The sequence below is a fragment of the Nonomuraea turcica genome (genome assembly GCF_030718205.1).
Lineage (GTDB): Bacteria > Actinomycetota > Actinomycetes > Streptosporangiales > Streptosporangiaceae > Nonomuraea.
Genome location: NZ_JAUZQF010000004.1, coordinates 1 through 113,449, shown reverse-complemented (window position 1 = coordinate 113,449; position 113,449 = coordinate 1). Strand labels below are relative to the sequence as shown.

103 protein-coding genes, 3 tRNA genes and 1 pseudogene (1 of these 107 cut by a window edge) are annotated in these 113,449 nt (G+C 70.2%); 49 read left to right on the top strand and 58 right to left on the bottom strand.

The window, feature by feature from the left end:
- Positions 1-937 carry the 5' portion of a hypothetical protein gene (locus Q9G87_RS12410; RefSeq protein ID WP_305916449.1) on the bottom strand. It extends 257 nt beyond the left edge of the window, so only the first 937 of its 1,194 coding nucleotides appear in the window; its start codon is at positions 935-937; the stop codon falls past the left edge of the window.
- Positions 938-979: 42 nt separating this feature from the next.
- The gene (locus tag Q9G87_RS12405) at positions 980-1,825 is read right to left on the bottom strand and encodes a spermidine synthase (RefSeq protein ID WP_305916448.1); all 846 of its coding nucleotides are present in this window, start codon (positions 1,823-1,825) and stop codon (positions 980-982) included.
- 25 nt (positions 1,826-1,850) lie between these two features.
- Between Q9G87_RS12405 and Q9G87_RS12400 the strand changes: the two genes are divergently transcribed.
- The 3 genes from Q9G87_RS12400 to lat all read left to right on the top strand — a co-directional run bounded on the left by Q9G87_RS12400 (position 1,851) and on the right by lat (position 5,427).
- Positions 1,851-3,386 (top strand): penicillin-binding transpeptidase domain-containing protein, encoded by a 1,536-nt coding sequence (locus Q9G87_RS12400; protein ID WP_305916447.1) that lies wholly within the window; start codon positions 1,851-1,853, stop codon positions 3,384-3,386.
- 20 nt (positions 3,387-3,406) lie between these two features.
- Positions 3,407-4,054: a PAQR family membrane homeostasis protein TrhA gene (gene trhA, locus Q9G87_RS12395; protein WP_305916446.1), complete on the top strand. Its 648-nt coding sequence runs from the start codon at positions 3,407-3,409 to the stop codon at positions 4,052-4,054.
- Positions 4,055-4,152: 98 nt separating this feature from the next.
- Positions 4,153-5,427: an L-lysine 6-transaminase gene (gene lat / locus Q9G87_RS12390; RefSeq protein ID WP_305916445.1), complete on the top strand. Its 1,275-nt coding sequence runs from the start codon at positions 4,153-4,155 to the stop codon at positions 5,425-5,427.
- On the opposite strand, the gene Q9G87_RS12385 is transcribed toward lat, so the two are convergent.
- The 9 genes from Q9G87_RS12385 to Q9G87_RS12345 form a co-directional block, all read right to left on the bottom strand.
- Positions 5,417-6,643, bottom strand: a complete 1,227-nt coding sequence (locus tag Q9G87_RS12385; protein WP_305916444.1) for an NAD(P)/FAD-dependent oxidoreductase — start codon at positions 6,641-6,643, stop codon at positions 5,417-5,419. The two genes, lat and Q9G87_RS12385, sit on opposite strands and share 11 nt — an antisense overlap.
- Positions 6,644-6,707: 64 nt before the next feature.
- Entirely contained in the window at positions 6,708-6,932 is a 225-nt protein-coding gene (locus Q9G87_RS12380) for a helix-turn-helix domain-containing protein (RefSeq protein WP_305916443.1), read from the bottom strand.
- A 158-nt stretch (positions 6,933-7,090) separates the two neighbouring features.
- Positions 7,091-7,166, bottom strand: a tRNA-His gene (locus tag Q9G87_RS12375).
- A 178-nt stretch (positions 7,167-7,344) separates the two neighbouring features.
- Positions 7,345-7,938, bottom strand: coding sequence for an oligoribonuclease (gene orn / locus Q9G87_RS12370; RefSeq protein ID WP_305916442.1), 594 nt, complete (start codon positions 7,936-7,938; stop codon positions 7,345-7,347).
- Positions 7,939-8,006: 68 nt separating this feature from the next.
- Positions 8,007-9,068: a DUF2510 domain-containing protein gene (locus tag Q9G87_RS12365; RefSeq protein WP_305916441.1), complete on the bottom strand. Its 1,062-nt coding sequence runs from the start codon at positions 9,066-9,068 to the stop codon at positions 8,007-8,009.
- Positions 9,069-9,117: 49 nt separating this feature from the next.
- Positions 9,118-10,527 carry a protein kinase family protein gene (locus Q9G87_RS12360; RefSeq protein WP_305916440.1) on the bottom strand — a complete coding sequence of 470 codons (1,410 nt, stop codon included), beginning with the start codon at positions 10,525-10,527 and terminating at the stop codon, positions 9,118-9,120.
- A gap of 21 nt (positions 10,528-10,548) precedes the next feature.
- Positions 10,549-12,183 (bottom strand): serine/threonine-protein kinase, encoded by a 1,635-nt coding sequence (locus Q9G87_RS12355; protein ID WP_305916439.1) that lies wholly within the window; start codon positions 12,181-12,183, stop codon positions 10,549-10,551.
- Between the two features lie 113 nt (positions 12,184-12,296).
- On the bottom strand, positions 12,297-14,621 hold the full coding sequence (locus tag Q9G87_RS12350; protein WP_305916438.1) for a protein kinase domain-containing protein: 2,325 nt from the start codon (positions 14,619-14,621) through the stop codon (positions 12,297-12,299).
- A gap of 85 nt (positions 14,622-14,706) precedes the next feature.
- Positions 14,707-15,345 carry a pyridoxamine 5'-phosphate oxidase family protein gene (locus Q9G87_RS12345; RefSeq protein WP_305916437.1) on the bottom strand — a complete coding sequence of 213 codons (639 nt, stop codon included), beginning with the start codon at positions 15,343-15,345 and terminating at the stop codon, positions 14,707-14,709.
- A gap of 71 nt (positions 15,346-15,416) precedes the next feature.
- On the opposite strand from Q9G87_RS12345, the gene pdxR reads away from it, so the two are divergent.
- Positions 15,417-16,793 carry a MocR-like pyridoxine biosynthesis transcription factor PdxR gene (pdxR, locus tag Q9G87_RS12340; protein ID WP_305916436.1) on the top strand — a complete coding sequence of 459 codons (1,377 nt, stop codon included), beginning with the start codon at positions 15,417-15,419 and terminating at the stop codon, positions 16,791-16,793.
- On the opposite strand, the gene Q9G87_RS12335 is transcribed toward pdxR, so the two are convergent.
- Positions 16,774-17,919 (bottom strand): DegT/DnrJ/EryC1/StrS family aminotransferase, encoded by a 1,146-nt coding sequence (locus Q9G87_RS12335; RefSeq protein WP_305916435.1) that lies wholly within the window; start codon positions 17,917-17,919, stop codon positions 16,774-16,776. The two genes, pdxR and Q9G87_RS12335, sit on opposite strands and share 20 nt — an antisense overlap.
- Positions 17,916-18,998, bottom strand: a complete 1,083-nt coding sequence (locus Q9G87_RS12330; protein WP_305916434.1) for a GNAT family N-acetyltransferase — start codon at positions 18,996-18,998, stop codon at positions 17,916-17,918. The genes Q9G87_RS12335 and Q9G87_RS12330 overlap by 4 nt, the downstream gene beginning before the upstream one ends.
- Before the next feature lie 155 nt (positions 18,999-19,153).
- On the opposite strand from Q9G87_RS12330, the gene Q9G87_RS12325 reads away from it, so the two are divergent.
- The 3 genes from Q9G87_RS12325 to Q9G87_RS12315 all read left to right on the top strand — a co-directional run bounded on the left by Q9G87_RS12325 (position 19,154) and on the right by Q9G87_RS12315 (position 22,513).
- Positions 19,154-20,203, top strand: coding sequence for a phosphotransferase family protein (locus Q9G87_RS12325; RefSeq protein WP_305916433.1), 1,050 nt, complete (start codon positions 19,154-19,156; stop codon positions 20,201-20,203).
- A 35-nt stretch (positions 20,204-20,238) separates the two neighbouring features.
- Positions 20,239-21,000, top strand: a complete 762-nt coding sequence (locus tag Q9G87_RS12320) for an SDR family oxidoreductase (RefSeq protein ID WP_305916432.1) — start codon at positions 20,239-20,241, stop codon at positions 20,998-21,000.
- Positions 21,001-21,199: 199 nt separating this feature from the next.
- Complete coding sequence (locus tag Q9G87_RS12315; RefSeq protein WP_305916431.1) at positions 21,200-22,513, top strand: GH39 family glycosyl hydrolase; 1,314 nt, start codon at positions 21,200-21,202, stop codon at positions 22,511-22,513.
- A 26-nt stretch (positions 22,514-22,539) separates the two neighbouring features.
- Here Q9G87_RS12315 and Q9G87_RS12310 read toward each other — a convergent pair whose 3' ends face one another.
- The 13 genes from Q9G87_RS12310 to Q9G87_RS12250 all read right to left on the bottom strand — a co-directional run bounded on the left by Q9G87_RS12310 (position 22,540) and on the right by Q9G87_RS12250 (position 38,500).
- Positions 22,540-23,193, bottom strand: coding sequence for a GNAT family N-acetyltransferase (locus tag Q9G87_RS12310; RefSeq protein ID WP_305916430.1), 654 nt, complete (start codon positions 23,191-23,193; stop codon positions 22,540-22,542).
- Positions 23,194-23,235: 42 nt separating this feature from the next.
- Positions 23,236-24,372: a DUF418 domain-containing protein gene (locus Q9G87_RS12305; protein WP_305916429.1), complete on the bottom strand. Its 1,137-nt coding sequence runs from the start codon at positions 24,370-24,372 to the stop codon at positions 23,236-23,238.
- A 114-nt stretch (positions 24,373-24,486) separates the two neighbouring features.
- On the bottom strand, positions 24,487-26,754 hold the full coding sequence (locus Q9G87_RS12300) for a hypothetical protein (protein ID WP_305916428.1): 2,268 nt from the start codon (positions 26,752-26,754) through the stop codon (positions 24,487-24,489).
- Positions 26,755-26,855: 101 nt separating this feature from the next.
- Positions 26,856-27,068 (bottom strand): hypothetical protein, encoded by a 213-nt coding sequence (locus Q9G87_RS12295; protein WP_305916427.1) that lies wholly within the window; start codon positions 27,066-27,068, stop codon positions 26,856-26,858.
- A gap of 1,338 nt (positions 27,069-28,406) precedes the next feature.
- Positions 28,407-29,729: a lipopolysaccharide biosynthesis protein gene (locus tag Q9G87_RS12290; protein ID WP_305916426.1), complete on the bottom strand. Its 1,323-nt coding sequence runs from the start codon at positions 29,727-29,729 to the stop codon at positions 28,407-28,409.
- Complete coding sequence (locus Q9G87_RS12285; RefSeq protein ID WP_305916425.1) at positions 29,722-30,525, bottom strand: polysaccharide deacetylase family protein; 804 nt, start codon at positions 30,523-30,525, stop codon at positions 29,722-29,724. The genes Q9G87_RS12290 and Q9G87_RS12285 overlap by 8 nt, the downstream gene beginning before the upstream one ends.
- Complete coding sequence (locus tag Q9G87_RS12280; protein WP_305916424.1) at positions 30,522-31,463, bottom strand: glycosyltransferase family 2 protein; 942 nt, start codon at positions 31,461-31,463, stop codon at positions 30,522-30,524. The genes Q9G87_RS12285 and Q9G87_RS12280 overlap by 4 nt, the downstream gene beginning before the upstream one ends.
- 11 nt (positions 31,464-31,474) lie before the next feature.
- A complete protein-coding gene (locus Q9G87_RS12275) occupies positions 31,475-32,308 on the bottom strand; it encodes a glycosyltransferase family 2 protein (RefSeq protein WP_305916423.1) in 834 nt (277 codons plus the stop codon).
- A 141-nt stretch (positions 32,309-32,449) separates the two neighbouring features.
- On the bottom strand, positions 32,450-33,580 hold the full coding sequence (locus tag Q9G87_RS12270) for a GNAT family N-acetyltransferase (protein ID WP_305916422.1): 1,131 nt from the start codon (positions 33,578-33,580) through the stop codon (positions 32,450-32,452).
- Positions 33,577-33,948 (bottom strand): hypothetical protein, encoded by a 372-nt coding sequence (locus Q9G87_RS12265; RefSeq protein WP_305916421.1) that lies wholly within the window; start codon positions 33,946-33,948, stop codon positions 33,577-33,579. The genes Q9G87_RS12270 and Q9G87_RS12265 overlap by 4 nt, the downstream gene beginning before the upstream one ends.
- Positions 33,949-34,233: 285 nt before the next feature.
- Positions 34,234-35,778, bottom strand: coding sequence for an RNA polymerase sigma factor (locus Q9G87_RS12260; protein WP_305916420.1), 1,545 nt, complete (start codon positions 35,776-35,778; stop codon positions 34,234-34,236).
- Positions 35,779-35,884: 106 nt separating this feature from the next.
- Entirely contained in the window at positions 35,885-37,666 is a 1,782-nt protein-coding gene (locus Q9G87_RS12255) for a substrate-binding domain-containing protein (RefSeq protein ID WP_305916419.1), read from the bottom strand.
- A gap of 195 nt (positions 37,667-37,861) precedes the next feature.
- Positions 37,862-38,500 carry a cation diffusion facilitator family transporter gene (locus Q9G87_RS12250; RefSeq protein WP_305916418.1) on the bottom strand — a complete coding sequence of 213 codons (639 nt, stop codon included), beginning with the start codon at positions 38,498-38,500 and terminating at the stop codon, positions 37,862-37,864.
- A 173-nt stretch (positions 38,501-38,673) separates the two neighbouring features.
- Here Q9G87_RS12250 and Q9G87_RS12245 point away from each other — a divergent pair, with 173 nt between their 5' ends.
- The 3 genes from Q9G87_RS12245 (at position 38,674) to Q9G87_RS12235 (ending at position 42,025) form a co-directional block, all read left to right on the top strand.
- Positions 38,674-39,444 carry a DUF4184 family protein gene (locus tag Q9G87_RS12245; protein ID WP_305916417.1) on the top strand — a complete coding sequence of 257 codons (771 nt, stop codon included), beginning with the start codon at positions 38,674-38,676 and terminating at the stop codon, positions 39,442-39,444.
- A 29-nt stretch (positions 39,445-39,473) separates the two neighbouring features.
- Complete coding sequence (locus Q9G87_RS12240; RefSeq protein ID WP_305916416.1) at positions 39,474-40,283, top strand: TrmH family RNA methyltransferase; 810 nt, start codon at positions 39,474-39,476, stop codon at positions 40,281-40,283.
- Between the two features lie 140 nt (positions 40,284-40,423).
- Positions 40,424-42,025 (top strand): sulfatase family protein, encoded by a 1,602-nt coding sequence (locus Q9G87_RS12235; protein ID WP_305916415.1) that lies wholly within the window; start codon positions 40,424-40,426, stop codon positions 42,023-42,025.
- Between the two features lie 14 nt (positions 42,026-42,039).
- Here Q9G87_RS12235 and Q9G87_RS12230 read toward each other — a convergent pair whose 3' ends face one another.
- Entirely contained in the window at positions 42,040-42,321 is a 282-nt protein-coding gene (locus Q9G87_RS12230; RefSeq protein WP_305916414.1) for a hypothetical protein, read from the bottom strand.
- A 119-nt stretch (positions 42,322-42,440) separates the two neighbouring features.
- Entirely contained in the window at positions 42,441-43,493 is a 1,053-nt protein-coding gene (locus Q9G87_RS12225) for a LacI family DNA-binding transcriptional regulator (RefSeq protein ID WP_305916413.1), read from the bottom strand.
- A gap of 74 nt (positions 43,494-43,567) precedes the next feature.
- On the opposite strand from Q9G87_RS12225, the gene Q9G87_RS12220 reads away from it, so the two are divergent.
- Both Q9G87_RS12220 and Q9G87_RS12215 read left to right on the top strand, forming a co-directional pair.
- Positions 43,568-43,747 (top strand): hypothetical protein, encoded by a 180-nt coding sequence (locus Q9G87_RS12220; protein WP_305916412.1) that lies wholly within the window; start codon positions 43,568-43,570, stop codon positions 43,745-43,747.
- A 55-nt stretch (positions 43,748-43,802) separates the two neighbouring features.
- Positions 43,803-44,381, top strand: coding sequence for a hypothetical protein (locus tag Q9G87_RS12215; RefSeq protein WP_305916411.1), 579 nt, complete (start codon positions 43,803-43,805; stop codon positions 44,379-44,381).
- A 27-nt stretch (positions 44,382-44,408) separates the two neighbouring features.
- Here Q9G87_RS12215 and Q9G87_RS12210 read toward each other — a convergent pair whose 3' ends face one another.
- Positions 44,409-45,245 carry a D-alanyl-D-alanine carboxypeptidase family protein gene (locus Q9G87_RS12210; protein ID WP_305916410.1) on the bottom strand — a complete coding sequence of 279 codons (837 nt, stop codon included), beginning with the start codon at positions 45,243-45,245 and terminating at the stop codon, positions 44,409-44,411.
- A 105-nt stretch (positions 45,246-45,350) separates the two neighbouring features.
- On the opposite strand from Q9G87_RS12210, the gene Q9G87_RS12205 reads away from it, so the two are divergent.
- A complete protein-coding gene (locus Q9G87_RS12205) occupies positions 45,351-45,542 on the top strand; it encodes a YegP family protein (RefSeq protein WP_305916409.1) in 192 nt (63 codons plus the stop codon).
- Here the strand turns inward: Q9G87_RS12205 and Q9G87_RS12200 are convergent.
- Entirely contained in the window at positions 45,537-46,031 is a 495-nt protein-coding gene (locus Q9G87_RS12200) for a DedA family protein (protein ID WP_305916408.1), read from the bottom strand. The two genes, Q9G87_RS12205 and Q9G87_RS12200, sit on opposite strands and share 6 nt — an antisense overlap.
- A 164-nt stretch (positions 46,032-46,195) precedes the next feature.
- On the opposite strand from Q9G87_RS12200, the gene Q9G87_RS12195 reads away from it, so the two are divergent.
- The gene (locus Q9G87_RS12195) at positions 46,196-46,702 is read left to right on the top strand and encodes a hypothetical protein (RefSeq protein ID WP_305916407.1); all 507 of its coding nucleotides are present in this window, start codon (positions 46,196-46,198) and stop codon (positions 46,700-46,702) included.
- Here Q9G87_RS12195 and Q9G87_RS12190 read toward each other — a convergent pair.
- The 3 genes from Q9G87_RS12190 to Q9G87_RS12180 form a co-directional block, all read right to left on the bottom strand.
- On the bottom strand, positions 46,671-50,066 hold the full coding sequence (locus tag Q9G87_RS12190; RefSeq protein ID WP_305916406.1) for a BTAD domain-containing putative transcriptional regulator: 3,396 nt from the start codon (positions 50,064-50,066) through the stop codon (positions 46,671-46,673). The genes Q9G87_RS12195 and Q9G87_RS12190 overlap by 32 nt on opposite strands.
- A gap of 78 nt (positions 50,067-50,144) precedes the next feature.
- The gene (locus Q9G87_RS12185; protein ID WP_305916405.1) at positions 50,145-51,212 is read right to left on the bottom strand and encodes a lysylphosphatidylglycerol synthase domain-containing protein; all 1,068 of its coding nucleotides are present in this window, start codon (positions 51,210-51,212) and stop codon (positions 50,145-50,147) included.
- Between the two features lie 50 nt (positions 51,213-51,262).
- Positions 51,263-52,081, bottom strand: coding sequence for a PIG-L deacetylase family protein (locus tag Q9G87_RS12180; protein ID WP_305916404.1), 819 nt, complete (start codon positions 52,079-52,081; stop codon positions 51,263-51,265).
- 38 nt (positions 52,082-52,119) lie between these two features.
- Between Q9G87_RS12180 and Q9G87_RS12175 the strand changes: the two genes are divergently transcribed.
- Entirely contained in the window at positions 52,120-53,214 is a 1,095-nt protein-coding gene (locus Q9G87_RS12175) for a glycosyltransferase (RefSeq protein WP_305916403.1), read from the top strand.
- A gap of 24 nt (positions 53,215-53,238) precedes the next feature.
- Here the strand turns inward: Q9G87_RS12175 and Q9G87_RS12170 are convergent, their stop codons facing one another.
- The 3 genes from Q9G87_RS12170 to Q9G87_RS12160 all read right to left on the bottom strand — a co-directional run bounded on the left by Q9G87_RS12170 (position 53,239) and on the right by Q9G87_RS12160 (position 55,918).
- Positions 53,239-54,708, bottom strand: coding sequence for a DUF2079 domain-containing protein (locus Q9G87_RS12170; protein WP_305916402.1), 1,470 nt, complete (start codon positions 54,706-54,708; stop codon positions 53,239-53,241).
- A 105-nt stretch (positions 54,709-54,813) separates the two neighbouring features.
- Positions 54,814-55,191 (bottom strand): hypothetical protein, encoded by a 378-nt coding sequence (locus tag Q9G87_RS12165; RefSeq protein ID WP_305916401.1) that lies wholly within the window; start codon positions 55,189-55,191, stop codon positions 54,814-54,816.
- Between the two features lie 175 nt (positions 55,192-55,366).
- Positions 55,367-55,918: a DUF1707 SHOCT-like domain-containing protein gene (locus Q9G87_RS12160; protein ID WP_305916400.1), complete on the bottom strand. Its 552-nt coding sequence runs from the start codon at positions 55,916-55,918 to the stop codon at positions 55,367-55,369.
- Positions 55,919-56,099: 181 nt separating this feature from the next.
- Between Q9G87_RS12160 and Q9G87_RS12155 the strand changes: the two genes are divergently transcribed.
- Positions 56,100-57,020 carry an anti-sigma factor RsbA family regulatory protein gene (locus tag Q9G87_RS12155; RefSeq protein ID WP_305916399.1) on the top strand — a complete coding sequence of 307 codons (921 nt, stop codon included), beginning with the start codon at positions 56,100-56,102 and terminating at the stop codon, positions 57,018-57,020.
- On the opposite strand, the gene Q9G87_RS12150 is transcribed toward Q9G87_RS12155, so the two are convergent.
- Together Q9G87_RS12150 and Q9G87_RS12145 are read right to left on the bottom strand one after the other, a co-directional pair.
- Positions 57,017-57,991: an aldo/keto reductase gene (locus Q9G87_RS12150; RefSeq protein ID WP_305916398.1), complete on the bottom strand. Its 975-nt coding sequence runs from the start codon at positions 57,989-57,991 to the stop codon at positions 57,017-57,019. The genes Q9G87_RS12155 and Q9G87_RS12150 overlap by 4 nt on opposite strands.
- Entirely contained in the window at positions 57,988-58,338 is a 351-nt protein-coding gene (locus Q9G87_RS12145) for a MerR family transcriptional regulator (RefSeq protein ID WP_305916397.1), read from the bottom strand. Before Q9G87_RS12145 ends, Q9G87_RS12150 begins: the two co-directional genes overlap by 4 nt.
- Before the next feature lie 213 nt (positions 58,339-58,551).
- Here Q9G87_RS12145 and Q9G87_RS12140 point away from each other — a divergent pair, with 213 nt between their 5' ends.
- From Q9G87_RS12140 to Q9G87_RS12110, 7 genes are all read left to right on the top strand, one after another.
- Positions 58,552-59,172 carry a DUF998 domain-containing protein gene (locus Q9G87_RS12140; protein ID WP_305916396.1) on the top strand — a complete coding sequence of 207 codons (621 nt, stop codon included), beginning with the start codon at positions 58,552-58,554 and terminating at the stop codon, positions 59,170-59,172.
- Positions 59,173-59,200: 28 nt separating this feature from the next.
- Positions 59,201-59,659, top strand: coding sequence for a universal stress protein (locus Q9G87_RS12135; RefSeq protein ID WP_305916395.1), 459 nt, complete (start codon positions 59,201-59,203; stop codon positions 59,657-59,659).
- A 91-nt stretch (positions 59,660-59,750) separates the two neighbouring features.
- Positions 59,751-61,073: an APC family permease gene (locus tag Q9G87_RS12130; RefSeq protein WP_305916394.1), complete on the top strand. Its 1,323-nt coding sequence runs from the start codon at positions 59,751-59,753 to the stop codon at positions 61,071-61,073.
- Between the two features lie 274 nt (positions 61,074-61,347).
- On the top strand, positions 61,348-62,754 hold the full coding sequence (locus Q9G87_RS12125) for a methionine--tRNA ligase (RefSeq protein ID WP_305916393.1): 1,407 nt from the start codon (positions 61,348-61,350) through the stop codon (positions 62,752-62,754).
- Positions 62,755-62,812: 58 nt separating this feature from the next.
- Positions 62,813-63,790: a phosphotriesterase family protein gene (locus tag Q9G87_RS12120; protein WP_305916392.1), complete on the top strand. Its 978-nt coding sequence runs from the start codon at positions 62,813-62,815 to the stop codon at positions 63,788-63,790.
- Positions 63,791-63,831: 41 nt separating this feature from the next.
- Positions 63,832-64,218: an STAS domain-containing protein gene (locus Q9G87_RS12115; RefSeq protein WP_305916391.1), complete on the top strand. Its 387-nt coding sequence runs from the start codon at positions 63,832-63,834 to the stop codon at positions 64,216-64,218.
- Positions 64,219-64,227: 9 nt separating this feature from the next.
- The gene (locus tag Q9G87_RS12110; protein WP_305916390.1) at positions 64,228-65,121 is read left to right on the top strand and encodes a sigma-70 family RNA polymerase sigma factor; all 894 of its coding nucleotides are present in this window, start codon (positions 64,228-64,230) and stop codon (positions 65,119-65,121) included.
- A gap of 231 nt (positions 65,122-65,352) precedes the next feature.
- Here the strand turns inward: Q9G87_RS12110 and ilvD are convergent, their stop codons facing one another.
- Together ilvD and Q9G87_RS12100 are read right to left on the bottom strand one after the other, a co-directional pair.
- Positions 65,353-67,014, bottom strand: coding sequence for a dihydroxy-acid dehydratase (gene ilvD / locus Q9G87_RS12105; RefSeq protein WP_305916389.1), 1,662 nt, complete (start codon positions 67,012-67,014; stop codon positions 65,353-65,355).
- A 14-nt stretch (positions 67,015-67,028) separates the two neighbouring features.
- Positions 67,029-68,249 (bottom strand): saccharopine dehydrogenase family protein, encoded by a 1,221-nt coding sequence (locus Q9G87_RS12100; protein ID WP_305916388.1) that lies wholly within the window; start codon positions 68,247-68,249, stop codon positions 67,029-67,031.
- 102 nt (positions 68,250-68,351) lie between these two features.
- On the opposite strand from Q9G87_RS12100, the gene Q9G87_RS12095 reads away from it, so the two are divergent.
- Positions 68,352-69,050 (top strand): TetR/AcrR family transcriptional regulator, encoded by a 699-nt coding sequence (locus Q9G87_RS12095; protein WP_305916387.1) that lies wholly within the window; start codon positions 68,352-68,354, stop codon positions 69,048-69,050.
- A 15-nt stretch (positions 69,051-69,065) separates the two neighbouring features.
- Here Q9G87_RS12095 and Q9G87_RS12090 read toward each other — a convergent pair whose 3' ends face one another.
- From Q9G87_RS12090 to Q9G87_RS12065, 6 genes are all read right to left on the bottom strand, one after another.
- Entirely contained in the window at positions 69,066-70,070 is a 1,005-nt protein-coding gene (locus Q9G87_RS12090; RefSeq protein WP_305916386.1) for a hypothetical protein, read from the bottom strand.
- A gap of 120 nt (positions 70,071-70,190) precedes the next feature.
- Positions 70,191-72,782 carry a Tex family protein gene (locus Q9G87_RS12085; RefSeq protein WP_305916385.1) on the bottom strand — a complete coding sequence of 864 codons (2,592 nt, stop codon included), beginning with the start codon at positions 72,780-72,782 and terminating at the stop codon, positions 70,191-70,193.
- 27 nt (positions 72,783-72,809) lie between these two features.
- On the bottom strand, positions 72,810-73,976 hold the full coding sequence (locus Q9G87_RS12080) for an amidohydrolase (RefSeq protein ID WP_305916384.1): 1,167 nt from the start codon (positions 73,974-73,976) through the stop codon (positions 72,810-72,812).
- A gap of 60 nt (positions 73,977-74,036) precedes the next feature.
- Positions 74,037-74,261, bottom strand: a complete 225-nt coding sequence (locus Q9G87_RS12075) for a hypothetical protein (RefSeq protein ID WP_305916383.1) — start codon at positions 74,259-74,261, stop codon at positions 74,037-74,039.
- Positions 74,262-74,278: 17 nt separating this feature from the next.
- On the bottom strand, positions 74,279-74,713 hold the full coding sequence (locus tag Q9G87_RS12070; protein WP_305916382.1) for an RpiB/LacA/LacB family sugar-phosphate isomerase: 435 nt from the start codon (positions 74,711-74,713) through the stop codon (positions 74,279-74,281).
- A gap of 32 nt (positions 74,714-74,745) precedes the next feature.
- Positions 74,746-74,818: transfer RNA gene (locus Q9G87_RS12065), tRNA-Met, on the bottom strand.
- A gap of 195 nt (positions 74,819-75,013) precedes the next feature.
- Here Q9G87_RS12065 and Q9G87_RS12060 point away from each other — a divergent pair.
- The 7 genes from Q9G87_RS12060 to Q9G87_RS12030 are packed head-to-tail and all read left to right on the top strand — an operon-like array spanning position 75,014 to position 82,750.
- Positions 75,014-76,093: a DUF917 domain-containing protein gene (locus tag Q9G87_RS12060; RefSeq protein ID WP_305916381.1), complete on the top strand. Its 1,080-nt coding sequence runs from the start codon at positions 75,014-75,016 to the stop codon at positions 76,091-76,093.
- Complete coding sequence (locus Q9G87_RS12055) at positions 76,086-77,651, top strand: hydantoinase/oxoprolinase family protein (RefSeq protein WP_305916380.1); 1,566 nt, start codon at positions 76,086-76,088, stop codon at positions 77,649-77,651. Before Q9G87_RS12060 ends, Q9G87_RS12055 begins: the two co-directional genes overlap by 8 nt.
- A gap of 23 nt (positions 77,652-77,674) precedes the next feature.
- Positions 77,675-79,282: an ABC transporter substrate-binding protein gene (locus tag Q9G87_RS12050; RefSeq protein ID WP_305916379.1), complete on the top strand. Its 1,608-nt coding sequence runs from the start codon at positions 77,675-77,677 to the stop codon at positions 79,280-79,282.
- A 3-nt stretch (positions 79,283-79,285) separates the two neighbouring features.
- Positions 79,286-80,302 carry an ABC transporter permease gene (locus tag Q9G87_RS12045; protein ID WP_305916378.1) on the top strand — a complete coding sequence of 339 codons (1,017 nt, stop codon included), beginning with the start codon at positions 79,286-79,288 and terminating at the stop codon, positions 80,300-80,302.
- Complete coding sequence (locus tag Q9G87_RS12040) at positions 80,299-81,147, top strand: ABC transporter permease (RefSeq protein WP_305916377.1); 849 nt, start codon at positions 80,299-80,301, stop codon at positions 81,145-81,147. The genes Q9G87_RS12045 and Q9G87_RS12040 overlap by 4 nt, the downstream gene beginning before the upstream one ends.
- Entirely contained in the window at positions 81,144-81,881 is a 738-nt protein-coding gene (locus Q9G87_RS12035; protein ID WP_305916376.1) for an ATP-binding cassette domain-containing protein, read from the top strand. The genes Q9G87_RS12040 and Q9G87_RS12035 overlap by 4 nt, the downstream gene beginning before the upstream one ends.
- Entirely contained in the window at positions 81,878-82,750 is an 873-nt protein-coding gene (locus Q9G87_RS12030; protein ID WP_305916375.1) for an ABC transporter ATP-binding protein, read from the top strand. Before Q9G87_RS12035 ends, Q9G87_RS12030 begins: the two co-directional genes overlap by 4 nt.
- Here the strand turns inward: Q9G87_RS12030 and Q9G87_RS12025 are convergent.
- Positions 82,743-83,210 carry a MarR family winged helix-turn-helix transcriptional regulator gene (locus Q9G87_RS12025; protein ID WP_305916374.1) on the bottom strand — a complete coding sequence of 156 codons (468 nt, stop codon included), beginning with the start codon at positions 83,208-83,210 and terminating at the stop codon, positions 82,743-82,745. The two genes, Q9G87_RS12030 and Q9G87_RS12025, sit on opposite strands and share 8 nt — an antisense overlap.
- Before the next feature lie 73 nt (positions 83,211-83,283).
- Here Q9G87_RS12025 and Q9G87_RS12020 point away from each other — a divergent pair, with 73 nt between their 5' ends.
- Positions 83,284-84,681, top strand: a complete 1,398-nt coding sequence (locus Q9G87_RS12020) for an MFS transporter (RefSeq protein ID WP_305916373.1) — start codon at positions 83,284-83,286, stop codon at positions 84,679-84,681.
- Here Q9G87_RS12020 and Q9G87_RS12015 read toward each other — a convergent pair.
- A complete protein-coding gene (locus Q9G87_RS12015; RefSeq protein ID WP_305916372.1) occupies positions 84,659-85,015 on the bottom strand; it encodes a DUF742 domain-containing protein in 357 nt (118 codons plus the stop codon). The two genes, Q9G87_RS12020 and Q9G87_RS12015, sit on opposite strands and share 23 nt — an antisense overlap.
- Complete coding sequence (locus tag Q9G87_RS12010; RefSeq protein WP_305916371.1) at positions 85,008-86,867, bottom strand: sensor histidine kinase; 1,860 nt, start codon at positions 86,865-86,867, stop codon at positions 85,008-85,010. The genes Q9G87_RS12015 and Q9G87_RS12010 overlap by 8 nt, the downstream gene beginning before the upstream one ends.
- A 194-nt stretch (positions 86,868-87,061) precedes the next feature.
- Between Q9G87_RS12010 and Q9G87_RS12005 the strand changes: the two genes are divergently transcribed.
- Complete coding sequence (locus Q9G87_RS12005) at positions 87,062-88,621, top strand: ABC transporter substrate-binding protein (protein ID WP_305916370.1); 1,560 nt, start codon at positions 87,062-87,064, stop codon at positions 88,619-88,621.
- Here the strand turns inward: Q9G87_RS12005 and Q9G87_RS12000 are convergent.
- Complete coding sequence (locus Q9G87_RS12000) at positions 88,597-88,761, bottom strand: hypothetical protein (RefSeq protein ID WP_305916369.1); 165 nt, start codon at positions 88,759-88,761, stop codon at positions 88,597-88,599. The two genes, Q9G87_RS12005 and Q9G87_RS12000, sit on opposite strands and share 25 nt — an antisense overlap.
- 402 nt (positions 88,762-89,163) lie before the next feature.
- Here Q9G87_RS12000 and Q9G87_RS11995 point away from each other — a divergent pair, with 402 nt between their 5' ends.
- Positions 89,164-89,790 (top strand): hypothetical protein, encoded by a 627-nt coding sequence (locus Q9G87_RS11995; protein WP_305916368.1) that lies wholly within the window; start codon positions 89,164-89,166, stop codon positions 89,788-89,790.
- On the opposite strand, the gene Q9G87_RS11990 is transcribed toward Q9G87_RS11995, so the two are convergent.
- A complete protein-coding gene (locus Q9G87_RS11990; RefSeq protein WP_305916367.1) occupies positions 89,759-90,868 on the bottom strand; it encodes an MFS transporter in 1,110 nt (369 codons plus the stop codon). The two genes, Q9G87_RS11995 and Q9G87_RS11990, sit on opposite strands and share 32 nt — an antisense overlap.
- A 75-nt stretch (positions 90,869-90,943) precedes the next feature.
- Here Q9G87_RS11990 and Q9G87_RS11985 point away from each other — a divergent pair, with 75 nt between their 5' ends.
- The 3 genes from Q9G87_RS11985 to Q9G87_RS11975 are packed head-to-tail and all read left to right on the top strand — an operon-like array spanning position 90,944 to position 97,515.
- Positions 90,944-93,502, top strand: coding sequence for an ATP-binding protein (locus tag Q9G87_RS11985; RefSeq protein ID WP_305916366.1), 2,559 nt, complete (start codon positions 90,944-90,946; stop codon positions 93,500-93,502).
- A gap of 7 nt (positions 93,503-93,509) precedes the next feature.
- Positions 93,510-94,499, top strand: coding sequence for an inositol-3-phosphate synthase (locus Q9G87_RS11980; RefSeq protein WP_305916365.1), 990 nt, complete (start codon positions 93,510-93,512; stop codon positions 94,497-94,499).
- A 19-nt stretch (positions 94,500-94,518) separates the two neighbouring features.
- On the top strand, positions 94,519-97,515 hold the full coding sequence (locus tag Q9G87_RS11975; protein ID WP_305916364.1) for an AfsR/SARP family transcriptional regulator: 2,997 nt from the start codon (positions 94,519-94,521) through the stop codon (positions 97,513-97,515).
- Here the strand turns inward: Q9G87_RS11975 and Q9G87_RS11970 are convergent.
- Complete coding sequence (locus Q9G87_RS11970) at positions 97,503-98,228, bottom strand: AfsR/SARP family transcriptional regulator (RefSeq protein ID WP_305916363.1); 726 nt, start codon at positions 98,226-98,228, stop codon at positions 97,503-97,505. The genes Q9G87_RS11975 and Q9G87_RS11970 overlap by 13 nt on opposite strands.
- Before the next feature lie 155 nt (positions 98,229-98,383).
- Here Q9G87_RS11970 and Q9G87_RS11965 point away from each other — a divergent pair, with 155 nt between their 5' ends.
- Entirely contained in the window at positions 98,384-99,121 is a 738-nt protein-coding gene (locus Q9G87_RS11965; protein WP_305916362.1) for a hypothetical protein, read from the top strand.
- 213 nt (positions 99,122-99,334) lie between these two features.
- On the opposite strand, the gene Q9G87_RS11960 is transcribed toward Q9G87_RS11965, so the two are convergent.
- Positions 99,335-99,793 carry a hypothetical protein gene (locus Q9G87_RS11960; RefSeq protein ID WP_305916361.1) on the bottom strand — a complete coding sequence of 153 codons (459 nt, stop codon included), beginning with the start codon at positions 99,791-99,793 and terminating at the stop codon, positions 99,335-99,337.
- Between Q9G87_RS11960 and Q9G87_RS11955 the strand changes: the two genes are divergently transcribed.
- From Q9G87_RS11955 to Q9G87_RS11945, 3 genes are all read left to right on the top strand, one after another.
- A complete protein-coding gene (locus Q9G87_RS11955) occupies positions 99,780-100,127 on the top strand; it encodes a serpin family protein (RefSeq protein WP_305916360.1) in 348 nt (115 codons plus the stop codon). The two genes, Q9G87_RS11960 and Q9G87_RS11955, sit on opposite strands and share 14 nt — an antisense overlap.
- Before the next feature lie 22 nt (positions 100,128-100,149).
- Positions 100,150-100,950 (top strand): exodeoxyribonuclease III, encoded by an 801-nt coding sequence (locus Q9G87_RS11950; RefSeq protein WP_305916359.1) that lies wholly within the window; start codon positions 100,150-100,152, stop codon positions 100,948-100,950.
- Positions 100,951-101,033: 83 nt separating this feature from the next.
- Positions 101,034-101,267 (top strand): hypothetical protein, encoded by a 234-nt coding sequence (locus tag Q9G87_RS11945; protein WP_305916358.1) that lies wholly within the window; start codon positions 101,034-101,036, stop codon positions 101,265-101,267.
- 38 nt (positions 101,268-101,305) lie between these two features.
- Here Q9G87_RS11945 and Q9G87_RS11940 read toward each other — a convergent pair whose 3' ends face one another.
- Together Q9G87_RS11940 and Q9G87_RS11935 are read right to left on the bottom strand one after the other, a co-directional pair.
- Entirely contained in the window at positions 101,306-102,259 is a 954-nt protein-coding gene (locus tag Q9G87_RS11940) for a cobalamin biosynthesis protein (RefSeq protein WP_305916357.1), read from the bottom strand.
- Positions 102,243-103,025 (bottom strand): phosphotransferase, encoded by a 783-nt coding sequence (locus Q9G87_RS11935; RefSeq protein ID WP_305916356.1) that lies wholly within the window; start codon positions 103,023-103,025, stop codon positions 102,243-102,245. Before Q9G87_RS11935 ends, Q9G87_RS11940 begins: the two co-directional genes overlap by 17 nt.
- Before the next feature lie 195 nt (positions 103,026-103,220).
- On the opposite strand from Q9G87_RS11935, the gene Q9G87_RS11930 reads away from it, so the two are divergent.
- Positions 103,221-103,297 (top strand) — tRNA-Arg (locus tag Q9G87_RS11930).
- Positions 103,298-103,442: 145 nt separating this feature from the next.
- Here Q9G87_RS11930 and Q9G87_RS11925 read toward each other — a convergent pair.
- Together Q9G87_RS11925 and Q9G87_RS11920 are read right to left on the bottom strand one after the other, a co-directional pair.
- Positions 103,443-105,086, bottom strand: coding sequence for an ISL3 family transposase (locus Q9G87_RS11925; RefSeq protein WP_305916355.1), 1,644 nt, complete (start codon positions 105,084-105,086; stop codon positions 103,443-103,445).
- Between the two features lie 208 nt (positions 105,087-105,294).
- A complete protein-coding gene (locus Q9G87_RS11920; protein ID WP_305916354.1) occupies positions 105,295-105,840 on the bottom strand; it encodes a hypothetical protein in 546 nt (181 codons plus the stop codon).
- Positions 105,841-106,115: 275 nt separating this feature from the next.
- Here Q9G87_RS11920 and Q9G87_RS11915 point away from each other — a divergent pair, with 275 nt between their 5' ends.
- Positions 106,116-106,745, top strand: a complete 630-nt coding sequence (locus tag Q9G87_RS11915) for a rhamnogalacturonan acetylesterase (protein ID WP_305916353.1) — start codon at positions 106,116-106,118, stop codon at positions 106,743-106,745.
- Between the two features lie 543 nt (positions 106,746-107,288).
- On the opposite strand, the gene Q9G87_RS11910 is transcribed toward Q9G87_RS11915, so the two are convergent.
- Positions 107,289-108,287, bottom strand: a complete 999-nt coding sequence (locus Q9G87_RS11910) for a LacI family DNA-binding transcriptional regulator (protein ID WP_305916352.1) — start codon at positions 108,285-108,287, stop codon at positions 107,289-107,291.
- A 293-nt stretch (positions 108,288-108,580) separates the two neighbouring features.
- Here Q9G87_RS11910 and Q9G87_RS11905 point away from each other — a divergent pair, with 293 nt between their 5' ends.
- The 6 genes and pseudogenes from Q9G87_RS11905 to Q9G87_RS11880 form a co-directional block, all read left to right on the top strand.
- Positions 108,581-110,035 carry a glycoside hydrolase family 43 protein gene (locus Q9G87_RS11905; protein ID WP_305916351.1) on the top strand — a complete coding sequence of 485 codons (1,455 nt, stop codon included), beginning with the start codon at positions 108,581-108,583 and terminating at the stop codon, positions 110,033-110,035.
- Positions 110,036-110,108: 73 nt separating this feature from the next.
- On the top strand, positions 110,109-112,019 hold the full coding sequence (locus tag Q9G87_RS11900; protein ID WP_305916350.1) for a pectinesterase family protein: 1,911 nt from the start codon (positions 110,109-110,111) through the stop codon (positions 112,017-112,019).
- 41 nt (positions 112,020-112,060) lie between these two features.
- Entirely contained in the window at positions 112,061-112,267 is a 207-nt protein-coding gene (locus tag Q9G87_RS11895; protein ID WP_305916349.1) for a hypothetical protein, read from the top strand.
- Positions 112,268-112,291: 24 nt separating this feature from the next.
- Entirely contained in the window at positions 112,292-112,510 is a 219-nt protein-coding gene (locus Q9G87_RS11890) for a hypothetical protein (RefSeq protein WP_305916348.1), read from the top strand.
- A gap of 278 nt (positions 112,511-112,788) precedes the next feature.
- Positions 112,789-112,962 carry a hypothetical protein gene (locus Q9G87_RS11885; protein ID WP_305916347.1) on the top strand — a complete coding sequence of 58 codons (174 nt, stop codon included), beginning with the start codon at positions 112,789-112,791 and terminating at the stop codon, positions 112,960-112,962.
- Between the two features lie 155 nt (positions 112,963-113,117).
- Positions 113,118-113,449 (top strand): annotated as a pseudogene (locus Q9G87_RS11880) (carbohydrate ABC transporter permease); the annotation flags it as partial.

The window sequence follows — 113,449 nt, the reverse complement described above, 5'->3', positions numbered from 1 at the left end:
CCACGGCCGACAGCGCGGGCACGTCCACCCCGAGCCGCCAGCCCTGCTCGGCCGCGGCGGGGCCCTCAGGGGCTCCGTCGCCGTAGCCGAGCAGCGCGCCGGTCAGGTCCAGATACACCAGCTCGCCGCCGTCCTCGTGCACGGCGGCGGCCACTTTCCGGGTCAGCGCGGTCACCACACCCTGCCGTACGGCGAGAAAGCCGTCGAGCTCTTCACCCACCGCCGCACGTAGCGCCGGCAGGTCGGCTGGCGTGGCGGGGCCGTCGCCCTCCAGCGCCCGGTCGAGATGGCCGGCCACGGCCGCTCGCAGCCGCTCCGCGTCCACCCCGGCGGCCTGCGCCGCCTTCCGGCAATCCACGCAGAAGCACAACCCCATCAGCAGCCGCTCGCCCGGGCCCAGCGGGACGAAGGAGCGCTCGTGGTGGTGCCCGTGGTCGAAGGTCCCGTACGAGAGCGCCTCCGCCACCACCGGCCCCACCGCCGCTGCCGTGCGGGCCAGCGCCACCGCGTAATCGGCCACGTCCGGATTCGCCGGGCACAGGTCGGCGAGCAGCCGGTCGCCGAAGCACGTCTCGGCGCACACCTCGGGAAACGCGCTGCCCAGCGTGGTGTTGTGCAGGAACACCGTCCAGGCGAGCACGTCGCCGCCCGCCCGGTCGCGCAGCTTGGTCACGGCGTCCTGCTCCGCGAGCGGCTGCCCGGGCGGGCGCAGCCGCACCCCCTGCCAGATCTCCGGAGGTAGCGACAGGAACACGCCGTCACGCCGGTGCACCACCCGCCCGCTCTTTCCCCGCGGCACCACGTCGCGCGCCTGGTGGTAGGCGACGGCGACGGTCACCGCCGCGACGCCCCGCTCGCGCACCCGCGCCAGCACCCTCTCCACTCCCTCGTCCACCAGGTCGGAGGGGAAGACGTAGAGGCTGCTGCGGGGAAGCATGGAGAGATTGCACCACACGGCCTGGGGGTCGAGGAAAGCGGCCTACCCGAACACGGCGGGCGGGGGCACCGGGGCCAGGACGGGGTCGCCGTCCCTGATGGGATAGGCCCCGGCGACGAAGTTCGTCAGCGCCTCCCCGTGCACGCACCTGGCCTGCGTCAGCCCGCCGGCCGCGCGCCGCGTGAGCAGGTCCACCGGCAGATCCGTACGCGAGGCCGCCACGATGAGATTCCCGAAGCGGCGCCCCCGCATGACGCCCGGCTCCGCCAGCAACGCCACATGGCGGAACGTGGCGATCACCGTGGCCAGCAGGCGCCTGGCGAAGGCCAGGCCCTTGCCGTCGGCCAGGTTGATCAGCAGGGTGCCATCCGGGCGCAGCACCCGGGCGATGTCGCCCATGTACTCGATCGTGGCCAGCTCCACCGGCATCGTCGCCCCGGTGAACGCATCCAGCACCACCAGGTCCGCCGTGGCGTCCCACACTTTCGCGGTGCCCTCCCGGCCGCCCTCCACGATGACCTTCAGCCGGGGCACGGAACGCAGCTCCAGCTGCTCGCGTATCAGATTGACCAGCAGGCCGTCGGGCTCGAGCACGATGTGCCGGGAGCCCGGGCGGGTGGCGGCGACGTAGCGGGGGATCGTGCAGGCTCCGCCGCCGACATGGACGCAGCTGAGCGGTCCGTCCTGGAGAAGGTCAATAACGTCCGCCATGAGACGGACGTACTCGAATTCGAGGAATGTGGGATCTTTGAGATCCACATACGACTGAGGTACGCCATCCTTGGACAGCACCCAGCCGTCCTGCCTGTCCAGATCCCGGAGGAGTTCGACCTCGCCGAACGTCACCGGATAAAGGCCGGGCATCGGTTCCCGCTGTCCACGTGTCACGCTGATCCCTCCTGGGAGAAACCGTATGCGACGACGAAGGCTGATTGTGCTCGTTATCGCGGTTGTCGCGATAGTCGGGGCGAGCACGTTCGCGGTCTTGGCGTCCAGCCGGGTCAAGGGGAGCCCCTCGAGAACGGCGGCCGCGTACTTCGAGGCGTGGCGCAAGGGGGACATCACGGGCATGGAGCGGCTGGTGTACCAGCCGCCGGCCGACTTCGTCGTCCGGCATCGGGCGTTGTCGGACGAGCTGCACGTCGAGTCCATCCAGCTGACCCCGGGGCCGTTGAAGAGCATGGGGAACGGGTCCGCCGAGGTGCCGTTCGCGGGCGTGCGGGAGCTGACCGAGTTCGGGGCGTGGCCGTTCGACAGCACGTTGCGGCTGGCCGTGCGGGACGGGGCGTGGAAGGTGTTATGGGCCCCTGAGACGCTCCACCCGCTGCTCAAGGACGGGGGGAGGCTGGAGCTGGGCGAGATCGACATGGTGGGGGCAGAGCTGGTAACGAGCGAGGGCGACCGGATTCCCCACGACAGCTACGCGGAGGCGTACCTCGAGCGGCTCAAACCCGAGTTCGCCGAGGCGAACCAGGGCTGGGAGCTGGTGCTGAAGGTGCCGGGGCAGCCGGACCGGCCGGTGCTCAGCAAGCAGGCCGGGGCGAACGTCGAGCAGACCACGTTGTCACGGCCCGTCCAGGCGGCGGCCGCCCGGGCGCTGGACGGCGTGGAGGACTCCGCGATCGTCGCCATCCGGCCGGGCACCGGCGAGATCGTGGGGCTGGCCGACCGCCTCGAGGAGAACTTCAGCGCCGTGCAGGACGTCTTCCCGCCGGGCTCCGTCTTCAAGACGATCACGGCGGCGGCGCTGCTCAAGAACGGCCTCGAGCCGTTCTCGGAGGTCTCGTGCCCGGGCAGCTACACCATCCCCGGCCATCGGACCGTCGACAACGACGGGGCGATGGATCGCGGCCTCATCAGCTTCACCGACGCGTTCGCCCATTCCTGCAACACGACGTTCGTCGAGCAGGCCACCACGAGGCTGAGCTCGAAGGACCTGGTGGAGACGGCGAACGAGTGGGGGTTCGGCCGGCCGATCATGACGGGCATCGGCGGGAGCTGCGGCTCCGTGCGGGAAACCGGCGACGTGGATGCGTTCGCCGAGGACGTGATCGGCCAGGGCGAGGTCGTCACCACCCCGCTGTGCATGGCGGCGCTCGCCGCCGCCGTGCAGAGCGGCGTGTGGCGCTCGCCCAGACTGCTGTCGACGGAGCAAGTGAGTCGCATCGACGGCACGCCGCCACCCGAGCCCGCGCCCATGGACGAGGGGATCGTGACGGCGCTGAGGGACATGATGCGCGCGGTGGTGGACTACGGCACGGCGGCCGACACCGGGCTGCCGGAGGGCGTGGCGGGCAAGACCGGCACGGCGGAGGTGGTCGACGGTGAGGATCACGCCTGGTTCGTCGGATACCGCGACGACCTGGCCTTCTGCGTGTTCGTCCGGCACGGCGGCAGTGGTGCCGCGACCGCCGCTCCCATCGCCGCCCGCTTCCTCAATGGGCTGTAACCTACGGTACCGTAGGTTTCATGACGACCATCACCGTTAAGCCCAGGCTGCGAGGCTGGTTGCACACTGGAGCACTGCCCGTGACGCTGATCGCCGGGTTCGTGCTCGTGGCGCTCGGCCCGACGTTGCAGGCCCGTGTGGCCTCCGCCGTCTACGCACTCACCTCGGCGTTGTTGTTCGGCATTTCGGCCACCTATCACCGCAGCACGCTCGGCCCGAAGCTGGCCGAGTTCCTGCGCAGGGTCGATCACGCCAACATCTATTTGATCATTGCCGGAACTTATACGCCCTTCGCCTTGCTGGCCCTGGACGGGGTGGCCCGGGTGGCCGTGTTGGGCGTCATCTGGGGCGGCGCGCTGGCGGGCGTGTTGTTCCGGGTGTTCTGGATGGGCGCGCCGCGCTGGCTCTACACCGTGCTCTATCTGGCGCTGGGCTGGACCGCGGTCTTCGTCATGCCGCAGCTGCTCGAGGGCGCGGGCGTGGCCGCCGTCGTGCTGGTGGCCGTGGGCGGTCTGTTCTACTCGGCCGGCGCCGTCGTGTACGGGCTGCGCCGTCCCGACCCGTCGCCCCGCTGGTTCGGCTTCCACGAGGTGTTCCACGCGTTCACCGTCGCCGCCTACCTGGTCCAGTACATCGCGGTGTCGATCGTGGTCTACTCCCACGCATAAAGAACTCCACTTTGTGGGTAGATGTACCGTAAATATTACGCATGTGTCGGCGTTCCGCCGGAGGAACGTACGGCCCATCTGCCCACAGTGGAGTGGACATGGACGTACACACCCGCCTTGCCCGCCACCTGCTCATCGACGGCTACCGTCTGGTGCTCGACCTGGAGCTGAGCCGCGGCTCCTGGCTCGTCGACGCCCGCAACGGCCGCCGCTACCTGGACTTCTACACCTTCTTCGCCTCCGCCCCGCTCGGCGTGAACCCGCCGTTCGACCCCGACTTCGTCCAGCTGCTCGGCCAGGTCGCGCGCAACAAGCCGGCCAACCCGGACATGTACACCGAGCACCTGGCCGACTTCGTCGACACCTTCGTCCGCGTGCTCGGCGACCCCGAGCTGCCCCACCTGTTCTTCGTCGAGGGCGGCGCCCTGGCCGTGGAGAACGCGCTCAAGGCCGCCTTCGACTGGAAGAGCCGCCGCAACGAGGCCGCGGGCCGCCCGCGCGAGCTGGGCACCAAGGTCCTGCACCTGACGCGGGCCTTCCACGGCCGCAGCGGCTACACCATGAGCCTGACCAACACCGAGCCGGGCAAGACCGACCGGTTCCCCAGATTCGACTGGCCGCGCATCGACGTGCCCGCCATCCACTTCGGCGACGTCGAGGCGGCCGAGGAACGCGCGCTGGCGCAGGCACGGGAGGCCTTCGAGCGCCATCCGCACGACATCGCCTGCTTCATCGCCGAGCCGATCCAGGGCGAGGGCGGCGACAACCACATGCGGCCGGAGTTCCTGCAGGCCATGCAGCACATGTGCCACGAGTACGACGCGCTGTTCATCCTCGACGAGGTCCAGACCGGCGGCGGGACGACCGGCACGCCGTGGGCCTACCAGCAGCTGGGGCTGGCACCCGACGTGGTGGCCTTCGCCAAGAAGGTCCAGGTCGGCGGGATCATGGCGGGCCGCAGGGTCGACCAGGTCCCCGATAACGTGTTCCAGCTGAGCGGCCGGATCAACTCGACGTGGGGCGGCGGCCTGGTGGACATGGTCCGCAGCCGCGGCATCCTGGAGATCGTCGAACGCGACGGCCTCATCCAGCGTGCCGCCACGCTGGGCAGCGTGCTGCTCGAACGCCTCACCAAGCTGGAGGCCGAGCGCCCCGAGGGGGTGTCGGGCGTGCGCGGCCGTGGCCTGATGTGCGCGTTCGACCTGCCCGACCAGGCCGCCCGCGACGCCCTGGTGACCCGGCTCAGGGACGACCACGGCGTGCTCGTGCTGCCCTGCGGCCCCCGCTCGGTACGCCTGCGCCCGGCGCTCAACATCCCGGAGCCCGACCTCGACCACGGCCTGAGCGCCCTGTCGGACGCCCTCACTGGGTGACGCTGGTGGCGCTGCGGCGCGGTCCGAAGTAACGCCAGAAGAAGTTGAGCAGCACGCTCACGCGGTTGCGCCCACCCAGCAGGTACGCCACGTGAATGAAGATCCAGACCAACCACGCCGGCACCCCGCGCATGGTCATTCCGTTGCGGAACTGGAGCACGGCCTCCAACTTGCCCACAGTCGCCATGATGCCGGGATCGTCGTACGAGAACGCCTGCGTCGGCCGCCCCTGGGCCGCCGCGAGGATCTGCCTGCCCACGTGCTTGCCCATCTGGATCGCGGGCTGGGCGAGCTGGGGCAGCGGCTCGGGCGGCCCGGCGAGGTCGCCGGCCACGAAGATCTCGGGGTGGCCGGGGACACGCAGCTCTTGCGTGGTCGTGATCCTGCCGCCCTTGCCTTGCGGCAGCCCCCAGTCGGCCACGTCATCGGGCGCGGTCACGCCGAGCGCCCACACCGTCAGGTCGCTCGGCAGCCGCGTCCCGTCGGTCAACACCACCGCGTCCGGCTCCACGGACGCCAGCGTGGAGCCCAGATGCAGCCGCGTCCCTCGTCTGCGCAGCGCGGCGGCCGCCGCGTCCCGCAGCCGCGGCTTGTACGGCGCCAGCACATAGTCGAACCGCTCGACCAGGCTCACGCTCGTCTGGGAGGGCTTGATCTCCGGATGCGTCAGCGGCAACGTGCGCCACCGCAACTCGGCCAGCGTGCCCGCCACCTCGACGCCGGTCGGACCCGCGCCCACCACCACGACGTGAGTGCCCTCCCGCCGGCCCGTGGCCGTGTCCTCCAGGCATTGCTGCAGCCGCCGCCGGAGGTTGGCCGCGTCGTTGAGCGAGTAGATCGGCAACGCGTTCTCCCGCGCGCCCGCCACGCCGAGCCAGTTGGTCGTGACGCCCGTCGCCAGCACCAGGTAGTCGTACTCCAGCGAGCTGCCGTCATCGAGCTCCACCCGCCGCTCCTCGGCCAGCACCTTGCTCAGCCCGGCCCGGCGCGCCCGCACGTTCGGCCATCGGGCGGCGAACGTGCGAATCGGGTAGGACACGTCGGACGTGCCCATGCTCGCCGTGGCCACCTGGTAGAGCAGCGGCTGGAACGTCGAGTACGGCTTCCGGTCGACGAGCGTCACCAGCGCTCCGCCCTTGGCGAGCTCCCGCGTCGCTTCCAGCCCCGCGAACCCAGCCCCGACGACGACGACCCGCGCCCTGCGCGTCATGCTCATGGGACTCCTATGACACCGCCGGTGGCCCTTTAAACCACAGGGAGGTCAGTGACGCCGGGCAGGGCTACTGACGGCGGGACAGCCAGAGGCCGATGGCGGTGACGCGGGAGTCCACGCCTAGCTTGGCGTAGATGCGGTTGACGTGATTCTTCACGGTCTTCTCGCTGAGAAACAGCCGTTGCGCGATCTGTCCGTTGGACTGACCCGTGGCGATGAGGTCCATGACCTCGGCCTCGCGCTTGCTCAGGGACATGAACACGCTCTCGAACGCTGCGTCGTCGACTCTCATCCGGCCTCCGGGGGCGCGAAGACGGTCAGATCGCCGAGGGCCCCCGTGCTTCCGGCGTTAGCGGTAGACAGCGAGCATAACTCGCATTGTCATGATTTGGGGGCGTAGTCGGGAGAAAACGACGACGGCCGGTCCATCTAGGACCGGCCGTCGTGCAGTGGGGTGAGTGAAGGGACTTGAACCCTCGACATCCAGGACCACAACCTGGCGCTCTGCCAACTGAGCTACACCCACCACGGCCACCGGTGTCATCGCAATCTCATGCCGACTTCTGAGATCGCGGTGTCATCGCAATCTCATGCCGACTTCTGAGATCGCGGTGTCATCGCAATCTCATGCCGACTTCTGAGATCGCCATGCATGGCGGCACAGGAAAAGTGTAGCGGGGTTCGGGAGTCTTTACGCCACTCCTTTAGCCGCTGACACGCTCTGCCAGCGATCTCGCGGTCGCCGAGTCGGGTCCCGGCTGCTCCACGAAGATCGCCGCACGGTAGTAACGCAGCTCCCGGATGCTCTCCGTGATGTCCGCCAGGGCCCGGTGTCCGCCCTGCTTCTCCGGCGCGGCGAAGTAGACCCGCGGATACCAGCGGCGGACCAGCTCCTTGATCGACGAAACGTCGATCATCCGATAGTGCAGAAAAGCATCCACGGCCGGCATGTCCCTGGCCAGGAACGTGCGGTCGGTGCCGATCGAGTTGCCGCACAGCGGCGCCTTCTTCGGCTCCGGCACATGGCGGCGGATGTAGTCGAGCACGAGCGACTCCGCCTCCGACAACGTCACCCCGCTGCCGAGCTCGGGCAGCAGCCCGGAGGCGGTGTGCATCTCGCGTACCACTTCCGACATCTGCTCCAGCGACTCGGGCGGCGGCTTGATGACCACGTCCACGCCCTCGTCCAGCTGATTGAGCTCGCTGTCGGTGATGACGCACGCCACCTCCACCAGCGCGTCCCGCCCGAGGTCGAGTCCGGTCATCTCGCAGTCGATCCAGACCAGCAAGTCACTCATGAGATCTCCTCGCCCAGCGGCTCGGAGCAATCCGCCCGCTTGTTACCCCACCAGCCTAGTGCCACTGCTCACGCGGGCTTGAGCGAGCTCAAAACCTTGCCCACCACGTCCGTGCCCAGATTGTCCGGTACGGAGATGTAAAGGAGGGCCGGGCGCTCACCGGAGCCGCGATCCATGAGCACGAGCGCACCGCTCTCCTTCTTCCACTTGTAGCCCTTCTCCTCCGACACCTTGGTGAAGTCGAGCTCGAACTGCAGCACCCACGCGTCCCGATCGCCGATCTTCATGGCCTTGTCCGCCACGATCTTGGTCTCGTGCGGCGGCGCGTAGAACCTGGAGAAGTCCACGAAGACGGCCTTCGCCGTATCTCCCATGCCGGCTGCGCCGCTATAGGGGTAGAGCTCGTTGAGCAGCCCCGAGTAGACGTTGCCGACCCAATCCTCGTCATCGACGAAGTTCTCCTGTGACGTGGCCTGCACCCCGGCCGACCACAGCTGCTGCGTCGGGCTCGGGGTCGCGGGGTTGAGCTGCGCGGGCACCGTCCAGCCCTCGGGCACCGGGTAGGAGATGCCGGCCTGCGCGTCGGTGATCCGGCCATCGGCCGGCTGAGGAGGCGGCTGGCCGGTGCCCTGGCTGGGCGGCTCGTTGGACGGCGGTTCGTTGGTGGGCGGCTCCTGGGGCGCCGACGTCTCCGTCGGCGCCGACATCGGGATGTCGTTGCTCCTGTTGACGAGGAAGATCCCGCCCACCACGATCAGCGCGAGCACCACCAGCGCCGCCAGTCCGCCGAACACCCAGGGCAGCGGATTGCCCTGCTTGGGCGGCGGGCCGTAGCCGGGGCCGGGCAGCTGCGCGCCGCCCCACTGCTGGGTGGGCGGAGTGGGCTGGCCGTAGGCGGACTGCCCGAAGGTGGGTTGCCCGTACTGGAGCGTGGGGTTCGCCGGCGTCGCCGACCAGTCGGGCCGCGACTGCTGCTGCGGCCCTGAGGCGGCCTGCGGCTGCGGTTGCTGGGGCCCGGAGGCAGGCTCCTGCGCATGGGTGGCGTCGGTCCACTGGTTGCCGTCCCACCAGCGGAGCTGGGGCTCGCCGTACGGGTCCGGGTACCAGCCCGCGGGGGTCTGCGAGGTCATATTCGCCAGATTAGTAAGAACCGCTTTGATATGCATCGCTGAGACGGCATCAACACTTGTACGTGAAGCTGGCCTTGTCCGTACGCACCGGGCCCGGCGTCAGGATCCGCAACGTGGCGGTGGCCTTGACGTTGCTCTTGCCCGACAGCGACCACCTCAGCGGCAGCGTGTAGGACGTCTGGTCGGAGTTCGTGCGCAGCGACCCCTTGACGACTTCCTTGTCCAGGTTCTTGCGCCATTCGAAGGTGATCTCGCCGGGCGCCCCGTTGGTGACGACCTTTCCGGTGATCAGGACCTTGCTGTCGCACCCCTGCGTCTTCTTCGGCGCCACCACGTCGATCGACTGGACCACCAGCTCGGGCGTGCTGCCCAGCCTGAACCAGGCCAGGATCGCCCCCGCCATGATCGCGGCGAAGACGGCCGTGGCCCAGATCGTCCGCCACCGCCGCGCCCGCGAGGCCCTGGGCCGCTTGCCACCCGGGCGGTGCACCGTGGACGCCTCGCCCCGTCCTGCTCGCCAGATCCGCTCCGCCGTCGTCTCCGGCCGCTGCTCCTGCGTGCCGACCCCCGGCCCGAACTGCAGGGGCCGCGCCGCTCGGCCGGGCACGTGCAGCAGCGTGACGATGTCGCCCTCGTCTTGGGGCAGGGCAGGCGGTTGCGCGTACGCCCGCGGCTGCGCGAACGCCGACCTGCCGCGTGCCGCCCGCACCAGCCCCTCCCGGCTGATCGCACCGCCGGGCAGCGCCGCCTGCTCGCCGAGCAGCGCGTTGCGTGCGGCGGCCAGGCCGAGCGTGCCCGCCATGGCCGCGACCCGCTCGAACAGCTGAGCGGCCTGCGACGCGCCTGCTTGCCGCGCGTCAGACCCGGAGGAGCCGGCCTGTGGTGAACCCGGCGCGACGGAGCTGGAGGAGGCGGCCAGCCCGCGGGCGAGCACCGCCCAGCCTGCCGCGTCCCGTTCGGGCCGGGACACCTGGCCGCGGATCGCGTCGGTCAGGCCGCGCTCGGACAACAACGCGGCGCCCTCCGCGGTGATCACCACGGTGCCCGGGTGCACGGAGCCGTGCGTGATCCCGGCGGCATGCAGCGCGATCAGCGTTTGGGCGGTCTCCACCAGGGCGGACGCCGCGCCCGCCGGATCGACAGGGCCACTGGCGAGCAGGTCGGCCAGCGTCGGGCTGACCGCCTGGCCCGTGAGCAGCCACACCTGGTCGCCCGCCGCCACGACGTCGGCCACCGGGATGAGGCCGGTCATCCCGCCCAGCACGAGCCGCTGGTCGGTCATGACCGCCTGGACGACGCGGTCGCGCACGCCGGGCAGCCCGATGATCTTCGGATCGAAGAGCAGGGCGCCGGCGCGCCGGCCGTCAGGCGAGATCGCGTCGATCCAGTTGCCCAGCTCGGTCATCCAGGTGTGTTCGGTGAGCCGGAATCCGGCGATATCGGTCGTAGGGTTGTTCATCGCCGTCGCCCCCCGACTCTGCTAGCGCTTCCTTCTGTGGCGGCCCGCCATACGGCGTCTCACCGCAAGTGTGACCGGAACCGCGCCGGACGTCATCAGGCCGAACGCGACGAGCGCGGACTGCGCCATGCCGACAGCGTCGATCCTGGGCTCCTCGGTCGGCACCTGGTCTCCCGGATCCTCCGACGTTGTACTCGTCGGCGGTGTGGTCGACGGCGGCGGCGGCGTGGACCGGGTCGGCGGGGTCGTCGGACGGCTGGTGGTCTGGGTGGGCGTCGGGGTCGGCGTCGGGGAGGCCGGCGGACGGGTGTCGTCCGGCACGCTCATCGTGCCGCTCGCCTCGGGCTCGGCGCTCTCGCTCGGGGTGGAGGCCGGCTTCTTGGTCTTGGCGGGCTTCTTGGTCTTGGTGGGTGTAGGAGTGGCCGTCGTGGTCGGGGCGGCGCTCGTCGTCGGCGCCGGCGGCGGGGTGTCGCTGGTCGTGGCCGTCGGCTCCGGCGTGCTCTCCTCTGGCGTGGTCTCCTCCGGCGTGGGAGACGCCTCGTCCGTCTCGGCCGGCTCGCCCGTGTACGGCGTCGCGGGGCTCGGCGTCGTCGTGGTGGTCTGCGCCTGGAGCACTGGCTCGTCGGCGGAGGACGTCGCGATGATCACGACGGCACCGATCAGCACGCCGGCCGCGAGCGCGCCGATGGCGAGTTTCGCGGGGAGCTTGCGCAGCACACGGGTCGGGTCGCGGAACCGGGTCTCGGCAAGCGACGTCTGCGTCTCCGCAGGGTCCGCGAGCGGGCTCGGGAAGAGCAGGACCAGCAGACCGGCGAGAGCCGCCAGGCGGCGACGCCCGCGCTCCTCCCAGTCGGGGCCGTACCCCTCGGCTGCCACGGCCTCCAGCTCGGTCAGGAACGCCTCCGCCGACGGCGGGCGCTCCGCGGGGTCCTTGGCCAGGCCGCGCTCGATCAGGCCGCGTAGCGCCGGGGGCACCTCCTCGACCGGGGCCGGCGCGCTCTGGTGCTGGCGGGCCAGCGCGGCCATGTTGGTCGCCCGGTAGGGACGGCCGCCGGTCAGGCACTCGAAGAACACCACGGTGGCCGCGTACACGTCGGTCGCGGGCCCGGCGGGCGCGCCCGACCACTGCTCGGGCGCCATGTACGGCGGCGTGCCCGCCGCGCTCGTCCCCTCGCCCGCCTTGACGGCGATGCCGAAGTCCACGAGCTTGCTGGTGCCGTCGCCCTGCACCATGACGTTCTCGGGCTTGAAGTCGCGGTGCACGACGCCGATGGCGTGCGCGGAGGCCAGGCCCTGGAGCGAGCCCTTGAGCACGGTCAGCGCGGCCTCGGCCCCGGTCGGTCCCTCGGACCTGAGGAGCTCGCGGAGCGAGACGCCGTTGATCAGCTCCATGATGATCGCCGCGCCCTGGCCGGACTCGACGTAGTCGATCAAGCGGGCGTGGTGCGTGCTCTGCAGCGTGGCCAGCAGCCTGGCCTCGTGCCGAAAACGGGCGACGAAGCCCATGTCGGATCTCAGCTCGTCACTGAGATATTTGATGGCCACTTCCACGCCGTCGTAGTCGCGTGTGGCCAGCACGACACGACCGGCGGCACCCGAGCCCAGTTCGCGAACCCCGGTGTAGCCGGGGACCCCCCATTGGCCCTCGCCGTACATAACGGCCTCCTCTGGACTTGTCTGGGCCCCCACCCGCATCAAACGGAGCGTAGCTTAACCAGAGTGAACCGCATTCTCGCTACCAACATCCTGATAAGTCTGGATTACGACTTTTAGTCGATCTTGCCGGGAGTGTCGGATGTCTCGGGGCGCGGCTCCTTCGTGGGCTCTTCCTCGGACGGGCACTCGGGCGTGACCCCGCCGGCCGTGTCGCTGCCGTTGCCCGCGGCCGGGTCCGTGGAGGCGGTCACCGACCACTTCGTACCGCACGGAAGCTGTTTGACCGGGAGGGTGAAAGTCCTGGTGTAGGACGTCTCGCCGGACAGCGTGTCCGATTTCGTGTCGCCGAGCTCGCCAGCCGAGAACGACACGGTGAGCCGTACCGGCTGGGTGTTCGACGTGAGCACCTGGACGGTCGCCGAGAGGCCGTCGCCGGGGCCCGCCCGCACGATCGAGACCCGCCGCACCTCCGGCGGGCAGGCGACCGAGGTCCGCGCGGTTTCCGTCCGGCCGCCCGCGGTCACCTTCACCGACAGCGTCCCGCCGCAGGGGCGGGATCTGAAGGTGTGGGTGAGGGTCCGGGTGTAGGAGGTCTGGCCGGACAGGCTCGCCGTGCGGGTGCCGACCGGGTCGCCGTTCACCGCGAACTCGGCCTGGACCGGGATCTCGCCGGTGCCGCTCGCCGTCACCCTGATCCTGGCCTGGGCGGCGCGGGCCGGCGCGGCAGGCAGCACGAGGCTCACCCGCAGCCCGGTCACCCGCGTCGGGCAGGGCGGCACGGACACCGAGGCGGTCCTCTCGCCGCCGGGCGCCGCCGGTGAGGTGGAGACGGTCAGCGTGACCGTCTTGCCGCACGGGCGTTCCCCCATGGACCAGGTGAGCGTCCGGGTGTAGGTGGTGGAGCCGATCAGGCGCACGCGCTCGGTGCGGCCGTCCGTGCCGGAGGCCGCCCAGGTCGCGGTGGCGGTGACGGCGGCGGTGCCGCTGGCGCGCACCGTGACCGTGGTGGTGGCGACGCCGTCGTCGTTGACGGTGAGGTCCCCGAGGCCGATCGCGAGCACCGACGTGACCGGCGACGGCGTGATCACCGTAGGCGTCGGGATGACGGTGGGCGTCACGGTGGGCGTTACCGTCGGCGTCACGGTGGGGGTCGAGGTGGATGTCGCGGTCGGGGTCGGGGTGGGTGTCCGGGTCCGCGTGGGCGTGGTCGCGGGTCTGGTTGACGCCGGTGGGGACGTGGCGGGGCTCTCCTCGGGCAGGACCGCCTCCGACGTGTTCTCCGGGCCGGGCTCGGGCGTGCTCTCCGGCGTTTCCTCGGGCGTCCCCTCAGGTGTCGTCGGCGGGGCCGAAGCGGGCTCCGGGGTGATCTCGGTCGGCGGTACGGCCGCCGCCGCGCCGATCGGCCCCGCGGGCGGGCGCTCCCTGTTGGCCACCACGACCACCACCGCCACCGCCACGGCGGCCGCCAGCGCGCCGCCGATCGCCACCCGCGCGACGGAGCGCGCATTCGAGCGCAGCCCGCGGAAGACCGTCCTGGCCAGCGACGTGGACACCTCCGGCGTGGCCGCCGGCGGCGGTGTCGGCAGCAGCAGGGCGAGCAGGGCCACCAGCGCGGCCAGCCGCCGCTTGCCCCGCTCCTCCCAGTCCTCGCCGTACGCCGCGAGGGCCGCTGCTTCCAGCTCGGCCACGAACGCCAGCGCGCTCTCCGGCCGCTGCCCCGGATCCTTGGCCAGGCCGCGCCTGATCAATCCGCGTACCGGCTCGGGCGCGTCGTGGAACGGCACAGGGGCATGGATGTGCTGGTAGCCGAGCACGCTGGGCTCGGTCGAGCGGTACGGCCGGTGCCCGGTCAGGCACTCGAAGAAGACCGCGGTGGCCGCGTACACATCCGTCGCGGGCCCGGCGGGCGCGCCCGACCACAGCTCGGGCGCCATGTACGGCGGCGTGCCCTCCGGATGCGCGATGGCGCCCTGCCGCACGGCGATGCCGAAGTCGACGAGCTTGCTGATCCCGTCGTCCCTGACGATCACGTTCTCGGGCTTGTAGTCCCGGTGCACGAGGCCGAGCGTGTGCGCCCTGGCCAGGCCCAGCAGCGAGCCCTTCAGCACGACCAGCGCCGCCTCCGGCTCGGTCGCGCCGTGCTCGCGCAACAACGCGCGCAGCGAGACGCCGTTGACCAGCTCCATCACGATGGCCGCGCCGCCGGCGTCCTGGATGTACTCCCACATCGTGGCGATGTTGGGGTCCCTGAGCGTGGTCAGCAGCCGCGCCTCGGACTGGAACCTGGCCAGCGCGGCCGGATCACGCAGCAGGTTCGCTGAGAGGTACTTGATCGCGACCTTGACGCCGGTCTCGTCGTGTACGGACAGCACGACCCGCCCGCTGGCGCCCGCGCCTAATTGTCTGATCTCCGTGTACCCGGGAGCACTCCACTCCATATGCCTCTCCCATCAGGAGCCGGCCCACCTGATGAGACGTGCGATCAAGGAGTCGGGTTTGCTAGGTGGTACCTGATTTATGGAACTACTCCCGATGGAGGATGTGAACAGGAGTATCGATACCTTCTGGGAGCAGCGGATCTGGCTGAGGCGCGCCCCACCCGGTCACCAGGGGCAGCACACCGGCCCATACCGGAAGGGTGTAGTCCTCCTCCTCGTCGATCGGCGCGCCGCGCCGGATCTTGACCGAGGCCTCCTCCAGGGACAACGCCAGCACGGCCGTGGCGGCCAGCTCCTTGCGCGACGGCGGCCGGGCGTAGTCCCACTGGCCGGGAGCGAGCTGCTCGGTCAGCGCCCGCAGCCCCGTCAGCCGCTCGTCCGGGTCGGTCACCAGCCTGGCCCGGCCGTAGATGACCGCCGAGCGGTAGTTGACGGAGTGGTGGAAGATCGAGCGGGCCAGCACGATGCCGTCCAGATGCGTGACCGTGACGCACACCTCGCCGTCGCCGGCCGCGCGCAGGGACCTCGCGCCTGTGGAGCCGTGCAGATAGAGCGTTTCGCCGACCCGGCCGTAGCCGGTGGGCACGACCATCGGGTGACCGTCGACGACGACGCCCAGGTGGCAGATCAGGCCGGTGTCGAGCACCTCATAGAGATCGTTCCTGTCGGCGCTGCCGCGTTCCTTCGAGCGGCCGAGCGTGGTGCGAGGAGTGGTGGAGAGCATGATTCGACCGTAGTCGCGAAGTGGACCTATCCTGTAGGGCCACTATCGACCCCTTCGTAGGGACCACTTGCGTGCGTACGTCTGTTGACCTGCCCGTTTCTCTCTCGCGTGACAGCGCCGAGCCGCTCACCGCGCAGCTGGCCGACTGGCTGCGCCGCGCCATGCTGGACGGCGCGCTCGCGCCGGGCGAGCGGCTGCCGTCCACCCGGGCCCTCGCGGCCCAGCTGGAGGTGAGCAGGACCGTGGTCACGGAGGCGTACCAGCAGCTGTACGCGGAGGGGTGGCTGGACGGGCGGCACGGCTCGGGGACGTTCGTGGCCGACATGGAGGCGCCCACGCCGCCTCACGAGACGACGTACGTGCCCGCGCCCCCCACGCCCCCGGCCACCTGGATCGACCTCACGGCCGGCGAGCCCTGGGTGCGCGACTACGACCGGGCGGCATGGAAGCGGGCCTGGCGCAAGGCCGCCGACCTGCCGCCCCGCGCCGCGCCCGACCCGCACGGCCTGCCGCGTCTCAGAGAGCTGCTCGCCGACCACCTCCGACGGGCCAGAGGCATGGCCGTCGGCCCGGAGAACATCCTGGTCACCAGGGGCACCGGCAACGGCCTCGACCTGTGCGCGCTCGCCCTGCTCGGCGGGGGCGCCCGCGCCGGCGTGGAGGATCCGGGCTACCACGTGGCGCGGACCGTGTTCGCGGCCCGGGGGGCCGAGATCGTGCCGTGCCCGGTGGACGAGGACGGCGTGATCGTGGACGGGCTGCCCGCCGATCTGCGCGTGCTCTACACGACGCCGGCCCACCAATACCCCCTGGGCGGGCGGCTGCCGATCCCGCGCAGGGAACGGCTGCTGGCCTGGGCCAGGAGCACGGGCGCGACGATCATCGAGGACGACTACGACGCCGAGTTCCGCTACGACGTCGCCCCGCTGCCCGCGCTCTACGGCCTCGACCCGTCCCGGGTGGTGCTCCTCGGCACGCTCTCCAAGACCCTGACGCCCGACGTCGGCGTCGGCTGGCTGGTCGGCGACCCCGAGCTCGTCGCCAGGATCGCCCGCCTGCGCCGCGCCGTGGCCGACCGCACCAGCGGGCCCGTCCAGCAGGCGGTGTCGACCCTGCTGGAGCGCGGCGACCTGGACCGGCACCTGCGGCGCATGCGGCTGGAATACGCCCGCCGCCGCGCCGCGGTCGTCGAGCTCCTCGGACCCGTCTGCCGGCTGCGCGGCGACACCGCCGGGCTGCACGTGCTGGCGGAGCTGCCCGCGGCCGTGGTTCCCGCCCTGGTCGAGCGGGCCAGGGAACGCGGCGTCCTGCTCGACTCGACCGGCCGGCACCACCACGGGCGGGAGCGGCTGCACGGCCTGGTGATCGGCTACGGCTCCGCGTCGCTGGCCGACGTCCGCCGCGGTTGCCGCATCCTGGCCGACCTGATCAAGAACGCCCCCCGCTGACCCCGCCGGCAGGAAGCGGTGGCGCGGGCTCCAGGCGGCGCAGGACGGGCAGGGCGCGGCCGGCGTAGACCGGGTCGACGGGGAGCACATGCCGTGCCCACCAGCGGGCCGGGAGCGGGTCCGGCGACGGTTCGGTGAAGGCCGGGGCGTAGTCGTCGTACGGGGGGTCGTACAGGTAGCCCGTGGCGACCCCGTGCCGCTCCAGCTCCGCGATGGCCGCGTCCCTGTCGCGCACCAGCAGCGGGACCCGGAACAGGGGCTGGTCCAGGTTGTCCCGCACGGCCGGCGCCACGGTGGGCAGCTCGGCCAGCCGGGCGACGCCCGCCAGCCGCCGCCCGCGGTCGGCGGGGACCTTGGCCAGGCGCCGGGACTGGTACCAGCGGGCCGGCGCGCCCCGGCGGGCTCGGTAGTCGTGCAGGTCGGCGCGTACCCAGGGGTCGAAGGGCGGCAGCGAAGGGGTCTCCTTGAGCGCCGCATCGAGCCTGTCGGGGTCGAGCGGGATACGGTAGCCCTCGCGTTCCTCCTGCATGCCGAGCGCGCGCATCAGCGCGAGCGCGGGGCGTACGAGGTCGAGCTTGAGCGCCGCCTGGCGGGCCATCGAGGTGGCCACGCCGATCAGGTCCGCTTTCCACGAGCCCGTGACGAGCAGCTGGTCGCGGGCGCGTTCGAGGGCCCGCAGGTCCGGCTCCCGCGCCACCGCCAGCACGCCGCCCGAGCCCGCTCCCGGATGCTTGGAAAGGCTGAAGACGCCCGCCTCGCCGAGCGTCCCCAGCGGCCGCCCGCCGACGCTCGTCTCCATGGCGTGCGCCACGTCCTCGATCAGGATCTTCCCGGCGAAGGCCTCGGCGCGGTCGGGCAGTCCGTACAGATTGGTCGTCAGCACCGCGTCCACCGCGGCGAGATCGACCCGGTCGGCGTCGATGTTGCCGTCACGTGGCGACAGCGGCGCGATCACCGGGCGCAGGCCGGCCGCGAGCACCAGGAAGAGGATCTCGTCGGCGGAGATGGGTGACATGAGCAGCCGCTGGCCGGGCGTGCACCAGTGGCGTAGTGCCAGGTAGAGGCCGAGACGGTTGGACGGCAGCGGCAGGCAGTGACGGCCCGTGCGCTCTGCGATGTGTTTCACCGATGTATGACGGTACGGAAACGCCCGTAGGTTTTCAACGCCTTGTCCGCGGTCTTGAGCAGCAGTGGGCTGGCCATCACGGTGGCCCGAGTCTTGCGCGCCGGCACCCGCATCATCCAGTGGACGCCCGCCGCCGCGCTGGCCCTGGCCACCCGGCCCTCGGCCACCTCCAGCTCGCCGGTCTTGAGCTTGTCCTTGTATTCCTTCTGGCCACGGCCCATGTCGATCACTTCGATCCCGGCCGCGGCAGCCTGCTCGGCCATCGCGAGGTGGTGGATGAGGCCGGGGGAGTATTTGGCGAAGCGGGTGTCGTAGGCGGGGAACCAGCCGGCGAGCGTCGTCCGCGTGCGCACCCCGAAATGCCCGGCCACCGGCTGGTCGTCCACGTAGACCATGTCGAGCACCCCGGCGAAGCTGTCCGACCGGGTCGCCAGCAGCCGCTCGACCAGCTCGACGATCCACCGGTGCGCGAACCTGTCGGTGCGTCCGGTGCGCCGGTATTGGTCGGTCTTCCAGCCGAGCAGTGTGCGCAGCGGCGCAAGGTCGGTGGTCGCGAAGTCGTGGCGCAACGTGCCGACGTCGCGCTGGAGTTTGCGCGACTTGGCCAGGGTGGTCTTGTACGTCTTGCCGGAATGCTCCCTCAGCGCCATGGTGTAACGCTCGTACCCGTCGCGCAGGTCGATGATCGGTGACGGGTGGCGCTCGTGCCGGGCGCCCAGCAGCGGCTGCCCGGACACCAGGTGGTCGAACTCGTAAACCGCGAGCCCGCACTCCTTGATCAGCCGGCGCGCGTCAATCTCGAAGTCCTTGGCGTGGATCAGGCCCTGGGCGTCGGTCAGCCCCGCGGCGACCGGTTTGCCGATGCCCAGCGGATGCCGTTCGAAGGGGAAGAATCCCATGATTTCGGAACCGTCGTACAGGATGGCGACCTGGACGAGATCTCGCAGCTCACCCACCGTGATCGTGAACTCGGGGGACAGGAACGGATTGTCGAAGGCGGGGTTGGACTCCTGCAGAGCCCGCCATCGACTCACTTCGGTCGGTCCCAGCTCACGGGGGAGGGCAAGGGTGACGCGCATGGGCTCCTACTGACGGCATGCTTCCTGCTCCGGCATGCGGGCAGACAAGTACGCCCAGCCTAAGGGTTGTCTTCACTGCTCAGCGACGTGGCCGTGGATTCTTACAGAATTCTCAGCTGGCGTTGCGAACAGAGTGACGTTCTAATGTGGTGTCCATGACCGTACCTGGCATCGACCGGCCCCGCCTGGTCCAGTGGATGGGCCGGAACGTGCCCGACGCGGGCGAGCTCCTGTCCGTCTCTCTCATATCCGGCGGCAGGTCGAACCTGACCTATCTGATCGAGGCCCGCGAGCGGCTGGTGGTGCTGCGTCGCCCGCCGCTCGGTCACGTGTTGCCCACCGCCCATGACATGCGGCGCGAGTGGCGCGTCATCTCCGCGCTCGCACCGACGCCGGTGCCGGTGCCGGAGCCGGTCGCGTTCTGCGCCGACGAGGACGTGATCGGGGCGCCGTTCTATCTCATGGGGCACGTGGACGGCACCGCCGTACGGACCAGGGAGGAACTCGGCGACCCGGAGCCGTCGCCCGAGCGGACGCGGCGGCTGTCGGAGCGGCTGGCCGAGGTGCTGGCCGCCATTCACGCCGTGGACTACCGCGAGGTCGGGCTGGGTGACTTCGGGCGGCCCGACGGCTACCTGGCCAGGCAGCTCGACCGGTGGTGCCAGCAGTGGGAGCGGTCGAAGACGGCCGACCTGCCGGAGTACGACAGGCTCGTGGACCGGCTGCGCAAGCGCCTGCCCGCCGAGCCGGCCGCGGGTGCCGCGGGCTCCGGCACGCTGGTGCACGGCGACTACCGGCTGGACAACACGCTGATCCGGCTCGGCGATCTGGAGATCATGGCCGTGGTCGACTGGGAGATGTCCACGCTCGGGGATCCGCTGGCCGATCTGGGGCTGACGCTGACGTACTGGCATGATCGCGGGGACGAGGAGCGGGCCAGGATCCCTGTGGCGGGGGACGTGACGGTCGCGCCCGGGTTCATGAACGGCGCCGAGTTCGCCGGCCATTACGCGAAGGCGTCCGGGCGGGATATTTCGGATCTCGGGTTTTATGTGGCCTTCGGTAACTTCAAGCTGGCGGTCATCGTGGAGGGTATCCACGCGCGGTTCCGGCAAGGTAAGACCGTGGGGGAGGGATTCGACGGGATCGGCTCCGCCGTGCCGACGCTGATCTCCCGCGCACACCGCATGCTCGACCAGGCCTGACCGCACCTGACCGGACCCCACGAGGAGCGAGCGCCATGAGCACAGTTGCACTGATCACCGGAGCGGCGAGCGGCATCGGCGCCGCCACGGCGCGGCGACTGTCGGCGGGTGGCGTCAAATGCGTCCTCGTCGACCTCGACGGCGAGGGCGTCGAGCGGCTGGCCAAGGAAGTGGACGGAGCGTGGCTGGCCGCCGATGTCAGCCGCGAGGAGGCCTCGCTCGAGGCCGTGGCGCTGGCCGGGCAGCGATACGGGCGGCTGGACCTCGTGCACCTCAACGCCGGGATCTCCGGCAAGGTGGACCTGGCGGCGTTCGACGCCGAGCGCTACCGCCAGGTGATGGGCGTGAATGTGGACGGCGTGGTCTTCGGCGTACGCGCCGCCGTGCCGCTCCTGCTGCGCTCCGGCGGCGGCGCCATCGTGGTCAGCTCGTCGCTGGCCGGGCTCGTGGGCTACTCCGGCGACCCGATCTACACGATGACCAAGCATGCCGTGGTCGGCCTGGTCAGGGCGCTGGCCGAGCCGCTGGCGGCGCAGAAGATCCGCATCAGCGCCGTCTGCCCGGGCTTCACGGACACGCCGCTGGTGGCCGAGTCGCGGGAGATGTTCGTCAACGCCGGGTTCCCGCTGCTCACCGCCGAGGACGTGGCGGCCGCCGTGGAGTCCGCCTTCTACACTGACGTTCCAGGCACGCTCCTGATCGTCCAGCCCGGCAGGCAGCCGGTCCCATACCGCTATGCCGGCGTCCCCGGACCGGCAGGAGGGCAGCGGCCGCCGCTGGGGGACGGCGATAGCTGAGCGTCAGCCGGACGTAGACCAACCGTAAGTCTCTTGCAAGTAGGGCGATTACCGTAATCAGGGCTGGGCCATGCTAGGCGCCCAGCCCTGATGACGTCCGCGACCCGTGAGGAGCGTTTCAGTGATTCCGACCGACGGCCGACACGCGCGCCGACGATCGCCCTGGCCCATCGCATTGGGAGCAGGGATCCTCGCGGTCGTGCTAGTGGCAGGCATCATGGTCTATGCCTCGATGCGGACCAAGTCCCGCACCGGGTTCACCGGCGCCGAGGTGGCCACGAAGGTGCCCACCGAGCCCGCGCCCCAGCTCGACCAGCCGCCGGCGCTGGAAACCTGGCCGCGCTGGGGCATCACGCACACCCAGTACAGCGCGGACAACGAGCCGCAGGACGTCGTCGAGCAGGCCAGGGGCGTGCTCGGCCGGGTCCCGATGCTGCAGAACCAGCACATCATGGGCTGGGGCGTCGGCAACCCGGAGCCGAGCCCCGGGCAGTTCAACTTCCGCGACCTCGACCGGCGGCTGAAGTTCATGGCGTCGTCGCGGGCGGTGCCGGTGATCACGCTGTGCTGCGCGCCCGACTGGATGAAGGGCGGGCAGGCCGGGCGTACGGACTGGAACAAGAACCATACGGTCGCGCCCGAGCCCGAGCACTTCGACGACTTCGCCAAGCTGGCCGCGCGGGTGGCCAAGCAGTACCCGACGGTCAAGCACTACATGGTGTGGAACGAGTTCAAGGGTTTCTGGGACCCGGCCACCAACCGCTGGGACGCCAAGGGCTACACCGAGCTGTACAACAAGGTCTATACGGCACTGAAGAAGGTCAACAAGGACATCCAGGTCGGGGGCCCGTACATCCCGATCGAGAGCAACGCCCGCTCGCCTCGCCCCTCGGAGCTGAGCGGCGCGTGGGGGACGATCGACCAGCGGGCCCTGGACGCGATCGAATACTGGATCGACCGCAAGAAGGGCGCCGACTTCATCGTGGTCGACGGCGCCTCCATGACGAACGACAAGGGGAACGTCCCCAACGACTTCGCCGCCCAGGCCAAATTCAGCGCTATCACGACGTGGCTGCGCGAGAAGAGCGACGACCTGCCGGTGTGGTGGGCCGAGTGGTACGTGGAGCCGGAAAACGCGAACTGGTCGGAGGAAAAGCGTACGGCGGTCCAGGCGACGGCGCTGATGGAATTCGCCAAGAGCGGCGTGACCACGGCCCTGTATTGGAATCCGCAGCAGAAGGACCAGGGCGACTGCGGCGGCTGCCTATGGGCCCCGAAGGTCGGCGACGAAATGCCCATGGCCGGCCTGCTGAGCGGCTTCACGAAATGGTTCCCGACGGGTGTGCAAGTGGCCGACGTGCGGTCCTCGGACGAGCGCGTCAAGGTCCTGGGTCAGGAACGCCAGATCGTGATGGTGAACACCGCGGATGAGGAAGTGACGGCGACGGTGGACGGCAAACAGGTCACCCTGGCGCCGTACGAGATCAGGTGGACGGGCAGGGGCGGCGCATAGCCCCCGACCCCTAGGGGGTCATGTGCTCATGACGGCTGTGGCTGTGTCGCAGGCAGGCCGAAATGGGGGAGGCAGCCCTCCAGGCCGTGGATCTTCACCGGCACCGGGCTGGTGAAGTCGTCCCGGTCCAGGCGCAGGCGTTGCTGAATCGCGCGCCGCCCCTGGATCTGATGCACAGACACCCCGTCCGGCCGGTAGCCGAGCTTGCGGGAGACGGCGAGTGACGCCGGATTGTCCAGGAAGGCGCCGGAGACTGCGGTCTGGGCGCCGAGGCCGGCGAAGGCCAGGTGGAGTACGGCGGCGCGCATCTCGGTGCCGAGCCCGTGACCCTGGTGGGCGCGGCCCAGCCACGAGCCCGTGTGCGCCTCCCGCGTGACGGAGAAGTCGGTGGCGGTCAGGTCCTGGGCGCCGATCACGCGGCCCTCGTGGACGACGACGAAGTTGCAGTGCCAGCTCTCGGGCTGCCAGCGCGCCATGACTCCGAGGTGGAAGCGGATGACGTTGCCCGGGAGCTCGGCGGCGGGGGCGTCGGTCCACGGCACCCCGAACGGCATGCGGCCGGGATCGTGCACGCCCTCCAGCGCCCGGTCGGCGAGCTCGTCGAGGTCGTCCAGGGAGGGGAACCGCAGTTCGAGCCGGGGCGTGGTGAGGCGCAGGTTGAAGAGAGGCCAGTGGCGCATGGTGGCTTATTGTTCCGGGCCCCGCCTACAAGGTCATCTCATTTACGCGCGACGGCCGGGTCTGCGCCAGTACGTGAGGTACCGCAGCAGCCACTCCACCGGCCCGTACCGATGGCCCTTGAGCCACCACCGGCTATAGAGCACCTGGGCGCCGAAGATGCCGAGGGCGATCAGCACCTCCACCGGCGGGCTGACCCGGTCGACCAGTGCCAGCCCATACCCCGTGAAGATCAGCGAGCAGATCAGCGACTGCGCCAGGTAGTTGGACAACGCCAACCGCCCGGGCGCGGCCAGAGCACGCCCGATCCGCGGCATATAGGGCAACAGCCGCAGGAACGTGGCCCCGTACGCGGCCGCCAGCAGCGGGGCCGTCACCAGGTCCACCGCCTCGCCCCAGAACTTGTGCACGGTGCCGTTCCAGGCCGACAGGGTATAGAAGAACGCGCCGCCCAGCCCCACCGTGAAGCCCGCCCACTGGAGCCTGCGCAGCGCCCGCGTGTGAGCGGACAGCTCACGCAGGGCGCCCAGCTTGCCGACGGCCAGGCCGATCAGGCACGCGGCAAGCACCGCGGGCCCCTGGAAGAGCACGCGGAACATGATGATCAGCGACAGCTTGCGGACATGTTCGGAGATGATCTGCCAGACGCCGCCACCCAGGGCCGCGTCCGATCGGGCGGCGTCAGCGGCCCCGTTCGCGACCGTCCCCGACATGTCGTGGCCCGACATCGCCATCAGGGCCAGGAGCACGAAGCCGAGGGCCAGCAGGGCGGTCAGGCCGACGGCCAGCAGGACCGCCGCCCGGGGCGTGATCCGCCGCAGCACCAGCAGCGCCACGCCCACGGCCGCGTACGTCGTCAGGATGTCCCCCGGGAACAACAACACGGCGTGCGCCAGCCCGAGCAGGAACAGCCCGGCCAGCCGCCGCAGGAACATCGGGACGAACGCGCGGCCGTGCTGGGCGGCCGAGTCGAGCTGGAGCGTGAAGCTGTAGCCGAACAGGAAGGAGAACAGCAGGTAGAACTTGTTCTCCATCAGCAGCGTCACGGACCACCGCACGCCCCAGTCCAGCGACGAGTGGAACGCGGGCTCCGCCAGCCCGGCCATCCGGTAGCCGGAGGCCAGGAAGGCGATGTTCACGACGAGGATGCCCAGGAGCGCGAAGCCGCGTAGGGCATCCACAGAAGCGATCCTGGCCGCCGCGGATGGGGCTCTTGCGTCGGACGTTGCGGAAAGTGTCTTCTGTGTCCTCATCGAGTGACATCATTCCGCACATCCTGAGCGTTTCCTGTGAATTCAGTTATTTTGTGCGATATAGATGAACCGCTCGACGATCACCGCGAAGGCCACCACGAACGCGGGAACCGCTAGGTAGAGCAGCCGCCTGCGGGCCTTTCTGGCCCGGTTCGGGCCGTTCAGCCGGATGACCTCGTAGCCGAACAGTGCGACCCATGTCACAACCAGCGCGCCGATGCCCACCGGCGTCCAGGGTGAGGTGGGGTCGCCGCGCCCCGCGTACGGGTTCGGCTCGGGGATCTCCGTGCCGCGCACGAACGTCTTCCACGTGTAGAGCGCCGCGTCCGCGTTCGAGTAGACCCGCTTCAGGTCCGGCGAGGCGTCCAGCGCCGCACGGAACCTCTCGCCCCAGTCCGCCGGGAAACCCTCGTTGAGCTGCAGGTAGCTCACCTGGCCGCGGCTCACCATGAGGTACGAGTTCCGTGGCGAGTCCTTCAGTTTCTTGACCGCGTCCGCGATCTTCGCCGGGTCCTTGTGCACGAGGGCCTGCAGGTTGAAGCTGACGATCTCGACGTCCCGCTCGCCCCACGGCATGGTGGGCGTGACCTCGGGGCCCTCCTTCGGCACCAGATAGATCACCCTGGCGCTGGGCTTGTCGTGCTCGTAGACGTAGTGCATGGCGCCGACCTCGCCGGCGGTGACCCGCTCGAACTTCTCGTTGCCATACCTGGCCAGCAGGAACGTGAACGCGAACAACACCGCGAAGCAGGCCGCGAGCACGACCGAGAGCTTCTTCGTGAGCTGCGGGTTGAACCGCACGTTCCGCTTGCGCAGCGGCACGGTCTCCTCGCGCACGTCCGCGCTGTCAGCCGGCAGGTTCGGGAAGAACGCGTACGCGGCCAGCAGGCAGGCGCCGGGCAGCGCGAACATGTAGATCCGCAGCCCGATCTCGCCGCCGTAGCTCTGCAGGCCGAGCGCCAGCACCGGCACGCACAGCAGGATCAGCGCCGACCGGTCGAACACCCCGCGTCGCAACCGCCTGAACAGGCCGGCCGCCGCGAGGCTGAGGATGACCACGAGGATGCCGAGGCGGGCCTGCAGCACCATCGCGTGCGCCGGGTCGCTGCCCTCGATCCGGTCGCCGGTGTTGCTGCGCAGGTTCTGCAGGATGTTGCCCAGGCCGCCGAAGATCGCGTCGATCTGGCTCGCCCAGAACCCGACCGTCATGTAGCTGATCCAGGCCAGCACCACCAGTCCGAGGGCGAACGGCAGCGCCCACGTCAGCGAGGTCCGCTTGAAGATCAGGAACGCGGTCACCACGCCGAGCATCATGAACGGCGTGATCTGGTGCGAGGCCACCGACGCGAAGAACAACGCCAGCAACATCATCAGCATGAGCAGCTTGTCGGCTCTGTATGTGCCGGTGTTGGCCAACTCGCCCGGCGTCATCGCATCCAGCTTGCCCAGCAGCTTGCGCAGGCCCTTGGTCGGGATCGGCTTCGTCCGCGGCTCCACCCGCCCGAACCAGCGCAGCAGGATCGCCACGAACGCCAGATAGAGCGCGAACGTGAAACCCTGCGGCGAGAAGTAGTCCTGCCCGATCCACTGCACCAGCACGAACAGCAGCGCCGCGAACCACCGCGCGCGCGTGGTCGCCACGACCTGGCGCAGGATCAGCACGAACGGGAGCAGGTAGAGCAGGTTGGACAGAAGCGGCGTCCACATCAGGATCGGCGTCAGGTCGGTGATGCCGGCGGCCTTCGTCACGAACGCGAACAACGCGAAGAAGCCCGGCCAGCCCATGCGGGCGTCGATGCTGATGGCGGTCCCGCCGGTTCTGCTGATGAACTCGACGAAACCGGCATGGATGTAGGCAGTGGGGAAGCGCGGCTCGGTCGCCACCAGGGCGCCCGCGCCATGTAGGGCGAACGTGATGGCGGCGATCTGGAACAGGAGCAGGAACTTGCGGTCCGTGCTCTGGGCGACCGTGACAAAGAACGACACGATCATGATGAGAATGGCGATGAAGGCCGTGGCCGGGAGCGCCGAGATCAGGCCCAGGCCGTCGATGTCATTGGGATCCACGCCGCGCAGGGGTCCGGCGGGGACCTTGAGGGCGAGGATGTACATGAGCAGGCCCTCAAGGACCAGCAGGACGGGCAGCCACTTGGGGGCACTGGCGATCAGCGCGCCGACACGGCCGCCGGCGAGGCGCGGCCTGGGGGCCGCCGCCTGCTGCGGCAAGGCTTGCTGAGGGTGCTGCGGCCTGGCTTGCTGTGGGAGTGCCTGCTGCGGGGCGGACTGCTGGGCGACTGCCTGCTGGGCCACTGGCTGAGGGTGGCCTTGCTGTGGGCGTCCTTGCCGGGGCGGCACGCCCCGAGAGGCACCTGGAGACACGCCCGGGCCTCCCGGGCCCTGCGGCGGCGGCCCTATGGGCTGCACCAATGCGCCCAGCCCGCCAGAACCGGGCCTCCCAGAGGCCGGTCCGCCCCCGGCGGGTGCGGCTCCGGCAGCTCCGGCCGCGGCAGGTCCGGCTCCGGCAGGTCCGGCTCCAGCGGGTCCGGCTCCAGCGGGTCCGGCTCCAGCGGGTCCGGTAGCGGCTGGTCCGCTACCGGCAGGTCGGCCAACGGCCTGCCCGCCACCGGCGGGTCCGCCAGCGGTCGGTTCGCCGGACGGCCCGCCGGCGGTCGGCTGTTCGCCCGACGGCCCGCCGGCGGTCGGCTTCCCCGACGGGCCGGCAGGGGTAGGCGTGCCGGTGGGCGACGCGCCGCTGACCGGTCCTTTGGTCGCCGGTCCGACGGTGGGCAACTTCGCGGTCGGCGCTTCAGCGGGTGTGCCTGCGCTGGACGTGCCTCCGGTCGCTGTAGCTCCGCTGGGTGTGGCGGCGCCGGCGGTGCCTCCGGTCACTGCAGTCCCGCCGGACGGGGCGCCAGTGGGTGGTGCTTCGGCGGGCAGCGCGTTCGTGGGAACTGTCCCGGCACCAGGAGGCGCGTTCGTGGGAACTGTCCCGGCACCAGGAGGCGCGTCAATGCCCGCCTCGCCGTCGGACGCTTCCCCAGCCGACGCTCCCCTGGCACCGGCAGTGCCCTTGGCCTCAGGTGTCCCCTTCGCGGTGGGTGTCCCCTTCGCGGTCGGCATGCCCTTCCGGGTTGGCGTGACCTTCGGGGTGGGAGTGCCCTTAGCGGCGGGTGTCGTCTCGCTGGGCGGCGTCGGCCCGCTGGCCGGCGTGTCCTTGGGGGTGGACGTCCCCTTGGCGGTCGGCGTTCCCTTGGCGGTGGACGTCCCCTTGGCGGTCGGCGCCCCCTTGGGGGCGGGCTCCTCCTCGGCGGGCGCACCGGTCGTAGACGCGCCCTTGGACGCGCCCTTGGACGCGTCCGTCTTCGCACCCGCAGCCCCCTGCGTCGCGCCCTGCTGCGGCCCGCTGGTGGGCTTGGCGGCGCCGGCAGGTTGCGGTCCACTGGGCGGCTGGGTGCGCAGGCCCGGGTTGGTCGGCGCATTGGCGTCCGAATCGGCCGCCTTCGTCCCCGCTGGCGTCTCAAGCGCGCCGACCTCAGGAGCGCCGCCCTCAGGAGCGCCGACCTCGGCAGCACCGGTCCCGGTCTCCGAAGGGTCGCCGTCAGGCCGTTGGACGGGCATCGAGACGGTCCCGGCGGCCCCCGGGTCCGCTTCCTCCGCCGTCGGCGGCCGGCCGATGTGGAGGGACGGCCCGGGAATCCGGAACGTCGTGGTCTGGTCCGCGGCGGACTCGTCCGTGGCAGCTGAGTCCTCAGCCGCGCCGTCATCCACCTCCGCGGAGGCAGGCTCCTTGTCGAACGTCAGCTTCGGGATCACCCCGGTAGCTTCCGGATCGAAAGGCACGTCTGAATCCTCGTTTCCTCTTGGCTCGGGAGCTCCGCTCCCCTCTCCGTCCTGACGCACGTCCGAGGAGCCCGTGATCCCCGTTGTCATGCCATCGCCGTCCCGTTGCCTCACGTTGACCATCATGCGGTCCCGGACGACCCCTGGATGACAGTCGCCTTCCCTGTTTCATCGAACTTGAGAATTTTACGGAGATTCCCGAAGATCAATATCGCTACGAGCAGCTCGCTGAAGAGCAACCCGTATCCGACCGCGTTCACCCCCGCGAACGGGAACAGGGCGATGGTGGACACCAGCACGAGCACGGCCAGCCCGATCTGCACGATCGCCAGCGACCGCGCCTTGCTCTGCGACCGCAACGCGCTCAGATAAACCTCGATCAGCACCCGAGGCAACACGGCGAGCGACATCAGCCGCAGCAGCAGAGTGCCCTCTTCGGCGAACTTCGGCCCGAAGATCGTCAGGATCAGGGGCGCCCCGAGGATCGCCACCGCGATCAGCGGAGTGACGATCATGAAGGCCCGCCGCAACGCCCGCCGGCAGTTCGCGGCCAGCCGAGCAGGATCGAAAGAGCCCTCGACGGTCAGCGACACCGCCATGTTCATGGCCAGCAGCTCGATCATGCTGGCGAGCGTGTGCGCCATCGAGAAGCGCCCGAACGTCGCCTCGCCCACCTGTGTGGCGATCACGACCGGCACCAGATAGACGATCGCCAGGATCGACAACGTCCCGGGGAAGTCCCCGGCCAGGAACCTGCCGATCTCCCGCAGCCGCGGCGGCGCCTGCTCGCTGTCGGACTCCCGCACGTGCCGGGGCACGACCACGCCGAAGATCAGCCAGTTGACCGGGATCAGCGCGAGCGCCGTCGGGATCACCCAGGAGACGAAGATCCCGCCTTCGGGCAGCGCGGCCGCCAGCGCCACGAGCAGCCCCATCTTGACCAGGCCGAAGATGAAGTTGTTCATGGGCACGAACGTCGCCCTGCGCAGCCCGGTCAGCACCACGTCCTGCAGCGTGAACACGGCCCACACCATCACGGACGCCAGGAAGAACAACCCCGGCCCGAAGCCGCCCAGCACCTGGTAGGTCTGACCCCACAGCGGCAGCGTCAGCAGGAAGCCGAGCGCCGCGACCCCGCCCGTGGCGGCGGCCAGGCCGTACCCGCGGAGGATCAGCTCGGGCGTGCGGCGGCCCGCCACCGGCAGGTAACGGGCGAGCGCTCCCACGAACCCGAGCGCCGTCAGCGACGCGAACAGCCGCATCGCCGTGATCACCGCCTGGCCGCGGCCGAACTCCTCCTCAGAGTAGAGCTCGGGATTCGCGGCCAGGAGCCAGTAGCCCATGCCGAGCACGCCGGTGACGACGGTGTTCGCCATGAGGGAGTATCCCTGCCGGAAAAGGGGGTTGCGCAGGTCGCGAAGGATCTTCCCCCAGACGCTAGACATTGCCGCGCACCCGCTGCAGCCCGTACCTCGTGCGCCGCACGACCGCGTACCCCTTGGTGAGGATGCGCTCGCGCAGGTAGATGAGAGGTACGGCGTTGCCTTCGACGGCGCGCTTGAACATGTTGATGGTCGTGCCCTTGCCGACCGTCAGCCGGGGGATGGCGAGCATGTCGTGCCGGTCCGCGGCGATCGTGTTGCTCACCGCGCAAGCTGCGAAATATCCGGCCTTGCGCACTTCTCGCCGCACACGGGCGCTGGAGTACCCGTACGGGTAGGCCATGGTGGCGACTGGGGCGCCGATCTTCTCCTCCAGCAGGCCTTTGTTCCTCCGCAGCTCCTGCCGCATGTCGTCGATGCGGAGCTGGTCGAGCTGGGGGTGGCTGTGGCTGTGGCCGCCGATCTCGATGCCGGTCTGCGCGGCCTCGCGGGCCTGGCCCCAGGACAGCATGTCGTCCAGCGGCCGGCCCGCGGCGTCCTTGCCCGCGTCGGAGACCCAGCCGCTGGTCAGGAAGACCGTGGCCGGGAAGCTGTGCTTGTCGAGCAGCGGCAGCGCCTGGCTGTGGAAGTCGGCGTAGCCGTCGTCGAAGGTCACCACGACGGGCTTCGCCGGCACCTCGTGGCCGTCGATCTTGTTGAGCGCGGCCACCAGGTCGCCCAGCGTGAGCGGGGTGAAGCCGCTCTCCTTCAGGTAGGCGAGCTGCTCGTCCAGGTCCGACGGCCGCACCGAATGCGGGCGGGTCTCGTCATTGGGAGTGTCCGTGACGGAGTGGTACATCAGGATCGGAACTCGGATCATGATCGTGCCACCTTAAGCCGTACGGAACCCACCACGTAGCCCCAGGTCGTCCAGGCCAGCCCGATGACGATCGCGGCCGCCCGGCCGAGCCCGCCCAGGTCGCCGCGCAGGGCCTCGCCGACCCCGCGCAGCGCGCCCAGCGGCAGCGTCTTGAGCGCGTGCGCCCGCTCGCTGGCCAGCCCGTCCTGAGTGCCGACCTCCTGCGTCACCAGGGCCTTCGACAGCCCTTCCGCGTAGCACCTCGACCTGAAGTACGCGAACCGCTCGCGCTGATGGGACACCTTGTGCCCGATCATGGCGCGCGGCTCGAACAACATGACCGAGCCCGGCTTGCGCTGGCTCAGCCGGATGCAGAACTCCGTCTCCTCGCAGCCCAGCGGGCGCGACTTGCGTCCCTGCACGCTGCGCCCGATGCCGCTGTGGAACCCGCCCACCTCGGCCACCACGTCCCGCAGGAACGCCGCGTTGCCACCCATCACATTGCGGATCGGCGCACGGACCGACGGCATGCCGCGGTAGGTGCACCCGACCGTCCAGTCGAACTCGTACGGGAACCACCGCGGCCGCACCTTCGACGCCCACAAGGGGTCGGTACGGCCGCCCACGCCCACCACGCCCGGTTCCTGGAAGCCCTCCTCCAAAGCCTCCAGCCACCCGGGATCGGCGACCGCGTCGTCGTCGAGGAACGCGACAAACTCACCGGTGGCCGTGGCCACACCGGTGTTCTTGCCGCCGGACAGCCCCTGCTCGTGAGTGTTCTCCACCACGATGGCCTGCGGGTATTCAAGCTTGAGCTTGAGGTGCAGGTCGGGGTTGTGGTCGACCACCAGGATCAGCTCGTGTGCCGGGCGTGTCTGGCCCTCGACCGACTCGACTGCCTGCCTGATGTCCTCCCACCGCTCCTCGGTGTAGACGCAGATGACAACAGACGTGTTCACAACGTTCCTCTTTATGCGACGCCTCGGTCAGCGGCGGGAGTGGCGGTCGGCTCAGGCTGAGCGGGAGCGGGCTGGCGACGCCACTCCCTCAGGATGGTCTTGAGCACGCGGAAGCCATCTCGTACGGCGCGCAGGTTGCTCTCGCCGTGAATGCGGTTGCGCTCGTGGCTCGGCACCTCGTGCACCTTCAGCCCGGCCTTGGCGGCCCGCACGTTCATCAGCGTCTCCACCTCGAAGCCGTCGCAGTCGAGGTTGAGCACGTCCAGGTGGCGGGCCCAGAAGGCGTTGTAGCCGTAGCACAGGTCGGTGTACTTGGTGCTGTACATGACGTTGACGATGCCGGTGAGGACCTTGTTGCCCAGGCGCCGGTTCAGCGTCAGGTCGTCGCTGCCACCACCGGAGGCGTAGCGCGATCCCTTGACGAAGTCGGCGCCTGTCACCAGCGCGCCCACGAAGTTGATGATCTCGCGGCCGTCGGTCGAGCCGTCGGCGTCGATCATCACGATGATGTCGCTGGTGCACGCGGCGAACCCGGCGGCCAGGGCGTCGCCCTTGCCCTTGCCGGTCTGCGTGACGATCTTCACATTGGGCCGCAGCCGCTTGGCGACGGCAACTGTGTCGTCGACGGAGTTGCCGTCGACGAGCACGATCTCGTCGATCCACTGCGGGATCGTGGCGAAGACGTGCGGGAGGTTCTCGGCCTCGTTCATCGCCGGCACGACCACGCTCACCGTTGGGGAAATGGCCAGGTGAGGCGTGACGGGCGTGAAGCTCGTGGGCGGTGGCATCGACCGAAGGGGCGAGGTGTGGACCTTGCCGTTGTGCTTGGTGATCTCGGGACTCATGGCGAGGGATTATCCTTCCGGGGCCCTGTGCTGCGGGCCGGCCCAGGCCAGCCCCGGGTGCTGCGGGAATGGCGAAACCGGTGAACGGTGCATTGAAGGGTCCTGTGGAGTGAGGGTGTGCTGCGGGTTTGGGTGGAGCGCTCAGCGTGCTCCGGTCGGTTCCTTGACTACTGCGTTGGATGGCTCCTGCTGCTGCATCGAGGTGCGCACCCGACCGAAGCCCTTGAGGACACGGTCAGCCGCTCTATAAAGAGACGGTCGATCCATGACAATTGTTCGGGCTTTGTTGAAAGGAGTTCGGCCGATCCAGTGGACCGCCGCCGTCGCGGACGGCCGGGAGATGCGGCCTTCGGCGACGTACAGGACCCCGCTCTTGAGCCAGTCTTTGTACTCCTTGCCGCCCTTGCCCATGTCCACCATGTGCACACCGTTCTTCGCGGCGGCCTCGGCCATCTGGAGATGGTGCACGATGCCGGGCGAATAGCGCGCGTACTCGGTGTCGTAGGCGGGGAACCACCCTACAAGGGTGGTAGCCGTACGGAGGCCGAAATGTCCGGCGACCGGCACGTCACCGGCATAAAGCATGGTCAGGACGCCTGCGAAGTCCGATGAGTTCTCGGCATGCATCATGTCGGTCAATTCGACGATCCACGGCTGGGCGAATCTGTCCACCCGGCCAGTTCTCCGATACTGGTCGGACTTCCAGGCCAGTAACGTCCGCATCACCTCAGGGTCGGCCGAGGCCCACTCGAAGCGCAGCTCGCCCTGCTCGCGACCCATCTTGCGCTCCTTGTAGCGCACGGTCTTGAGGTTTTTCGGCGAGTTGGCCTTGACCTGCTCGACCCAGGCCTCGAAGCCGGAGGTGAAGTCCATGACCGGAGCCGGGCGCACGTCCTGCTCGTAGGGGGCGAACGTCGGCTGCCCGGCCACCAGGTGGTCGAAGTCGAACACGCTGAGCTTGCAGGCCCGCAGCAGGGCCTTGGCGTCCAGCTTCAGGTCCGGGGTCGAGATCAGACCGTGGCAGGTGGTGAGGAAGCCGCCGAGCGGTTTGCCGATGCCGAAGCTGTGCCGCTCGTATGGGAAGAATCCCTTGATGCCGCTTCCATCTGAGATGACCGCCACCCTCACGTAGTCACGCAAGCGGTCCATCGCCACGGCGAACTCGACCGACAGGAACGGGTTGTCCAGACTCCGGTCAGCCTTCTGCAGCTCACGCCATCGGGCCCGCTCGGAGTCCCCGAGCTCTCCCGGCCGAACTACCTGGATGTTCACCTTGCCCTGGCCCCCTGTTCGCTCTGCATGCTCTTCCCCCGGTACAAGACGCGGAGCACGTACATGAACCCGCCGAGCACGGCGACCGTCGCCACACCGGCCCGCGGTGACCACGCGCCGAAAAGCAGCATGGCCTCGGCGAGCAGCACGTTCAGTACGAGACTTGCCGCGGCTCCTACAGATAGAGCGGCCAGTGGGTCACGATCACGCAACAGTCCCACTACGGCCGCCCCTGGAACCACCAGAAGGAACAACGAGATCAGGAACGGGCGCAGCGGCGTCTCGATGTCGAACAGCGCCACTACCGCTCCCGCTATGCAGGCCAGCCCCACCAACCAGGCGAGGGCTCTGCGGTGCTGCCTGAGCATCTCCTGTATCTCTCCTGCTCCACTGGTCAAAAGCGCGGTTTATCGCAGTTCATGGGACCAATCCGCGCCTGAGCACGTCAATGCCGACGCTTGGCGACGCGCTCCGGTTTACCGGCAGGCAGAGATTTCTTGTGTGAGGTTAAACACACGGTCAAGCAGTCTCCGGACCCCGACGCAGCCCCAAGCACACCAGGATGCCCTATGTAGCCTAGGATCTTCGAGTCAGGGTCCGATATATCCCTGATTGTCGTCTAAATAAGAGTCTACTGTGACGTTACGCGAGCTTTACCCTGCCATGGTCTCCACTGAGGACGTCTCGAGCCCCGTGGGTGATTCGGTCGGCTCAGGCGTGGGCGTCGGGTCGTCGCTCGGCGGGTCGGACGCCCGGGGCTCCCGGCCGTCCCAGGAGAGCGAGCAGGTCCCGGTGCCGCCGTTCGAGGTGAACGTGACCCGGCCCGTGCCGGCCTCGTTCGGGTCGATCACCGTTACCCAGATCATCACCGAGCCGCCGGTCTTGATCGACCCGCTCGCCGGGAACACGTCCAGGCCCTGAGAGGCGGTCGCCACCCAGGACACCGAGGCGTTGCGGGCGCTGAGCCCGATCTTGGCCGCCCCGTCGATTCCCCGTGGGCACGAGACCCCGAGCCTGGCGCCGGGCGCGGGCCTGCGGCGGGTGGCCGTGGGTGCGGCCGCGGGCCTCGTGCTCGGCCGCGCGGCGGCCGGCCGCCCGCTCGGCGTGGGCCCGTCCGACGGGCCGGTGCTCGAGGTCGGGGTCGGGGTCGGCTTCGGTGAGGGAGTCAGGTCATCCTGCTCGGGCACGGCCTCCGGCGTCGGACTCTCTTCGGCGGGGAGGGTGGGGGAGAACTGCAGCGCGGTGGGGTTCGACGCCTTCCCGCCGCTGATCACGACCATGGCGCCCGTCGCGGCCAGCACACACACGCCCGCCAGCACCACCGGCGCGAGCCTGCGCGGCCTGCGCCGGCGCGAGCGGCGCTCGGCCGGCACCGGGAACCCGGCCCGGTCGAAGCTGTCCCCGCGATCCATGATCAGCGTGCGGGTCTGACCGCGCTCAGGACTGAGACACGTGTCGATCACCCGGCGGCGCAGGGAGATCGGCGGGAACGCGACCGGCACCATGTCCAGGAGCCGCCCGGCCGAGACCTGCCGATGCCGGCCCTCGGTGCACACCTCGCAGCCGCCGATGTGCCCCGACAACCGCCGCCGCAGCAGCGGGGTGAGCGGCCCCTCCCACGAGTCGACCATCGCCGACAGGTCGGGGCAGTGCGCCCGGCCCGTCCTGGCCAGCACCACGGCCGCCGCGGCGATCTCCAGATGGTCGCGGGCCTTGCTCAGCTTGGCGGCCGCCTGCCGCGAGGTCAGCGCCAGCACCGCGCCGGCCTCGGACGGGGTCAGGCCGTGGCGCAGCGACAGCTCCAGAACCTCCCGCTCGCTCTCGCCGAGCTCGCCCAGCGTCTCGTGAACCAGGTCGGCGAGCTCCGGATCCGCCTGCTCCTCCAGGTCGGGAAGCTCTTGTGTGGGGGTGCTCCGGTGCGCCATCCTGGCCCGCACCTGGAATCTGGCCAGCGCGTACAGCCAGGCCCGCAGCCGGCTCGGCTCCCTCAGCCGCTCCACGCACCCCTGCGCGGTGACGAGGGCGTCGTGCACGGCGTCCGTCGCCAGGTCCCGGTCCCCGGCCAGGGAGAAGGCGTAGTCGTACAGCCGCTCTGCGTAGGAGTCGAAGAGCTTGGCGGGAGCGTCGGCGTCCGCGCGCCGCAGAGCCTCCACGAGCTCCTGATCACCGGCGCGATCGACGGTCGGCCATCCAGGCACGGATCCCTCCCCGCAGGTACGACGGGCACTCAAGCCCCACGCGGAGAGGACGCGGCCTAGTTTGTCCAGGTTCGCCCCTCATGCCCATTGGGCATGAGAGGGGAACTCAGCCGTCGCAGTTCGGGGAGCAGAGGCGGCGCTCCATACCCTGCAGGAAGAAGTCGCGGACCTGCAGGATGTTCTTGGCGATGTACGCCTCGCCGCCGGTCGCCTTGGCCAGCGCGTCCATCCGCTGCTTGCCGGGCGCGGCGTCCGGGCCGAAGGCGATGATGATGATGCTGACCGGGCGCTTAGGGTCGTAGGTGTCCTTCAGGAACTGCAGGATCGCCGGATTCTTGATCCCGCCGTCGGGGTCGTCGTTGCCCGCGCCGTCCGTGAGGATCAAGAGCGTGTTGATCTTGTCCTGCTGGTACGTCTCGGTCATCTCCGTGTACGCGGCCTTGAGCGTGTCGTTCAGCCCCGTGTCGCCCGTCGCCTTGGCCTGGATCGTGCTGAGCTGCTTGACCATCAGGTCCTTGCGGAGCGTGCCGTCGATGCTCTCGGTGAGCGGTCCGAGGGAGACGATCTCCTTCCAGTCCTTGCCGCGGCCGTCCAGATGCGTGGAGAACGTCCACACGCCCAGCTCGGAGTCGGCGGGGAACAGGCCGAGACCCTCAGTGGCGATCTTGCCGATGGCCTGCATCCGGGTCATGCCCGTGCCCGGCACCGGCAGCGCCATCGTGCCCGAGACGTCGAGCAGGGTGAGCAGGCGTGAGCCCAGGTTCAGCCTGGACCAGGTCTGCACCATCCGCGCCACGGTCGCCCCGTCGGGAGCGGGCAGCGCCTGCGGGGTCTCCGGGGTGAACCCCTTGTCCTTCGTCAGCACGTCGCCCGCCTTGCCGTCCGCGCTGCGGAAACCGGCGTCACGCAGGATCTTCTTGGCCGGATCCGTGGACAGCTCCTGCTTGAAGTCCGCCGCAGCCTTCTGCGTGGCCGGATCCTTGGTGAGGATCGTGACCGGGTAGTCGAGGCTGAGCGTGCCCTCCTCCGGATAGAGGGCCACCACCGGGGCCTCCGGCTTCTTCGTGTTGTGCGCGTAGATGGCCTGCTCGGAGGCCACGCCCACGGGCACCTTGCTGCCGGACTTCACGGTGAGGCTGGCCAGCAGCGCCGTCGAGTCGGACGCGAGCTGGCCCGACAGCTCCTTCAGCGCGCCCACCAGCGCCTTGTCCTGCCCGGCCTCCTTGGCCGTGCCCGCCGCGGCCACCAGCGCGGCCAGGCCCGCGGAGTTCTTCTGCGGGTCGAGGGCGAGCACGCGGACCTGCTTGCCGGGGCCGTCCACGTTCGCCACGTTCGCCGCTGCGATCATGCTGGACCAGCTCGGCTTGAGGGCGCTGGACAACTTCGCCGCGGCCGACTTGGCCGCCGCCAGCACGACGGGGGAGGTGGCGATCGAGACCTCGGGCTCGGGCAGCGCCTTGCCCGCCGGGGTCCTGCGCATGCTCTCCAAGAGCAGGCTGGAGTCCGCCACCCAGAAGTCGGCGGTGGCCTTGCCCGCGGCCAGCGCGTTGGCCGTCCTGGCCGCCGCCTCCTTGGCCACCGTCACGTCCACGCACTTGCCGTCGATCGAGTGCATGGCCTTGTTGTAGTTATTCGCGATCTTGCTGAGCGACGGCTCGATGTCGGGAGTGGCGACGACGCGCAGCGCGAGCTTGCCGCCCGAGCAGTCGTGGTCGCGGTTGAAGATGACGAACGCGGCCACACCGAGGAGCACGGCCAGCGCCACGGCGCCGGCCAACGGCACGAGAACGCGGCCCCGGCTGCTGCGGCGCCTGCGGGAGGGGGGTTCGCTGGCTCGGTATCCGCCGCCGTATCCGCCGTCGAGCTCGTCTGTGCGGTGTCGCCCCACGATGTCCTCTTAGGTGTGTTGAGACCTTCCGGAGACCCTAGCGGGAGATGCTCCGCAATACTCCGGGAACGATACTCGGTGCGGTCAGTGGTGCAAAACAGCCCTTTTGATGCGGCAATTACGCTCTGTGGCCGTCGCTGGCCGCAACTGTGACCGAATTGCCAGCAATATACGGGGGATGTGGCGGACGGTTGTTCAGTGGGAGCAGACGTGGCCGCGCCAGGCCCGCTTTCCCTCCCGTACCGCGACCGCCGCCAGCATCAGCGCCACGGCCGGATCCACCCACCACCAGCCCAGGGTGTTGAGCCACAGCCCGGCCAGGACGCCGGCCGCCATCGCCCCGCAGATCAGATTCTGCATGCCCTCGCCCGACGTGGCCGCGGAGGCCAGCCGGCGGCCCAGCCGCCGCTTGATGATGCCCAGCGCCGGCATCCCGACCAGGCTGCACGCCGTCACCACGATGCCCAGCACGCTCGGCGTGGCCCGGTAACCCTCGCCCAGGTCGTAGGCCACGTGTATGACCAGGTAGGGCGCGAGCAGCCAGAAGCTCAGCGCGATCGCCTTCCTGGCGGTGCTCTCCGCGCCCGGCGACAGCGTGCGCGCCCCGGTGAACCGCCACAGCACGATCAAACTGGCCGCCGCCTCCACCAGTGCGGACAGTGCCCATCCGATCAGCGCCACCGAGTGCGCGGCCAAGCCCGCCGCCAGGCCGAGCGTGCTTTCGACACCCAGCCAGGCGAGCGTGGCCACGGACAGCCAGCGGGCCGTGCGGGCCGCGCGGAGCCAATCGGCTGACGCGGCCGGATGCTCATGAATCCGCTGATCAGGCACCATGAACCCCCGAACTCCCGGCTATCCGGCCGTCGACAGCGAACTGTTACTTACCCATCACGGATCGTTATCTTGGAAGACGAAGGCAAAGGGATGGTCCAGTTCCGCACATAATGAGCGCTGATCGTTGGGGATGATTCGGGACTCTTCAGGACTCTTCGGGGGAGGGCAAGTCTGTGCCGTTCACGCCCAGTCACATCGCCGCGGTGGTGCCGTTGATCATGTCATCACGGGTACGCAGATTCGCCGATCCATGGGCGTTGGCGATGGGAGCGATGGTCCCGGACCTGCCGATCTTCCTCCCTTTCCTGCCTGACTACACCAACTGGCACTCCTGGCTCGGCGTCGTCACCATCGACCTGGCCGCAGTGCTGATGCTGGTGCCGCTGTTCCACTGGATCTTCAGGGACCCGCTGATCTCCTTGCTCCCGCCGTCGCTGGCCGGCCGGGCCGCGCTCTTGGCCCCGGACCGGCTACGGCCGCTCCCCATCGCCGCGGGCGCCGTGCTCGGCGCGGTCACTCACGTCGTGTGGGACTCCTTCACCCATTCCACCGGCCCGGCGGAGTGGGGTCCGTGGTTGTCCGTGTCGGTTTTCGGGGTGATCAGGCTGTTCCGCCTCCTGCAGTACACGTCGTCGGCGATCGGGCTGGCCGTGGTGGTGTGGTGGGGGTGGCGGGGACTGTCGAGGATGGCGGCGGCGCCCGTGCCGGACCGGTTGCGGATCTCCTCGCGCACGCGCTGGACCGTGCTGGCGGCCGGCGCGGCGGGGGCCGCCGCCGGCGCGCTCCTCTGGCCCCTGGTGGACGAGCCCAACCCGGTGTTCGGCCTGCCCGGCCTGATCACCAAGGTCGGCGCGGGCACGGTGATCGGCCTGTGCGCGGTCCTCACCTGCTACGCCATGGTGTGGCAGGTCAGGCGGCGCATGACGGTGGCCGAAGGCGCTTGAGTGCCTCACCGGCTGGCAGTATCGGGAGCGTGCTGGAGTACGTAACCGACGCCGACGACCCGCGCCTTTCCGACTACACCCGTCTGCGGGACGTGGAGCTGCGCAAGAGCCTGGAGGCCGAGCGCGGCCTCTTCCTCGCCGAGGGCGAGAAGGTGATCAGGCGTGCCATCGGCGCCGGCTACCCGATCCGCTCCGTGCTGACCACGGGCCGCTGGCTGCCCGCGCTGTCCGATGTGCTCGGCGACGCCCTCGTCTACGTGGTGAGCGACGAGATCATGTTGGGCATCGCCGGCTTCCAGGTCCACCGCGGCGCCCTCGCCTCCATGGAGCGGCTCCCGCTGCCCTCGGTCGACACCCTGCTCAAGGGCGGGACACGGCGGCTGCTGGTGCTGGAGGACCTGGTCGACCACTCGAACGTCGGCGCGATCTTCAGATCGGCCGCCGCGCTGGGAGTGGACGCGATCATCCTGTCGCCCCGGTGCGCGGATCCGCTCTATCGGCGGGCGGTGAAGGTGTCGATGGGAGCGGTGTTCTCGATCCCGTACGCGCGGATGGACGACTGGTTCGACGGGCTCGCCCGGTTGCGGGAGGCGGGCTACCAGACCCTCGCCCTGACCCCGGATCAGGCCGCCATTCCGATGGACGAGGTCGTCCTGGCGGATCGCGTGGCGCTGCTGCTCGGCGCCGAAGGGGATGGGCTGTCGTCCCACTGGCTGGAGGAAGCCGATCAGGCGGTGTGCATCCCGATGAGCGCGACGGCCATGGCCGCCGGCGTGGACTCACTGAACGTGGTGGCCGCCGCCGCGATCGCCTGCCACGGGTTGATGCGCGCCACGTGACCTGAACCGTTCGCGCTCCCGCACCGCGATCAGCCCTGCCGACCTTTGCCTGATCGTGGGATGAATTGGTCGATTATTCGTGATGTCGGACATTAGCGTACATTGCAGCCCTAAGCTCCCTCCCTCCGTAAAGGGCTGTCATGTCCATGCGCGCGAAAATCCTGCGAGCCTGGGCGATGGTGTTGGCCGTCGTTCTGGCTCTGACCACCGCCGGCCAGGCGAACGCCGCGAGCGTCGTCGCCAAGCCCGAGCGGCCGAACATCATCTTCTTCCTGGTCGACGACATGTCGGCCGAGCTGCTCCAGTACATGGACGCCGTCAAGGGCCTGGCCAAGGGCGGCACCACGTTCGGCAGTTACTACGTGGCCGACTCGCTCTGCTGTCCGTCGCGGGCCACGATGTTCACCGGGCAGTTCCCGCACAACACCGGCGTGCGCACCAACGAGGGCTACGACAGGGGCGGCTACCGGGCGTTCGCGCCGCACGAGGGCCGCACCTATGCCACCGCGTTGCACCAGGCCGGCTACCGCACCGGCTACCTGGGCAAGTACGTCAACGAGTATCCGGCGGGCGAGGGCTACAAGGTGCCGGCCGGGTGGGACGAGTGGCATGTCGCGGGGGCCGGCGGCTACAACGAGTACAGGTACCAGCTCACCCGCTACATCAAGGAGCAGACGCCCGGCGCCAGGCCCCATGACCCGTCCGACGGCACCTATCTGGTGGACGAGCTCGGGAAGCGGGCGGTCGGGTTCATCGAGCGCTCCCGCCGGTACGCGCCCGACGAGCCGTTCTTCCTCCAGGTCTCGCCGTTCTCGCCACACGCCAGGGTCGACGTCAAGCCGGGCGACAAGGAGCCGCGTTTCCCGCCCGCGCGGCGTGACCGGCCGAAGAACAAGTGGCCCGCCGGCGAGTTCCCCCACGGGGACTGCGGCGGCGTCGACTGCGCCGACATCGATGTGACCACGCTGCCCGCGTTCAACGAGGACACCGCGGACAAGCCCTCGTGGGTGCGGCGGGAGCCGATCGAGCCGAAGCTCATCAAGGAGCTGCGCACCGACTTCCGCAACCGAGTCCGCATGGTGCAGTCGATCGACGACATGGTCGAGCGCGTGCTGTCGACGTTGACCGAGCGCGAGCGGCGGAACACATACGTGGTGTTCACCAGCGACAACGGTTTCCACCTGGGCCAGCATCGCCTGCTCCGCAACAAGTCCACCGCCTATGACCACGACGTCCGGGTGCCGCTGCTGGTCAAGCGCCCGGCCGCGGGACGGCAGGGCGATCTCGTGACCGGCGCCATCGCCCAGAACGTGGACCTGTTCGCGACCTTCCTCGACATGGCCGGCATCGATCCGGCGCTGCGTGACAGCCGCGACGGACGCAGCCTGCTGCCCCTCATCCAGGGCCGCCCGGTGCGGGACTGGCGCAACGCGGCGCTGATCGAGCACGTCAAGCCGGAGCCGGCCACGCCGGGCTTCGACCCCGACGCGGACTCGCGCAAGGTGGGGAACGCCACTCCGCCCACGTACGGCGCCGTGCGCACCGCCGGCGAGCTCTATGTCGAGTACGAGGGCGATCCGAAACCCGAGTACTACAACACCGTCACGGATCCTCACCAGGAGTCCAACGACCCGCGTAACCCCAGAACGGCCGGCCTCGTGCAGGCTCTCGACGACCTGGAGAGCTGCGGCAAGCCGGGCAGGACGAACTGCTGGGACGCCGCGCACCTACGCGAGCCGTAAGGACTGGAGGACTTTCAAGGCTGGTCGGTGAGCCAGGCGGGGTAGCCGTCGAGGTCGTGGCTCACCGGCCGGCTGACGATCGGGCCGTTCTCGCCGCTTCCTCTGATGTGCTGTTCGAGGGTCGGCGCGTGCTGGTCCGTCGTGATGAGGGTGAGCTGCCAGGCGTTCGCGGACGGGTGGGGCACCTCGTCGATGTCGATGGACGTCGCCAGGCCCGCACGCAGGATGCCGTGCGCCACCGCGGCCGCTTTCGTGCGGCCTTCGATCGTCGCGCGGACCTCGATGAACTCCGCCATGGCACATTCCCTCTCAAAGGGCCTGAAATTCCGACGCCACTCGCATGAGCGACTGAACCGTACCCCATGGGATGTGTCATGGAACAGGGGCAGATCGCGCCCCAAACCCGCCAGGAGGCCTAACGCTCAGGGGGCGGGGCGGTTGAGGAGCGGACGACGAGCTCGTGGGGGAAGATCAGCCGCTCGGGCTCGGCCGCGTCCCCCGACAACAGCAGCCGCCCCGCGGTCTCGCCGATCTCCTGCTTCGCCTGCCTGATCGTGGTGAGCCCGGCCTCCTCGGCGGCGCTGTCGGAGAACCCCACCACCGACAGCTCCCCGGGCACCCCGATCCCCAGGTCGGCCGCCGCGTCCAGCACGCCCAGCGCCAGCACGTCGGTGTTGGTCAGGATGGCGGTGGGTCGCGGAGAGCGGCCGAGCAGCGCGTGCCCAGCCTTCCTCCCCGCCTCACGCGAGTTGCGCGCCACCTCGTAGAACGGCACCCCGGCCCACGCCAGACCGGTCTCCTCGCACGCGCTCTGGTAGCCGCCGCGCCGCCCCCGCATGGCCTCGAACACCGCGCCTTCCTGCCGCGCCGGGTCGGCCCAGCCGGTGTAGCCGTCGTCGTTGAGCCCCACCATGGCCACCCCGATCCGCCGATGACCCAGTTCCAGCAGGTGCCGCGCGGCCGCCGCACCCGCCGCGGGCTCGTCGATGCCGACGAACGGGTGTCCGGGCACGTAGGGCTCGTCCACGATCACCACCGGCAACTTCCTGGCCAGCACCTCGGCCAGTGCGGGGTGCCCGTCCGGCAGCGACACGACGCAGAAGGCGTCCACCACCGCGTCGCGTACGGTCTCGCTGCGCCGGTCGCCGTGCGGCAGCGGCAGGATGAGCAGCCCTACTCCCGCGTCCTCGGCGGCCGTGGCCAGCCCTTGGAAGAACCCGATCGCGTAGGGGTCGGCGAACGCGTACGCCAGCGTCTCGCTGAAGATCAGTCCGAGCGCTCCCGCCCGGCCGAGCCGCAAGGACCGTGCCGTCGGATTGGGCCCCGCGTAGCCGAGCTCGTCGGCCACCTCCATGATCCGCTGCCGTAGCCCTTCGCTGAGCTGGTCGGGGCGGGAGAAGGCGTAGGACACGGTGGCCCGGGACACGCCGAGCCGGTCGGCGATCGTCTGGAGTGTGACCCTGGCCATCGTCCCACCGTACCGAAGACCTTGTGGTGCTGCTCTTAATCAATTAAGGTCTTAATTGATTAAGGAGGAGATCGATGGATGCCATGCACGTCCTCGCGCATCAGACCGCGATGGGATATCGGGAGTCGCTGAGTGCGGCGCTGCCGGGTGCGCCGCGCAGGCCGCATCGGGACCGGAGCCGCGTTCGCGTACGGCTGGCGCACTCGCTCAGGTGGACGGCCGACCGCCTGGATCCGGTGTGCCGTACGGTGTGATGCTGCAGAATGTGACGGGCCGATTACCTAGACAGATTTACCCAGGGAGGGGTCCGTGAAAATGACCTGGATCATCGCAGTCGCGGCCGCGGCCGGCCCGCTGACCGCCGACGTGGCGCACGCGCTGAGTCCGCCCGTGGCCGGTGGTCCGCGAAGTCCGGCCGCGACCTCGCCGGCCGCCCTGATCTGCGCCGTCGCCACGCCGCCCGGCCGGCCGCTGGTCTTCGACCCGTGGGTCGGGCTCGCGCCCCGGCGCGCCGCGGTCGGCGGCCACCTCCAGCTCACGGGCTGCACGTCGCCGGACGGCTCGGCGACCGGTCTGCGCTCCGGCTGGGTCGCGTTGAAGGCCGACGGCGTGTTCTCATGCACGAGCGCGCGCCGCGTCCGCGGCCGCGCGGTCATCACCTGGTTCGGCGGGGACGGCCGCCCCGTCGGCACCTCGAGCCTGCGCGGCCGGGGCGACTCTCTGGCCACCCAGCGCCCGGCCGACACCCTGCTCACCGGCGCCGTCACGTCGGGGCCGCTCAGGGGTGCGCGGACGCGCGGCGGCATCGCGCCCGACACGGGCCTGCTCGGCTGCGCCGCCCAAGGTCTGGAGCGCCTCAACGGCGCGGGCCACATGACCTTCGGCTAGCACCGTCCCTCTCCGCCCCCCTCCCGGCTAGCCTTCGATGATCTGCTCCTCGGCATAGTCGAGCAGCTGCTCGGCCGTGGTGAAGCGGCGCTCGTTCGCGTCGTTCAGCAGCACGCCCACCACCTGCCGGCCGGCGCGCTCGCCCGCGAACAACAGGCAATATCCGGCCGCGTTCGTGTATCCGGTCTTCACGCCCAGCACCCCGTCCGCCCGTGACAGCAGCTTGTTGGAGTTGCGCCACGTGTGCGCCCGGTGCAGCGCGGTCTTGCCCACCATGTGCAGCTTCTTGCCGACCACGGTTCTGAAAGTGCTGCTCGCCAGAGCGTGCTGGGCCAGCTTGGCCTGGTCGATCGCCGTCGAGTAGCCGCCGTTGGCCGGTGTGGGCATGCCGTCGGCATTGGTGTAGCGGGTGCCGGTCAGGCCCAGGGCGCGGGCGGTGTCGTTCATCTTGGCGACGAAGGCCGGCTTGCCCGGGCCGTAGCGGCGGGCAAGGGCGTTGGCCGCGTCCGCTCCTGAGGGCAGCATGAGCCCGTACAGCAGGTCCCTGACCGTGAGGGTCTCGCCCTTCTTCAGCCCCGCCGTGGTGGCGCCGCCATGGGCGGCGTACTTCACGTCGGTCGCGGTGATCGTGATCGTGTCGCTCAGCCGGGCCTCGCGCAGCACGACGTACGCCGTCATGACCTTGACCAGGCTGGCCACCGGGACCCGCCGCGTCTCCCGCTTGCCGAAGTGGACCGTTCCCGTCGAGTCGACGACGTACGCCGACGAGGCCATCACGCTCGGCGCGTCGGCCGCGGTAGCGGGGGAGGAGACCCCCATAACCACCGCGAGTACGGCACAGCTGATCAATCCCGCAATACGCATGCCAAACATGTTGGCAGGAGATCAACGGTCCGTTTGCGAAGTAGCGCCATAAGGCCCCATCAGGCATGGGTAAACGAATCTTAGATCGAGGAGGAGGGGGCGACCGTGGCGGGCAGGTTCGTGATCAGCGAGGACGGGCAGGGCGGCTTCCGCTTCGCGCTCGTCGCGAACAACGGGCAGACGCTGGCGGTGGGGGAGGGCTATCCGACCAAGGTCGCCTGCGTGAACGGCATCGAGACGGTGCGCAGGAACGCCGTGGACGCCGTCATCGAGGACCAGAACGGGAAGGAGCTATGACACCAGGAGCGTCTCGTCCGCGGCGCGTCGCCTCCTGCGCCGCCGCACCATGAGCAGGGCCGCGGCCGCGACGGCCACCACGGCGACGACCGCCGCCGTGACAGGCGAGCGCACGGCCAGCTGGAGCCAGCCCCAGAGGCCGAACCACCACAGGGGCGCCCAGGTCAGGCAGCCCAGCGCGCTGGCGACCACATACCAGGGATAGGACACCCGCAGCGCGCCCGCCACCCACGGAAGCGTGTGCCGCAGCATGGGCACCCAGAAGCACCCGTAGACGGCCAGCGCCCCCCACTTCTCGACGACCCGCTCGACCTTCTCGATCCGCTCGCGGCCCACCTTGACGCCGATGCGCGAGTCGTAGAGCTTGTCGCCCAGCTTGCGGCCGACCCAGTAGTAGACCTGGAACGCGCCGAACAGGGCGAGGATCAGGATGGCGCCCACCAGCCAGTATGGCAGGCCCAGCCAGAACGGCCTGGCGAAATCGTCCATCGGCCCGCCCTTCCTGAAGCCTTAGGTCAGCCTTACCTTAGTTCAAGGTGCAAGTGATGGCCACACCGGCTTGCAAGTCGCCCCGCAAAAGGTGCAACCAGCCGACAACCAGTACTCAACCCCTCCGCCCCACTCTAGGGGTGAGCCAAAAAGGGGTGTTGACGATGTCGACGACGAGAAGCGCAGCCGTCCTGGCCAGTGGCACCGCGAACGCGGCCAAGCTGTTCGTGGCCGCCCTTGCTTTCACCAGCGCGTACGTCGGCTTCTCCGCCTACAGTAGCGCCAGCTCCACCCCCGAGCCCGCCAGGACCGTCACCCTGTCGGCCCGGGAGGCGCCCATCACCGAGCAGCTGCCCGCCCAGGCCGGCAAGGTCACCGTGAGCGTCCTGGCCGACGGCGGGACCGGGTGCGCCAAGTCCTACGTCGCCCGCAGCGTGCTGCTCAACCCCGACCCCGCCGAGGGCGTGACGTACGGCTGGCGGCTGGCCCGCTGGAGCCCCGCCACCAAGACCTGGCGCACCTACCTGGTCGACCACGACGGTTTCGTGGGCGCCGCCCGGACCGTCGAGTGGCGGCCCCAGATCACCCGCAACCCCGGCTGGTATCGCGTCGAGCTGGCTGTCGAGGGCGCCAAGACCGTCACGAGCGACCGTTTCCAGGTGAGCTGCTGACCGACCGCTGCGCCGCCTCCACCCAGCGCGGCACGCCCACCCGCTCGGCCACTTCCAGGGCCTTCAGGTAGTGGTCGTGTGCCGCGTCCGGCTGTCCCAGGCGGATGGCCAGGTCGCCGAGTGTCAGCGCCACCGGCCACAGCGCCACCACGCCCGTGCCCGCACCCGCCACCCGGTCGGCGAACGGCTTGAGCTTGTCGTAGCAGTCGACCATCCGCTCCCGGTCGTCCAGCAGCATGCCGGCCAGCGCCCGCCAGGTCATCGCCAGCTCGTAGAGGAAGTCGGGGCGCACCGGCGGTCGCGTGGCGGCCACGGCCTTGGCGTCGTTGACGTGCCCGGCCGAGGCCAGGGCCAGCGCGTAGGCGTCGAGCGTCCACTTGGCGCCGCTGTGATGTTTCTCGGCCAGCAGGTCAACGGTCTCCGCGGCCCGCCCGTCCACCAGGTGCAGGCAGAACATCGTGATCAGCGGCAGGTCCTGGCGGCCTTCGAGCATGCCGGCCCGCGCGGTCATCCTGGCCGCCTCCCGGTAGGCCCGCTCGGCGCCCGCGTAGTCGCCGGCGATCATGAGCCGCATGCCGCCGTACCAGACCACGACCGCGGCCGGGGCCGGCAGGTCGTACTGTCTGGCCAGCCGGTCGGCGGCGGCCGCGTGCTCGTCGGCCGCGGTGAACTCGCCCCTGGCCGCCGCGCACTCCAGTAACACCAAGTGCGCCAGCGCCTGTGTGGCCATCTGTCCCGAACGCTGCGCGACCTCCAGCAGCTCCCTGCCGATGCTCTCCCGCGTGTCCACGGCCGGGATGTCGTAAGACTGCCGCAGCCGCCCGCTCAGCGCGGCCGCGATCAGCGCGGGGTCGCCGCTCTGCCGGGCCAGCTCCAGCGCCTCCAGCGACGCCTGCCGCCCCCGCTCCGGCGAGGAGGAGCCCTCCAGCTCCAGGGCGAGCGTGGTCAGCAGGCTCGCCCGCAGTCGCTGCTCGCCCTCGGGCAGTTCGATGAGCGCCCGCTCGGTGACGTCCACGATCTCCCACGCGGTGCGGGTGAAATCGCGCGCCATGCCCTTGTGCGGCACGGCCAGCGACGCCGCCACCTTCGCGGTGATCTCCAGGTCACCCAGCGGCAGCGCTGCGTCCATGGCCTGGCGGCGCAGCAACCGCGCGGCGTGCATGTCGCCGCACAACGCCAGCGCCCTGATCTGGCGCAGCATGAGCCGCAGGCGCTCCTTTGCGCGTTCCGGCGTCTGCTCGCCCGATTCGTCGTTGCGAGAGCGGTCGAACGCGGCGATGGCCTGCTCCCACAGGGTGGCCGCCTCGCGATGGGCGAAGCGCCGCTCGGCCTGCTCGGCGGCCAGGCCCGCGTAGTGGACCGCCTTCTCCGCCGCGTCGGCCAGGTAGTAGTGGTGTGCCAGCGCGGCCACGTCCGACGACGTGCGCTGCTCGATCACGCCGGCCACGGCCGCGTGCAGGCGGGTGCGGCGCAGCCTGGAGGCGTCGGAGTAGATGGTGTCGCGCACCAGGTCGTGGTCGAACCTGAGCAGCCCGGGCCCCGGCTCGGTGACCAGTCCGGCCAGCAGGGCCGCCTCGACCGCCTCGATCACCGCGTCCTCGTCGCCGGCCACGGCGATCAGCACGTCGAGATCGACGTCCCGGCCGATCACGGCGGCCTGCAGCAGGATCTGCTGGGCTCCGGACGGCAGCTGCGAGATGCGCCGCCGCAGCACGTCACGTACGCCGGACGGCACCTTGGAGAGCACCTCTGTGGCGCTGGCCCGGTCGGCCGCGCCCTCGGCGTCCAGCAGGCGCACGGTCTCGCGGACGAAGAACGGGTTGCCGCCGGTGCGCTCCACGATCGACTCGACCGCGTCCTCGTCGATCTCGCGGACGCACGTCGCCCTGACCAGCTCGGCCACGGCCTTCGGATCGAGTCCCGACAGACCCACCCGCAGCGGCCCGAGCCGGGCCAGCGCGGCCAGCACGTCGGACTGGCGGTCGTCCAGCTCGCTCTCCCGGCACGTCACGACGAGCAGCACCCGGCTGGTGGCCAGCAGGCTCGGCAGCGCCCGCAGCAACGCCAGTGTCTGGTCGTCGGCCCAGTGCAGGTCCTCGAGCGTCACCAGCACCGGCGCCCGCCGGGCGACCCCGGCCAGATAGCCGCCGACCGCGCGATGCAGCCGGAACCCGCCGGACACCTCGTCCTCGTCGGGATCGGGCACGGCGTCGTCCAGCAGCGGCGCCAGCAGCTGCTGGTATTCGCCCGCGCCGGTCATGCCGACGAGCGTGCGCAGGATCTCCACCCATGCCCACCCCGGCGGGGTGGCGCTGGAGTCGGGGCAGGCGCCGGAGGAGGTGATCCAGCCGTCACCGGCCAGCTTGCCCTCCAGCTGGCGCAGCAGCGTGGTCTTGCCCGCGCCCGCGACCCCGGTCACGATCGCGACCTGGAACCTGCCCGTCCGCGAGGCCGCCGTGGTCAGCCTGGTCAGCTCGGCGTCGCGGCCCACGAACGGCTCGGGCTCCAGCGGCGGCGGCTCCACGGGCGAGGTGGGACGGGGCGGCCAGGTGTCGGTGGTCGCCGGCGCCGGCCGCGAGGGCCGCGCGGGCACGGCCAGCTCCAGCTCCGGCGACTGGGCCAGGATGTCGGACTCCAGCTTGCGCAGCGCGGGGCCTGGGTCGATGCCGAGCTCGTCGGCCAGGATGTTCCTGGCCCTGCGCAGGGCGGCGAGGGCGTCGCCCTGCCGGCCGCAGCGGTAGAGCCCGAGCGCCAGCAGCCGCCAGCCCTCCTCGCGCAGCGTGTGCTCCGTGGTGAGCGCCTCCAGGTCGGGCACGGTCTCGGCGTGCATGCCCAGCCGCAGCCCGGTGTCGGCGTGCCTCTCGCGCGCCACCAGGCGCAGCTCGGTCAGCCGGTTGACCTCCGCCTCGGCCCACTGCTGGTCGGCGAAGTCGGAGTAGGGGGTGCCGCGCCAGAGGCCCAGCGCCTTCTCCAGGCGGCCGCGGGCCGACTGCGGATCGCCCTCCTCCAGGTGCTCGCCCGCCGCCCGGACAAGCTGCTCGAACCTGAGCGCGTCGACTTGATCGGAGGCCACCCGCAGCGCGTAGCCGGAGGCGACCGTCACCAATAACCGGTTGGGCCCGCCGCGCGGGCGACCGGGCTCCAGCACGCGGCGCAGGCGCGAGATGTAGACCTGCAGGCCCGACTGTGCGCCCTTGGCCGCGTCGTCGTCCCACAGATCGTAAAGAAGCGTGTCAACCGGCACAACCTGACCCCTGGCCACGAGGAGTCGGGCGAGGACGGCCCGCTGCCGCAACCCGCCGAGGTCGAGTTCGTCGTCGTGTTCGTACGCCTCGACTGGCCCCAGAACTCGGAACGCCACCATGTCAGCCGCCACGCTATGCGGGCCTATGAATCACGCACAAGGCCCGTGATTGATAAACACCTGAGGGGTTTGGGATTGTCACTGGGGGGCCTTCGACTTCGAGATCGCGGACGGGGACCCCGTGCCGGCGTTCCGGCCGTTGCGCCTGCGCAGTAGCGCCCATGCGCCCAGTGCCAGGCCGCCGAACGGGATCTCGATAGTGTATGTCCAGAAGCCGAAAAGCAGTGCGGTCGCGGTGGCCGGAGCCGCGGGAACGGCGAACGCGGTGGTGAGCAAAATCACCACGCCGCTCTCCATGATCCCGGCGCCGCTGGGCGTGATCACGGCGCTGGTGAGCACTCGTGACAGGGCGAAGACCGCGATCGACTGGGCCAATCCCGGCCAGGCGCCGGTGGCGTGCATGCAGGCCACCATGATCGACCACTGGAACCCGAGGAAGAACACCATGCCCAGCGACAGGCCGGGCCACCGGGTCCTGACCACCCCGGCGGTGTCGGCACGCAGCCGGTGGAACGCCTGGGAGGCGTCGATCCTCAGCCGCAGCACCCGGGTGAGGCCGTCGAGCGCCCGGCCGAGCAGGTCCGCGGCGCGCTGCCAATAGAGTGCGGCGGCCACGATCACGCACAACGCCAGGATGGAGATCGCGCCAGTCCAGCCCGCGTTGGCGACCGTCGCGTTGGGCGCCTCGCCCGCGATCAGCAGCGCGATGATCCCGATGGCCGGCAGGATGAATCTGAACAACGTGTTCCAGATGCCGCTGACCAGCGTCATGACCACGATCGAGCGGTTGGGGAAACCCCATCCCCTGGTCATCGCGAACGACAGAGCCACACCCACCGCCCCGCCGAACGGCAGCAGGTTGCTCACCGCGCTGCCGGCCGCGTTGAGCGTCAGACCTTGAAGGTTGTTGAGCCCGGGCAGCGAATTGGTCAGCACGAACGTGTAAGCCAGCAGGCTGAGCAGCCACAACGCGGTCATCAGCGCGATCTCGCCCGCGCCGAGCGTGCCGAAGACCGCGCCGATCTCCGCCCAGGAGACCGGTTTGCCGGTGAGGGCGCGCACGATCTGCGGCAAATAGACCACGAGCAGCACGGCCAGCCCGAGCGACAGCACGGACAGGGCGATCTGCAGCCACTTGTTCTTCATCGGGGTCCAGTCTGCCGGGTCAGGGCCGGCGGTCTCTTCCTCCGGAAGTACTACTTGGGCCACTTCTCGAAAGGATGACGCAGCCGGGTCCCTTCGGGAAGCCCGCGGCGAACGTACCACTCGGTGCCGAAGACGAAGCGGTAGAGGGGGCGCGGGACCTTCAGCAGGACGGCGAGTGTGCGGTCGCTGTCGCCGCCGCTGGCCTGGGAGACGTGCGCGGCCATGGAGGCCCGCTTCTGTTTCGTATATTTCCGGACATTCACCCAGTGGGTGATGGTCTCTCCCGGCGAGTACGCGCTCTCGAACGTCCGCACGTCGAACTCCGGCGGGAAGGTGTAGAACCGCCTGGCCAGCTTGAGCAGTCGCAGCAGCGGATCCCGGTTGACCGTCGCCTCCAGGACGATCTCCGTGCCGGCGATCTGCGCGGCCCGCTTGCCCACTCGGTGCACCTGCACGTGGTCGGGATGCCCGTAGCCGCCGGCCGGATCGTAGATCGCCAGCAGCTCGGCCTCCTCCTCCTGCAGGATCGCGGCCAGCGCCTTGGCCGCCTCCTCGCTGTCGGCGTCCATGAAGGCGTTGTCCGGCCGCTCGTCCGCTCGGCCGCCCTTGGGGCTCAGCCCCGAGTCGCCGTAGCCGAGGCACTCGACGCGGGCGCAGCCCAGCACCGCGGCCGACTCGTAGAGCTCCTTCATCCTGGTCTCGCCCAGCGTGTCACCCGGCTCGATCTCGGCCAGGCCGCGCTCGCCCGCGGTGGCCACCACGAGCACCACGCGGTGCCCCTCGGCCGCGAGCATCGCCATGGTGCCCGCCGTCAGCAGGGCCTCGTCGTCGGGGTGGGCATGGAAGAACACAGCGGTACGTGGAGGCACACGCCCAGATTAGTCTGGGAGGGGTGCGGATCTTTCACGTGAGTGACTGTTACCTGCCGCGACTCGGGGGGATCGAGGTCCAGGTGGCCGATCTCGTACGCATGCAGCAGGCGGCCGGCCACGAGGTGGCGGTGGCCACGGCGACCAAGGGCGAGGCGCTGCCCGGCGTGCGCAGGATCGTGGCCAGGATGCCGTTCGACCTGCCGGTGCACCCGTTCGGCGTGGGGCATCTCACACGGTGGATCACCTCCTCGCGTCCCGACGTCGTGCACGTGCACACGGGGGCGGTCTCGCCGTTCGCCTGGATGGGCGTGCGGGCCGCGGCGCGGGCGGGGACGCCGTGCGTGGTGACCGTGCACAGCATGTGGGATCCGGCCACGCGCCTGATCTACCGGCTGCTGCGGCTGGTGTTCGGCTGGCAGCGCTGGGGCCTGGTGGCCACCACGGTCAGCAACGCCGCCGCGGCGCCCATCCGCGCGGTGGCCGGCCCCGGCGTGCCGGTGCGCGTCGTCTCCAACGGTCTCGACCTGTCCGGCTGGGCACCGCCCCCCGGCGCGCGGGAGCTCGCGGACCGGCGCGCGGAGGTGCACGTCGTGGCGGTGGGCCGGCTGGCGCCGCGCAAGCAACCCGTACGCCTCCTCAGGATCCTCCAGGCCGCGCGCGCCCGGGTGCCCGCCCGGATCCCCATGCGGGCCACGATCGTCGGCGACGGGCCCGCTCGCGGGCAGATGGAGCGTTTCCTGGCCAGGCACGGCATGGGCGACTGGGTGTCCCTGCCGGGCCGCTACACCAGGGAGCAGATCGCCAAGGTCCTGGAGTCGGCCGACGTCTTCGTGGCGCCTGCCCCGCGCGAGTCGTTCGGCATCGCGGCGCTGGAGGCCCGCGCGGCGGGAGTCCCGGTGGTGGCCAGGACACAGAGTGGGGTCGCCGACTTCGTCAAGGACGGCGTCGAGGGTCTGCTCGGGCGCACCCTCGGCGACCTGTCCCGCGCGGTGGCCCGGTTGTGCTCCGATGCCGGGCTACGCGAGTCCATCGCCGCGCACAACCGGGCCACGCCACCCGCGGCCGGCTCATGGCCGACGGTGCTGGAGGGCTTCGACCAGGCCTATCGGCAGGCGCGCGCCGCGCGTTAGGAATGGTCGAGCGCGTGTCGGCACTCAGCGGTGCAGGACCACGTACCCGTCGCGCTCGAAGACCTTCACGTACCCCTGTCCCTGCAGCTCGTTGACCTTGGCGAGCTGATCGTTGAGCGAGCCGAAGGGGAACTCCCAGCGGGACGTGTCGGCCACCACCCACGGCGCGCCGCGCGGGGTGGGCGACCACAGCAGGACGGTGGCGCGCGAGGTCAGCGCCGGGCCGATCGCGTTGACGGCCTCGACGGTGACGCCCGAGGGCACCTTGCTCACCGCCTCGGCGGCGGCGGCCGCCTTGGGATCGCCCTTGTAGAAGGCGGGATGGTAGAGCTGGTCGAAGGCGAACTTGGGGACCAGCGTGAGCGCGACCGCGCAGACCGCCGCGGACCACGCCAGCTTCAGCGCGGTGTCGTCGGAGCGTTCGTACCACCGCAGCAGCCTGGCCAGCCCGTCCACGCCCGCGCAGAACAGGATCACCACGGTGAACGCGCTGTATTGGAAGTCGGCCTGCCACCATTGGACGCGGTCGGACAACATCCGTTCGAGCACGTGCGGCAGCGCCGCCAGCGACAGCGGCGAGAGCAGGCACAACATCAGCGTCGGCCATGCGAGCAAGAACAGCGTGTCGACCTTGGCCTCCTCGCTGAAGGGCAGCAGCAGCGCGGCGAGCGGATCACGCATGATCCCCAGGGCCGCACCGGGAAGATCGCTCCCGAGGTGCCCGTAGGCCCAGAAGTCCTGGGCGTTGCCGCCGAAGACCGAGATCACCAGGCCGCGCACGAGCAGCATGGCCCCGATGCCGAACACCGCGCACAGCGCGCCCCGCCATCGTTCGCCCATGACGATCAGGCACAGCCCGAAGCCCGCCACCATGAGCCCCATGTCCTCTTTGACGAGGAGAAGCCCCACCATCGCCAGGAACGCCGGCAGCATGCGCCCGGCGTGGTAGCGCTCGATCATGATCGCGGTGAGCAGGGGCACGAACATGACCTCGTGCACGTCGAACGCGACCGCCTGCGACACCGGCCACGACAGCGCGTACGCCACGGAGACCAGATAAGCGGGCGCCATGCCCAGCACGCGCCTGGTGTAACGCCACAGGAACGGGATCGCGGCGGCGAACAGCACCGCCTGTGCCACGATCAGGGTCTCCGGCCCGTCGTGGATCCAGTAGAACGGCGCGAGCAGCGCGTAGATGGGGGAGAAGTGGTCGGCGAGCTGGAGATAGTCCATGCCGCGCCCGTGGAACATGCCGAGCACCGGGACGTGCGGAGGCCGGAAGGCGGCGTAGTTGCGCACCGTCTGGTCCATGATCACCAGGTCGAACGTGCTGGCCTTGAAGGACGCCAGCTTGACCAGCCCCAGCACGGCATAGGCCACCGCGGCGAGGAGCGCGATCGCGCCCACTCGCAGGCGGTGGCCGGAAAGCCGGATGGTCCTTGAGGCCGTGGCGGCGGCGGCCCCCGCGCGCGCCACGAGCGTGTCACCCGTCACGGGCGACAAGACTAGAACGAATCCACATGAATGTGGCCGCCTAGAAGCGCGGCCGCCGCGCCGACCTGCCCCCCACAGGCGGAGCGGCGACCGCGGGCCCCATGATCAGGAGCAGGCTGCGGTGATCTTGCTCGTGAAGCCGTTCACCTTGCCGCCGAACTCGGTGATGCTGCTCGGGTCGCCGCCCTTGATGGACGCGAACCCGTCAGAGAGGTCGTTCAGCGCGGCGGCGACCTCGCCGTCGTACTTACCGGCCAACTCCTTGGTCTTGTCGGCGGCGGTCTTCGAGGCCGTCTCCACGGCGCCCGCGTCGGTGGCGTTCTTGGTGACCGTGCTGCTCCACTCGGTGGCGATCTTGCTGGCCTCGGTGGCGGCGGTGTTGCAGTCCACGGCCTGGCCCAGAGCGCCGCAGCCCGTCACGGTGAGGACGGCAAGGGTCAGCGTCGCGGCCGCGACGGCCAGACGACGGCGAGGGGGAGTCATTTTCCAGTGCCCTTCGTAGGTTTAGCGAACGAAGGGAACATTATGGGCCCGCACTTAATCCCCACTTGCACCTCAGTAACACCATCGGTATCAAGCCGATGTAAAGCCATGGAGGAGGATCCGGACGATTTCCCCCGTTTCGGGCAGGGGGAGGCTGCGCTGTCCCCGTGTTCCGTCAGTGGGCGAACCAGCGCTTCCGCGGATAACGCACGACGAGCCCGCCGTACTTCGACCTGCCGGTGACCACCACGTAGAGGGAGCCGGGGCGCGGGCGGCTCGGCACGGCGCTCTTCGGGTAGCCGTAGTCGCTGCGGAACGCGTCCACGCTCGCCACCCCGCCCTCGGGCAGGATGATCTTCGCGGATCCGTAGGTGAGGTCCAGCTCGACGTCCACGACCGGATGGGCGATGACCGCCTCGGAGAAGTCGAGTTCGACGCTGCCGTACTTGGACGACACCCGAAGCCGCCGCGGCACCGCCCAGTCACCCGAGCGTTTGAGGTTGCCGTTCTTGGACTCCAGGTCGATCACGTCGTCGACCTGCGACTGCTCGTCCGGAAGATCGGTGATCAGGCCCAGCAGGTCGCCATACGTCCGCGCGGTCAGGGCAACCTCGAGCCGGTCCTCGAGCTCCAGCTGGGTAAGACGGCCCTCGGTGAACGCCTGTTGCAAGCGGCGTGTCGTGCGCTCACGGTCGTCGTCGGAGACCCGCATCTGCAATTCCGACATGTCCTGAGCATAGATTCACCACGTTCAGAACGGGAGCATACGGCCGGAAGGGGTGCGCAGATCGAGGGGAGGCAGCCGGCGTGGAGGACGGGGACGGCGGATGACCTGGGCTCTCTTCACGTCGCATGACCTACCCAACGGACTGCCATGAAGTCATCATCGTTGGGTAGCGTGAACGCTGATGCCGGCCGAACCATTCTCACACCCAGCGCTCTTCTATCGGAGCGACCGGGAGTATGTGGCTGCGACCACGGCTTTCGTGCGGGAAGGGCTGGCGGCGGGCGAGCCGGTCGCGGTCGCGGTCCCTGGCCGGAATCTGGCCATGATCGAGGCCGAGCTGGGCCCGGAAGCCAGTGCCGTCGAGCTGCTCGACATGACCGTGGCCGGACGCAATCCGGGGCGGATCATCCCGGCGGTGCTGCGTGACTTCGCCGACCGGCACCGCGACCGGCACGTGCGGATCATCGGCGAGCCGATCTGGCCGGGGCGCAGCGAGACGGAATATCCCGCCTGCGCCCAGCACGAGGCGCTGATCAACCTGTCGTTCGCGGGCCGCGACCTGACGATCCTGTGCCCGTACGACACCGTGGGCCTGGACCCGGAGGTCATCCGCGAAGCCGCCCGCACCCATCCCGTGCTGCGGGACGTCTCGGGCGAGTGGCGCAGCGACGACTACGCCCCCGATCTGGTGGTCGAGGGGCACAACCGGCCGCTGGAGGAGCCGAAGGAGTGCCGGTCGCTGCGGTTCGACCGCACCAACCTGTCGGCCGCACGTGCCCTGGCCGCGGGGCAGGCCGCCATGATGGGCTTCACCGGCGACCGGCTCGACGACATCCGGCTGGCCGCGGCCGAGCTGGGCGCCAACAGCCTCGACCACGGCGGCGGCGCCGGCACGATCAGGGTCTGGGCGGCGGAGGGCCGGCTGGTGTGCGAGGTCAGCGACGCGGGACACATCACCGACCCGCTGGCCGGGCGCAGGCCGGTCGATCCGCGTCACTCGGGCTCGCGCGGCCTGCTCATCGTCAACCTGCTCAGCGATCTCGTACGCGTGCACACCCGGGCCGGCGCGACCACCGTCCGCGCCTACTTCGACGTGCCTTAACGCTCGACCTCCGCCATGCTCGGATACCGCGTGCCGCGTACGGCGTCCGCGGGCACGGCCGCGGCGAGCTCGCCGAGCTGCTCCGGCGTCAGCGTGATGCCGGCCGCCGCCGCGTTCTCCTCCAGATACTTCAGCCGCTTGGTGCCCGGGATCGGCACAATGTCCTCGCCCTGGGCCAGCAGCCAGGCCAGCGAGAGCTGCGCCGCGGTGACGCCGGCCGCCTCGGCGATCCTCGTCACCTCAGCCACGAGCTTGGCGTTGTGCTCGGCGTTCTCGCCCACGTTGCGCGGCATGTGGCGCCGGTAGTCGTCCGCGGGCAGCTCTTCCGAGCGCGGCAGCGTGCCGGTCAGCAGGCCGCGGCTGATCGGCGAGTACGCCACCAGCGCCGTCCCCACCTCCCTGGCCGCGGGCAGGATCTCCGCCTCCAGACCCCTGGTGAACAGGGAGTATTCGCTCTGCAGCGCGGCGATCGGGTGGACGGAGGCCGCCTTGCGCAGCGTCTCGGCGCTCACCTCCGACAGGCCCAGGTGCTTCACCTTGCCCTGCTGCACCAGCTCGGCCATGGCGCCGATCGCGTCCTCGACCGGCACGTCGGGGTTGCGGCGATGCATGTAGTAGAGGTCGATGTGGTCCACGCCCAGCCGCCGCAGCGAGGCGTCGCAGGCGGCTCTGATGTACTCCGGGCTGTTCTCGATCGAACGGCTGTCGCCCTCGCGCTTGACACCGAACTTGGTGGCCAGCACCACCTCGTCCCGGCGGCCCTTGATCGCCCGGCCGACCAGCTCCTCGTTGGCTCCCCTGCCGTACATGTCGGCCGTGTCCAGGAAATTGATGCCCAAGTCCAGCGCACGGTGGATGACGGCCATCGACTCCGCCTCGTCGGCCTGACCGTAGAACTCGGACATGCCCATGCAACCGAGGCCGAGCGCGGAGACCTGAGGACCGCCTGTTCCAAGCGTTCGGGTATTCATGCCAGCTCCTTATAGAGGTCGATCTTGTAGTCCAGCACCTTCAGGTCCTGGGTGAGCTCGGCGATCCTGGTCCTCACGCGCTCCCGATGGAGCTCCAGCATCTCCCTGCGCTCCTCGGCGGTGTGCGCGCCCATACGGCGCAGCTCCGCGTACCGGCACATGTCGGCGATCGGCATGCCGGTGGTGCGCAGCTTGGTGAGGAACTCCAGCCACTGGAGGTCCTCCTCCGCGTAGTCGCGGTGGCCGCTGCCGTTGCGGCCGACGGAGTGGATGAGCCCGATACGCTCGTAATAGCGCAGCGTGTGAGCGCTCAGGCCTGACCGCTGCGCGGCCTCCTGGATCGTCATGTCTCCAGGGTCACCCTTCGAGCGCGCTCTAAGTCAAATCGGGGAGGCCCTCGGCACCTACCCTGAGGGGGCAGGCCCTACTCAGGGTCACGTCCGCACAGGTCAGCGAGCCCGGCCCAAGGGTGCCCCGACCTAAGTATTAGGGGATGCTTCAGGGCCGCTTCGGGCCGATCTCCGATACTCGGGAATGCCGTGTTCCACGAGCTTTGAGGCATGAAGGGATTGCTCGTCAGTGGATTCACGGCCATCGGCATCGGGACCGGCGCCATGCTCACCCTCCACGCGGAGGCCGGCCTCGACCCGTTGCACAGCGTCATCAGCGAGTACGCCTTCCAGGAGTCCGGCTGGCTCCTGCCCGCCTCGCTGACCCTGTTCGCCGTGGGCTCGGCGCTGATCGCGGAGGCGATGCGCCGCACGGGTGTGAACCGCTGGATCGTGGGCCTGCTGCTGGCCTGGGGCGCGAGCATGTTCCTGATCGGCGCGTTCCCCACCGACCCGCCAGGACTGCCGCTGTCCCTGTCTGGAGGCATTCACAGGTACGCCGCCTTCGCCGCCTTCCTGATGATGCCCGTGGCCGGGCTGCTGCTGGTCAAGTCCAGGATCCGGTACGCCAAGGCGATGAAGGTCCTCTGCGCGCTGGCGCTCGGGGCGCTGGTGCTGGTCGTGATCCCGTACGTGGTGCGCATGTTCGGCATCCCGCTCACCAACGACGACATCCCGGCCGGGCTGACCCAGCGGGCCGTGGTCGTGACCGAGCTCGGCGTGCTGGCGCTGGCCGGGCTGTCGATGCTGCGGCATTCGCTCGTGGGACGGCCGGTCGTCCGCCAGGCGTGAAACCCGCCCCCGGGGAAGGGGGCCTCCTATGACGATTTTGATTGCGTACGACGGCTCCGACGATGCCAAGGCGGCGATCGCCTTCGCGGGCCAGATCCTGAAGGGGGAGTCCGCTGTCGTGCTGACGGTGTGGGAGCGGCTGGCGACGACCTCGGCCAGGACGTCGGCCGGGCTCATGACGTCCATCGACGGTGACAACGCCGCGGACGAGGCGATCGGCGAGGCAATGCGTGAGCTGGCCCGGCACGGCGCCGACCTGGCCCGGCAGGCCGGGCTGGACGCCGTCCCGCGGTGCGAGGCGGACTCGGTGGTCGTGTGGGCGACGATCGTGGACGTGGCGGACGAGATCGACGCCACGCTCATCGTGACCGGGACGCGAGGGCTGGGCGGGGTGCGCTCGCTGCTGCTCGGCAGCACGTCCGACCGCGTCCTGCACCACACACACCGGCCGGTCCTGGTTGTGCCCGCCCCGCGTACGGGCGACTGACCCCGGCCCGGCGCGTAGCGTCCCCGGTTCGGATCGTCGGTGGGATGCGGCAGAGTGGGTGCCTGCTCGATAGGCAGAGGAGGCAGGGACGTTGCCCGAGGAGCTGGCGCGGCGACTGGGCACCACGGACGCGGTGGTCGTGGGGTTGAGCGCGATGATCGGCGCGGGCGTGTTCGCCGCCTTCGCGCCTGCCGCCGCGGCCGCGGGCTCTTGGCTGCTCGTCTCGCTGGCGCTCGCCGCCGTTGTGGCCTACTGCAACGCCACCTCCTCCGCCCGTCTGGCCGCGCGTTATCCCGAGTCGGGCGGCACCTACGTCTACGGCCGGCGGCGGCTCGGCCCGCTGTGGGGTTACCTGGCGGGCTGGGGTTTCACCGTGGGCAAGACCGCCTCCTGTGCGGCGATGGCCCTCACCTTCGGCGCCTACGTCGCCCCCGATCTGGCCAGGCCTCTCGCCATCGGCGCCGTCGTGGCGCTGACCGCGCTCAACCTGTATGGCGTGCAGCGTTCGGCCGGGGTGGCCAGGGTGATCGTGGCCTTCGTGCTGGCCGTGCTGACAGCCGTGATCGTCGTGGGCCTGGTGGGCGACTCGAGGGTCACCTTCGGCTGGTTCGCCTACGTACCGGAGCCCGGGCCCACGTTCATCCTTAACGACCTTGACAGCACGCGGGAAATGACGGCGGTCTATCGGTCGGGCTTCCCGCCGGACGGCTTCGACCTGTGGGGCGTGCTGCAAGGCGGCGGGCTGCTGTTCTTCGCGTTCGCCGGATACGCCAGGATCGCCACGCTCGGCGAGGAGGTCCGCGACCCGGCCCGCACCATCCCCAGGGCCGTCGGCATCGCACTGGCCATCACGCTCGTCGTCTACGCCCTGGTCGCGGTCGGCGCGCTACGGGTGCTCGGGCCCATGCTGCTGTCAGGGTCCGTGGCGCCGCTGTCCGACCTCGTCAAGGAGGGCGGGGCCGGGTGGCTGGCCCCCGTCGTGGGGGCGGGCGCCGCGGTGGCCGCGCTCGGCGCGCTGCTGGCGCTGCTGCTGGGCGTCTCCCGCACCATGCTGGCCATGGCACGCGAGCGGGACCTGCCGGGCGTGCTGGCCGCCGTGGACCCGGTGCGGCAGGTGCCGCGGCGGGCCGAGTTGGCGGTCGGGGTCGCGGTGATCGTGCTGCTGCTGGTGGCCGACCTGCGGGGCGCGATTGGGTTCTCCTCGTTCGGCGTGCTCGTCTACTACGCCATCGCCAACGCGTGCGCCTTCACCCTGACCCGGGAGGAGGGCGCGCCGCCGAAGGCGGTGCCCGTCCTGGGATTAGGTTTGTGCTTGGTGCTGGCGGCCACCCTGCCGGCAGCGTCCGTGCTGGCAGGGCTGGCGGTGTTCGCGGTGGGCCTGGCAGTGTGGCTGGCCCGGCACCGCCGCCGCTGACACATTCGCCGGCCCAGCGCCCGCCCACGGTGTGCTGCCCACGGTGTGCTGCCCACGCCGCGCCGTGCCAGGAGCGGCCGGGGCGCGGACAGGTGGGTGAGCGCCATCGGAGCCGGGTTATCGGCTGGCTGGTGCGGCGTCGTGGCGGTTAGCATGGGGGCATGACGATCTCGCTGGTGATGATGGCCCCCTAGGGGGTTCATCGGCGACGTCTTGTTGAGGCCCTGCGATCCGGGGCCTCACGTCGTGTCCGGGGCCCTTCGGGAGGCATCCGATGTACATCACGACGACCATCCCCTACGTCAATGCCCGCCCGCACCTCGGGCACGCGCTGGAACTCGTCCAGGGTGACGTGCTGGCCAGGCACCATCGGCGGCGCGGCGAACCCGTGCGCTTCCAGACCGGCACCGACGACAACTCGCTGAAGAACGTGCTGGCCGCGGAGGCGGAAGGCGTGCCGGTGCGAGAGTTGGTGGACAGGAACGCGGCCGCGTTCGAGGGGCTACGCGGTCCGCTGGACCTGTCCTTCGACTCCTTCATCAGGACAAGTAGTCATCCGGGGCACAGTGCCGGGGTTGAGCGGATCTGGCGAGCCGTCGAGCACGACCTCTACCAGCGGCACTACGAAGGGCTCTACTGCGTGGGCTGCGAGCAGTTCTACGCCGAAGGACCCTGCCCCGAGGGACACCGGGAGCTGCTGCAGCGGGTGTCGGAGGAGAACTGGTTCTTCCGGCTCTCCCGCTACCAGGACGCCCTGAGCGAGCTGATCCGCGGCGGGCGGCTCAGGATCGAGCCGATCGCGCGGCGAAACGAGGTGCTGGCATTCGTCGAGGCGGGGCTGTCGGACATCAGCGTCTCGCGATCGGCCGCCCGCGCCCGCGGCTGGGGCATCCCCGTCCCGGGCGATCCGGCCCAGGTCGTCTACGTGTGGTGGGACGCGCTCGCCAACTACATCACCGCGCTGGACGGCGACGGCGACTACGAGCGGTGGTGGGTCGCCGAGCCGCGCAAGGTGCACCTGATGGGGAAGGGCGTGATCAGGTTCCACGCCGTGTACTGGCCCGCGATGTTGTTGTCCGCCGGGCTGCCGCTGCCCACGGAGATCTTCGTGCACGACTACCTGACGGTGGCCGGGCAGAAGATCAGCAAGTCGTCGGGCGGCGCGGTCGATCCCGTGGCGCTCGTGGACACGTACGGCGTGGACGCCGTGCGGTGGTGGCTGCTGCGCGAGGTGCCACGCGTGGGCGACGCCGACTTCACCGAGGAACGCCTGATCGCCAGGGCCGACGAAGACCTCGCCAACGGGCTGGGGAACCTGGTCAGCCGGGTCGCCACCATGGTCTGCCGCTTCCTGGACGGCCACGTGCCCGAGCCCGCTGAAGACCTGGCCGACGTGACCGGCACTGTGAACCAGGCGCTCGAGTACTACGACTTCCGGCGCGCGGCCGCGGCCGTGTGGACGATCGTCGAGGAGGCCAACCGGTACGTCGAGCGCACCCGGCCCTGGCAGCAGGACCGGGCCGGGCAGGAGGCGTCGCTGGGCACGCTCGTGCACGCGTGCCGGGCGCTGGCCGTACACCTGGAGCCGTTCCTGCCCACGGCGGCGGCGCGGGTGGCCGCGGCGGTGAGCGGAGCGCGCCTGGTCCGGCCCAAGCCTCTTTACCCCAGAGTCGCCGGTTGACGGCGGTCGTGGGGAAGCCTAGGTTGGCGCCCACCGACCAGCCGGTATGGAGGCTTTCATGCCCACCGTCAACACCGTCCGCGGCCCGGTAGACGTCGACGACCTCGGCCAGACCCTGATGCACGAGCACATCTTCTTCATGGCCACCGAGCACCTGGACAACTACGGCAGGGGCGCCTGGTGGGACGAGGAACACCGGGTCGAGGACGCGATCACCAAGCTCAACGCCGTGGTGGCGAAGGGCGTGCGCACGCTCGTCGACCCGACGGTGTGGGGCCTCGGCAGGTACATCCCGCGCATCCAGCGCATCGCGGAGCAGGTGCCGGGGCTGCACATCATCGTCGCGACCGGCATCTACTCCTTCGAGGAACTGCCGCACCAGTACGAGTTCCGCGGCCCCGGCCTGCTCATGGATATGCCCGAGCCGATGGTCGACGACTTCGTCCGCGACCTCACCGACGGCATCGCCGGCACCGGGGTGAAAGCGGCGTTCCTCAAATGCGTGGTCGAGGCGAAAGGCCTGACCCCGGGCGTCGAGCGCATAGCCCGGGCGGTCGCGCAGGCCCATGTCCGCACCGGCGCGCCGATCACCGTTCACACCAACTCCTTCACCCAGAGCGGGCTGATCGCGCTGGACCTGTTCGCCAAGGAAGGAGTGGACCTGACGAAGGTGGTCGTCGGGCACGCGGGCGACAGCAACGACCTCGACTACCTCATGCGGCTGGCCGACACCGGCGCGACGCTCGGGATGGACAGGTTCGGCCTGGACGTCTACAACCCGACCGCGCAGCGCGTGGCCACGATCGCGGCGTTGTGCGAGCGTGGGTACGCCGACCGCATGGTGCTCAGCCACGACGCCGCCTGCTTCATGGACTACTTCGGCGGCGCCTGGGACGAGGCCCACAGCACGCTCGCGCCCAACTGGCGCTACGATCACATTCACGACGACGTCTTGGCCGCACTGCTGGACTCGGGTGTGACCGACGACCAGATTGAGCAGATGCTGGTGTTCAACCCGAAGCGCTACTTCTCGTAAAGTGGGTGGATCGGGTGAGCGACGCAGGTAGGTGGAGCTGGGTGACTTCGGAGCAGGCCTTGTCGATCAGCCTCGGACTCCAGGGACCCTGCGTCATCGCGCGACTGACGGGGGATTTCGACTTCGGCTCCGCGGCGGAGGTCCGTGACCGCGTCACCCAGGCCCTCGACCTGACCCAACCCCCGCTTCTCGTCATCGACATGCAGGCCGTCAGCGTGTGCGACTCCTCCGGGCTGTCCGTGCTGGTCTACCTGCACAAGGCCGTCACCGCCTCCGGCGGCCGGCTGCTGTTGTCCGGGCTCAACGGCCGGTGCAAGCACCTGTTCGCGATCACCGCGCTGGACAAGTTCTTCGACATCCGCAGCACAGCCGAGCTGGCCATTGCCGAACTCAACGAAGCCGGGAATTCGCCGCCGTTTACCGGGTAGTTCCCGGGCATGTCGGCCGAAGAGCCCGACCTGCTCGGCACGTACCTGGAGCAGATCGGAAAGACCCCCTTGCTCTCCGCCGCGGACGAAGTCGACCTCGCCCGGCGGATCGAGGCAGGCCTGTACGCGGGCCATCTGATCGAGCGCGGCGCCGGTACGCCGGAGCTCGAACTCGTTGCCCTCGATGGGCAACGCGCCAAGGACCTGCTGATCAGGTCCAACCTCCGGCTGGTGGTGGCCACCGCCAGGCGTTACGCCTTCCGGGGGCTGCCGCTGCTCGACGTCATCCAGGAGGGCAATCTCGGACTGATCAGGGCTGTGGAGAAGTTCGACTACCGGCGGGGATACAAGTTCTCCACGTACGGGATGTGGTGGATCCGCCAGGCCATCGAGCGCGGCATCCACGACAAGAGCCGTACCGTCCGCCTGCCGGTGCATGTGGCGGAGGAGCTGTCGCGACTGATCAGGGTCACCCGGCAGCTGGCCTCGGAGCTGGGCAGGGAGCCGACCGACGCCGAGCTCGCCGAGGCGGCCGAGCGCTCGCCGGAGCAGGTCGCCTCGTTACGTGTGCTCGGGCAAGAGATGGTCAGCCTCGACATCCCGGTGGGCGAGAACGGGGAGGGCCGGATCGGGGACATGATCGCCGACGAGAACGGGCTGCAGGTGCAGGAGGCGACCGAGCGCCGCGCGATGAGCGACGAACTCCACCAGGTGGTCACCATGCTGCCGCCACGCGAGGCGTTCGTCATCAGGCTCAGGTACGGTCTCAGCGGTCAGCAGGTCCAGACGTACACCGAGATCGGCGAGCAACTGGGCCTGACCAGGGAACGGATCCGCCAGCTGGAGAAGCAGGCGCTGAAACGGCTCAGGCAGGGAGGGCCGCTGCTGTCGTGGGCCTCATAACCCACGAACGTGTCCTACAGGTACTACCGCTGAGTGAGTGGCCAGGGGTCCGCCGACCCCCGGCCCGGCCCCTGGCTCACGCGGTGACGAGGAGCGCTACCCCGATCAGCACGGCGACCGGGACGAGCCACATCACGGCCTCGACAGCGAACTCCTTGTACATTGCGCAAGTCTCCTCTGGGACGCCCTATCCGGGCACTGCCGACACGTCACTGGGCAGCATAGCCGCCGTCAAACGGTGACCGCGCCGTCGGAGGCGGAGCCGACCGTCGCGACGTACTTGGCCAGCACCCCCCGCTCCACCGGCCGTTCGGGCCGCCGCCAGGTGGCCCGGCGCTCGGCCAGCTCCGCCTCGGGCACCAGCAGGTCGATCGTCCCGGCCGCGCTGTCGACGACCACCGTGTCCCCGTCCCGCACCAGCGCGATTGGCCCGCCGTGGTACGCCTCCGGCGTCACGTGCCCGATCACCAGACCGTGCGAGACGCCGCTGAAACGCCCGTCGGTGACCAGCGCCACGGACGAGCCGAGGCCCCGGCCGACGAGCGGGCCCGTGACCGAGAGCATCTCGCGCATGCCGGGGCCGCCCGCCGGGCCCTCGTACCGGACGACGATCACGTCACCCGCGACGATCCGGCCCTCCTGGATGGCGTCGTAACAGGCGTCCTCGGAGTCGAACACCCTGGCCGGGCCCTCGTGCCGGAAGTCGCTCTTGCCGCCCAGCTTGAGCACGCAGCCGTCGGGCGCCAGCGTGCCGCGCAGGATGGCCAGCGCGCCGCGCTGCTTGAACGGCCGCTCCACGCTCGCCACCACCTCCTGCCCCGGCGTCTCGTGGGCCGCCCCGGCGACGTCGACGAGCCTGCGGCCGTCCACCAGCGTGACGTTCTCGCGCAGCAACCCGGCCGCCAGCAGCCGGCGGGCCACCAGCGAGGTGCCCCCGGCCCGCCACAGGTCGAGTGCCGTGTGGTCGCCGCCGCTCGGCTTGAGACCCGTGATGATCGGGGTCTCGCGGCAGACCTCGCCGATCCTGTCGATCTCCAGCGGCAGCCCGGCCTCGCGGGCGATGGCCAGCAGGTGCAGCACGGCGTTGGTCGAGCCGCCCATGGCCGCCACCGACACGATCGCGTTGTGCAGGGCGTCCTCGGTGAGGACGCGGGACGGGCGGGCGTCGCGGGCCAGCGCGTCCATGGCGATCTCGCCGACCCGGTATGCCGCGGCGTTCTTCTCCGAGGCCACGGCCGGGATGTCGCCCACGCCGAACGGCGCCAGGCCCAGGAAGTCGGCGACGCTGCCCATGGTGTTGGCGGTGTATTGAGCGGCGCAGGTGCCCGCGCCCGGGCAGGCGTGCTTGGCCAAGTCGTCCAGCTCGGACTGGTCCAGACGGCCGACGGCACGCTCGCCGAGCGCCTCCCACATGTCCTGGATCGTCACATCCCGGCCGCGCCACCGGCCCGGCATCATGCTGCCGCTGTAAAGGATCACGGACGGCACGTCCAGCCGGGCCAGCGCCATGATCGCCGCGGGGACGGTCTTGTCACAGCCCACGATCGCGACGATGGCGTCGAAATCGTGCGCCCGGCCCATCAGCTCGATCGAGTCCGCGATGACCTCGCGGCTGATCAGCGACGTGCGCATGCCGGGCGTGTGCATGGTCAGGTTGTCGGAGACCGCGATGGTGTTGAACTCCATCGGCATGCCGCCCGCCGCCCGCACCCCCTCGGCCACGTGGGCGGCCAGCTCGCGGTGGGTGAGATTGCAGGGCATGGTGCCGGTCCAGGTGGAGGCGATGCCGACCACAGGGCGGCGCATCTCCTCATCCGACATGCCCATGGCATAGAGGTGGGAGCGGGCCGGTGCGCGGTCGGGATCGTCGGCGATGGTGTTTCTGGTTGTCACACGTCCATGATTCCTCACTGTTCCCGTATGCCCCATGGTGAGCCGTACGTCACCAGCAGGTCCAGGAACGGGCGTGGCTCGAACGCCTCGGGCCCCAGCACGCCCGCGCCCTTCCAGACCCCGCTCGCCATCAGCTCCAGCGCGATCACCGGGTTGACGGCGGTCTGCCAGACCACGGCCTGGGAGCCGTACTCGCGCATCGACCACTGGTTGTCCACCACGTGGTACAGATACACCTCGCGCGGCCGGCCGTCCTTGAGTCCCTTCACCCAGGTGCCGGCGCAGGTCTTGCCGTGCATGCGGTCGCCGAGCCCGGCCGGGTCGGGCAGCACCGCCGCCACCATGTCGCGCGGCGCCACCCTGGCCGTGCCTTGATCGGTCCTGACGGGGACCGGCTCGGTGCTGTCCACGCCCAGCGCGTGCAGGGTCTTGAGGGTGCCGATGAACTCCTCACCGAGGCCGTACTTGAAGGTGACCCGGCGCGCCGAAATCCACCTAGGGACGAGCAGCACCTCCTCGTGCTCGACGTTCACGCACTCGACCGGGCCGATGCCTTCGGGGAAGTCGAAGACCTCCGGCTCGCTGAACGGCTCGGTCGTGTACCAGCCGCGATCCTTTTCATAGATGACCGGCGGGTTCAGGCACTCTTCGATCGTGGTCCAGATGGAGAACGACGGGGCGAACTCATAGCCGTCGACAGTGAGGTTGGCGCCGTCCCTGATGCCGATCTCCTCGATCTCGTCGAACAGCTCGTCGGCGGCGTATCTGGCGAACACGTCGGCGAGCCCCGGCTCCACGCCCATGCCGACCAGCGCCAGCCTGCCTTTCCCCGCCCACTCCTCTTCTCTGGCGAACTGCTCGTCGCCCAGTTTGACGCCGACCTCCTCGTACGGGCGCTCGGGGTGCGGGCTCGACATCGACATGGCCATGTCGAGGTAGTCCGCACCGGCGGCCAGCGCCGCCTCGAACAGCGGCAGCACGAAACGCGGGTCGGTGGCGTTGAGCAGCACGTCGCACTCGTGCTCGTTGAGCAGCGCGGCGACGGCGGCGGAGTCGGCGGCGTCGATCCTGACGGGAGTGAACCTGGTCGCCTGCTCACCCAGCGCGGCGACGGCCGCCTTGGCGCGGGGGAGGTCGTAGTCGGCGACCACCATGTGGTCGAAGAACGGGCGGCGAGCGGCGATCCGCGTGATGGCGGTTCCCACCCCGCCGGCTCCCACGAGAAGGATACGCATGACAATAAATCCCCTTTTATCCGCTTTTGGGGGGCTGTGTCCTTTCATCCAACTCGACTATGCTCATCAACGTCAATGGCGTTGGCATAAGGAGGATTTGCGATGCCGAAACGGGTGGTCCCCGAGGCGAGCCGGCGCCGCCGCCGCCCCACCAAACAAGGCCAGGTCCTCACCCACCAGCTCATCGTCGAGACCGCGCTGCGCATGCTGCGCGAGCACGGCGCGGACGGCCTGACCGCCCGCCGCCTCGGACTCGCCCTGGGCGCTGACGCCAGCACCGTCTACCGCTACTTCCGCGGCATGGACGACCTCATCCTGGCCATCGCCGACGAGCTCTTCGCCCAGGCCATGGCCGGCTGGCGCTCCACCGGCGACTGGCGTTCAGACCTCCGCGACCTCGGGCTCCGCATCCACCACGCCTACCTGGCCCACCCACAGGCCGCCGTCCTGACCGCCAGCCGCGTCACGGGCCGCCCGAACGAGGTGGCGGCCGACGAGACGATCCTCGGCGTCCTCCGCGGCGCCGGCTTCCCGGACGCCGACGCCGTACGCATCTACCACGCCTTCATCGACCAGAGCCTGGCCTTCTCCATCCTCGACGCCGCCACCCTGGCCCTGCCCGCGGCCGCGCGGGAGGCCGACGAGGAGGTGTGGCGGGACACCTACGCCCGCCTGCCCGCCGCCACCCACCCCAACATCGCCGCCACGGCGCCGCTGCTGGTGGCCCGCATGAACGACAGCGCCTACCCGGCGGCACTCGACATGCTTCTGTCCAGCGCGGCGGCCCAGCTCAGCAGGTGATGCGGAACCGTACGGTCAAGGGCGGCGGCTCTGGGCGATGCGTTTGGCGAGTCCGGCCAGGGAGTCGTCGGCCATGAGGGCGGGCAGGCGCGGCGCGTCCTCGTCGATCTGCCGCAGCACGGCAGGCTGATCGCCGGCGAAGCGGCTCCAGGAGCGCACCACCTCCGGCATGGCCGCAACGGCCTCGTCGGACAGGATGGCCTCCCGAGGCAGCCACGACGTCAGGAACTGCGACACCCGGCTCGGGCTCCACCACAGCGGCCGGTCCCCGATGAACTCGACCAGCTTCTCGAACGCCTCCCGCGCCCCCGGCAGGTCGGGCAGGTCGTCGAACCGGGAGGCGGTGTCATCGCCCGCCCCGCGGACGACGCCCGGCACCGTGCGGGCTCTGGCGATCGCGAGCGGCCGGACCTCGGTCAGCGTGACGGCGACCGCCGCACCCATGATCCGGTCGCCCAGCTCGATCGCGTCCAGGATCCGGCCCCCGACCACCCCGGGATCGGCCGCGTCCAGGCCCAGGTCGTCGAGGAACTTCGGCTCCTCGACCACCGCGTCCACCGCCAGCCCGCCGTTCGGCTGGTCGATCCCCACAACCAGGATGTGGGGTTCCTTGCCGTTCTCGTACCGGAAGGACAGGACGGCCAGGGTCTGCTCACCGTACGGGTCGGCATTGCCGTACCAGGCGCCCTCGCAAGTCACCCTGCCCATCCGGCTCACCCACGGCGACAGCGTGTCCACCAGGCCTTCCGCGGCCCGCGCGTATACCCCCGACTCATCGGCCTCGGCGGACGGGGCCGCACCGCCGGGTGAAGGGCTCGGATTGACGGCCGCCAGCGCCACAAGCGTGAGCCGTGCCTCCGCCCCGCTGTCCTCCGCCAGCTCCCGAAGGAACGCGGCCACCTGGTCCTGCTCCAGGCTCGCCGTGAGCCGCGCCGCCCATAGCTCCGTCCGCAGCGGAGAATGCCACCTGAGCAGGTCGTGGGCCTGGGCGATCGCCGTGGTAAACGCTGATGTGCTCACCATCCGACCGTATCTCTCCAGCGTCGTACGTGGCCCCGCGACGTCCCCGCTGCGTGAGCTCCCGTATGGCCGGGATCCGGCCGCCTGGGCGGTGGTCGCCCAGACGGCCGTTTGCTGAGCTCAGCGCCCGTTATCGCCAGTGAGGCCGGCCTTGCGGAGGGCTTCGGCCATGGCGCCCGTCGGGGCCGGGCGGTCCTGCCGGCGCTGACCGCCGCGCTGCCCGTCGCCCCGTCCCCGCTGGCCGTCGCCGCGCCCGCGCTGACCGCCGTCGCCGTTGCCACGCTGGCCTGCCTCGCCCCGGCCGTCGCGCTGTCCGCCACGCTGTCCGTCGGGCTGTCCGTCGCGCTGTCCGTCTCCGCGCGGCCCCTGGCCGCGGCCGCCCTGGCCTCGACCACGCTGGGTTCCGTCACCACGGCCGCCGTCGCCGCCGCGAGCGCCATCGCCACGGCCGCCACCGTCACCACGGCCGCCGCCGTCGCTCCGGCTGCCGTCACGGCCGCCGCCGTCTCCGCGGCCGCCGCCCTGGCGGCCGGTCGACCGCCGGGGGCCGTCGCCCGGCCCCTGGGCCGTGGTCTCGTCCTCCAGGCGCAGGGTCAGCGAGATGCGCTTGCGGGGGATGTCCACGTCCAGCACCTTGACGCGGACGATGTCACCCGGCTTGACCACGTCTCGCGGGTCCTTGACGTAGGTGCGGGACATGGCCGACACGTGGACCAGACCGTCCTGGTGCACGCCGACGTCCACGAACGCCCCGAACGCGGCCACGTTGGTGACCACGCCCTCCAGGATCATGCCGGACGTCAGGTCGGAGATCTTCTCGATCCCCTCCTTGAACGTGGCGGTCTTGAAGGCGGGACGCGGGTCGCGGCCCGGCTTTTCCAGCTCGCGCAGGATGTCGGAGACCGTCGGCAGGCCGAACGTCTCGTCGGTGAAGTCCTGCGGCTTGATCGACCGCAGGGCCACCGTGTTGCCGATCAGCGACTTGAGGTCGCTCTGGACCGAGGTGAGGATGCGGCGGACCACCGGGTAGGCCTCCGGGTGCACGCTGGAGACGTCGAGCGGGTCGTCGCCGCCCCGGATGCGCAGGAAGCCCGCGCACTGTTCGAACGCCTTGGGACCGAGCCGCGGCACCTCCTTCAGCGCCGACCGCGTGCGGAACGGGCCGTTGGCGTCGCGGTGGCGCACGATGCTCTCGGCCAGCGTGGACCCGATGCCCGACACCCGCGTGAGCAGCGGCGCCGACGCGGTGTTGACGTCGACGCCGACGGCGTTGACGCAGTCCTCGACCACCGCGTCCAGCGAACGCGACAGCTTGGTCTCGGCGAGATCGTGCTGGTATTGGCCGACGCCGATCGACTTGGGGTCGATCTTGACCAGCTCGGCCAGCGGGTCCTGCAGGCGGCGTGCGATGGAGACTGCGCCACGCAGCGACACGTCGAGCTCGGGCAGCTCCTGCGAGGCGTACGGCGAGGCCGAGTAAACCGAGGCGCCGGCCTCGGACACCACGATCTTCGTGACCGACGGCATGTGCTGGACCAGCTCACCGGCCAGTTTGTCCGTCTCGCGCGAGGCCGTGCCGTTGCCGATGGCGATCAGCTCGACCCCGTGCCGCTGCGCGAGCGCGCCCAGCACGGCGAGCGACTGGTCCCACTGCCGCTTGGGCTCGTGCGGGTAGATGGTCGCGGTCTCGACGACCTTGCCGGTCGCGTCGACCACGGCCACCTTCACCCCGGTGCGCAGGCCCGGGTCCAGGCCCATGGTCGGACGGCTGCCGGCCGGCGCGGCCAGCAGCAGGTCGCGCAGGTTGGCCGCGAACACCCGTACGGCCTCGTCCTCGGCCACCTGCCACAGCCGCATCCGCAGGTCGATGCCCAGGTGCACGAGAATGCGGGTGCGCCAGGCCCACCGCACGGTCTCGGTCAGCCACTTGTCGGCCGGCCGGCCCTGGTCGGCGATGTCGAACCTGGAGGCGACGCGCAGCTCGTAATCGGAGCTGTCGTCCGGCTCCAGCGCGACGGACAGCACCTCCTCCTTCTCGCCCCGGAACATCGCCAGAATCCGGTGCGAGGGCAGCTTGGTGAACGGCTCGCCGAAGTCGAAGTAGTCGGAGAACTTGGCCCCCGCCTCCTCCTTGCCTTCGCGCACCTTCGACACCAGCTGCCCGCGGCTCCACAGCTGCTCGCGCAGCTCGCCGATGAGGTCGGCGTCCTCGGCGAACCGCTCGATCAGGATCGCCCTGGCACCCTCCAGCGCCGCGCCCGCGTCGGCCACGCCCTCGGTCACGAAGCCCTCGGCGACGGCCAGCGGGCTCAGCGCCGGGTCGGCCAGCAGCTGGTCGGCCAGCGGCTCCAGCCCCAGCTCGCGGGCGATCTGCGCCTTGGTGCGCCGCTTGGGCTTGTAAGGCAGGTAGATGTCCTCGAGCCTGGCCTTGGTCTCGGCCGCCATGATCTGCTCGCGCAGCTGGTCGTCGAGCTTGCCCTGGGACTCGATCGACTCCAGGATCGCCGCGCGGCGCTCCTCCAGCTCACGCAGGTAACGCAGCCGCTCCTCCAGCGTGCGCAGCTGCGCGTCGTCGAGGGTGCCGGTGGCCTCTTTGCGGTATCGCGCGATGAACGGCACGGTCGCGCCGCCGTCGAGCAACTCGACGGCCGCCTGCACCTGCCCGTCGCGTACGCCGAGCTCTGCCGCGATCCGCTGGTGTATAGAGAGCACTTGCCTGCCTTTCGATGGTCCCGCCGGTCAATTGTGCAGGACGACGCCGTCCTTCATGACCAGAGTGCGCGCAGGGTGAACGACCACCGCTTCCGCCGCGCTGGCGCACGGCACCACGACCAGGTCGGCCCGGTCGCCGGCGGACAGCCCGTAGCCCTCCAGCCCCAGCACGCGCGCGCCGCCGTGCGTGGCGGCCTCCAGCGCGAGCTCGATGTCCGCGTCCCTGCGGAACGTGCTGCGGTAGGCGACGTGCATCGCCCGCTCCAGCATGTCGCCACTGCCGTAGGGGCCCCATAGGTCCCTGATGCCGTCGTGCCCGCAGGCCACGGTGACGCCCGCGGCCCGCAGCTTCTTCACCGGCGGCACAGGGAAGCTGTAGACGGCAGCGGTCGCCAGCGCCACACCCGCCTCGGCGAAGCCCTGGATCAGCCGGTCCTGGTAGGCGTCGTCGAGCTGGCCGAGCGCGTAAGCGTGGCTGACCGTCACCCGGCCGCCCAGCCCCAGCGCCTTGGTGCGCTCGGTGATCAGCTCCAGCTCCCACCCGCCCAGGGAGCCGCCGTCGTGCAGGTGGATGTCCACGTGGGCGCCGTAACGCTCGGCCAGGCCGAAGATCACGTCGAGATGGCGCACGGGGTCGCGGTCGATGCCTGCGGGATCGAGCCCGCCGACCGCCTCGACACCGCTCTTCAGTGCCTCTTCGAGCAGCTTCGCCGTGCCCGGGTTGGTGAGCAGGCCGTGCTGCGGGAAGGCGACCTGACGCACCTCGAGGGGGGAGCGGGCGGCGGCCTCGCGCACGGCCTCCACACCGCGCAGCCCGACCAGCGGGTCGATGTCGGTGTGCGTGCGCACGTGGGTGGTGCCGGCCGCGCTCATGCGCTCCAGCAGCGCGCCGATCCGCTCCACGCTGGGGACGCCGAGCTCGGCCCGCCGCCCCATGTCGTTGCCGATGCGGCCGGCGAGCGTGTCGTCGGCCGAATGCGGCACCCACGGCCCGCCGTAGAGGGTCTTGTCGAGGTGGCAGTGCGCCTCGACCAGGCCGGGCAGCACCAGCTGCCCCGCGATGTCCACGACCAGGGCGTCGTCCGGTGCGTCGATGCCCTGGCCGACGTGGTGGATCAGGCCGTCGCGGACGAGGATGTCGGCGGTGGCCCCGAGCTCCCAGGGGAGCCCGCCGCGCAGCAGCACGTCGGTCATGCCAAGAACCCTAGACGGCCGGGCCGACGATTTCCGTGTCTCCGCCGTGACCGTTCTCGGTCAGTCGGGGCGACTGGCGAAAAGCTCAAGATGGTTGCAGTAACGGCAGCGATAGGCTTCGATCTCCCACTTCGGCCGGCCCATCAACTTGGCCCCGCCGAAGACCCCGCGTTCCAGAGCGCCCTCGACCCACCGTGCGAATCCCTTGGCGCTCTCGCCCGCATCCTGGATGAACCCGGCCTCCAGCCCCTCTTCGCCGCAGTGCGTGCAGTGTAAATCGGCCATGCGGCAGAGCGTAGCGGTCAGATCTCGTCCAGGTGGGACACGTTGGCGGCGTCGGCGGAGTCCGTGCTCGGCCGCCCCTCCAGCCAGGCGTCGAGGATCTCGTCGAGCACCACGTCGGAGGTGAGCCGCAGGCTGAGCGCCAGCACGTTGGCGTCGTTCCACTTGCGGGCCCCGTCGGCGGTGTAGGCGTCCACGCACAGGGCGGCCCGCACACCGGGGACCTTGTTCGCCGCGATCGACGCGCCCGTCCCGGTCCAGCAGCACACGACCGCCTGGTCGGCCCGCCCCTCGCTCACGTCCCTGGCGGCCAGCTCCGAGGCCCACGCCCAGTCGTCGCGCTCCTCGTCGTTGAGCGCGCCGTGTGTCACCACCTCGTGCCCGCGCCTGCGCAGCTCCGTCACGACCCGCTCGGCCACGCCGTCCTTGCTGTCGGCGGCCACCGAAATCCGCATGACACCAGCGTGCCACGGCACGGGGAGACCCGTAGCGGGTGCGGGAATCGAACCCGCCTTGCGCGACCTATGAAATCGCCGGGCACACCAGCGCCCCCACCCGCCTCGATGAGCGACGGGCGGGGTCCTTGAGATCAGGACACGCCCGTGCGGTGCCGCCTGCGCATTCGCCCGGTGTTCATGTCCTCGATCTTGCCGGTGGCCGCCGCGCCGGCGCAACGGATTTACCCGTGCCCACACGTGCCGCACTGGCGGATTGAGGTGCCATGTGGTTGGTTGAGTCGCCAAATGAGCATTGATGTGAGCGATATTCCGGCACTCGCCCGAGGGTGCGCCGTTCTGGGCACCGGCGGCGGAGGAGACGTCCGTACCGGATCGTTGGCCGCCGCACGGGCCATCCGCGAGTACGGCGAGGTGCCGCTGGTCCGGCTGGCCGACCTGGCGGACGATGCGCTGATCGTGCCGCTGTCGGGGATCGGGGCGCCGACCGTCAGCCACGAGATGATCCACAGCGAGGACGAGCCCAAGCGCATCGCCGAGGAGGTCGAGCGCCTCTTCGGCCGCCCGCCCACCGCCGTCATGTCATCCGAGATCGGCGGCTCCAACGGCGTCGCCCCCATCGCGTGGGCCGCGCAGCTCGGGTTGCCGCTGCTCGACGCCGACGGCATGGGGCGGGCCTTCCCCGAGGTCCAGATGGTGTCGATGTACGTGGCGGGGCTGCCGGCCGACCTGGTGATCATGACCGACGTCGCCGGGAACGTGGTCACCATCCGCCCGGTCGACGGATTGTGGTCGGAGAGGCTGGCCAGGGCCGTGTGCGTGGCGGCGGGATCGAGCGCGTTGATGGCCGACTACGTGATCACGGCCGCGCAGGCGCGGGGCGCGGTCATCGAGGGCACGGTCACGCGAGCGCTCGAGATCGGCAGAGCCACCGAGGGCGCGTCCGCTACGGGTGCCCGGGCGGCCGACCCGCTGCGCGCGCTGCAGGACCGCCTCGGCGCCGCCAGGCTGATCACCGGCAAGCTGACCGACGTGGAGCGGCGCACCACGGGCGGGTTCGTACGGGGCACGGCCACGATCGAGGGCACCGGCGACGACCGGACCCGCACCGTCACGCTGGAGCTGCAGAACGAGAACCTGGTCGCCGTCGAGGACGGCCGGGTCCTGGCCATGGTGCCCGACCTGATCACGGTCGTGGACACCGAGACCGCCGCCGCGATCCAGACCGAGGGCCTCAGGTACGGCCAGCGCGTCACGGTGCTCGCCTGGCCGTGCGACCCGCTCTGGCGCACCCCCAAAGGACTGGAGACCGCCGGGCCGCGGGCGTTCGGGTACGAGCTGGACTACGTTCCGGTCGAGGAGCTGACGGCACATGGCTGACCTGCCGGAGCTCGCGGAGCTCGGGATCGGGATCGACGTCGGAGGCACGAACACCGACGCGGTCGTGCTCGGCGCCGACGGCCGGGTGATCGCCAAGGCGAAGCGCCCGACGACGCCGGAGGTGACCGAGGGTCTGCGTGCCGCACTCGACGCGGTCCTGGCGGAACTCGGGGATACGCGGCACCGGGTCACCCGCGTCATGCTGGGCACCACGCACGCGACCAACGCGATCCTGGAGCGCCGCAACCTCGGCAGGGTGGCCGTGCTGCGGCTCGGCGCGCCCGCCACCACGTCCGTGCCGCCGCTCTCCGGCTGGCCCGGCGACCTGCGCAAGGCCGTCTCGGCCGGCGAGGCCATCGTGCCGGGCGGCCACTACGTCGACGGCCGCGCGATCCGCCCGCCGGACCTCGGCGCGATCCGCCGTTTCCTGGACGGCGTGGAGGCGGAGGCCGTGGCCGTCACCAGCGTGTTCAGCCCGGCGAGCGGTGAGCACGAGCGCCTGGTCGAGGAGCTGGTCCGGGCCGAGTACGGGCTGCCGGTCTCACTCAGCCACGAGATCGGCTCGCTCGGCCTGCTCGAACGCGAGAACGCCACGGTGCTCAACGCCGCGCTGTACGGGGTCGCCGCCCACGTGACCGGCGCCCTGGTCGCCGCGCTGGCCGAACGCGACCTGCGAGCCCGGCCGTACCTGGCACAGAACGACGGCACGCTGATGACGCTGGAGCACGCCGCGCGGCTGCCGGTGTCGACGATCGGCTCCGGCCCGGCGAACTCGCTGCGCGGGGCGGCGTACCTGTCCGGGGTGGCGGACGCGATCGTGGTGGACGTGGGCGGCACCTCCACCGACCTCGGGGTGCTGGCCGGCGGGTTCCCGAGGGAGTCGGCGGCGGCGGTCGAGATCGGCGGGGTGCTCACCAACTTCCGCATGCCGGACATCCTGGCCATCGCGCTCGGCGGTGGGACCGTGGTGAGAGATCGCGGGATCGGGCCGGACTCGGTCGGCTATCGGATCGTCCAGGAGGCGCTGGTGTTCGGCGGCAGCACGCCGACGATCACCGACGCCGCCGTGGCGGCCGGCCGTACGCCGGCTGACGGAGAAGGCTGGCGCGCCCGCATGGGTGACATGTCGGAAGGAATCAGCGACATCCTGGAAAGGGCGGTGGCCGTCGCGGACGAGATGGTGATCGACGCCGTGGACAGGATGGCGCTCGGCAGGTCCGACAGACCGCTGGTCGCGGTGGGTGGCGGCGCGTTCGTCCTGCCGGAGCGCATCCCGGGCGCGGGCCGGGTGATCCGCCCCGAGCATGCCGAGGTGGCCAACGCGGTGGGCGCCGCCATCGCACTGGCGAGCGGCAGAGTCGATACGATCTTGCCTGCGGGAGATAGCCGGTCAGAAGCCATCGAAAGGGCCAAGGAGGAGGCGGCGGCGCGAGCCGTGGCCGCGGGGGCGGATCCCTCCGCGGTCGAGATCGTCGATCTCCTTGAGGTGCCGCTGAGCTACCTCTCCGAACCCGCCGTGCGGGTACACGTCAAAGCAGCCGGACCACTCGCCCGGTGAAAAATCGAAAGGATCCCCCCACCATGCGCTGGCACAAGCGTCTGCTCGTGGCCGGAGTCACCAGTGTCTTGGCCTTGACCGCGTCCGCGTGCGCGGGCGGCCAGGTGCGTGGCGGCGGCGGGACACCCCAGCCGCAGCCAAGCGGCAGTCAGCCGGCGACCACGCAGGCCAACGACAGCACGTTCGTCTACGTGCCCAACCTCGACGTGGTCACCGACTGGGACCCGGCGACCTCCTACTCCAATGAGATCGTCGCCTTGTCGAACATCTATGAGGGCCTGACCAGGTACAACTCGGAGACCCGCAAGGCCGAGCCGCGCCTGGCCACCGAGTGGACCTCGGCGAACGACGGCAAGGAGTGGACGTTCAAGCTGCGGCAGGGCGTGAAGTTCCACTCCGGCGCCACGATGGACGCCGAGGCCGCCAAGAAGGCCATTGAGCGGACGATCGAGAAGAAGGGCGGCGCGGCCTACATCTGGGACGCGGTCGACACCATCGAGGCCGTGGACGCGTCCACATTGAAGTTCACGCTCAAGTACGCCACGCCGCTCGACCTCGTCGCCTCCTCCGGCTACGCGGCCTACATCTACGAAGTGGACGCCGTGGACCCCGACGGCAAGACCACCGCCGGCACCGGCCCGTACACGATCGACTCCTGGCAGAAGGGCAAGGAGACCGAGCTCACGCTGAAGGCGTTCGAGGGTTACTGGGGCGGCTGGAAGCCCGAGCAGTACAAGAAGGTCGCCTTCCGCGTCACGCCCGAGATCACCACCGCCTGGCAGCTGCTGCAGAACGGCGAGGTGAACTTCGTCCAGCGGCTGAACCCGCAGCTCTTCCAGCAGGCGGGCACGACCGCGAAGGTGCAGACCGCGCAGGTGCCGTCGTTCCAGAACCTGCTCGTGTTGTTCAACACCGCCTCAGGGCCGACGAAGGACGAGCGGGTACGGCAGGCGCTGCAGGCGGCCATCGACTACGAGGGCCTGATCGCCGCGCTCAAGGGCTCGGCCACGAAGGCCAGCGGCCTGGTGCCGCAGGGTCTGCTCGGCCACGCCACGGGCATGGAGCCCAAGCAGGATCTGGCCAAGGCCCAGGAACTGCTGGCGGATGCCGGGTACGGCCCCGACCTCCCCGAGCTCAAGCTCTCCATGACCTACGCCCAGGGCGACGAGGACCAGAAGCTGCTGGTCACGCTGCTCAGCTCGACGCTGAAGAAGCTGAACGTGACCCTGCAGGCCAAGCCCATGACCTGGAATGCGCAGTGGGACCTGGGCAAGAAGCAGGGGCAGGACATCTTCGTCATGTACTGGTATCCGGACTACCCGGATGCCTACTCGTGGTTCGTGAACGTCTTCAAGAGCGCCGAGAAGCCGCAGTTCAACCTGTCCTACTTGAAGAACGCCGGGATCGACGCGGCCATTGACGCGTTGCCGCAGCTCACGGCCACTGACCAGCTCAAGGCGGACATGGCGTACCAGGATCTGCAGAAGAAGATCATCCAGGAGCAGGCGGCGGTGGCGGTGCCGTACGTGCAGACCTACCAGCGCGCGCTCACGGACGACATCCAGGGATACGTGGACAATCCCGCCTATCCCAACGTGGTCTTCTTCTACGACCTCAAGCGCGCAAGCTGATCCATGGCGCGTTATCTGGCCCGCCGGCTCGGTCAGGCTCTCCTGGTCGTGGCCGGCGTGGTCATGCTCACGTTCGCCGTCATGCGGTTGGTGCCGGGCGATCCCGCGGTCGCGTTCGCCGGGCCGAAGGCCACGCCCGAGCAGCTGGCCGCGGCACGCGAGCGGTTCGGCCTCGACGACCCGATCCCGCTGCAGTTCGTGACCTACGTGCGTGACCTGTTCACCGGCGACTGGGGGACCAGTCTGCGGACCCGGCAGCCGGTACGCGACGACCTGTATCTCGCTTTCCCGGCCTCGCTGGAGCTCGTGGGGGCGGCGCTGGTGGTCGCGGTCGTCGTGGGCATCCCGATCGGGGTGCTGGCGGCCCGCTATAAGACGAAATTTCCGGACCTCGGGGTGCGGTTCACCAGCATGCTCGCGGTCTCCGTCCCGGTCTTCTGGCTGGCCCTGGCCATGCAGCTGGTGTTCGCCGACCATCTGGGCTGGTTCCCGATCGCCGGCGAGTACGACTCCTCGCTCGACACCACCAGCCCTCTCACCCTCTGGACGAACATCACCCTCGTCGACGCCCTCATCACCGGCAACTGGCCGATCTTCAGCAGCACCCTCGAACACCTGGTGCTGCCCGCCCTCGTCGTGGCCGCCTACCCGACCGGCGTGATCGCGCAGATGACCAGGGCGGCCCTCATCGAGGAGTCCGGGCAGGACCACGCCAGGCTGGAGCGCGCACTGGGCTTCGGGGAGACGTCCATCCTCACCAGATTCGCCCTGAGGCCGGCGCTCAGCCCGGTGTTGTCGCTGATCGCCCTGGTGTTCGCGTACTCGATCGTGAACGGCTTCCTGGTCGAGGCCGTCTTCAACTGGCCGGGTCTTGGCCGTTACGCCGCCGAGTCGATCAAGTCACTGGACACCCCGGCCATCGCCGGCGTGACCCTCCTGGTCGCCCTCGTGTACACCCTGGCCAACCTGGTCGTGGACCTGCTGCAGGGCGTCGTCGACCCCCGGGCGAGGGCACGATGACCGCGACGGAGGCGCCGCTGCGGCGCACGCTGCCGAGGATCCCCGACCGGTTCGCGGCCTTCGGGGCGGTGCTCATCGTGGTCGTCGTGCTGGCTTCGATCCTGGCGCCGTGGCTCGCGCCGTATCCGGATGAGCCGAATCCGCTGGAAATACTGCAGCCGCCGAGCGCCGCCCACTGGCTCGGGACCGACCAGGTGGGGCGGGACGTGCTCACCAGGGTCCTGTACGGCGGTCGCACGTCGTTGTTCATCGCCGTCGCCGTGCTGGCCATCTCGGCGGCGGTCGGGGTGACGCTCGGCGTGGTGGCCGGGTACGCGGGCGGCTGGATCAGGGACGTGATCATGCGGGTCACGGACGTGTTCCTGGCCTTCCCCGCGCTGCTGCTCTCCCTGGCCCTGGCGGTCGTGCTGCAGCCGAGCGTGAACACCGTCGTGCTGGCCATCGCGGTGACCTGGTGGCCGTGGTACACGCGGCTGTCCGCCTCGGTGGCCGCGTCGATCGCCACCCGGAGCTACGTGGACGCCGCCCGGTGCCTCGGCGTGCCCGCGCCGCTGATCATTCTCAGGCACGTGCTGCCGAACTCGCTCACCCCCGTCCTGGTCCAGGTCTCGCTGGACGCGGGCGGGGTGATGCTGACCGCGGCCGCGCTGTCGTACCTGGGGCTGGGCGCCCAGGAACCGACCGCGGAATGGGGGCTGATGGTGCAGCAGGGCCAGACGCTCTTCACCACGAACTGGTGGGTCGTGACCTTCCCAGGGCTGGCGATCCTGGTGACGGCGTTCGCGTTCAACGTGCTCGGCGAGGGGCTGAGGAACGCGCTCGACCCGCGAAGGGTGGTCAAGTGATCGAGGTACGCGACCTCCGCGTCAGTTACGGGGGGCGGGTCGTCGCCGATGTACCCGAGCTCGACGTGGGCGCGGGCGAGTGCGTGGCGATCGTGGGGGAGAGCGGCTCGGGCAAGTCGACCACGTTGCTCTCGTTGCTGGGCCTGACCCCGGATGCTGAAATTTCGGGACACATCAAGGTCTGCGGCGTCGACGTGCTGACCGCCCCGCCCCGCCGCCTCCGTGAGATCCGCGGTGCCAGGGCCGCGCTCGTGATGCAGTCGCCGCAGGCGGCGCTCAGCCCGGCCACCCGGCTCGGCGTCCTCATGCGCCGCGCGCTCAGGCTCCACCGCAGAGACTCCACGGAGCAGGCCATGGTGGAGGCCATGGAGGCCGTGCTGCTGGACCCGGAGCTCCTGCGCCGCTATCCGCACGAGGTCTCGGGCGGCCAGGCCCAGCGCTTCGCCATCGCGCTGGCCATCGCCCTGGGCGCGGAGCTGATCCTGGCCGACGAGCCCACGAGCGCCCTCGACGTGACCGTGCAGGCCGAGGTGGTGGGCGTGCTGCGCAGGCTGCGGGCCGAGCGGGGCCTGGCGCTCCTGCTCGTCTCCCACGACCTGGCCCTGGTGTCCACGATCGCCGACCGGGTGCTCGTCATGAAGGACGGCGTGGTGGTCGAGTCGGGGCTCGCCGCGGACGTGCTGGCCGCGCCGTCCCACCCGTACACGCGCGAGCTGCTGGAGGCCCTGCCGTGAGGCTGCTGAGGGCCGAGCGCGTGACGCTCGGGTATGGCAAACGCCCGGTCGTGCACGACGTGAGCCTGGAGATCACGGAGGGTGGCGTCGGGCTGATCGGGGAGAGCGGCTCAGGCAAGACGACGCTGGCCCGGGCGTTCCTGGGCCTCCTCACCCCTATGTCTGGAAATATCTGGTACGGCGACCAAGCGCTGAAAAACACAGACATGCGGGCGTTCCGTAAGGACGTCCAGCCCGTCTTCCAAGCCGAAGCCCTCGACCCCCGGATGCGGATCGGCTCCTCCATAGCGGAGGCACTCCCAAGGGCCGAGCGAGCCAGGGTGGGGGAGTTGCTCGAACAGGTCGGACTGGACCCGGATCTGGCGGCCCGGAGGCCGCACCAGCTCTCCGGAGGCCAGCGCCAGCGCGTCGTGATCGCCAGGGCCCTGGCCGTCGGGCCTCGCCTGCTCATCCTGGACGAGCCCACCAGCGCACTCGACGTTACGGTCCAGGCCAAGATCCTCGACCTGCTGGCAGGGCTGGACACCGAGCGCCTGCTCATCACCCACAACCTCGCGGTCGTGGAGCGGCTGTGCCGCACGTCCCATGTGCTGTTCGCGGGCCGCGTCGTCGAGTCGGGGCCCACGGCCGGCCTCCTGGCCGAGCCCGCCCACCCGTACACCAAGGCCCTGCGCGACGCCGTGCCCAAGCTCGGCGGGTCCCCGCCGGAGGCCAGGGGGCGGACGGAGGCCGTGCCGGCGGCGACGGGCTGCCCGTACCGGCTGCGCTGCCCGATCGCCGCGCCGGCGTGCGAGCAGCCGCCTCCTCTGCGGGACCTGAAGGACCGTCAGGTGGCCTGCCATCGGGCGGAGGAGGTGCTGCTCACTTGATGACCAGCTGAGCCCTCAGATGGGCGGTGACGTCGTCCGCGAGCTTCTCCATCAACCGGGCCAGATCCGTCCGGTCCGCCGCCGACCAGTCGGCCAACGCTCCCTCGAACCAGTCGGTGGTCACTTTGCGGCACTTGTCTGCCGCCTCGGCGCCCTCCTGTGTGAGGGCGATGCGCCAGGCCCGGCCGTCGTCGGGGTCGCGGACGCGCTCGACCAGGCCGCGCTGCTCCAGCGCGGCGACGTGCCTGGTCACATGCGGGCTCTCCACCTGAAGTGCCTCGGCGATCGCGCCGATCCTGCGCGGTTCGCCCGCGTCCAGCAGGCTGACGAGGATCTCCACGCCGGGCCGGTCGAGCCGGATGCCTGCGGCCTCGGTCAGCCGCTCGTGGGTCTTGCCGCGCTTGAGGGTGGTCACGAGCGTGCGGAAGGCCGACACCGTTCTGTTGAGATCTTCGTCCATCTCGTTTGCTTACCTAACTTACGTATGTATTATCGCTTCTTGTTACTTACCTAAGTTATCTAAAGGAGCCGAGATGGCGACAGCCGTCGCGTCGAGCGCACGCACGACGTCGAACAGGAACCCCTGGCCGGGAGTGATCGCGCTGGCCTTCGGCGCATCCATCGCCGCCCTTCAGAACACCGCGGTGGTGCCGTTGCTTCCAGTGCTGCAACGCGAGCTGGGCACCTCTCTTGCCGCCGTGAGCTGGACGCTCACGCTGAGCCTCCTGGTCTCCGCGGTGGCCACGCCGCTGTTGTCGCGCTTCGGCGACATGTACGGCAGGCGCACGATGATCCTCGGCGCGCTGGCCCTGCTGGTGATCGGCTCGGTCATGGCGGCCCTGGCGACCTCGCTGGCCTGGCTGTTGGTGGCGCGGGTGCTGCAGGGCGCCGTGGCCGCCCTCGTGCCGCTGTCGATCGGGGTGGTACGCGACGTGCTGCCCCGGCAGCAGCTGGCGACCGGCATCGGGGTGGTGAGCGCGACGATGGGGTTCGGCGCCGGCGGCGGGATGATCCTGGCCGGGCTCGCCGCGGGCGACTGGCACCTGGTGTTCTGGATCATGGCCGGCATTTCCCTGGTGGCCGCGATCATCGTGGCCATCCTCGTCCGTGACCAAGCCCCGGCCGTGCGGGTCCGCCCCGACCTGCTCGGGGCCGCGCTGATGGCCGCCTGGCTGGTGGCGCTCCTGCTGGGCATCAGCGAGGGCGGCTCATGGGGCTGGACCTCGCCGGGCGTGCTCGGCCTGTTCGCCGCCGCGGCGCTGCTGGCCGCGGTCTGGGTCCTGGTCGAGCGGAGGGTGGCCGAGCCGCTGGTGGAGATGTCGATGCTGGTGCACAGGGGCACGGTCGGCGCGACGGTGGCCTCGATGCTGCTCGGGTTCGCGTTCTTCACGATCCTGACGGGCATGTCCGGGTTCGCCCAGTCGCCCGTGTCCGGCCTGTCCGCCTCGACCCTGGAGGTCGGGCTCTACCTGCTGCCGAGCACGCTGTTCATGCTGGTGATCTCGCTGTTCGCGGGCCGGCTCATGCGGGTCTTCCAGGCCTCGACCATGGTCGCGGCAGGCTCCGCGGTCACCGGCCTGGCCGCGCTGTGGCTGGTGTACATGCACGACACTCCTGCCCACCTGTACGTGGCCGCCTCGCTCATGGGCGTCGGTCTCGGCGTCGGCTACGCGGCCCTGGGGACCATGGCCGTCGAGCACGTGGACCCGGGCAAGACGGCCGTGGCGGCAGGTGTGAACGCGCTCGTACGGATCGTGGGCGGCAGCACCTCGGGCGCCGTGATCGCCGCCATCCTGGCCGCCCAGCCCGGCATCACCGGCTATCAGTGGGTCTTCGGCGTGGCCACCGCGGCCGGGGCGGTGGCCACGGTGTTCGCCACGGTCTACGGGCGGCTGAACCGCAGGCAGGTCACAGCGCCTTCAGCCCGCTGATCACCTCCAGCAGCACCTTGGCGTCCGGCGCGGGAGGCGGGTGCTCGACCTGCACGAGCTGGCGCGCGTGCAGGTCGCCGACCAGCACGCGGACCACGCCGACCGGCAAGTTGAGCTCGGCGGCCACGTCGGCGAGCCGGGTGGGTTTGGTGCACTTCTGCAAGATGATCAGATGCTCGGGCCCGAGGCCCGCGGGCGGCGTCAGGCCGCCGGCGGTGATGATCACCGCGATGAGGTCGATGGCCTCGCTCGCGGGCACCGTACGGCCCCTGGTCAGCAGGTAGGCGGGGACGATCGGACCGGCGTCCTCGTCCAGCCAGCGCTCGTCACTCACTTCGCACCACCCGCATGGGGCGTACGGGCTCCTGCAGCACGGGATCCTCCGGTTCGGCCACGTGCTCTTCCGGGATCAACACGATGGCGGTGGTCCCTCCATATGGTGAACCGCGCAACGTCACGCGGATGTCGTGCCTGGCGGCCAGGCGGGAGACGACGAAAAGGCCGAGGCGGTCACTGTCGGCCAGGTCGAACTCCGGTGGGCTGGCCAGCCGCTCGTTGAGTTCGGCCAGCTCCTCTGCGCTCATGCCGAGCCCGCGGTCCTCGACCTCGAAGACGAAGCCGCGGGCCGCCTTCTCGCCACGCACGATGACCGAGGTGTGCGCGGGGGAGTAGACGGTGGCGTTCTCGATGAGCTCGGCGATCAGGTGGATCACGTCTCCGACGACAGGCCCGGCCAGGCGGTTGGCCGGCATCGGCTCGACGGTGACCCGCTGGTAGTCCTCCACCTCGGCGGCCGCGCCGCGGGCCACGTCCAGCAGCGGCACGGGGCGGCTCCAGCCGCGGCCCGGGGTCGCGCCCGACAGGATGATCAGGCCCTCCGCGTGGCGGCGCATGCGGGTGGTCAGGTGGTCGAGCTTGAAAAGATCTTCGAGGGCGTCCGGATCGGTCGCCCGGTGCTGCATGTCCTCCAGCTGGATGCGCTGGCGGTGCAGCAGGGTCTGGCTGCGCCTGGCCAGGTTGCGGAACACGTGGCCGACGCCCTCGCTGAGCTGCGCCTGGCCGACCGCGGACTCCACGGCGGTCTGCTGGACGGTGGAGAAGGCCTGGCCGACGTCGTCGATCTCGGTCGTCGTGCTCGTCACCGACAGCTCCGGCAGGTCGACCTTCTCGCCCCTGCGCAGCTTGGCGACCACGTGCGGCAGCCGCTCCTGGGCCATCTCCAGCGCGACCAGCCGGAGCGCGCCGAGCTCCTTCGACAGCCGGTCACCCATCCGCAACGAGAACGCGATCGACATCACGACCAGCGCGAAACACGTGCCGGCCAACATGAACGCCCGATTGATCACCTCGTCGGCGACCGGCTCGGCCCGCGCGCTCAGCATCGTGCTGGCCTGCATCTGCGTCTTGTTGAACGACGCGGCCAGCCCCTCTGTCGCGCTGAGCCAGCCCTTGGGCATGCCGCCGGCGATGATCTGCTCTTCCATCATCCGCATCCGCTGGTAGGCGGGGGAGGCGATCAGGGCGGCGTTGGCGTCGCGCAGGGCCGGGTCGAGCTCGGCGAGGGACTGGTCGATGAGGAAGCGCCGGTTGCCGGCGATCTCGGTGAACAACCTGCGCTCCGCGGCCGTGACCGGCCCGAGCGCGATGGCCTGCTCCCGGGTCAGCAACTCCTTGGCGTAGCTCATGTCGATGACCACGCGGGACTGCTCGTAGATCGGGATGTCGTCGATGAGCGCGACGCGGCGGTGCAGGCCGAAGAGCGTGTCGATGATCGCGTTGTAGGCCTCCACGGTGTGCAGACGGTCGGACAGGCCCGTGTCGATCTCTCCTCTGATCGCGTCGAGCCTGTCGAGTTGCGCATACACCGCGTCCACCTGTGTGCGGATCTCTTCCGATCGGTCTTTGGATGTGCTGGAGAGTTGCCTGAATGTGTCCCTGGCGGTGTCGGTGCGGGTGCGTTGCGCGGCGACGGCTGCGGTGCCGGCCGTGTGCCGCAGGAGCTTGGCCGAGACGAGACGCTCATGCTGGATCTCGCTGATCAGTTTGTACGCGGGAAGGCGCAGGTTCGTCCAGAGTGTCTTGTATTCGCGCAGCTCCAAACCCTCGGTCGCGGTGACGGCGGTGATGACCCCCCACAACACCACCATGGAGGCCAGCGGCACCAGCAGTAGGCCGATGATCTTCATGCGGATCGTTCGGCTACGACCCATGGCACCTCACTCCGGTCGGTCCCCTGCTGGCAACCCCGGACGGGACAGGGTGAGGATAGCAATCCGATCACCAAAATGCCCAATTTTTCGGGACTTTTTGACACGCGCCCCCTACCTCCGTGATCTTGGAGTAGGTTTCCCGGGGTACATCGCTGACAGAGGGAGATGCGTTGCGCCGTCGTCTCGCCGCGGCCGTCGCGCTGACGCTTCTCGCGGCCTGCTCACCGCCCCCCGAACCACCGCGGGCCCCGGCCGGCGAGGCGCCGTTCGTGCACGTACAGAACCTCGACGTGATCACGGAGTGGGACCCCGGCAAGTCCTACTCCAACGAGATCATCGCCTTCCAGAACATCTACGAGACGCTCACGCTCTGGAACCCGGTCACCAAGAAGTCCGTCCCCCGCCTGGCCACGTCGTGGCGAGCCTCCGCCGACGGCCGCACCTGGACGTTCAACCTGCGTTCCGGCGTGACCTTCCACACCGGCCGGCCGCTGGACGCGGCGGCGGTCAAGGCGTCGATCGAGCGCACCATCGCCTCCAAGATCGGCGCGTACTACATCTGGGACGCGGTCTCCTCCATCAGGGCCGAGGACCCGTCGACGGTGACGTTCGTGCTCAAATACCCGGTGCCGCTCGACCTGGTGGCCTCCGCCGGGTACGCGGCCTATATCTACGACACCAAGGCGGCGCCCGACCTGACGAAGTGGTTCGGCCAGGGCAGGGACGCGGGCTCCGGGCCGTACACCGTGGCCAAGTGGCAGAAGGGCAAGGAGGAGGAGCTCACGCTCACGGCGTACGACAAGTATTGGGGCGGCTGGGACAAGCCGCACTACAGCACGGTGAAGTACCGCGTCGTGCCGGACGCCGACCAGGCGTGGCGCCTGCTGCTGCGCGGTGAGGTGAGCTTCGTCGAGCGGCTCAACCCGCGCCTGTTCGCCAGGGCGACGCGCACGCCGGGTGTGCGCACGTCCGAGCGGCCGTCGTTCCAGACGGCGATGCTGTTGTTCAACACCGCGAGCGGCCCCATGAAAGACGTGCGGGTGCGGCGCGCCGTGCAGAAGGCCATCGACTATCAGGGCCTCATCAAGGACCTGAAGGGGGCCGGCTCACCGGCCAGCGGCGTCATCCCGGAAGGGCTGCTGGGTTACGTGCCCGGCCGCGTGCCCCGCCAGGACCTGGCCGCCACGCAGCGGCTGCTGTCCCGGGCGGGCTACGGCCCGGGAGGCCGGCCGTTGCGGCTGCGCCTGACGTACGGGCAGGGTGACACCGACTGGCGCCTGCTCGCCACGCGGCTGGAGGCCGCGCTGAAGCCGCTCAACGTCAGCGTCGAGGCCGCGGCGATGCCCTGGACCGCGCAGTGGGATCAGGGCAGGAAAAAGGGTCAGGACATCTTCGTCATGTATTGGTGGCCCGACTACGCCGACGGCTACTCCTACTTCGGCAACGTCTTCCACAGCGCCGAGCCGCCCGTGTTCAACCTGACCTACCTCAAGGATCGCGCGCTGGACACGCTGCTCGACACCGTGCCCGAGCTGACCGTGACCGACAAGCACGCGGCGCAGCGAGCGTACGAGCAGGCCACCAAGCGGGTGCTGGACCAGCGGGCGGCCGCCGCGCTGCCCTGGGTGGTCAACTACCAGCGCGCCTACCAGGGGAGCGTCCAAGGCTACGTGGACAACCCGGCCTACTCCGACGTGGTCTTCGTCTATGAGTTGCGTCCGTCCGGCTGAGTGTGGGCACGCTCGCGCAGGCGTGTCCTGATCTCCTCGGGCGTGTAGGCGCGGCGCCGTCGTTCGGCCCGCGCGATCACCACTCCCGTGGCCGCGACGCCCATGATTCCGGCCAGACCGAGCATCTTCCACCAGCGCATAGTTGCCTAGAGTATGACCTGTTGATGGCGCTCGCCATGCGAGCCGGTGGTTACCGGTAGATCTGTTGTTGGATTTCTCCCACGTGATTGGTTGCGATGGACCGTAATCGTGAGATAACTTTCTGTCACAGCCAGGTGCCTGACTGGCGCTCGGTCCCCGCCCCCGTTGGTGTCCGCATCAACGGGACAGCGTCCGGCGGGGCGGTGGCCCAAGAGCCGCACTCCCTCCAGAAGTGCGGAGTCAGGCCCCGACAACGCGGTTCACAGCCAAGGTTCGCCCGGCTTGCCGGACGGACGCGGCTTCGGCTTCCATCGGATCACTGCACGGCCTCGGTCGGCGTGCGACGAGGCTACGCCGATGTTCGTTTTGCGTAAACACAGAGAACCGAAGACGCTAGTGGTGTGCTGACTCTCGACGAGGCCGTCAAGGTGACGAGGACCGGCGACCTGTGGGTTTTCCGCGGGCGCTCGGTCCCCGACCGCGCGATCCAGACGATGACCAACAGCCCGGTCAACCACGTGGGCATGGCCATCGTGATCGAGGACCTGCCGCCCATGATGTGGCACGCCGAGCTCGGCAGGTCGCTGCCGGACCTGTGGGCCGGCACCCACCACCGCGGGGTGCAGCTGCACGACTTGCGCGGCGCGGTCACGGTGTGGGCCAACAAATACGGTCAGCGGGCCTGGCTGCGCCAGTTGGAGCCGGAGGTCACACCGGAGATGGAGGACGCGGCCCTGCGTACCGTCGCCCGCCTCGACGGCACCCCGTTCCCCTCCACCGCCCGCCTGGCGGCCCGCTGGTTCAGGGGCCGCATCCCGCGCCGGACCCGCGAGGAGGTGGCGCTGGAGAGCGCCTACTGCGCCGAGGTCGTGGCCGTCACCTACGAGGCGATGGGGCTGCTGGAGTCCGGCCGCCGCCCCAACTGGTACGACCCCGGCAGGTTCTGGAGCGGCGACGATCTCGACCTGCTCACCGGCCGCCGGCTCGGCAACGAGATCACCGTGGGAGTGGAACGCCCGCCGGCCTGACCCTGGTCAGTGGCAGCGTGACGGCCATGAGCGCGGCCACCAGGGCGAATCCGAGCGGGTAACCGGTGTGGCCGAGCACCAGCCCGAACCCCATCGCCCCCGCGCCCATCCCCGCGTCGTAGGCCAGGTTCCACAGGGCGCTGACGCGGGAGGGTTCGCCGCGCTCGAACATCACCGCCAGCGTCGCGTTCTGCAGCACCCCGAACCCGGCGCCGAACATCGCCATCCCGGCCACCACCGCGACCGGGCCGTCGACCTGGGTCTGCAGTGCGATCCCCGCGACGGCGGCGAGCAGGCCTGGCAGCAGCAGGCGGGCCGAGCCGTGCCGGTCGCCGAATCTGCCGGCCAGCCAGCGGGCCGGCGGCGTCGCCAGCGACTGGGTGAGCAGCGCGGCCGACGCCAGCTCGGGCGAGCCCGCCAGCGGCAGGAAAGTCACCATGACGCCCGTCGCGGTGGTCACCGCCGCGAACAGCAGCACGAGCCCGGCCAGCCCGCGTGCGTCCGTCGACTGCCGGCTGATCAAGCGTGCGGGCTTGGTGGCCGGTAGCCCGCGCACGGTCACGAGCCCGGCCAGGGGCACCAGCCCGGCCACGACCAGGACGGGCGTGAAGCCGAGCGCGTCGCCGGCCCAGAGGCCGAGGGGTAGGCCGAGGATCGACGGGATGCCGACCGCCACGCCGTACAGGCCGAGGCCCTCGCTGCGCCGCTCCGCGGGCACGAGCTCGGCGGTCAGCGCCGTGCCCGCGACCACGACGATGCCGAGCCCGGCCCCTCGCAGCAGAGAGACGGCCAGGACCAGCGGCAGCGCGGCCGACAGCGGCAGCAGCAGCGCGGGTCCGCCGAGCAGCGCGAGGCCCAGCCCCATCACCGTGCGATAGCCGAACGTGGCCAGCAGCCAGGGAACGGCCAGCTCGGCCAGAACCGTGGCCAGCATCATGGCGGCCGTGGTCATCCCCGCGCCGAGCTCGCCGGCGCCGCCCGTCGCCGTGTACAGGGGGACGGTGGAGAACAGCAGGTAGAAGCCGAACAGCCCGGCTGCAGAGGCGGCCATCATCAGGTTCATCGAGCGGGTCGTCATGCCGACGACGGTGCCTGAGCAGGTGCCTAGGACACATCGGGCAAGATGCTTAGCCGCCTCTTCATAATGAGTGGTGTGTTCGTCGGACGTGAGGCGGAGCTGCGGCGGCTGGCCGCGGCGCAGGCAGGCACACCGGCCGCCGTGCTGGTCGTCGGCGAGGCGGGCATCGGCAAGTCGCGCCTGGTCCGCGAGTTCGTCAGCGGGATCGACGCGCTCGTCGCGGAGGGCGGGGCCGATCCGGGCGGGGCCGCGTACGCGCCGTTCGTGCCCGTGCTGCGGCGGCTGGTCAGGGAGCACGGAGCCGGGCTCGTGCCGGGCGGCGGGCGCGGCGGGCTGGCGCGGCTGCTGCCCGAGCTCGGAGAGGTGACGGAGCTGCCCGGGCTCGGGCGGGCGCGGCTGTTCGAGGAGGTGCTCCTGCTGGTCGAGCGGGCCGCCGAGCGGCGTCTCGTGGTGCTCGTGCTGGAGGACCTGCACTGGGCCGACCAGGCCAGCCGCGACCTGCTCGTGTTCCTGCTGCGTAATCTGATGCGACCGGGCGTGCTGGTGATCGCCACCTCCCGTGAGCCGCTTCGGCTCCCGGCCACCGAAGTGATCAGGGTTCCGCCGCTCGGGCGCCAGGAGGTGGCCCGCATGCTGAGCTGCGACGGCGAGGGGGTGGAGCCGGGTTCGCGGGTCGCCGCCGGGCGGGCTCGCTGGAGTATCGCGGAGCTGGACTCCATCGTGGCGCGGAGCGAGGGCAACCCGCTGTTCGTCGAGGCGCTGGCCGACGCCGGCGCCGGGGCGGCCACCCCGGCCTCGCTGCGCGAGTTGCTGCTCGCCGGGGCCGACCGGCTCTTCCCGCCCAGTCTGGACGTGCTGCGGATCGCCGCCGTGGCCGGGCGCAGGACGCCGCACGAGGTGCTGGCGGCCGTGGCCCGGCTGGACGAGCTGGCGCTCGACGACGCGTTGCGGCCCATCGTCCGCGCGCGGCTGCTGCTCGTGGACGGGGACGGCTATGCCTTCAGACACGCCCTGATCCGCGATGCCGTCTACGACGACCTGCTGCCGGGGGAGCGGCGGCGCCTGCACGCCCGCTGCGCCGAGGCGTGGCCGGAGCTGGCCGCCGACCACTGGTACGCGGCGGGCGACCGGCGGCGGGCCTTCGACGCCGCCTGGCAGGCCGGCCGCTGGGAACGTGTGCTTGAGCTGTGGGACGACGCCCACTCACGAGGGCGGGATCATGCGTGGGTACTGGAGCACGCGGCGCGGGACGCCTTGTGCGAAGGCGACGCCGAGCGGGCCGAGGAGCTGGCCACCCGGGCGCTGGAGGAGGTGGACGATCCGCTGCGGGCCGCGCACCTGCTGGAGCTGCGCGTCGCCGTCCGCGACCTGCTCGGCGAGGAGGGCCTCGGAGACCTGCGCGAAGCCGTACGCCTCGCCCCGCGCGAGGCCAGGCTGATCGGCTCCCTCGCCACCGTCTTGGCCTGGAACGGCCAGGACACCGAGGCCCGCGCCCACGCCGAGGAGGCGCTCGCGCTCGGCGACGCCCGGGCCATGATCACGCTGGCCGCGCTCACCGCGCTCGACGGCGACCTCGGCACCGCGTCGAGCCTGTACGCCGAGTTCCGGTCCGGCGCGCCCGACGACGACAGCCTGCTCATGTCCTACGCCAGTGAGGCCGATGTGCTGGAGGCCGCGGGCGAGCACGCCAGGGCCGCGTCCGTGGCCCGCGAGGGCATGTCCAGGGCCAGACGCCTGGGCATGGCCCGCACCAGGGGCGCCCACCTGGCCGCGAACCTCGCCGAGCCGCTCGTCTCGCTCGGCCGCTGGCAGGAGGCCCGCGAGGTCATCCGGGCGGCGCTCGCCCTGGACCCGGCGCCGATCCACCGGGCCTGGATCCTCATGGTGCTGGGGACGGTCGCCGTCTGGGAAGGGTCATTGGCCGAGGCCGCCGACGTCGTCCGCCTGGCCAGGCCGTTGATGCGCGGACGGTCGCGGGGCTACGACTCCTGTCTGGAGCCCGACCTGCTGGAGTGCCGGCTCGCGGTGGCCCAGGCGGACCCGGAGCGGGCCGGGCGGGTGATCGACCACGTGCTGGCCGAGCACGATCTCCGGCAGAGCCGCCGGTACGCCTGGCCGCTGCTGGTGCTGGCGGCCCGCGTCGGCCGCGTGCGGGAGGCGCCTGCGGGCATCGCCACGACGGGGCCGGTGCAGGAGGCATACCGGGCCACGTTCGAGGCCGAGCGCGGCGGGTCGTGGGCGGCGGCCGTGGCGTGCTGGCGGACCGTCGGGCAGCCCCACGCGCTGGGTCAGGCACTGGTCAGGGCGGCCGAGCAGGACCGGGCGGCCGCCCGTGAGCTGCTGCGCGAGGCGGCCGCGATCGCGGCGAACCTCAGCGCGGAGCCGCTGCGGCGGGAGGTCGAGGCGGCCGCGGCCACGCTCAGGGTGGGCCTCGCCGGCGACCTTCATCTGTCGGCCAGGGAGCTGGAGGTGCTCGGCCTGGTCGCCGAAGGGCTGAGCAATCGCCAGATCGCCGAGCGGTTGTTCATCTCGGCCAGGACCTCAGGTGTGCACGTCTCGAACATCCTGGCCAAGCTGGGCGCGACCTCCCGCGTGGAGGCCGCCGCGCTGGCCCGCCGCGCGGGGCTGATCTAATCCCGTCATGACTACCGTGAACGTGGCCGTGATCGGCGTGGGCAACTGCGTGTCGTCCCTGGTACAGGGCGTCGAGTACTACCGCGGCGGCGACGCGCCCGGTCTGCGGCACCCCGTGTGCGCCGGCTACGCGATCTCCGACGTGCGCTTCACCGCCGCCTTCGACGTCAACGCCGCCAAGCTCGGCCGCGACCTGTCGGAGGCCATCTGGACGCCGCCCAACAATGCCCGCGCGTTCGCCGCCGTGCCGCACCTCGGGGTGCCGGTCGTGAACGGGATCCTGGCCGACGGCGTGGGTCCCGACTCCGCGGATCTCGTGGACCCGCGCGGCGCGAGCTCCGGCGCCACGGAGCTCACGCCGGAGGAGGTCGCCGCGCACCTGGCGGCCACGGGCACCCACGTCGTGCTGAACTTCCTGCCCACGGGCGCGCAGCAGGCCACCGAGCGGTACGCGCGGGCCGCCCTGGCCGCCGGTTGCGCGTTCGTGAACTGCATGCCGGCCGTCCTCGCCCGCTCCCCGCAGTGGCGGCGCCGCTTCGCCGAGGCCGGGTTGCCGCTGCTCGGCGACGACCTGAAGAGCTCGTTCGGCGCCACGCTGCTGCACCGGGCGCTGGTCGACGCGCTGACGGCGAGCGGTGTCCGCCTCGGCGGCGGACACCAGCTGCTCGGCGGCGGCAACATGGACTTCGTCAACCTCCAGGACGCCTCGCGGATGGCGAGCAAGAAGGCCACCAAGGCCACGGGTGCGGGCGCGGCCGCGCACGTCGGCGCCCAGTACATACCGTTCATGGAGGACCGCAAGGTCGCCTACATCCGGCTGGACGGCGAGGGGTTCGGGGGCTCCCCGCTGGAGGTGGAGGTGCGCATGGTCGTCGAGGACTCGCCCAGTGCCGCGGGCAACGCCCTCGACGCGGTCCGGCACGCCAAGGCGGCCATGGACCAGGGCGTCGGCGGGCTCCTCGAGGAGGTGTCCGCCACGCTGATGAAGGCGGTTTGACACACTATGCTCGGGCGGGATGGAGATCCGCGTGCTCGGCCCGGTCGAAGTGCACGTCGGCGGCGCCGAGATCCCGATCGAAGGAGCCCAGCAGCAGTGCGTGCTCGGGCTGCTCGCGGCGCACCATGGCTCCTATGTGCCGGTCGGCCGGCTCATCGAGGCGCTCTGGGAGGACGACCCGCCCAAGACCGCCAAGACCATCGTCCAGCTCAAGGTGTCGCAGCTGCGTAAGTCCCTGGGCGAGCGCATCGCCAGCACGACCGCCGGCTACGCGCTCGACGTGCCGCCCGACGAGGTGGACCTCGGGTGCTTCCGCCGCCTGGCGGCCGAGGGGCGGGCGGCGGACCGGCCCGAGGACGCCACCGCCGCCTGGGCGCGGGCGCTGGACCTGTGGCGCGGGCAGCCGCTCCAGGGGATCGGCACCGCCTGGGTCGAGCAGCGCATCCGCGGCCCGCTGCTGCGCGAGCGCTGGGACCTGCTCGAGGAGCACGCCGCCGCCCTGATCGAGCTGGGCCGCCACCGCGAGGTGCCCGCCCTGCTGCAGGAGCTGAGGGACGAAGAGCCCCTCAGGGAGACCCCGCACGCGCTCGCCATGACCGCGCTCTGGCACGACGGCCGACCGGCCGAGGCGCTGGAGCTCTACCACGACGTGCAGCGCACGCTGGCCGGCGAGCTCGGCGTCGATCCAGGGCCCCGCCTGCGCGACCTGCACCAGCGCATCGTCGAGGGTCACCGGCCGGTGACGCCACGCCAGCTGCCCAGGGACGTCGCCGGCTTCGTCGGCAGGCAGGCCGAGGCCGAACGCCTGCGGCGACTGCTGCGCGGCGGCCGGGTGGCCGTGGTCACCGGCGCGGCCGGCATCGGCAAATCGGCGCTGGCCGTCCACGTCGGCCACCAGCTGGCCGCCGACTTCCCCGACGGGCAGCTGCACGTCGACCTCAACGGCCACGGCCAGGGCGATCCGCTGCCACCCGAGCGCGTGCTGCCCCGCCTGCTCGGCGCGCTCGGGGTCCCCGCCGGAGCCCGGCCGACCGGCGCCGCCGAGCAGCTCGACCTCTACCGCTCCACGCTGGCCACCAGGCGCGTCCTCCTGCTGCTCGACAACGCGGCCCACGCCGAGCAGGTACGCCCGCTGCTGCCCGGCGGCTCGTCCTGCGCGGTGCTCGTCACCAGCCGCGACGCGCTGCGCGGCCTGGCCCTGCAGGGGGCGCGGAGCGTACGGCTGGGCACCTTCACCCCCGGCGAGTCCCGCGACCTGCTGGCCGACCTGGTGGGCGACGACCTCGTCAGCGCCGACCCCGCCGCCGTGGCCGAGCTCGCCGAGCTGTGCGGGCACCTGCCACTGGCCCTGGCCATCGCGGGCGCGAACCTCATCGGCCGGGCCGGCCTGCACGAATACATCAAGGAGCTGCACGCCGACCGCTGGAGCACGCTGGCCGTCGAGGGCGACGCGCAGGCCACGGTGGCCGCCGCGTTCGCCGGCTCCTATGCCGCGCTGCCGCCCGAGGCCCAGGTGTTGTTCCGCCGCTTCGGGCTGGTGCCCGGCTGCGACTTCACCGCGAGCACGGCCGCCCGGCTGGCGGGCGCCGACCAGGCCACGGCCAAGCGGCTCCTGGCCAGGCTCGCCTCCGCCCACCTCATCGAGGAGCACGCGCCCGGCCGCTACCGGCTGCACGACCTGGTCGCGCTGTACGCCCGCGAGCACTGCACCGCCCGGGACGACGACCCCGCGCCGCTGCACGCGTACTATTTGCACTCCGCTCGGGCCGCCGCGCCGCTGCTCGCACCCTCCATCGAGCTGCTCCCGCTGACCGCGGACGATCCGCCGTGCGACGGTGAGGAGTTCGCCGACGCCGGCGCCGCGAGCGCCTGGTTCCAGGCCGAGCAGCACAACCTGCTGGCGGTCATGGACCAGGCGCGCGGTCGCGTGTCGTGGCGGCTGGTGGAGACGTTGCGTGCCTTCGTGTACCAGAACTATCCGCCCGACGTGGTCATCGCGCTGGCCACTCGCGCCCTGGACGAGGCCGAGCGGGCGGGCGACCGCGCCGGCCAGGCCGGCATGCACCACACGCTGGCCAACGCCAGCCTCGTGCTGAGCGAGCCGCGCGAGGCCATCCGGCACTGCGAGCTCGCCTCCGAGCTGTATGCGGAGATCGGCTGGGAGACCGGCGTCCAGCTGGCCCTGACCAACCTCGTCGTGGCCAAGGCCGGCCTCGGCGATCTGCACGAGAGCATGGCGGAGCACGAGCGGATCGTGCGGCTGTGGGAGGCGCGGGAGCCGACCACGAGGCTGGCCGGCATCCTGGAGAACTACGCCATCAAGCTCCTGTGGGCCGGCCGCGCCCGCGAGGCGCTGGAGCGGCAGCTGCGGGCCATCCGGATCTGGGAGGAGCACGGCGGCCGGCCTGCCTGGGAGGGCAGGGCATACTCCGTCCTCGGTGGTGTGCACGTGGCACTGGGCGATCTCGGCCAGGCCATCGGGGCATACGAGCATGCGCTGGCGTGGGCGAAGGACGCCCAGCTGGCCGGGACGCTCTCCGGCGCGGCCATCGCCCACCACCTGCGTGAGGACGGGGCACGCGCCGCCGAGCTGGCGCGGCGGGCCGTGCGGGAGGCGCCCGTGAGAGGGCCGGCCGGCCGGTACGAGGAGGCCCGCGGCACCCTGGCCCGCGTGGACGCGTCGCTGGGACTCGACGAGCGCCTCTCCCTGTTCCGGGACGTGCTGGCCCGCTACCGGGACCGCAATTATCCCTACTTCGACACCCGGACCCGCGTGTGGCTGGCCGAGGTGCTCCTGGAGAGCGGGCGGCGGGACGAGTCCGCCGCCGCGGCCGGGGAGGCGCTGGAGGCGGCCGCACGGTACGGCCTGCGCCGGCTCGAAGGCCAGGCGCTCACCGTGCTGGCCCAGGTCAAGCGGTCGGCCGAGGACGCACGCAGGGCCGTCGAGCTGCACCGCGAGTACGGGCACCGGCTGGACGAGGCGCGGGCGCGGGCCGTACTCGCTCAGGTGGTGTGACCTGAGAGCAGCGCTTCGAACGTGGCCTGCAGCTCCGCCCCCGGATCCACGCCCAGCTGGTCGGCCAGCAGCCGGCGGGTCCGCTCGTACAGCTCCAGCGCCTCAGCCTGCCGCCCGAGCCGGTAGAAGGCCGTCATGAGCAGCGACACCAGCCGCTCCTGGCGCGGCTCGGCCGTCACCATCGCGCGCAACGGCGCGACCGCCCGCTCCGGCTGTCCGAGTGTCAGCCGCCGGCGGGCCAGCTCCTCGACCGCCGCCAGCCGCGCCTCCTCCAGCTCGACCCCGGCCACCTCCAGCGGCATGCCGCCGCCGGGACCGCCCAGCGCCGGCCCCCGCCACAGCGCCAGTGCCGTCTCCAGCAGGTCCGCGCCCGGCTCGCCAGGCTCCTGCGCCGCCCGGGCGGCCAGCCGCCGGAAGCGCAGCGCGTCGACGTGGTCGGGGTCGGCGCACAGCACGTAACCGGCGGGGTCGCTCTCCACCCGTACGCCGCTCTTCCGCAGCCTGTAGACATGTCCCTGCACGGTCATCCGCGCGCTGTCCGGAGGGCCGCCTTCCCACACGGCGTCGATCAGCCGCTCCACCGGGACCGGACGGTTCAGGTCCAGCAGCAGCGCGGCCAGCACGAAACGACGCTTACGCGGCCCGATCTCCAGGCGGCGCCCCCCGACACAGGCGTCTATGGACCCGAGCAGGCGAAACTCCAAGTGATCCATCGGTCGCAGCCTGGCGGAACCCGCTAAACGAGCACTAAATCCGGCCTCCGCCAAGAGAACGCCAACACCATCTGCCAGGGTCTTTCCCTCACGATCTTCGACTCTCAACAGGAAGAGCAGAAAGTTGATCACGAAGGAAGGCCGCGATCGCCGTCATGGCAGGCACGCTCCTCGCGGGCCCGGCGGCCGCCGTCGCCACGGCGCAGCCGAGCAGCGCCACCGCCACCGCCGATGACCGGCTCGGGCCCGGCGAATGGCTGCTGCCCGGACAGTCGCTGACCTCGGGGGGCGGCCGGTTCAAGCTGGTCCAGCAGAAGCAGGGCAATCTGGTGTTCTACGACGGCACCAAGGCGTTGTGGACGTCGCCGACAGCAGGCAGGCCCGGCGCCCGCGCGACCATGCAGAAGGAGGGCAACCTCGTCATCTACGGCGCGGACAACAAGCCGCTGTGGTCCACGCCGACCGCCGGCAACCCCGGCGCGTACCTGCTGCTGCCGAAGCAGAGCGGCAACCTGGTCATCTACTCCAGGGAGAACAAGCCGTTGTGGTCGTCCATGGCGTACCTCGGCGGGAAACTGCCCTCCGGCCACGTGCTCCGTCCCGGGCAGCGGGTGCAGTCGAGCAACGGCCGCTACAAGCTGATCCAGCAGGACGAGGGCAACGCGGTCCTGTACGACGGGCAGCGCAGCCTGTTCACGACGCCGACGGCCGGGCATCCGGGGGCGCGCTCCCTCATGCAGGCGGAGGGCAACTGGGTCGTGGTCGACCGGAACGACAAGGCGTTGTGGACCACGAAGACGGCAGGCAACCCGGGGGCCTGGCTGGCGGTCTCCAACGACGGCCGGGTCATCATCTACTCCCGCGACAACAGGCCCCTCTGGACCAGCCGCTGATCGTCGCCTTGGCGCGATACTGGGCCGATGCGGAATCCGGTCAACGACCTCACGGCCCGGTGGGCGGCGGCGCTCGGTTCGGGGGAATCGTCCGTGCTGTCGGGGGCGTGCGTGTGGCCGCTCCTGGCCTGCCTAGCCGCGGCCGCTGACGGCCCCGGGCGTGGCGAGCTCTCACACGCCGTGGGCGCCGACGTCACGGCCGTGCCCGGTGTGTTACAGGCGCTGCGCGGTCCGGCCGTCCGGGCCGCCATCGGCCTGTGGACCGCCCGTACGCTGCCGCTGCGCCCGTCCTGGCTCGCCACCCTGCCCCCGGGACTGCGTGGCGAGCTGACCGGAGACCCAGCCGCGGACCGCCGGCGCCTGGACGCCTGGGCGTCCGAGCAGACCGGCGGGCTGATCCCGGCCATGCCGGTGGCGCCGGCCGAGCACCTGAGGCTGGTCCTGGCCGGCGCGCTCACCGTCAGGACCACGTGGCTGCGGCCGTTCGAGGACGGCTTCGCGGTGTTCGACAGCGGCCCGTGGGCCGGACGGGAACTGGCCGTGCTGCGGCGCGGCACGGCGGTGCTCGACCGGCTCCGCGTCGTCGACACCCCGTCGGGCCTGCTCACGATGCTCTGTGTCATGGGCAGCGGCGGCGTCGACGTTCACCTCCGTCACCGTGCCCCGCTTCACCGTCCACTCCGTGCACGACCTGCTGCGCCTCCCCGAGGTGTTCGGCCTGGGCGCGGTCACCGACGCCCGTCACGGCCACTTCCCGGGGATCAGCCCCGAGCCGCTGGCGATCGACCAGGCCGCGCAGGCCGCCGTCGCGGCCTTCAGCGCCACCGGGTTCGAGTCAGCGTCCGTCACCGTCTTCGCCGCCGTTCCAGGCGGCGTTCTCCCCCCGCCGCCCTACCGGGTCAGGCGCGTCGACGTGGAGTTCGCGCGCCCGTTCGGCTTCCTCGCGGTCGAGCGACGCAGCGGCCTCGTCCTGACCGCGGGCTGGGTCGCCGACCCCGAACCGTGAGAGCCGGTGGCAGGCTAGGGGCATGCGCCTGGCTACCTGGAACGTCAACTCCGTCAAGGCACGCCTGCCCCGGCTGCTCGACTGGCTGGCCGAGACCAAGCCCGACGTCGTATGCCTGCAGGAGACCAAGTGCCCGGCCGAGGTGTTCCCCATCGCGGAAGTGGGCGCACTGGGCTACGCCGCCGCGGCCCACGGCGACGGGCGGTGGAACGGCGTCGCTCTGCTGTCCAAGGTCGGCCTGGACGAGGTGACGCTGAGCTTCCCCGGCGAGCCGGGCTTCGGAGAGCTGGACACGGTGGGCCCGGCCCGTCCCGAGGCCCGCGCGATCGGCGCGACCTGCGGCGGGATGCGGGTGTGGTCGCTGTACGCGCCGAACGGCCGTACCGTCGACTCGCCCCACTACCTGTACAAGCTCGAGTGGTTCGCCGCGTTGCGGGACGCGCTGGCCGCGGAGATGGACCTGCCGCTGGTGGCGTGCGGCGACTTCAACGTGGCGCCCACCGACGCCGACGTGTGGGATCCGGCTCTGTTCGTCGGCGCCACCCACGTCACCCCCGCCGAGCGCGAGGCCCTGGCCGCACTGCGCGCGCTCGGCCTGCACGACGTGGTGCCGACGCCGATGAAGGGGCCGCATCCGTTCACGTACTGGGACTACCGGGCCGGGATGTTCCACCAGAACAAGGGGATGCGCATCGACCTCGTGTACGCCGGCACGGAGGTGGCGGAGCAGGTGCGGTCGGCGTACGTCGATCGCGAGGCCCGCAAAGGTAAGGGGCCGTCCGACCACGCGCCCATCGTGGTGGACCTCGACCCGGAAATCTAATTACAAATCGCAGCCGTCCGAGTATCCTGTGTTCTCAAATGTTTCGGGGGCATTAAACCTCTTCAAGGCCACAGGGGGTCTCCGTGGAATCTGCAGACGGCCGCGTCTTCTTATTCATCCTCCTCGCCGTGGCCGTATTCGCCCTCGGCCGCCGCTTCCAGACCATGATCATTATGCGGCAGGTGTGGAAGCAGAGCGCCAAGCAGGTGACGGCCAGGAAGGAAGTCGCGAACAGTGCCGCCAAGGCGATGATCGGAATAACGCTGATCTCGATATTCGTGATCTGGCTAGTGATCAACCTGAACAGCGTCATGTGAAAAATGACGTTTGGCTGATTATCATCCGCTCTGACCGATTACCGGATTCCTTGTCGGCGGCCCATCGTGGCTCGGTTCAGCAAGAAGGAAGCGGCCATGGCGGCGCCGGCCGCGGCCAGGCTCACCATCCCGGTCAGGCGTACGGCACGCCGGATGTCCCCGACGCCTGGCTTGGGGCCGTCGCCCATCGTGGGACGGTGCTCGGTCCGCCCGCCGTAGACGTTCGTGCCGCCCAGGGTGACGCCGAGCGCGCCGGCGAACGCGGCCTCGCAGCGTCCGGCGTTCGGGCTGGGATGCCGGTGCCCGTCGCGCCGCAGCACGGCCAGCGCCTGCCGCCGATCCGGCCCGGCCAGGACCGTGAGCAGCCCCGTCACCCGGGCCGGCACATAATTCGCCACGTCGTCCAGCCGGGCCGCCGCCCACCCGAACCGCTGGTAACGCGGTGACCGGTGCCCGATCATCGCGTCCAGCGTGTTGATCGCCCGGTACGCCAGCAGCCCCGGCACCCCCGCCACCGCACCCCAGAACAACGGCGCCACGACGGCGTCGGAGGTGTTTTCCGCCAGCGACTCGACGGTGGCCCGCGCCAGTTCGGGCGCCTCCAGCGCGGCGGGATCCCGCCCGCACAGATGCGGCAGCCTGGCCCTGGCTCGTTCCAGGTCGTCGTGTTCGAGGGCGTCGGCCATGTAGGCGCCTTCGCGGGCCAGCGTGGTGCCGCCGAGCACGGCCCAGGTGGCGAGGGCCGTGGCGACCGTACGGGCCTTGGGGCTCGGAATGCGCTGCACCGCAACGCCGATCGCTGCCGCGCCCCCTACGCAGATGGCCACATGAAGCACTCCCTGCGCCTTCGTGTCGCCGTACAGGGATTGCTCCAGCTTTGCCGCAGCCCGCCCGAACACGGCGACCGGGTGGGCGGCACTGCGCGGATCCCCGAGCAGCCGATCGAGCGCTACGCCGAGAGCGAGGCCGAGGGGGTCATACCAAATGGGCATGAAGCTCATCTTCGTGCACATCCAGCCAGGCCGCCGCCCGGCGGATGCGCTCGCCCGAGCCTCCTGCCCACATCGTCGCCCAGTTGCCACCCGCCGCGGCGCGGTCCCGCATGACCGCGTAGGAGCGCTGGAAACGAAGCCTGGCCAGCTCCAGCAGCCGCCGCCGATCGCGCGGCGGGAGGCCGTACGCGTCGCAGAAGAGCCGCAGGCGGGCTCCCACGTCGAGATTGCGGAGCAACGGGGCCCGATCGAGGGGATCGGCGATGGGCGCCCAGTGCCGCAGCGTGGTCACGACGTCGAAAAGCCGAGTGGTGGGCCGGGCCAGCTCGAAGTCGATCAGCGCGTAGGGGCGTCCCGCCTGAAAGATCACGTTGTCCGGCGTTAAATCACAATGCCCAAGAACTTCCGGCGGCAAGTCATCATTCGACCCGCCTTCCCATCCGTCCAAGGTCAGCGGAAACCCAGCCGTCGCATCGTGGTAGTCCCGCAACAAGCGCCCTAAACCTTCGAGCGCCTCATCCGTCACACTCTCCAGCCGCAACCCGCTGACGCCAGGCAGGTAGGTGAGCATCTCCCGCCCAAGCCCATCGACGCCCAACACGCGCGGCGCCCCCGCGAACCCGACGGCCTCAAGATGCCTGAGGAGGGCGTGGACGGCGGGCGTGGACGCACTGACCGGTCTCCGCACGGTGTCCCCGACCCGCACCACCCCGTCAGTCACATCCCCGCCCTGCAGGGGGATCTCATGCAGGAGCGTCGCAACCATGCCACGACAGCTTAGACCTTCCCGCCCCACGATCGCCCCGCCTTTTCCGCCCTCCTCCAGGCGATGGAGCCGGCTGGACGCTGGGGATCATGGCCTGCGGGAACGCTGCTCGCGGGGGGTGTCACGGGGCCGGATGGCTGACACTGGGAAAACGAGTGCGTGACAAGTCGCAGGATCATGCACAATAAGGCGGGAGCGCCCTTAGCTCAGCTGGATAGAGCACCGGACTTCTAATCCGACGGTCGCAGGTTCGAATCCTGCAGGGCGCGCCACTCTTCAGCAGCGCAAAAGAGCCTCTGACCTGCACTGATGTGGGCCAGAGGCTCTCTGCTTGTGTCCGGCTGTCTACGTGTCCGTGGCCATGTAAAAGGGCTCTGACTCACTCTCGATGATCTCGGTGACAGAGCGTGAAGTGTGTCAGGAGTAGCGAAGGACGCGGGCCCGTAGAAGGTCGAAGTTTGCGCGGCCGAACATCTGCCGTTTGAGCATCTTGATCTTGTTTACGGTCCCTTCGACGGCTCCACTGCTGTGAGCCAGCGTCAGCCCGGCCTGCACTGCGGCGTGGTCGCGTCGGAGTCCGGTGGCGAAGGTGGCTAGGTAGGGCGAGGCTCCGGCTTCGGCGGCGGCGATCCAGTCGTCGAGCAGGTGGCCGTCGCGGTTGGTCATCATCGTGGCGAAGCTGCGGACCAGCCCGGCAGCGTTGATGAGCTCGGGGCAGCGGGCAAGGATCTGTTCCAGTCCGGCCTTCTCCTCGGTGTCCAGACGGTCGGGATGGGTCATGAGCCAGCCGGTGACGCGGCGGGGTTTGGGTGGTGGGCATGGCTCCTGCTGTACTTCCTGGTATCCGCGCAAGGGTTGGAGCCAGCCTTGGACGGCACGGCGGCTGCCGGTGAATCCTTGGTCCTTGATCTCGGTATGGAGCTGGACGGCGTTGCTGCAGCCTTCGTTCCATCGGCGGGTGAGGTAGGGCTTGAACTGATCCAGCTTGCTGGAGCGATCGAGGGTGGGGGCCAGGAGTTCGTCCACGCTGGTGGCGTTGGCGTACTTGCGGACGGTGCGAAAGGCCAGGCCAAGTTCGCGGCTGATGGCGTTCAGCGACAGGCTCTCGGCCCTCAGCGCCTGGACCTGGGCATAGCGTTCGTGCGTCCGCGCCACCATCGGCCGTTCGTTGCCGCGGGAATCCAGGGTCTTGGGCCGCTGGACGGGTTCGGTCTCGCTGCCTGTTTCGTCCTTGATCGTGGTGTCTTGGTCGGGGACTTCCTGCAGGCAGGATCGGTGCGCGCGGATCGTCTTCTCCAGTGCCGTGGCGAGGTTTTGCCACAAATGGAAGCGATCGGCGACCTGCCTGGCCTCGGGAGCGCCCTCACGGGCGCCATCGGCGTAGGAGCCGGCCCTGTCTCGGCAGATCACCTGCACGCCGGGATGGTCCTTCAACCAGGCGGCCAGGTCATCGGCGGTCCGGCCGTCCAGCAGATCGATAGGACGGTGGGTGTCCATGTCCACCAGGACGGTGCCGTAGGAGTGTCCGCGCTTCTTCGCGAAGTCGTCGACGCCTAGCACCGTGACCTGCGCTATCTCGGGATCGGGCAACGCCCGCAGTGTCCGTAGCAGCGTGGATCGGCTGACCGGCACGCCGACCAGGCCGGCCATGCGGGCACCGGCTCGCCCGGCCAGTGCTATGGCGATCGAGGTGAGAAGAGTGCGTAAGGCGTTGCTGCGACGGGCATGCCGCTGGGTCAGCCCGCCGACCTGCTCGGCGAAGATCTCCCGGTCACAAGAGGGCTCGTCGCAGAAGAAGCGGCGCACCTCCAACTCGACCTTGACCGGCCGCCCGCCCGTCGCCAGATCCCACACGGTCCGGCGATACCGGCTGTGCACCCGGGTCGAGAGCAGCCCACACACCGGGCACGGAACCTCGCTGGCCACGGTGCGCGCCGCGATCAGCAGGGTGTCACCGAGGTCCGCAACATTGAGGACATCCATCTCCCGCAGCGCGGGGCAGAACAAACGAAGGCAGCAGGCGTTCTCGCCTGCCGGCGCATGCAGCACAATGAACCCCACGGCCGCTCGTTGGTGATCAGGTTCTCGACAAACCAGATCGTTGACGAGCGGCCGCCTCTGTATGGGGCCTGTTACAAGATCGCGACAACGATGAGCAGCGTGACCGGATCCTCCCGCTGAGCATCAGCTTTCTGTCCGGCGTGCCATCGAGCTATGTTCGCGCGCCGCCGTACAAGCTGGTCGGCGGCCTGCGGGGTTGGGACTTCCACTAACGCCAGACGACGCTGTCGAGAAAGGCTTCAATGGTCGTCGTCACCTGACCGAGTACCTCGGCGGATCTGTGCAGCGGTCCCGGGACCTTCATGCCATGATCGGCGCCATTGACTTCGAGGACGTGCGGCGTCAACTCCCGCGCCAGTGCACCATCCCAGAAGTCGTCCGCGGTACCGCCTACAAGCAAAAATGGCCGGGTGGCCCGACGCAACGGCTCCACGCATGCGGGCATCGTGAGCAACGGCGTCAACCAGATCCCTGACAGACCGCGATCTGCGGCCACGGCGGCACCGTACGAGCCGAGTGACTTGCCGATCAACAGCGGTGTTGCTAGCTTCTCCACGACTGGCGTCACCTGCTCGTAGACCCAGGCGTGCCGCTCCACCAGGGGCCGGCCCTCCGGCGGTGTCCACGAGATCAGTTCGAGGTCGGCGCCTCGGCGGGCGACTGCTTCGCCGACGTAGGCGAGCAGTCCGGCCTGCGGTCCGTACATTCCGCCCGGAATGATGACGGTGTTCCGGTTCGATTCCCCTTCGCTCATCGTTGGACGATATCGCCGTTGGCCAGAGAACCGTCCTAATCAGGACAAGAACTTATCGGCATCTTCGGCACCAACCGGGCGGTCAGACAGCACCACCGAGTCACCCTGAGTTACTGATCATCGAGAGTGAGCCAGAGCCCTTTTACATGGCCACGGACAGGTCAGGGCGTCCCTCCAGTCATAAAACGACATGAGGGACGCCTGGATCACGGGAGGGCGCGGCGCAGGCATGACAACTAGAGGGACGCCCGGATCATGCATGGGAAGATAGCGTGATGCAGATCTTGCTGGTAGGCGACTCGACCGTGACCGACTTCGACGGCTGGGGCCCGGGCTTCCGGGCCCGCCTGGTCCCCGGCACCGAATGCCTCAACCACGCCATGGGCGGCCGCAGTTCGAAGAGCTACCGTGACGAAGGCTTCTGGGACAAGGCCTTGGCCACCCGTGCCGACCACGTGCTCATCCAGTTCGGGCACAACGACCAGCCGGGCAAGGGCCCCGAGCGGGAAACCGACCCGGAGACCGAATACGCCGCCAACCTCGCCCGGTACGTCACCGAGGCGCGGGCGGCGGGAATGCGCCCCGCCCTGGTCACCTCGCTCACCCGCCGTGACTTCGACGAACGGTCCGACCGGCTGCGCGACACGCTAGGCCCATGGGTGGTGGCCGCCAGGCGCGTGGCCGCAGAGCAGAGTGCGCCGCTGATCGATCTGCACGCGGCCAGCACCCGGCTCTGCACAGCGCTCGGACCGGCGGTATGTGCCCTGCTCTCGCCGCACAGGTCAGACGGCGCCGTCGACGCCACGCATCTCAACGCCGCAGGCGCCGCGCGCTTCGGCGGGCTGGTCGCGGACCTGGCGCGCGAAGCGGTGCCCGAGCTGCGGCCGTGGCTGGCGCCAGCCTGATCGCGCCCGCCGCAGCACCGCACCGCCCACTCCCCAGCCGATCACCACGCCGCCGGTCGCGCTGGCGGCATGCCCTCCCGATCCGGGTGGCCCGACGTCGCACTGTGACGACCGCGCATCACGGTCGACGATGACCTGTGTGCGTGCTCGAGCCTTCGAAGCGGGACCGGCGCGGCCTTTCACACGCGATTGAGATGAGATCGGGCCCGAGCCGCTCTGTAGCTCCGGCTACCCCTTCCACGTAACCACCGTCGGCCTACCGGCGTTCACCGCCGACTACCAGGCGCTGCTGGCCACGATGCGCTCGGGCACCGGGCCGATCGCGCTGCAAGACGATCTGATGATGATGAGCGGAATTGTCAGCCCGTCGCATCGCTGCGGGGCGGCAGACTGATCAAGCGGGCCTGACGGCAGTTGCTCGGCGGCCCCGCTTGTGGTGCGCGCGCCGGGCTCCGATGGTAGCGCCGCCTCCCCGAGTCACGCCTGGAGTCGGCCGCTCGCGTTCGTGACCTGATCAGGAGCCGTGGCAAGGGACATGTGGTCTCAACCCAATGCCGGTGGTGCTGTGCTGTCGCGGAGGACGAGTTCCGCCGGCAGCTCGATGCGCGCCGGTGGATCCTTCGACAGCAGCGCCATCAGGGCGGCGGCACCCAGGTCTGGCCAAGGCTGGCGGACGGTGGTCAGAAAGGGGGTCACGCTTGTGGCCACCACGGAGTCGTCGAAGCCGACGACGCTCACATCGTGCGGCACACGCAGCCCGTGCTCGGCCAGTGCCTGATATATCCCCAGTGCCATGCCGTCGGAGCAGGCGAAGAAGGCAGTTGGCGGCTCAGGCAGTTGGGTGAGCAGATCGCGAACGGCTTCCGCGGCGGGCTCGGTGCGGAAATAGCCGCAGACCTGCCACCGAGGGTCCGTTCTCAGACCGGCCTCCGTCATGGCCTGTTGAAAGCCGGCCAGCCGCTCGCGTGCGGCCGGCACGCCGGGCCGACCCGTGACGACCGCGATCCTCGAGTGCCCCAGGCTGATGAGATGCTCCGTGGCGGCGCGGGCGCCGAGCTGGTTCGCCGAGGACACGACGGTTACGCCCGCCGGTACTTTGCCCAGCGGGTCAATGATCACCATGGGGATGTCGTGATCGATGAGCCAGGCGCGCTGCGCGCTGGTCAATGACGTGCGCGCCAGCAGGACGCCGGCGCTGTCGCGCGTGCTGATCCGGTCCAGCCAGACCGAAGGCGGCTGGTGGTACCGCGTCCGATCGACGACGGCGGAGACCACGATGTCCACTCCTGCCCGCCAGGCCGCCTCTTCCACGCCACTGAGAATGGCCAGGGAATAGGGCGAGGTCAGACACTGCAGCACGATGTCCAGCATGCTGCCCCTGCGGTAGTGGGCCGGGCGAGGCACATAGCCCCGGCGCTCAAGGACCTTGGCGATGAGCTTGCGGGTGTGCGGAGAGACATCGGATTTGCCGTTAAGTGCCTTGGACACTGTGGAGACCGAGACACCGGCCTCCCTGGCGATTACTGACAGCTTGGGCCTCACCGGCTCACCATTGCTCAGCCTGCTCTCCTGACGCAAGCGTGAGGTGCCGAAAATTTCGCAGCGACCCACATTTGCGCAGGTAAAGCCGTGAGGGTGCGGCGACCGCCCGTTGACGATCCATTAACGTTCAGGCAAAAGTCTTTACAACCGATTGCAGCGATGGTGAGGCACTGACCTGTGTTGACGAAGGAGCTATCTGTCCATGGCTGTCCCCACGATGGGTCATCACCGGGCTCGCCGCACCAGAGCGGCGAAAGCATCAGAGTCACCTCGTCGGCGGGGACGGTGAAGGGATGAGCCTCTGGAACCCCGGCCTCGGTGACGGCACCTATCACAACCCCGTGCTGAACGCCGACTGGTCCGACCCCGACGTCATCCGGGTGGGCGAGGACTTCTACCTGACCACCTCCACCTTCGCCAGGGTGCCCGGTCTGCCCATCCTGCACTCGCGGGACCTCGTCAACTGGACGATCGTCGCGCACGCGCTGCCCGAACTGGACAGACTCACCAAGCCGGAGCCCGGCTGCCGGGTCTGGGCACCGTCGCTGCGTTACCACGACGGCAAGTTCTGGATCTTCTGGGGCGATCCAGACCGCGGCATCCACGTGATCACCGCGACCCACGCGCGCGGCCCATGGAGCGTTCCCCGCGTGCTCAAACCCGGCTCTGGCCTGATCGACCCATGCCCTTTCTGGGACGAGGACGGCAGCGCTTACCTCATACACGGCTGGGCCAAGAGCCGGACCGGGTTCAACAACCGGCTGACGCTGCACCGCATGTCGCCCGACGGGCGAGAGGTCCTGGACGAAGGCACAGTGATCATCGATGGTGACCAGCTGCCCGGTTACAGCACCCTGGAAGGTCCCAAGCTCTACAAGCGCGACGGGTATTACTGGGTCTTCGCGCCGGCCGGGGGCGTTGCCGACGGCTGGCAGTCGGTCTTCCGCGCCAAGGACATCACCGGGCCGTACGAGGACAGGATTGTCCTGAAGCAAGGGCGCACCAACATCAACGGCCCGCACCAGGGCGCCTGGGTGGACGCCCCCGACGGCTCGCACTGGTTCCTGCACTTCCAGGACCGCGGCCCCTTCGGGCGCGTGGTCCACCTGCAGCCCATGCGCTGGGCCGAGGACGGCTGGCCGGTCATCGGCGAGGACGGCGAACCCGTGTCAGGCGGGCGCATACCCGTCGCCGGCCGGCGGGCGGCCGTGCCACCGAGCGGAGACACCTTCCTTTCCGGCAAGCTCGGCCCGCAATGGCACTGGCCGGTCAACCGCAAACCCACCTGGTACCGGATCGGCGGCGGCGCCCTCGTCCTGGCCTGCCTGCCCGGCCCCGACGACCTGCGTGAGCGCGGCCAACTCGTCGCCCAGCGGCTACCTGGCCCGCCGTTCGTCACCCGCACCCGCCTCACCCTGGACGCCGCGCCCGGCTCGCGCGCCGGGCTGGTGATCCTCGGCCACGACTACGCCTGGCTCGGCATCGAGCTGACCGCCGACGGTCCCGTCCTGGTCTGCCGTACGGCTGAGGCCGCCGGACCAGAGCGTGACCTGGTCCCGCCCGTGCCCCTTCAGCGGCCCAAAGCCGAGCTCACCGTCGAGGTGGACGCCTTCGGCCGGTGCGTGTTCGCCACCGGCGGGGTCTTCGACGCGGTGCCGGGGCACTGGGTCGGCGCCGTCCTCGGTCTGTTCGCGGCCGGCGAGGCGGGCTGGGCAGGCTTTCACGGATTCGCCATCGACTGCTCATGAGAGCAGCAGCCATGGTCGGCGTGCCACGTTACCGAGGCTCAGACCACCGACAACAAGCGCAACGGAGGCTGACATGCGCGCATTCCTCGCGATCGTCTTAACGGCGTTCGTCCTGATAGCGCCCGCTCCTGCCCATGCGGCGGACTACGAACCGGTTGAGCCGGTCTGGACCGAGCAGCCCATCGGCTTCGCCGCCCTGCCCGGCCACGGGCTGGAGACCACGACCGGCGGCGCCGGTGGCCAGGCCGTGGTGGTCGACACCCAGGCCGAGCTGGAGCACTACGCGGGCGCCGCGGAGCCGTACACCATCAAGGTCCAGGGCTCCATCACAGTGGAGCCGTTCGGCAAGGAGATCGCGGTCGCCTCCAACAAGAGCATCATCGGGCTCGGCACTGGCGCGGAGATCGTCCACGGTGGCTTCCGGCTGATCAATGTCTCCAACGTCATCATCCGCAACCTCACCGTCAGGGACACCTACGTTGCGGGCGACTGGGATGGCAAGACGCACGACTTCGACGGCATCCAGGTGGACACGTCCCACCACGTATGGATCGACCACAACCGCATCCAGCGGACCGGCGACGGCCTGGTCGACCTGCGCAAGGACATCGACTTCGTGACGCTGTCGTGGAACGTCTTCGCCGACCACAACAAGGCGGTGGGCATCGGCTGGACCAGCAACGTCGTCACCAAGGTGACGGTCCACCACAACTGGTTCCGCAACACCTTCCAGCGCAATCCAAGCGTCGACAGGACCGAGGCCGCGCACCTGTTCAACAACTATTTCCAGAACATCGGCTACTACGGCTCCATGATCCGCGGACCGGGCCGGATGGTCGTGGAGAACAGCTACTACGACACCGTCACCGACCCGATCGTGGTCAAGGACCCGGACTCTCAGCTCGTGCAGCGCGGCAACATCTTCTCCGGGACCAGGGGCCGCCGCGACCGCAACGGGGCCGCGTTCGACCCGTCCAGCTACTACTCCTACCGGATGGACCCGGCCTCGGAGGTGCCCGCGCTGGTCAGGAGGCACGCCGGCCCGCGGGGCAAGGAGGAGCCGCGTGAGACGATCACGGTTGCCCTGGACGGCAGCGGCGACGTGGGCAGCCTCCAGGCGGCCATCGGCATGGCGGCGACCGGACCGGCCACCATCGTGGTTAAGCCAGGCGTCTACCGCGAGATCGTGCGGATCTGGCCCGACCGCCACAACATCACCATCCGCGGCGCTACCGGCGACCCCAAGGACGTGGTGATCACGTACGGCACGGCCGCGGGCGCCCAGAAGTTCTACGGAGGCCTGGAGGGTATTGCGGGCAGCCCGACCCTCGCGAACCACGCCAGTGACATCACCTTCGAGAACCTGACCGTGGAGAACTCCTACGACGAAGCCGCGAACGGTCCCAGCCAGGCCCTGGCCGTCAGGACGCTCGGAGACCGTGTCGTCTTCCGCAACACCCGGTTTCTCGGCAACCAGGACACCTTCATGCTCGACACGCCCGCCAAGACCGACATCCGGCGGACCTACCTGCATGACTGCTACGTCGAGGGCGACGTGGACTTCATCTACGGCCGCGGCACCGGCGTCTTCGACCGGTGCGTGATCCACTCCGTGGCGCGGGGGCTCGGCGTCGTCACCGCCGCCGCCACCACCGACTCCAACCCCTACGGGTTCCTGATCAACAGATCGGAGTTCACCAGCGACGCGCCGGCCGGGTCGGTCTACCTCGGTCGCCCCTGGCATCCCAACGGCGATCCGACCGCCATCGCGCAGGTGCTGGTCCGCGAGTCAACGCTCGGCGCGCACGTCAACGCCGCACCGTGGACCGATATGGCCGAATTCTCCTGGCGGGATGCCCGCTTCTCGGAATACCGCAACACCGGGCCGGGCGCGACTCCCGGGCCGGACCGCCCGCAACTGCCGGACACCGAGGCCGACAAGTACACGATGCAGCGCTACTTCGGGGACTGGCAGCCGAGCTGAGCCTCCCCCTTCCCTGGTTTCCTTTGTGCGAGAGGAACTGCATGGCAACCAACGGGCCCGCTGTGCCCACCACCCAATCCCACGCGATCCACCGCCCTCTCGGCGTGAACCAAGTCGCCATCACCGGTGGTCTGCTCAGCCAGTGGCAGGAGCGCAACCGAGCGGTCAGCATCCCCCTCGGCATGGAGCAGATAGAGCAGGCGGGCAGCCTGCCCAACCTGCGCCTGGCCGCTGGGGAGGGGCGGTGAGTTCCGCGGGTTCCGGTCTCCGCGATGCCGCGTGTCGCGGAAAAGCAGGTAATCGATGGCGTCGGCACCACCGTCGCCATCGAACTCGACGCCCGCGCGGTATCCGCGCCAACCGGGCCGCGCCTGCCGTACAGCCAAGCGACTCTCAACAGCGGCACTCCGACGCGGGCAACGGCCATCCCCTACGTCCAGGAGGACAACCGCGACGGACGGGCGATGCGGGTCTGGGTCCCAACCGAGTGAGGGAACACCCCATGAGACGACATGACCTGTTGAAGATGGGCGGCCGGCCGCCTCGGCGCCGAGGCGGCCGCCTGCGGCGGCGAGACGAGCTCCGCATCGGCCAAGCAACTCCCGTTCATGTACTGGGCTCGTGTCCTTCCCGCTCGCCAAGCAGATCGAGCAGTTCGGGATCAGCGTCAGCATCACGTTCCCCGCGGCCTGGTACGGCCTCCTCCGCAGCAACGGCGGCGACTTCGCCGACGAGGCCGGTAAGAAGTGCACCCTGGACTCGCGAGGTCTTGCAGAACCTTCAGGACCCGATCTACAAGCACCGCGTGATGCTCAGCCCCGGCCAGCTCGCCGCCACCGGCGACGACGTGCCGCGTACGAACATCATGCTCAAGACCCGGCGGGTGGCCATGGCCGTGGACGGGCTGGTTAGCAGCCGTCATGCTCCCACTTCCTCCACCTGACTGGTGAAATGCCATGCCATAGCGCCCGAAAATTTCGAACTATCGGTGTTTGCGCTGGTAGTGGGCCCTCGGCATGCTCGTGCCATTGACGTTACGAGCAAGCTAACGCAACGTTTCCTGCAACCGATTGCAATCCCCGTGAAGGAGTTCTGCACATGGCCGTCGCCCCGGCGCGCCTGCCCCGCTCGAGAAGTCGCCGAGCAGGGGCGCTGACACCGTATGTGCTGATCGCGCCGTCGTTGATCGCGATGCTCGGGTTCCTCGTCTACCCGATGGGCAGCGTGCTGTACTACAGCCTCCAGTACTACAACGTGACCAAGCCCTGGGACAACGGCTTCGCGGGGCTGGAGAACTTCCGCGCGCTGCTGTTCGAGGACCCGATCTTCTGGCAGAGCCTCGGCTTCAGCGTCAAGTGGGTGGTCGTCGAGGTCGTGCTGCAGTTGCTGCTCGGGCTCGCGCTCGCGCTGATCGTCAACGAGAGCTTCGT

Bases quoted from the DNA above. Each gene is read 5' to 3' on its own strand.
- Q9G87_RS12400 (WP_305916447.1), top strand. From the start codon at position 1,851: ATGCGACGACGAAGGCTGATTGTGCTCGTTATCGCGGTTGTCGCGATA.
- trhA (WP_305916446.1), top strand. From the start codon at position 3,407: ATGACGACCATCACCGTTAAGCCCAGGCTGCGAGGCTGGTTGCACACT.
- lat (WP_305916445.1), top strand. From the start codon at position 4,153: ATGGACGTACACACCCGCCTTGCCCGCCACCTGCTCATCGACGGCTAC.
- Q9G87_RS12385 (WP_305916444.1), bottom strand. From the start codon at position 6,643: ATGAGCATGACGCGCAGGGCGCGGGTCGTCGTCGTCGGGGCTGGGTTC.
- Q9G87_RS12380 (WP_305916443.1), bottom strand. From the start codon at position 6,932: ATGAGAGTCGACGACGCAGCGTTCGAGAGCGTGTTCATGTCCCTGAGC.
- orn (WP_305916442.1), bottom strand. From the start codon at position 7,938: ATGAGTGACTTGCTGGTCTGGATCGACTGCGAGATGACCGGACTCGAC.
- Q9G87_RS12365 (WP_305916441.1), bottom strand. From the start codon at position 9,068: ATGACCTCGCAGACCCCCGCGGGCTGGTACCCGGACCCGTACGGCGAG.
- Q9G87_RS12360 (WP_305916440.1), bottom strand. From the start codon at position 10,527: ATGAACAACCCTACGACCGATATCGCCGGATTCCGGCTCACCGAACAC.
- Q9G87_RS12355 (WP_305916439.1), bottom strand. From the start codon at position 12,183: ATGTACGGCGAGGGCCAATGGGGGGTCCCCGGCTACACCGGGGTTCGC.
- Q9G87_RS12350 (WP_305916438.1), bottom strand. From the start codon at position 14,621: ATGGAGTGGAGTGCTCCCGGGTACACGGAGATCAGACAATTAGGCGCG.
- Q9G87_RS12345 (WP_305916437.1), bottom strand. From the start codon at position 15,345: ATGCTCTCCACCACTCCTCGCACCACGCTCGGCCGCTCGAAGGAACGC.
- Q9G87_RS12330 (WP_305916434.1), bottom strand. From the start codon at position 18,998: ATGCGCGTCACCCTTGCCCTCCCCCGTGAGCTGGGACCGACCGAAGTG.
- Q9G87_RS12325 (WP_305916433.1), top strand. From the start codon at position 19,154: ATGACCGTACCTGGCATCGACCGGCCCCGCCTGGTCCAGTGGATGGGC.
- Q9G87_RS12320 (WP_305916432.1), top strand. From the start codon at position 20,239: ATGAGCACAGTTGCACTGATCACCGGAGCGGCGAGCGGCATCGGCGCC.
- Q9G87_RS12310 (WP_305916430.1), bottom strand. From the start codon at position 23,193: ATGCGCCACTGGCCTCTCTTCAACCTGCGCCTCACCACGCCCCGGCTC.
- Q9G87_RS12290 (WP_305916426.1), bottom strand. From the start codon at position 29,729: ATGTCTAGCGTCTGGGGGAAGATCCTTCGCGACCTGCGCAACCCCCTT.
- Q9G87_RS12285 (WP_305916425.1), bottom strand. From the start codon at position 30,525: ATGATCCGAGTTCCGATCCTGATGTACCACTCCGTCACGGACACTCCC.
- Q9G87_RS12275 (WP_305916423.1), bottom strand. From the start codon at position 32,308: ATGAGTCCCGAGATCACCAAGCACAACGGCAAGGTCCACACCTCGCCC.
- Q9G87_RS12265 (WP_305916421.1), bottom strand. From the start codon at position 33,948: ATGCTCAGGCAGCACCGCAGAGCCCTCGCCTGGTTGGTGGGGCTGGCC.
- Q9G87_RS12250 (WP_305916418.1), bottom strand. From the start codon at position 38,500: ATGGTGCCTGATCAGCGGATTCATGAGCATCCGGCCGCGTCAGCCGAT.
- Q9G87_RS12235 (WP_305916415.1), top strand. From the start codon at position 40,424: ATGTCCATGCGCGCGAAAATCCTGCGAGCCTGGGCGATGGTGTTGGCC.
- Q9G87_RS12230 (WP_305916414.1), bottom strand. From the start codon at position 42,321: ATGGCGGAGTTCATCGAGGTCCGCGCGACGATCGAAGGCCGCACGAAA.
- Q9G87_RS12225 (WP_305916413.1), bottom strand. From the start codon at position 43,493: ATGGCCAGGGTCACACTCCAGACGATCGCCGACCGGCTCGGCGTGTCC.
- Q9G87_RS12220 (WP_305916412.1), top strand. From the start codon at position 43,568: ATGGATGCCATGCACGTCCTCGCGCATCAGACCGCGATGGGATATCGG.
- Q9G87_RS12210 (WP_305916410.1), bottom strand. From the start codon at position 45,245: ATGCGTATTGCGGGATTGATCAGCTGTGCCGTACTCGCGGTGGTTATG.
- Q9G87_RS12200 (WP_305916408.1), bottom strand. From the start codon at position 46,031: ATGGACGATTTCGCCAGGCCGTTCTGGCTGGGCCTGCCATACTGGCTG.
- Q9G87_RS12195 (WP_305916407.1), top strand. From the start codon at position 46,196: ATGTCGACGACGAGAAGCGCAGCCGTCCTGGCCAGTGGCACCGCGAAC.
- Q9G87_RS12190 (WP_305916406.1), bottom strand. From the start codon at position 50,066: ATGGTGGCGTTCCGAGTTCTGGGGCCAGTCGAGGCGTACGAACACGAC.
- Q9G87_RS12185 (WP_305916405.1), bottom strand. From the start codon at position 51,212: ATGAAGAACAAGTGGCTGCAGATCGCCCTGTCCGTGCTGTCGCTCGGG.
- Q9G87_RS12165 (WP_305916401.1), bottom strand. From the start codon at position 55,191: ATGACTCCCCCTCGCCGTCGTCTGGCCGTCGCGGCCGCGACGCTGACC.
- Q9G87_RS12160 (WP_305916400.1), bottom strand. From the start codon at position 55,918: ATGTCGGAATTGCAGATGCGGGTCTCCGACGACGACCGTGAGCGCACG.
- Q9G87_RS12155 (WP_305916399.1), top strand. From the start codon at position 56,100: ATGCCGGCCGAACCATTCTCACACCCAGCGCTCTTCTATCGGAGCGAC.
- Q9G87_RS12150 (WP_305916398.1), bottom strand. From the start codon at position 57,991: ATGAATACCCGAACGCTTGGAACAGGCGGTCCTCAGGTCTCCGCGCTC.
- Q9G87_RS12145 (WP_305916397.1), bottom strand. From the start codon at position 58,338: ATGACGATCCAGGAGGCCGCGCAGCGGTCAGGCCTGAGCGCTCACACG.
- Q9G87_RS12140 (WP_305916396.1), top strand. From the start codon at position 58,552: ATGAAGGGATTGCTCGTCAGTGGATTCACGGCCATCGGCATCGGGACC.
- Q9G87_RS12135 (WP_305916395.1), top strand. From the start codon at position 59,201: ATGACGATTTTGATTGCGTACGACGGCTCCGACGATGCCAAGGCGGCG.
- Q9G87_RS12125 (WP_305916393.1), top strand. From the start codon at position 61,348: ATGTACATCACGACGACCATCCCCTACGTCAATGCCCGCCCGCACCTC.
- Q9G87_RS12120 (WP_305916392.1), top strand. From the start codon at position 62,813: ATGCCCACCGTCAACACCGTCCGCGGCCCGGTAGACGTCGACGACCTC.
- Q9G87_RS12110 (WP_305916390.1), top strand. From the start codon at position 64,228: ATGTCGGCCGAAGAGCCCGACCTGCTCGGCACGTACCTGGAGCAGATC.
- Q9G87_RS12100 (WP_305916388.1), bottom strand. From the start codon at position 68,249: ATGCGTATCCTTCTCGTGGGAGCCGGCGGGGTGGGAACCGCCATCACG.
- Q9G87_RS12095 (WP_305916387.1), top strand. From the start codon at position 68,352: ATGCCGAAACGGGTGGTCCCCGAGGCGAGCCGGCGCCGCCGCCGCCCC.
- Q9G87_RS12080 (WP_305916384.1), bottom strand. From the start codon at position 73,976: ATGACCGACGTGCTGCTGCGCGGCGGGCTCCCCTGGGAGCTCGGGGCC.
- Q9G87_RS12075 (WP_305916383.1), bottom strand. From the start codon at position 74,261: ATGGCCGATTTACACTGCACGCACTGCGGCGAAGAGGGGCTGGAGGCC.
- Q9G87_RS12070 (WP_305916382.1), bottom strand. From the start codon at position 74,713: ATGCGGATTTCGGTGGCCGCCGACAGCAAGGACGGCGTGGCCGAGCGG.
- Q9G87_RS12055 (WP_305916380.1), top strand. From the start codon at position 76,086: ATGGCTGACCTGCCGGAGCTCGCGGAGCTCGGGATCGGGATCGACGTC.
- Q9G87_RS12050 (WP_305916379.1), top strand. From the start codon at position 77,675: ATGCGCTGGCACAAGCGTCTGCTCGTGGCCGGAGTCACCAGTGTCTTG.
- Q9G87_RS12045 (WP_305916378.1), top strand. From the start codon at position 79,286: ATGGCGCGTTATCTGGCCCGCCGGCTCGGTCAGGCTCTCCTGGTCGTG.
- Q9G87_RS12040 (WP_305916377.1), top strand. From the start codon at position 80,299: ATGACCGCGACGGAGGCGCCGCTGCGGCGCACGCTGCCGAGGATCCCC.
- Q9G87_RS12025 (WP_305916374.1), bottom strand. From the start codon at position 83,210: ATGGACGAAGATCTCAACAGAACGGTGTCGGCCTTCCGCACGCTCGTG.
- Q9G87_RS12020 (WP_305916373.1), top strand. From the start codon at position 83,284: ATGGCGACAGCCGTCGCGTCGAGCGCACGCACGACGTCGAACAGGAAC.
- Q9G87_RS12010 (WP_305916371.1), bottom strand. From the start codon at position 86,867: ATGAAGATCATCGGCCTACTGCTGGTGCCGCTGGCCTCCATGGTGGTG.
- Q9G87_RS12000 (WP_305916369.1), bottom strand. From the start codon at position 88,761: ATGCGCTGGTGGAAGATGCTCGGTCTGGCCGGAATCATGGGCGTCGCG.
- Q9G87_RS11990 (WP_305916367.1), bottom strand. From the start codon at position 90,868: ATGACGACCCGCTCGATGAACCTGATGATGGCCGCCTCTGCAGCCGGG.
- Q9G87_RS11980 (WP_305916365.1), top strand. From the start codon at position 93,510: ATGACTACCGTGAACGTGGCCGTGATCGGCGTGGGCAACTGCGTGTCG.
- Q9G87_RS11975 (WP_305916364.1), top strand. From the start codon at position 94,519: ATGGAGATCCGCGTGCTCGGCCCGGTCGAAGTGCACGTCGGCGGCGCC.
- Q9G87_RS11970 (WP_305916363.1), bottom strand. From the start codon at position 98,228: ATGGATCACTTGGAGTTTCGCCTGCTCGGGTCCATAGACGCCTGTGTC.
- Q9G87_RS11965 (WP_305916362.1), top strand. From the start codon at position 98,384: ATGGCAGGCACGCTCCTCGCGGGCCCGGCGGCCGCCGTCGCCACGGCG.
- Q9G87_RS11950 (WP_305916359.1), top strand. From the start codon at position 100,150: ATGCGCCTGGCTACCTGGAACGTCAACTCCGTCAAGGCACGCCTGCCC.
- Q9G87_RS11940 (WP_305916357.1), bottom strand. From the start codon at position 102,259: ATGCCCATTTGGTATGACCCCCTCGGCCTCGCTCTCGGCGTAGCGCTC.
- Q9G87_RS11935 (WP_305916356.1), bottom strand. From the start codon at position 103,025: ATGGTTGCGACGCTCCTGCATGAGATCCCCCTGCAGGGCGGGGATGTG.
- Q9G87_RS11920 (WP_305916354.1), bottom strand. From the start codon at position 105,840: ATGAGCGAAGGGGAATCGAACCGGAACACCGTCATCATTCCGGGCGGA.
- Q9G87_RS11915 (WP_305916353.1), top strand. From the start codon at position 106,116: ATGCAGATCTTGCTGGTAGGCGACTCGACCGTGACCGACTTCGACGGC.
- Q9G87_RS11905 (WP_305916351.1), top strand. From the start codon at position 108,581: ATGAGCCTCTGGAACCCCGGCCTCGGTGACGGCACCTATCACAACCCC.
- Q9G87_RS11900 (WP_305916350.1), top strand. From the start codon at position 110,109: ATGCGCGCATTCCTCGCGATCGTCTTAACGGCGTTCGTCCTGATAGCG.
- Q9G87_RS11895 (WP_305916349.1), top strand. From the start codon at position 112,061: ATGGCAACCAACGGGCCCGCTGTGCCCACCACCCAATCCCACGCGATC.
- Q9G87_RS11890 (WP_305916348.1), top strand. From the start codon at position 112,292: ATGCCGCGTGTCGCGGAAAAGCAGGTAATCGATGGCGTCGGCACCACC.